At 57.6% G+C, this 115,343-nt stretch carries 106 protein-coding genes, 1 tRNA gene and 1 pseudogene (2 of these 108 running past the window's edge); 49 read left to right on the forward strand and 59 right to left on the reverse strand.

Features of this window, described 5'->3' with window-relative positions; all coding sequences use genetic code 11:
* The 4 genes from phaeop14_RS17395 to phaeop14_RS17410 form a co-directional block, all read right to left on the reverse strand.
* On the reverse strand, positions 1-206 hold the 5' portion of the coding sequence (locus tag phaeop14_RS17395) for a type II toxin-antitoxin system ParD family antitoxin (RefSeq protein WP_040169778.1). Its footprint begins 70 nt before the window's first position; 206 of the gene's 276 nt are visible here — the first part of the coding sequence; it begins with the start codon at positions 204-206; the stop codon falls past the left edge of the window.
* A gap of 41 nt (positions 207-247) precedes the next feature.
* Positions 248-970: a tryptophan-rich sensory protein gene (locus tag phaeop14_RS17400; RefSeq protein WP_040182405.1), complete on the reverse strand. Its 723-nt coding sequence runs from the start codon at positions 968-970 to the stop codon at positions 248-250.
* A 78-nt stretch (positions 971-1,048) separates the two neighbouring features.
* Positions 1,049-2,605 (reverse strand): cisplatin damage response ATP-dependent DNA ligase, encoded by a 1,557-nt coding sequence (locus tag phaeop14_RS17405; protein ID WP_096790389.1) that lies wholly within the window; start codon positions 2,603-2,605, stop codon positions 1,049-1,051.
* Positions 2,605-3,618 (reverse strand): ligase-associated DNA damage response exonuclease, encoded by a 1,014-nt coding sequence (locus tag phaeop14_RS17410; protein WP_096790390.1) that lies wholly within the window; start codon positions 3,616-3,618, stop codon positions 2,605-2,607. The genes phaeop14_RS17405 and phaeop14_RS17410 overlap by 1 nt, the downstream gene beginning before the upstream one ends.
* A gap of 193 nt (positions 3,619-3,811) precedes the next feature.
* Between phaeop14_RS17410 and phaeop14_RS17415 the strand changes: the two genes are divergently transcribed.
* A complete protein-coding gene (locus tag phaeop14_RS17415; protein WP_040182412.1) occupies positions 3,812-5,146 on the forward strand; it encodes an MATE family efflux transporter in 1,335 nt (444 codons plus the stop codon).
* A gap of 9 nt (positions 5,147-5,155) precedes the next feature.
* On the opposite strand, the gene phaeop14_RS17420 is transcribed toward phaeop14_RS17415, so the two are convergent.
* Both phaeop14_RS17420 and phaeop14_RS17425 read right to left on the reverse strand, forming a co-directional pair.
* Complete coding sequence (locus phaeop14_RS17420; RefSeq protein WP_096790391.1) at positions 5,156-6,133, reverse strand: DNA topoisomerase IB; 978 nt, start codon at positions 6,131-6,133, stop codon at positions 5,156-5,158.
* Positions 6,134-6,207: 74 nt separating this feature from the next.
* Positions 6,208-7,587 (reverse strand): NAD-dependent succinate-semialdehyde dehydrogenase, encoded by a 1,380-nt coding sequence (locus phaeop14_RS17425; RefSeq protein WP_096790392.1) that lies wholly within the window; start codon positions 7,585-7,587, stop codon positions 6,208-6,210.
* 189 nt (positions 7,588-7,776) lie between these two features.
* Here phaeop14_RS17425 and phaeop14_RS17430 point away from each other — a divergent pair, with 189 nt between their 5' ends.
* Positions 7,777-9,012, forward strand: coding sequence for a putative DNA modification/repair radical SAM protein (locus phaeop14_RS17430; RefSeq protein WP_040182417.1), 1,236 nt, complete (start codon positions 7,777-7,779; stop codon positions 9,010-9,012).
* A complete protein-coding gene (locus tag phaeop14_RS17435; RefSeq protein ID WP_096790393.1) occupies positions 9,012-10,457 on the forward strand; it encodes a UdgX family uracil-DNA binding protein in 1,446 nt (481 codons plus the stop codon). The genes phaeop14_RS17430 and phaeop14_RS17435 overlap by 1 nt, the downstream gene beginning before the upstream one ends.
* Before the next feature lie 26 nt (positions 10,458-10,483).
* Here the strand turns inward: phaeop14_RS17435 and phaeop14_RS17440 are convergent, their stop codons facing one another.
* Genes phaeop14_RS17440 through phaeop14_RS17455 form a run of 4 tightly spaced genes read right to left on the reverse strand, consistent with a single transcriptional unit; the run spans position 10,484 to position 14,983 of the window.
* Positions 10,484-10,741: a hypothetical protein gene (locus tag phaeop14_RS17440; protein ID WP_096790482.1), complete on the reverse strand. Its 258-nt coding sequence runs from the start codon at positions 10,739-10,741 to the stop codon at positions 10,484-10,486.
* A gap of 26 nt (positions 10,742-10,767) precedes the next feature.
* Positions 10,768-12,141 (reverse strand): polysaccharide biosynthesis/export family protein, encoded by a 1,374-nt coding sequence (locus phaeop14_RS17445; RefSeq protein WP_193438281.1) that lies wholly within the window; start codon positions 12,139-12,141, stop codon positions 10,768-10,770.
* Between the two features lie 56 nt (positions 12,142-12,197).
* Complete coding sequence (locus phaeop14_RS17450) at positions 12,198-12,857, reverse strand: YjbF family lipoprotein (RefSeq protein ID WP_096790394.1); 660 nt, start codon at positions 12,855-12,857, stop codon at positions 12,198-12,200.
* The gene (locus tag phaeop14_RS17455) at positions 12,854-14,983 is read right to left on the reverse strand and encodes a YjbH domain-containing protein (RefSeq protein ID WP_096790395.1); all 2,130 of its coding nucleotides are present in this window, start codon (positions 14,981-14,983) and stop codon (positions 12,854-12,856) included. The genes phaeop14_RS17450 and phaeop14_RS17455 overlap by 4 nt, the downstream gene beginning before the upstream one ends.
* Before the next feature lie 127 nt (positions 14,984-15,110).
* Between phaeop14_RS17455 and phaeop14_RS17460 the strand changes: the two genes are divergently transcribed.
* Both phaeop14_RS17460 and phaeop14_RS17465 read left to right on the forward strand, forming a co-directional pair.
* Complete coding sequence (locus tag phaeop14_RS17460; RefSeq protein ID WP_096790396.1) at positions 15,111-15,839, forward strand: metallophosphoesterase; 729 nt, start codon at positions 15,111-15,113, stop codon at positions 15,837-15,839.
* 140 nt (positions 15,840-15,979) lie between these two features.
* A complete protein-coding gene (locus tag phaeop14_RS17465; protein ID WP_096790397.1) occupies positions 15,980-16,633 on the forward strand; it encodes a Rho termination factor N-terminal domain-containing protein in 654 nt (217 codons plus the stop codon).
* Positions 16,634-16,749: 116 nt separating this feature from the next.
* Here phaeop14_RS17465 and phaeop14_RS17470 read toward each other — a convergent pair whose 3' ends face one another.
* From phaeop14_RS17470 to phaeop14_RS17490, 5 genes are all read right to left on the reverse strand, one after another.
* Positions 16,750-17,799, reverse strand: a complete 1,050-nt coding sequence (locus tag phaeop14_RS17470) for a DUF418 domain-containing protein (RefSeq protein ID WP_096790483.1) — start codon at positions 17,797-17,799, stop codon at positions 16,750-16,752.
* 138 nt (positions 17,800-17,937) lie between these two features.
* Positions 17,938-19,086 carry a lytic murein transglycosylase gene (locus phaeop14_RS17475; protein ID WP_096790484.1) on the reverse strand — a complete coding sequence of 383 codons (1,149 nt, stop codon included), beginning with the start codon at positions 19,084-19,086 and terminating at the stop codon, positions 17,938-17,940.
* Positions 19,087-19,197: 111 nt separating this feature from the next.
* Complete coding sequence (locus phaeop14_RS19910) at positions 19,198-19,731, reverse strand: COG3904 family protein (RefSeq protein WP_244905851.1); 534 nt, start codon at positions 19,729-19,731, stop codon at positions 19,198-19,200.
* A 277-nt stretch (positions 19,732-20,008) separates the two neighbouring features.
* Positions 20,009-21,361: a hypothetical protein gene (locus phaeop14_RS17485; RefSeq protein WP_096790399.1), complete on the reverse strand. Its 1,353-nt coding sequence runs from the start codon at positions 21,359-21,361 to the stop codon at positions 20,009-20,011.
* A gap of 104 nt (positions 21,362-21,465) precedes the next feature.
* Positions 21,466-21,939, reverse strand: coding sequence for an MgtC/SapB family protein (locus phaeop14_RS17490; protein ID WP_241770517.1), 474 nt, complete (start codon positions 21,937-21,939; stop codon positions 21,466-21,468).
* Between the two features lie 242 nt (positions 21,940-22,181).
* Here phaeop14_RS17490 and phaeop14_RS17495 point away from each other — a divergent pair, with 242 nt between their 5' ends.
* The 5 genes from phaeop14_RS17495 to phaeop14_RS17515 are packed head-to-tail and all read left to right on the forward strand — an operon-like array spanning position 22,182 to position 25,994.
* Positions 22,182-23,057 (forward strand): STAS domain-containing protein, encoded by an 876-nt coding sequence (locus phaeop14_RS17495; RefSeq protein ID WP_040182425.1) that lies wholly within the window; start codon positions 22,182-22,184, stop codon positions 23,055-23,057.
* Between the two features lies 1 nt (position 23,058).
* Entirely contained in the window at positions 23,059-23,421 is a 363-nt protein-coding gene (locus phaeop14_RS17500) for an STAS domain-containing protein (RefSeq protein ID WP_040169797.1), read from the forward strand.
* On the forward strand, positions 23,418-23,825 hold the full coding sequence (locus tag phaeop14_RS17505; protein ID WP_040169799.1) for an ATP-binding protein: 408 nt from the start codon (positions 23,418-23,420) through the stop codon (positions 23,823-23,825). Before phaeop14_RS17500 ends, phaeop14_RS17505 begins: the two co-directional genes overlap by 4 nt.
* Complete coding sequence (locus tag phaeop14_RS17510) at positions 23,822-24,835, forward strand: ATP-binding protein (RefSeq protein ID WP_096790400.1); 1,014 nt, start codon at positions 23,822-23,824, stop codon at positions 24,833-24,835. The genes phaeop14_RS17505 and phaeop14_RS17510 overlap by 4 nt, the downstream gene beginning before the upstream one ends.
* Before the next feature lie 4 nt (positions 24,836-24,839).
* Positions 24,840-25,994 (forward strand): sensor histidine kinase, encoded by a 1,155-nt coding sequence (locus phaeop14_RS17515; RefSeq protein WP_244905852.1) that lies wholly within the window; start codon positions 24,840-24,842, stop codon positions 25,992-25,994.
* Here phaeop14_RS17515 and phaeop14_RS17520 read toward each other — a convergent pair.
* Both phaeop14_RS17520 and phaeop14_RS17525 read right to left on the reverse strand, forming a co-directional pair.
* Positions 25,986-27,113: an amidohydrolase gene (locus tag phaeop14_RS17520; protein WP_096790402.1), complete on the reverse strand. Its 1,128-nt coding sequence runs from the start codon at positions 27,111-27,113 to the stop codon at positions 25,986-25,988. The genes phaeop14_RS17515 and phaeop14_RS17520 overlap by 9 nt on opposite strands.
* Positions 27,106-28,131 carry a pyridoxal-phosphate dependent enzyme gene (locus phaeop14_RS17525; protein WP_096790403.1) on the reverse strand — a complete coding sequence of 342 codons (1,026 nt, stop codon included), beginning with the start codon at positions 28,129-28,131 and terminating at the stop codon, positions 27,106-27,108. Before phaeop14_RS17525 ends, phaeop14_RS17520 begins: the two co-directional genes overlap by 8 nt.
* An 84-nt stretch (positions 28,132-28,215) precedes the next feature.
* Here phaeop14_RS17525 and phaeop14_RS17530 point away from each other — a divergent pair, with 84 nt between their 5' ends.
* Positions 28,216-28,689, forward strand: a complete 474-nt coding sequence (locus phaeop14_RS17530) for an Lrp/AsnC family transcriptional regulator (protein WP_096790404.1) — start codon at positions 28,216-28,218, stop codon at positions 28,687-28,689.
* 87 nt (positions 28,690-28,776) lie between these two features.
* The gene (locus tag phaeop14_RS17535) at positions 28,777-30,021 is read left to right on the forward strand and encodes a lytic murein transglycosylase (protein ID WP_096790405.1); all 1,245 of its coding nucleotides are present in this window, start codon (positions 28,777-28,779) and stop codon (positions 30,019-30,021) included.
* A 5-nt stretch (positions 30,022-30,026) separates the two neighbouring features.
* Here phaeop14_RS17535 and phaeop14_RS17540 read toward each other — a convergent pair whose 3' ends face one another.
* The gene (locus tag phaeop14_RS17540; protein WP_096790406.1) at positions 30,027-31,136 is read right to left on the reverse strand and encodes an NAD-dependent epimerase/dehydratase family protein; all 1,110 of its coding nucleotides are present in this window, start codon (positions 31,134-31,136) and stop codon (positions 30,027-30,029) included.
* Between the two features lie 333 nt (positions 31,137-31,469).
* Between phaeop14_RS17540 and paaZ the strand changes: the two genes are divergently transcribed.
* Positions 31,470-33,602, forward strand: coding sequence for a phenylacetic acid degradation bifunctional protein PaaZ (gene paaZ / locus phaeop14_RS17545; protein WP_096790485.1), 2,133 nt, complete (start codon positions 31,470-31,472; stop codon positions 33,600-33,602).
* A 34-nt stretch (positions 33,603-33,636) separates the two neighbouring features.
* Entirely contained in the window at positions 33,637-34,218 is a 582-nt protein-coding gene (locus tag phaeop14_RS17550) for a flavoprotein (RefSeq protein ID WP_096790407.1), read from the forward strand.
* Between the two features lie 63 nt (positions 34,219-34,281).
* On the opposite strand, the gene phaeop14_RS17555 is transcribed toward phaeop14_RS17550, so the two are convergent.
* The 4 genes from phaeop14_RS17555 to phaeop14_RS17570 all read right to left on the reverse strand — a co-directional run bounded on the left by phaeop14_RS17555 (position 34,282) and on the right by phaeop14_RS17570 (position 38,792).
* Positions 34,282-34,722, reverse strand: coding sequence for a hypothetical protein (locus phaeop14_RS17555; RefSeq protein ID WP_096790408.1), 441 nt, complete (start codon positions 34,720-34,722; stop codon positions 34,282-34,284).
* A 4-nt stretch (positions 34,723-34,726) separates the two neighbouring features.
* Complete coding sequence (locus phaeop14_RS17560) at positions 34,727-35,788, reverse strand: hypothetical protein (protein WP_096790409.1); 1,062 nt, start codon at positions 35,786-35,788, stop codon at positions 34,727-34,729.
* A gap of 90 nt (positions 35,789-35,878) precedes the next feature.
* The gene (locus tag phaeop14_RS17565) at positions 35,879-37,204 is read right to left on the reverse strand and encodes a vanadium-dependent haloperoxidase (protein ID WP_096790410.1); all 1,326 of its coding nucleotides are present in this window, start codon (positions 37,202-37,204) and stop codon (positions 35,879-35,881) included.
* A 130-nt stretch (positions 37,205-37,334) separates the two neighbouring features.
* Positions 37,335-38,792, reverse strand: a complete 1,458-nt coding sequence (locus tag phaeop14_RS17570; RefSeq protein ID WP_096790411.1) for an SLC13 family permease — start codon at positions 38,790-38,792, stop codon at positions 37,335-37,337.
* A gap of 297 nt (positions 38,793-39,089) precedes the next feature.
* Between phaeop14_RS17570 and tsaA the strand changes: the two genes are divergently transcribed.
* The 5 genes from tsaA to phaeop14_RS17595 are packed head-to-tail and all read left to right on the forward strand — an operon-like array spanning position 39,090 to position 44,543.
* Positions 39,090-39,548, forward strand: coding sequence for a tRNA (N6-threonylcarbamoyladenosine(37)-N6)-methyltransferase TrmO (gene tsaA, locus phaeop14_RS17575; protein WP_096790412.1), 459 nt, complete (start codon positions 39,090-39,092; stop codon positions 39,546-39,548).
* Positions 39,549-39,590: 42 nt separating this feature from the next.
* Positions 39,591-41,192 carry an ABC transporter substrate-binding protein gene (locus phaeop14_RS17580; protein WP_096790413.1) on the forward strand — a complete coding sequence of 534 codons (1,602 nt, stop codon included), beginning with the start codon at positions 39,591-39,593 and terminating at the stop codon, positions 41,190-41,192.
* 4 nt (positions 41,193-41,196) lie between these two features.
* On the forward strand, positions 41,197-42,240 hold the full coding sequence (locus phaeop14_RS17585; RefSeq protein WP_193438279.1) for an ABC transporter permease: 1,044 nt from the start codon (positions 41,197-41,199) through the stop codon (positions 42,238-42,240).
* Positions 42,241-43,050, forward strand: a complete 810-nt coding sequence (locus phaeop14_RS17590; RefSeq protein ID WP_096790414.1) for an ABC transporter permease — start codon at positions 42,241-42,243, stop codon at positions 43,048-43,050.
* Positions 43,047-44,543, forward strand: a complete 1,497-nt coding sequence (locus phaeop14_RS17595; protein ID WP_096790415.1) for an ABC transporter ATP-binding protein — start codon at positions 43,047-43,049, stop codon at positions 44,541-44,543. The genes phaeop14_RS17590 and phaeop14_RS17595 overlap by 4 nt, the downstream gene beginning before the upstream one ends.
* Here the strand turns inward: phaeop14_RS17595 and phaeop14_RS17600 are convergent.
* The 14 genes from phaeop14_RS17600 to phaeop14_RS17665 all read right to left on the reverse strand — a co-directional run bounded on the left by phaeop14_RS17600 (position 44,540) and on the right by phaeop14_RS17665 (position 57,979).
* Positions 44,540-45,097 (reverse strand): gamma-glutamylcyclotransferase, encoded by a 558-nt coding sequence (locus phaeop14_RS17600; RefSeq protein WP_096790416.1) that lies wholly within the window; start codon positions 45,095-45,097, stop codon positions 44,540-44,542. The genes phaeop14_RS17595 and phaeop14_RS17600 overlap by 4 nt on opposite strands.
* 85 nt (positions 45,098-45,182) lie before the next feature.
* Positions 45,183-45,869, reverse strand: coding sequence for a M23 family metallopeptidase (locus phaeop14_RS17605; RefSeq protein ID WP_193438280.1), 687 nt, complete (start codon positions 45,867-45,869; stop codon positions 45,183-45,185).
* Positions 45,866-46,441 (reverse strand): hypothetical protein, encoded by a 576-nt coding sequence (locus phaeop14_RS17610; RefSeq protein ID WP_096790417.1) that lies wholly within the window; start codon positions 46,439-46,441, stop codon positions 45,866-45,868. Before phaeop14_RS17610 ends, phaeop14_RS17605 begins: the two co-directional genes overlap by 4 nt.
* A gap of 39 nt (positions 46,442-46,480) precedes the next feature.
* Positions 46,481-47,674 (reverse strand): acyl-CoA dehydrogenase family protein, encoded by a 1,194-nt coding sequence (locus phaeop14_RS17615; protein WP_040182453.1) that lies wholly within the window; start codon positions 47,672-47,674, stop codon positions 46,481-46,483.
* A gap of 23 nt (positions 47,675-47,697) precedes the next feature.
* Positions 47,698-48,114, reverse strand: coding sequence for an acyl-CoA thioesterase (locus tag phaeop14_RS17620; RefSeq protein ID WP_096790418.1), 417 nt, complete (start codon positions 48,112-48,114; stop codon positions 47,698-47,700).
* A 37-nt stretch (positions 48,115-48,151) separates the two neighbouring features.
* The gene (locus phaeop14_RS17625) at positions 48,152-48,754 is read right to left on the reverse strand and encodes a type 2 periplasmic-binding domain-containing protein (protein ID WP_052463826.1); all 603 of its coding nucleotides are present in this window, start codon (positions 48,752-48,754) and stop codon (positions 48,152-48,154) included.
* 520 nt (positions 48,755-49,274) lie between these two features.
* Positions 49,275-49,967: a glutathione S-transferase family protein gene (locus tag phaeop14_RS17630; protein ID WP_096790419.1), complete on the reverse strand. Its 693-nt coding sequence runs from the start codon at positions 49,965-49,967 to the stop codon at positions 49,275-49,277.
* A gap of 215 nt (positions 49,968-50,182) precedes the next feature.
* Complete coding sequence (locus phaeop14_RS17635; RefSeq protein ID WP_096790420.1) at positions 50,183-51,073, reverse strand: LysR family transcriptional regulator; 891 nt, start codon at positions 51,071-51,073, stop codon at positions 50,183-50,185.
* 270 nt (positions 51,074-51,343) lie between these two features.
* Positions 51,344-52,267 carry a LysR family transcriptional regulator gene (locus phaeop14_RS17640; RefSeq protein WP_040169834.1) on the reverse strand — a complete coding sequence of 308 codons (924 nt, stop codon included), beginning with the start codon at positions 52,265-52,267 and terminating at the stop codon, positions 51,344-51,346.
* A gap of 50 nt (positions 52,268-52,317) precedes the next feature.
* Positions 52,318-53,352 carry an ABC transporter ATP-binding protein gene (locus phaeop14_RS17645; RefSeq protein ID WP_096790421.1) on the reverse strand — a complete coding sequence of 345 codons (1,035 nt, stop codon included), beginning with the start codon at positions 53,350-53,352 and terminating at the stop codon, positions 52,318-52,320.
* Positions 53,349-54,341 (reverse strand): ABC transporter ATP-binding protein, encoded by a 993-nt coding sequence (locus tag phaeop14_RS17650; protein WP_040169839.1) that lies wholly within the window; start codon positions 54,339-54,341, stop codon positions 53,349-53,351. The genes phaeop14_RS17645 and phaeop14_RS17650 overlap by 4 nt, the downstream gene beginning before the upstream one ends.
* A 5-nt stretch (positions 54,342-54,346) precedes the next feature.
* Positions 54,347-55,294: an ABC transporter permease gene (locus phaeop14_RS17655; RefSeq protein ID WP_040169841.1), complete on the reverse strand. Its 948-nt coding sequence runs from the start codon at positions 55,292-55,294 to the stop codon at positions 54,347-54,349.
* Entirely contained in the window at positions 55,291-56,271 is a 981-nt protein-coding gene (locus tag phaeop14_RS17660; RefSeq protein ID WP_014881734.1) for an ABC transporter permease, read from the reverse strand. Before phaeop14_RS17660 ends, phaeop14_RS17655 begins: the two co-directional genes overlap by 4 nt.
* A 151-nt stretch (positions 56,272-56,422) precedes the next feature.
* Entirely contained in the window at positions 56,423-57,979 is a 1,557-nt protein-coding gene (locus tag phaeop14_RS17665) for an ABC transporter substrate-binding protein (protein WP_096790422.1), read from the reverse strand.
* A gap of 528 nt (positions 57,980-58,507) precedes the next feature.
* On the opposite strand from phaeop14_RS17665, the gene phaeop14_RS17670 reads away from it, so the two are divergent.
* The 3 genes from phaeop14_RS17670 (at position 58,508) to phaeop14_RS17680 (ending at position 60,220) form a co-directional block, all read left to right on the forward strand.
* Complete coding sequence (locus phaeop14_RS17670; protein WP_040169845.1) at positions 58,508-59,431, forward strand: calcium-binding protein; 924 nt, start codon at positions 58,508-58,510, stop codon at positions 59,429-59,431.
* A 122-nt stretch (positions 59,432-59,553) separates the two neighbouring features.
* Positions 59,554-60,039 (forward strand): DUF995 domain-containing protein, encoded by a 486-nt coding sequence (locus phaeop14_RS17675; protein ID WP_338090142.1) that lies wholly within the window; start codon positions 59,554-59,556, stop codon positions 60,037-60,039.
* Between the two features lie 104 nt (positions 60,040-60,143).
* Positions 60,144-60,220 (forward strand) — tRNA-Arg (locus tag phaeop14_RS17680).
* Positions 60,221-60,804: 584 nt separating this feature from the next.
* Here phaeop14_RS17680 and phaeop14_RS17685 read toward each other — a convergent pair.
* From phaeop14_RS17685 to phaeop14_RS17695, 3 genes are all read right to left on the reverse strand, one after another.
* Entirely contained in the window at positions 60,805-61,449 is a 645-nt protein-coding gene (locus tag phaeop14_RS17685; protein ID WP_096790423.1) for a hypothetical protein, read from the reverse strand.
* Between the two features lie 21 nt (positions 61,450-61,470).
* Positions 61,471-62,868, reverse strand: a complete 1,398-nt coding sequence (locus phaeop14_RS17690; protein WP_040169852.1) for a selenium-binding protein SBP56-related protein — start codon at positions 62,866-62,868, stop codon at positions 61,471-61,473.
* 795 nt (positions 62,869-63,663) lie between these two features.
* Positions 63,664-64,656 carry a nuclear transport factor 2 family protein gene (locus tag phaeop14_RS17695; RefSeq protein ID WP_096790424.1) on the reverse strand — a complete coding sequence of 331 codons (993 nt, stop codon included), beginning with the start codon at positions 64,654-64,656 and terminating at the stop codon, positions 63,664-63,666.
* 1,028 nt (positions 64,657-65,684) lie between these two features.
* Here phaeop14_RS17695 and phaeop14_RS17705 point away from each other — a divergent pair.
* From phaeop14_RS17705 to phaeop14_RS17730, 6 genes are all read left to right on the forward strand, one after another.
* Positions 65,685-66,770: a nuclear transport factor 2 family protein gene (locus phaeop14_RS17705; protein ID WP_096790426.1), complete on the forward strand. Its 1,086-nt coding sequence runs from the start codon at positions 65,685-65,687 to the stop codon at positions 66,768-66,770.
* A gap of 28 nt (positions 66,771-66,798) precedes the next feature.
* Positions 66,799-68,028 carry an extracellular solute-binding protein gene (locus tag phaeop14_RS17710; protein WP_096790427.1) on the forward strand — a complete coding sequence of 410 codons (1,230 nt, stop codon included), beginning with the start codon at positions 66,799-66,801 and terminating at the stop codon, positions 68,026-68,028.
* Positions 68,029-68,097: 69 nt separating this feature from the next.
* The gene (locus phaeop14_RS17715) at positions 68,098-69,144 is read left to right on the forward strand and encodes a carbohydrate ABC transporter permease (protein ID WP_145957412.1); all 1,047 of its coding nucleotides are present in this window, start codon (positions 68,098-68,100) and stop codon (positions 69,142-69,144) included.
* Entirely contained in the window at positions 69,141-69,980 is an 840-nt protein-coding gene (locus phaeop14_RS17720) for a carbohydrate ABC transporter permease (RefSeq protein WP_096790429.1), read from the forward strand. Before phaeop14_RS17715 ends, phaeop14_RS17720 begins: the two co-directional genes overlap by 4 nt.
* 3 nt (positions 69,981-69,983) lie before the next feature.
* On the forward strand, positions 69,984-70,421 hold the full coding sequence (locus tag phaeop14_RS17725; protein WP_082035029.1) for an ester cyclase: 438 nt from the start codon (positions 69,984-69,986) through the stop codon (positions 70,419-70,421).
* Positions 70,422-70,447: 26 nt separating this feature from the next.
* Entirely contained in the window at positions 70,448-71,473 is a 1,026-nt protein-coding gene (locus tag phaeop14_RS17730) for a LacI family DNA-binding transcriptional regulator (protein WP_040169865.1), read from the forward strand.
* A 214-nt stretch (positions 71,474-71,687) separates the two neighbouring features.
* Here phaeop14_RS17730 and phaeop14_RS20105 read toward each other — a convergent pair whose 3' ends face one another.
* From phaeop14_RS20105 to phaeop14_RS17745, 3 genes are all read right to left on the reverse strand, one after another.
* Positions 71,688-71,951 carry an integrase core domain-containing protein gene (locus phaeop14_RS20105; RefSeq protein ID WP_096790430.1) on the reverse strand — a complete coding sequence of 88 codons (264 nt, stop codon included), beginning with the start codon at positions 71,949-71,951 and terminating at the stop codon, positions 71,688-71,690.
* 283 nt (positions 71,952-72,234) lie between these two features.
* Positions 72,235-73,689, reverse strand: coding sequence for an alanine/glycine:cation symporter family protein (locus phaeop14_RS17740; protein ID WP_040169869.1), 1,455 nt, complete (start codon positions 73,687-73,689; stop codon positions 72,235-72,237).
* A gap of 288 nt (positions 73,690-73,977) precedes the next feature.
* Positions 73,978-74,619 carry an acetolactate synthase large subunit family protein gene (locus phaeop14_RS17745; protein WP_158524518.1) on the reverse strand — a complete coding sequence of 214 codons (642 nt, stop codon included), beginning with the start codon at positions 74,617-74,619 and terminating at the stop codon, positions 73,978-73,980.
* A gap of 77 nt (positions 74,620-74,696) precedes the next feature.
* Between phaeop14_RS17745 and phaeop14_RS17750 the strand changes: the two are divergent.
* The 4 genes and pseudogenes from phaeop14_RS17750 to phaeop14_RS17760 form a co-directional block, all read left to right on the forward strand.
* A pseudogene (locus phaeop14_RS17750) lies at positions 74,697-74,893 on the forward strand (recombinase family protein); the annotation flags it as partial.
* Positions 74,894-74,918: 25 nt separating this feature from the next.
* Positions 74,919-75,554, forward strand: coding sequence for an ATP-binding cassette domain-containing protein (locus phaeop14_RS17755; protein ID WP_416011601.1), 636 nt, complete (start codon positions 74,919-74,921; stop codon positions 75,552-75,554).
* Positions 75,508-75,732 carry an oligopeptide/dipeptide ABC transporter ATP-binding protein gene (locus tag phaeop14_RS20110; protein WP_416011602.1) on the forward strand — a complete coding sequence of 75 codons (225 nt, stop codon included), beginning with the start codon at positions 75,508-75,510 and terminating at the stop codon, positions 75,730-75,732. The genes phaeop14_RS17755 and phaeop14_RS20110 overlap by 47 nt, the downstream gene beginning before the upstream one ends.
* 21 nt (positions 75,733-75,753) lie before the next feature.
* Entirely contained in the window at positions 75,754-76,230 is a 477-nt protein-coding gene (locus tag phaeop14_RS17760; protein WP_096790432.1) for a VOC family protein, read from the forward strand.
* Between the two features lie 402 nt (positions 76,231-76,632).
* On the opposite strand, the gene phaeop14_RS17765 is transcribed toward phaeop14_RS17760, so the two are convergent.
* From phaeop14_RS17765 to phaeop14_RS17795, 7 genes are all read right to left on the reverse strand, one after another.
* The gene (locus tag phaeop14_RS17765; protein WP_040179781.1) at positions 76,633-77,133 is read right to left on the reverse strand and encodes a DUF3299 domain-containing protein; all 501 of its coding nucleotides are present in this window, start codon (positions 77,131-77,133) and stop codon (positions 76,633-76,635) included.
* A gap of 23 nt (positions 77,134-77,156) precedes the next feature.
* A complete protein-coding gene (locus tag phaeop14_RS17770; protein WP_096790433.1) occupies positions 77,157-78,407 on the reverse strand; it encodes an ABC transporter permease in 1,251 nt (416 codons plus the stop codon).
* Positions 78,404-79,099 (reverse strand): ABC transporter ATP-binding protein, encoded by a 696-nt coding sequence (locus tag phaeop14_RS17775; protein ID WP_096790434.1) that lies wholly within the window; start codon positions 79,097-79,099, stop codon positions 78,404-78,406. The genes phaeop14_RS17770 and phaeop14_RS17775 overlap by 4 nt, the downstream gene beginning before the upstream one ends.
* Before the next feature lie 6 nt (positions 79,100-79,105).
* The gene (locus tag phaeop14_RS17780; protein WP_096790435.1) at positions 79,106-79,702 is read right to left on the reverse strand and encodes a DUF2796 domain-containing protein; all 597 of its coding nucleotides are present in this window, start codon (positions 79,700-79,702) and stop codon (positions 79,106-79,108) included.
* A gap of 27 nt (positions 79,703-79,729) precedes the next feature.
* Complete coding sequence (locus phaeop14_RS17785) at positions 79,730-80,116, reverse strand: Fur family transcriptional regulator (protein WP_082035102.1); 387 nt, start codon at positions 80,114-80,116, stop codon at positions 79,730-79,732.
* A 160-nt stretch (positions 80,117-80,276) separates the two neighbouring features.
* Positions 80,277-82,619 (reverse strand): glycosyltransferase family 2 protein, encoded by a 2,343-nt coding sequence (locus phaeop14_RS17790; RefSeq protein ID WP_244905843.1) that lies wholly within the window; start codon positions 82,617-82,619, stop codon positions 80,277-80,279.
* Between the two features lie 70 nt (positions 82,620-82,689).
* Positions 82,690-83,715, reverse strand: a complete 1,026-nt coding sequence (locus tag phaeop14_RS17795; protein ID WP_096790489.1) for a helix-turn-helix transcriptional regulator — start codon at positions 83,713-83,715, stop codon at positions 82,690-82,692.
* A gap of 121 nt (positions 83,716-83,836) precedes the next feature.
* Between phaeop14_RS17795 and phaeop14_RS17800 the strand changes: the two genes are divergently transcribed.
* The 7 genes from phaeop14_RS17800 to phaeop14_RS17830 all read left to right on the forward strand — a co-directional run bounded on the left by phaeop14_RS17800 (position 83,837) and on the right by phaeop14_RS17830 (position 93,627).
* Complete coding sequence (locus phaeop14_RS17800) at positions 83,837-85,609, forward strand: acyl-CoA dehydrogenase (RefSeq protein ID WP_096790436.1); 1,773 nt, start codon at positions 83,837-83,839, stop codon at positions 85,607-85,609.
* 55 nt (positions 85,610-85,664) lie between these two features.
* Positions 85,665-86,471 (forward strand): methylthioacryloyl-CoA hydratase, encoded by an 807-nt coding sequence (dmdD, locus tag phaeop14_RS17805; RefSeq protein ID WP_040179788.1) that lies wholly within the window; start codon positions 85,665-85,667, stop codon positions 86,469-86,471.
* Between the two features lie 116 nt (positions 86,472-86,587).
* Positions 86,588-88,057 carry a MocR-like pyridoxine biosynthesis transcription factor PdxR gene (gene pdxR, locus phaeop14_RS17810; RefSeq protein WP_096790490.1) on the forward strand — a complete coding sequence of 490 codons (1,470 nt, stop codon included), beginning with the start codon at positions 86,588-86,590 and terminating at the stop codon, positions 88,055-88,057.
* 479 nt (positions 88,058-88,536) lie between these two features.
* Positions 88,537-89,787 (forward strand): sarcosine oxidase subunit beta family protein, encoded by a 1,251-nt coding sequence (locus tag phaeop14_RS17815; RefSeq protein WP_040179790.1) that lies wholly within the window; start codon positions 88,537-88,539, stop codon positions 89,785-89,787.
* Between the two features lie 12 nt (positions 89,788-89,799).
* On the forward strand, positions 89,800-90,108 hold the full coding sequence (locus tag phaeop14_RS17820) for a sarcosine oxidase subunit delta (RefSeq protein ID WP_024099176.1): 309 nt from the start codon (positions 89,800-89,802) through the stop codon (positions 90,106-90,108).
* Positions 90,105-93,071, forward strand: a complete 2,967-nt coding sequence (locus tag phaeop14_RS17825; RefSeq protein ID WP_096790437.1) for a sarcosine oxidase subunit alpha family protein — start codon at positions 90,105-90,107, stop codon at positions 93,069-93,071. The genes phaeop14_RS17820 and phaeop14_RS17825 overlap by 4 nt, the downstream gene beginning before the upstream one ends.
* Positions 93,064-93,627, forward strand: a complete 564-nt coding sequence (locus phaeop14_RS17830; RefSeq protein ID WP_096790438.1) for a sarcosine oxidase subunit gamma — start codon at positions 93,064-93,066, stop codon at positions 93,625-93,627. Before phaeop14_RS17825 ends, phaeop14_RS17830 begins: the two co-directional genes overlap by 8 nt.
* 33 nt (positions 93,628-93,660) lie before the next feature.
* Here phaeop14_RS17830 and phaeop14_RS17835 read toward each other — a convergent pair whose 3' ends face one another.
* Positions 93,661-94,668, reverse strand: coding sequence for a GlxA family transcriptional regulator (locus tag phaeop14_RS17835; RefSeq protein ID WP_096790439.1), 1,008 nt, complete (start codon positions 94,666-94,668; stop codon positions 93,661-93,663).
* On the reverse strand, positions 94,665-95,561 hold the full coding sequence (locus tag phaeop14_RS17840) for a LysR family transcriptional regulator (RefSeq protein WP_096790440.1): 897 nt from the start codon (positions 95,559-95,561) through the stop codon (positions 94,665-94,667). Before phaeop14_RS17840 ends, phaeop14_RS17835 begins: the two co-directional genes overlap by 4 nt.
* Positions 95,562-95,671: 110 nt before the next feature.
* Between phaeop14_RS17840 and phaeop14_RS17845 the strand changes: the two genes are divergently transcribed.
* The 6 genes from phaeop14_RS17845 to phaeop14_RS17870 all read left to right on the forward strand — a co-directional run bounded on the left by phaeop14_RS17845 (position 95,672) and on the right by phaeop14_RS17870 (position 103,235).
* Complete coding sequence (locus phaeop14_RS17845; protein ID WP_096790441.1) at positions 95,672-97,120, forward strand: aldehyde dehydrogenase family protein; 1,449 nt, start codon at positions 95,672-95,674, stop codon at positions 97,118-97,120.
* Complete coding sequence (locus tag phaeop14_RS17850) at positions 97,120-98,112, forward strand: membrane dipeptidase (RefSeq protein ID WP_096790442.1); 993 nt, start codon at positions 97,120-97,122, stop codon at positions 98,110-98,112. Before phaeop14_RS17845 ends, phaeop14_RS17850 begins: the two co-directional genes overlap by 1 nt.
* A gap of 66 nt (positions 98,113-98,178) precedes the next feature.
* Positions 98,179-99,723: a BCCT family transporter gene (locus phaeop14_RS17855; RefSeq protein WP_096790443.1), complete on the forward strand. Its 1,545-nt coding sequence runs from the start codon at positions 98,179-98,181 to the stop codon at positions 99,721-99,723.
* A gap of 103 nt (positions 99,724-99,826) precedes the next feature.
* Entirely contained in the window at positions 99,827-101,518 is a 1,692-nt protein-coding gene (locus phaeop14_RS17860) for a hypothetical protein (protein ID WP_040179797.1), read from the forward strand.
* Positions 101,515-102,165 (forward strand): DUF3726 domain-containing protein, encoded by a 651-nt coding sequence (locus phaeop14_RS17865; RefSeq protein WP_040179798.1) that lies wholly within the window; start codon positions 101,515-101,517, stop codon positions 102,163-102,165. Before phaeop14_RS17860 ends, phaeop14_RS17865 begins: the two co-directional genes overlap by 4 nt.
* Before the next feature lie 62 nt (positions 102,166-102,227).
* The gene (locus tag phaeop14_RS17870; RefSeq protein ID WP_096790491.1) at positions 102,228-103,235 is read left to right on the forward strand and encodes an Ldh family oxidoreductase; all 1,008 of its coding nucleotides are present in this window, start codon (positions 102,228-102,230) and stop codon (positions 103,233-103,235) included.
* A gap of 81 nt (positions 103,236-103,316) precedes the next feature.
* On the opposite strand, the gene phaeop14_RS17875 is transcribed toward phaeop14_RS17870, so the two are convergent.
* From phaeop14_RS17875 to phaeop14_RS17895, 5 genes are all read right to left on the reverse strand, one after another.
* Positions 103,317-105,737, reverse strand: coding sequence for a GcvT family protein (locus phaeop14_RS17875; RefSeq protein WP_096790444.1), 2,421 nt, complete (start codon positions 105,735-105,737; stop codon positions 103,317-103,319).
* 144 nt (positions 105,738-105,881) lie between these two features.
* Positions 105,882-106,121: a hypothetical protein gene (locus phaeop14_RS17880; protein WP_096790445.1), complete on the reverse strand. Its 240-nt coding sequence runs from the start codon at positions 106,119-106,121 to the stop codon at positions 105,882-105,884.
* 3 nt (positions 106,122-106,124) lie between these two features.
* Positions 106,125-107,576, reverse strand: a complete 1,452-nt coding sequence (locus tag phaeop14_RS17885) for an aldehyde dehydrogenase family protein (protein ID WP_096790446.1) — start codon at positions 107,574-107,576, stop codon at positions 106,125-106,127.
* Complete coding sequence (locus phaeop14_RS17890; RefSeq protein ID WP_040179802.1) at positions 107,573-108,727, reverse strand: aromatic ring-hydroxylating oxygenase subunit alpha; 1,155 nt, start codon at positions 108,725-108,727, stop codon at positions 107,573-107,575. The genes phaeop14_RS17885 and phaeop14_RS17890 overlap by 4 nt, the downstream gene beginning before the upstream one ends.
* A 90-nt stretch (positions 108,728-108,817) precedes the next feature.
* Positions 108,818-109,723, reverse strand: coding sequence for a LysR substrate-binding domain-containing protein (locus phaeop14_RS17895; protein ID WP_096790447.1), 906 nt, complete (start codon positions 109,721-109,723; stop codon positions 108,818-108,820).
* 132 nt (positions 109,724-109,855) lie between these two features.
* Between phaeop14_RS17895 and phaeop14_RS17900 the strand changes: the two genes are divergently transcribed.
* Positions 109,856-110,812 carry a PDR/VanB family oxidoreductase gene (locus phaeop14_RS17900; RefSeq protein WP_096790448.1) on the forward strand — a complete coding sequence of 319 codons (957 nt, stop codon included), beginning with the start codon at positions 109,856-109,858 and terminating at the stop codon, positions 110,810-110,812.
* A gap of 80 nt (positions 110,813-110,892) precedes the next feature.
* Here phaeop14_RS17900 and phaeop14_RS17905 read toward each other — a convergent pair whose 3' ends face one another.
* Positions 110,893-111,642 (reverse strand): hypothetical protein, encoded by a 750-nt coding sequence (locus phaeop14_RS17905; protein ID WP_096790449.1) that lies wholly within the window; start codon positions 111,640-111,642, stop codon positions 110,893-110,895.
* 81 nt (positions 111,643-111,723) lie between these two features.
* On the opposite strand from phaeop14_RS17905, the gene phaeop14_RS17910 reads away from it, so the two are divergent.
* Positions 111,724-112,281, forward strand: a complete 558-nt coding sequence (locus tag phaeop14_RS17910; protein ID WP_040179806.1) for a MarR family transcriptional regulator — start codon at positions 111,724-111,726, stop codon at positions 112,279-112,281.
* Positions 112,268-112,969 (forward strand): MOSC domain-containing protein, encoded by a 702-nt coding sequence (locus tag phaeop14_RS17915; RefSeq protein WP_096790450.1) that lies wholly within the window; start codon positions 112,268-112,270, stop codon positions 112,967-112,969. Before phaeop14_RS17910 ends, phaeop14_RS17915 begins: the two co-directional genes overlap by 14 nt.
* Positions 112,970-113,016: 47 nt before the next feature.
* Here phaeop14_RS17915 and phaeop14_RS17920 read toward each other — a convergent pair whose 3' ends face one another.
* Entirely contained in the window at positions 113,017-114,504 is a 1,488-nt protein-coding gene (locus tag phaeop14_RS17920; protein WP_096790451.1) for a flavin-containing monooxygenase, read from the reverse strand.
* A gap of 126 nt (positions 114,505-114,630) precedes the next feature.
* On the reverse strand, positions 114,631-115,071 hold the full coding sequence (locus tag phaeop14_RS17925) for a cupin domain-containing protein (protein ID WP_096790452.1): 441 nt from the start codon (positions 115,069-115,071) through the stop codon (positions 114,631-114,633).
* A 156-nt stretch (positions 115,072-115,227) separates the two neighbouring features.
* On the opposite strand from phaeop14_RS17925, the gene phaeop14_RS17930 reads away from it, so the two are divergent.
* Positions 115,228-115,343 carry the 5' end (the start) of an AraC family transcriptional regulator gene (locus phaeop14_RS17930; RefSeq protein ID WP_096790453.1) on the forward strand. 892 nt of this gene lie beyond the right edge of the window, so 116 of the gene's 1,008 nt are visible here — the first part of the coding sequence; it begins with the start codon at positions 115,228-115,230; the stop codon falls past the right edge of the window.

A 115,343-nucleotide genomic window follows, 5' to 3' on the forward strand; every position in this document is an offset into this window, starting at 1 on the left:
GCACTGACAAAGGCACCATCGCGCCGCTCTGCAATCAGGGCGCGCAGGGCTGCGGTATCTGCACGGCGTGCCTCTGTTTCTTCGCGCAGAAGTTCAAGACCCTGTTGCAACACCGCGCTAAGGCTCGAATACCGGCCTTCCGCGACCAAGGTGCGGGCAAAGTCATCCTGCGCTTCGGTCAAGGAGATGGAGGCTTTGACACTCATATCGTACCTGATGTTGCGGGCTGACTAGTACCATGCCTACACTACTCAGTAGCATATTTCAATCCGGCGCTGAATAGGCCGCGCAACGCAACGATGATCCAGCCCAGACCGGCCAAGGCAACAACGAGCAAGTTGTCGCTGCCCCACTGATTGATGACGATGCCACCGACAGCCCAGCAGATGGCAACAGTGTAGGTCCAAGCTGAGGGGCTGCCTGTCTGTACCAGAAGCGCTACGACCAAGGCGATGATGAGGCATAGTATTCCGGACAGCTGCGGGTCCATCAGGCCATATCCCGGAAGGACAATGCTAATAGATACAGCAGAAGCGACAGTTAACCACCCGGCGTAGAGCCCCACGGGCCCTCGCTTCCAGATCCTGTCATTCCGACCAGCGCAGCGCATTGCGAGAGTCGCGGTGGCAGCCATCGCCACTATCATGAACGTGGCAAGAATCGGCGAAATGTTTGCAACCCACAGCCAGCAGGTACCGATAACCAGGCTGACCGCCAAGTATCTTCGCATTTCATGCCAAGACGGATCCTCGGCCGCACGAAGTGCGCCGTAGCCCGCCCCTACAATGAGCCAGAGATAGATCACGGGCCAGATCGAAAAAGTCGGGCCTATCGGCTGTATAATCGGTTGGGGTTGCGGGTAGGGCAACTGGTCGGCGGTGTAGCCGGTGAACGGGTTCGTCACCAACGGTGCTGCCGCAAATGCTACGGCGAGCAGAAAAGTGAGGTAGGCCAATGTCTGCTTGCTCATGGGATTTGGTACTCGCTTTTGTTCACGCGGATGGTCTGGGTAGGAATTATCTGAGTATTCCTATTTACTTACACAACCTTAAAGGAACCCTCTCAATTCCTCGATCGAGCCTGCTTCTAACGGTGGTTTATCGGTTCGGATGCGATTGATCCGGGGAAACCTCATGGCGAGCCCGCTTTTGTGACGGCTCGATTCATTCAAACCCTCAAAGGCAATTTCCAGCACCAGTTCAGGCTTTACCGCCCGGACAGGGCCAAAGCGATCAATTGTATTATTGCGGACAAATCGGTCCAGTTCCTTCAATTCGGCGTCGGTGAATCCGAAATATGCCTTGCCTACTGGTACCAGTTGGTCGCCATCCCATACGCCAAAGGTGAAATCGGAATAGTAGCCTGAACGCTTGCCATGCCCGCGCTGTGCATAGAGCATGACCGCATCCACAAGCATTGGATCACGTTTCCATTTGAACCAGTTGCCGCGCTTGCGCCCCGCTATATAGGCGCTGTCGCGGCGCTTGATCATAACGCCTTCTATCACGCTGTTTGGTGGATCCGCGCGCAGTTTCGCCAGATCTTCCCAAGTCTCAAAGTCAAGCGGCAGAGAACGATCAATACGCGGATCATTCAGATCTGTGACGCAGGCTTGCAAATGGGTCTGGCGATCAACCAATGTGCGGGACCTCAGATCCTCGCCATTCCAGAACAGTACATCGTAGACCCGTAGCGCAGCGGGATGGCTTGCCAACATGGCTTTTCCAACCTTCTTGCGACCCAGCCGCTTCTGTAGATCGCCAAAGGGGGCAACGATGTCCTCACGCTTTACCAGCAGCTCACCATCCAGCACCCCGTCAAAATTCAACGCTTCGATCACATCGGGAAAGGATCCGGAGATATCTTCACCGGTGCGCGAATACAGTCGTCTTGTCCCGTCGTCGTTCACGGCTTGAACACGGATGCCGTCCCATTTCCATTCCGCGACGAAGTCTGCCGGTGAGAGGCTGGCGAGGTCTTCCAGATCGGTGCCGGTGGACAGCATGACCGGGCGGAAGGGGGCCGCGGCAAGGTTCACGGGTTTTTCGCCACCCTCTAGCCAAGCAAACAGAGGCAGATATGGCGGGGTCAGCCCGTGCCAGAGCTCTTCTATCTCGGTGACATCAACATTGCCAAACTGGGCCAGCGCGCTGCGCGCCAACCGGGCAGAGACACCAACGCGCAGACCACCTGTCGCCAACTTCAGATAAGCATAGCGCTGCGTCGGGGTCATCTGTGACAACCGCCGAGCGATGAGTGCGGGGAGTTGTGCTTTGGCGGTGCTGGTCAGTTCATGCACCGCATCGGCCAGCGACAGGTCAATCACCGTGTCGGAGTGCGGCCAGATCAGGGCCACGGTTTCCGCCAGATCACCGACAAAATCGTAGGACAGGCGGAACAGCTCTGCGTCTGTCTCCTCTGCCACCAGACCGCGCAGCAGGGAGGGTGTTACGTTGCGCAGGGCAAGGTCACCGGTGATGGCCGCAAGCGCATAGCCCCGGTCCGGGTCCGGGATGGCGTCAAACGCGGTCTTTAAATGTGCAATCTTGCCATTCCGCGATGGCGTGAAGGCGAGTTGCTCCAAAAGCTCGGCGAAGGCCTGCATCACTCTGCCTCCTCCTCATAGCCGACGAGCCTCAGGGGGCGGGCGGTGATCTGGTTCAACTCGCACCAGCGGACCAGCGCGTCCTCACGGCCGTGAGTTACCCAGACTTGTTTCGGGTTGAGATCCTTGATGGTGCGGGTCAGATCCGGCCAATCCACATGGTCGCTGAGGATCAGGGGCAGTTCGACGCCCCGCTGCCGGGCGCGGGCACGCACCTGCATCCAGCCGCTGGCAAAACAGATGACCGGATCGGGAAAGCGCTGCGCCCAGGTCGCGGCAAAGGCGGAAGGCGGGCCAAGAATAATCTGGCCTTTAAATGCCGCTTTGCCTTCTTTGGTGGTGGCCGGACGCAGTTCTCCCAAATCGATCCCCTGCGCGATGTGGTAGTCACATAAGCGCTGCAAGGCACCGTGGATATAAATCGGCTGATCCCAACCCGCCTGCCGCAACAGCGCGATGACGCGTTGCGCCTTGCCCAATGCGTAGGCCCCGACAAGGTGGCAGCGCTCAGGTTGGGACGCAACAGAGCGCAGCAGTTTTTCGATTTCGGACTGCGGACTGGGGTGGTTGAACACCGGCAGACCGAAGGTGGCCTCGGTCACGAAAACGTCGCAAGGGGCCAGTTGAAAAGATGCGCAGGCGGGGTTGTCCACGCGGGCATAGTCACCTGAAACGGTGATGGCGGTATTGCCGTCGTCGACAGTAATCTGACAAGAGCCCAACACATGGCCGGCGGGCGTAAACCGCGCGTCAATGCCGTCCACTTCCGTCCTTTCTTCAACGGCAATACGGGTGGCGCAGAAGTCCTCACCATAGCGTATTGCCATGATATCCAGCGTCTGGGGGCTGGCCCAGACCGTGCCGTGACCGGCGCGGGCATGATCGGCATGCCCATGGGTGATCATCGCGCGGGGCACCGGGCGTATTGGATCGATGTAGAAATCCCCCGCCGGGCAATAGAGGCCATCCGGCTGGGGGTGCAGTAACTCCTCCGGCAGGCGTTTTGCGCTCACGGGATTGGCTCCTTCGTGTCAAACCAACGGGTATCGGGAAGAAGCTAACCCAATCAGGTGTTTGGACAAGGGCTGTGGTGCTATCGACTGACAAATTCAGTGTTAAATGGATGGGGCTGGAACTATCTGCGGAGTCACGCGTTTTGCCCTTTGTGACGCAGCCATCCCAAAATATCAGCTGAGGAGACGACCCGTGGCGCAGAAGAATTTGACGCAAGGGGGGGTCTGGTGTGCGCTTGCAGCAGTGTCTGCACCAATGTCGCTGGGCATTCTGGGCGTGTTGAGCGTTGGTCTGGCTGATGCCTATTTCCTAGGTCAATTGGGAGAGGCACCGCTTGCGGCTGTAGGGTTCATCTATCCCGTGACAACAGCGGTGACATCGCTGTCGATCGGCCTGTCCGCTGGTGCAAATGCGGCAATTTCTCAAAGTCTGGGACGCGGCGATAGCGAGGCTGAAACCAACAGGCTGTCGATCCACGCCATCGTCTTGGGCACCGTGGTTGCGACATTGGTGGCGCTGGCGTTTTACCTGGGCGCGGGCGCTCTGTTCTCGGTGATGGGCGCGAAGGATGATGTGCTGGCAGAGGCGCGGTCTTATGCGCCATTCTGGGCGCTGTCGTTCCCGTTTTTAGTCGGCATGGCGCTATTGAATGCGGTGTTCCGGGCGCATGGGGATGGCGCAACCTCGGCGATGATCATGTTGGTGGCAGCCGTTCTTAATATCGCGCTGGACCCGGTCCTGATCTACGGGCTCGGCCCGGTGCCGGAGATGTCGACTGCCGGGGCTGCACTTGCCACTGCTATAGCGCGGGTTCTGACGCTGATTGGGGCTTTTAGCTACGCGCTTCGGATCGGGGTCATTCGCCCGCCAGAGGTGTTCACCGATGGCATCGGCGGTTCTGTGCGCGAGGTTATCCGTGTTGGCCTCCCGGCCGCATTTTCAAATGCGATCAACCCGGCCGGAATGGCGATGGTCACAGCCGCGGCGGCGACGCTGGGTGATACTGTCGTTGCCGGGCTCGGGGCTGCACAGAGGGTGCAATCGGTGGCTCTTGTTCCATTGCTGGCGCTGTCGGCGGGTATCGGGCCTGTTGTCGGGCAGAACTGGGGCGCGGATCAGCAGGCGCGTGCGCGTCTGGCAGTGTGGCGATCGTGGCAATTCTGCGTCGGATACGGGCTGGCCGTGGCTTTGGCGCTGACGCTGTTTGCATCTAACATTGCGGGGCTCCTTTCGTCAGATCAGGGGGCGGCTGCAACGACCGCGCAATACCTGCGCATCGTCAGCTGGAGCTTTCTCGGGTATGGCGTTTTGGTGACCGCCAACGCCGCGATGAATGCGCGTTCCAAAGCTGTTTGGTCGATGGGTTTGAGCCTGATGCGGATCTTTGCGGTCTATGTGCCGCTGGCGTGGCTGGGTGTCTGGATGTTTGGTTATGCAGGCATTCTTGGCGCTGCGGTAATCGCCAATCTGGCGGCTGTTCCGGGCGCTTATTTCACCGGTCGCAGGACGGGATTGGTGGCGCGCTGAAAGCGCCGTTCAACCGGCATTGAGGAAATCAATTAGTCTATCCTCCCCCAAGCGTAGCCCGCTGATTTGGCGCTGTGGCAAAGCGCTCAGCCGTGCTGCACGTTGAGGGTCTGGTAGCTCGGCCAATGCGATGATCTGCGGATGGATATAGCTGTTGCGGGCGATGGTTGGGGTGTTGTGTAGCCGCTCTGCAGCGGCTTCGGCCATCGCGGTGATGGTCAGGGTTGGGGCATCGAGAGCGACGGTAAATGCGGCGTGGCTGCCGTTCCAGGTGCGCAGGGTCTTGGCGGAGACCCCATCGCCGCAGAGCTCAGCCAAAACTTCCTGCACCTGCTCTGACCGCACGGCGCGGGCATTGCCGTCGGCGTCGACCCAAGAGATCAGTTCGGGACCGGCCAGATCCTGTGAGCGTTCAAGAATGCGTTGCAACGCAGGGCCACGTAGGGATTTCTCCACGGTCTGGCCACCCTTCGCCGTATATCTCAGCTGTATCACCTGCCCCGAAAAGGCGACGTGACGCGGGCGCAATGTGGTGGCGCCGTAGCTGCCGTTCTCCTCGGTGTAGCTGGGATTTCCAATTCTGAGCGAGCCGCGATCCAACAGGGCGAGTACGGCGGCGATCGCGGTTTCTTCGTCTCCAACAGGGCCGGTCAACCTGTCGCTGATCCAGCGGCGCAACACGGGTAGGCGCTCCCCAAAGATGCCGAGCTGGGCAAATTTCTGTTCGGCGCGGTGCGCCTGCCACTCAGGGTGATAGCGATATTGCTTCCGATCGCGGGCGTCGCGCCCGGTGGCTTGAAGATGGCCATTGGATAGTGGGCACAACCAGACATCTGTGTAGGCAGGCGGGACGCCCAAACCATTCAGTCGCGCCCGTTCCGCCGCATCGCCGATATGACTGCCATCGGGCATGTAGTAGGAAAACCCGCGGCCTCGACGGCGGCGGGTAACACCGGGCTGATCATCCGTGTAGTAGACCAGTTTCATTGCATTGATCCCTGTCTCAACAACGATGGACCATGAGGTTGGGGGCCGCCCGAGGTCAGGCGGCCCTCACGATATCAGCTCATAACCATGACTGATTTGACGTTCACAAATTCTTTCATGCCAAAGCCGCCGTGTTCCCGACCATAACCGGAATCCTTGACACCACCGAAAGGCATGTTGGGGATCGCAAGGCCGAACCCGTTGATGAACACCATCCCCGTGTCGAAGTGATCACGGGCGAGGGCAAGAGCCTTCTCGGTGTCCTTGGTCATGATGCCGCCACCAAGGCCAAAGCGGCTGTCGTTGGCGATGCGCATGGCGTCATCCTCGTCCTGCGCGCGGATCAATGCGGCGACCGGGCCGAAGAGTTCATCATCATAGGCGGGTTGGCCGGGGGTCACATTCTCAAGAACGGTGGCCGGGTAGAAGAAACCATCGCCATCTGGCATCTCACCACCGCAAAGCAGTTTGGCACCACCTTCGAGACTGTCTTTCACCTGTTGATGAAGATCGTCGCGCAGGTCCTTTCGCGCCATCGGCCCGATGTCGGCATCTTCCCCCATCGGGTCACCAGGGGTGACCCGCTTCATCGCCTCGACATAGGCGTCGCGGAACTGATCATAGATGGCGTCCACCACGATGAAACGCTTGGCGGCAATGCAGGTTTCGCCATTGTTGTAGGTCCGGCCATTGACGCAGGTCTGGACGGCAGCCTCGATATCGGCGTCCTCTAGCACGATGTAGGCATCGTTCGACCCCAGCTCCAATACGGTTTTCTTCACTGCCTCAGCGGCCTTGGCACCGACCTTGCGGCCCGCGCCATCGCTGCCGGTCAGGGTGACACCGCGCACCAGATCGTGGCTGATCAAACTATCCGATTGATCATGGGAAATCACCAGCGCCTGAAACAAACCCTTCGGCAGGCCCGCGGCCTCGTAGATTTCCTGCAGCATCTGACCCGAGCCGGTCACGTTGGAGGCATGTTTCAGCAGCACGCCGTTGCCAGCAATCAAGCTGGCAATCGAATAGCGGACAACTTGATAAGCGGGAAAATTCCATGGCTGTATGCCATATACGACACCGATGGGTGAGTAGAAAATGTGCCCTTTCTCGCCACCCTCGATATCGCGTTCTTCCGGGGCGAACGCAGCCGGGGCTTCGGTCGCGCTGTAGTCACAGATCGCGGCGCATAGATCGATCTCCTGATGGCTTTGCTTGAGCAGTTTGCCCATCTCCTTTGTCATCAGTTCTGCAAGCTCATCCTTGCGGTCGCGCAGGGCCGCGCCAATAGATTTGATGACTTTTGCGCGATCTTCCACCGGGGTCAGCCGCCATTCCAGGAACGCTTTGTGACTGCTTTGCACAGCGTCCTCCAGCGCCGCATTGCTGAGCACATCATAGGTGTCGAGCGTCTCGCCAGTGGTGGGGTTCACGGTTGTGATTGTATCGGACATGGTCTGCCTTTCGTTCTATCGGCAAGAGAGGGATGCCTCTGCCTGTCTCTTGCAGGCACAACGTAGCGTCGGCGATTGGGTTCCCGGTAATCGCGGGAACGTGAGGTCGCATCCGAAGTTGTGGGATGGGTCGGCCTGTTCATCGCAACTTGGATTGCCTTCCCCTTAATGAGAACATATATAGAACATATGACTCGACAGACACTGGATCAAAAACTCGCCATCCTAAGTGATGCTGCCAAATATGATGCCTCTTGCGCGTCTTCTGGCTCAACCAAACGCGACTCACGCGATGGGAAGGGGCTGGGCTCAAACGAGGGGACGGGGATCTGCCACGCCTACGCGCCAGATGGGCGCTGCATCAGCCTGTTGAAGATCCTGATGACCAACTTTTGCATCTATGACTGCACATATTGCGTGAATCGGGTGTCCTCGAATGTACCGCGCGCACGGTTTTCGGTGGATGAAGTGGTGAAGCTGACCATCGAATTCTACCGACGCAATTATATCGAAGGTCTGTTCCTGTCCTCTGGGATCATCCGGTCGCCGGACGCGACGATGTCGGATATGGTACAGATTGCGCGTAAACTACGGCAGGAAGAGAATTTTCGCGGTTACATCCACCTCAAAACCATTCCAGATGCAGCACCGGAGCTGATCGCTGAGGCTGGTCTGTTGGCGGATCGCCTGTCGATCAACGTCGAGATGCCGAATGATGCAGCAGTGCGCGAACATGCGCCGGAGAAAGATCCCAGCCAAATCCGCAAGGCGATGGGCGATGTGCGCCTGCGCAAGGAGGCTGCCAAGGATCGCAGCCACACAGGCCGTCGCCCGCCACGGTTCGCCCCGGCAGGGCAGTCCACACAGATGATTATCGGGGCGGATGGGTCAAACGACGCGATGGTGCTGGGCCAGTCGACCCGGCTTTACTCCAGCTACAAGCTGAAGCGGGTTTATTATTCTGCATTCTCTCCCATCCCCGACAGCTCGGCCAAGTTGCCGCTGATATCCCCGCCATTGCAGCGCGAGCATCGCTTGTATCAGGCAGATTGGTTGCTGCGGTTTTATGATTTTCAGCTTGATGAGATCACCTCGGTGACGCCGGATGGCAATCTGGATCTGCATATAGACCCCAAATTGGCCTGGGCGCTGGCCCATCGTGAAATGTTCCCGTTGGATGTGAACCGTGCCAGCCGTGAGATGCTGTTGCGGGTGCCGGGGTTTGGCGTGAAGACGGTGAACCGCATCCTGAGTACCCGGCGGCACCGGTCGCTGCGATATGAGGATCTTCTGCGCATCGGGGCCTCAATGAAGAAGGCCCGGGCCTTTGTCGTGGCGGGTGGTTGGACACCGGGTCGGCTGACGGACAGTGTCGATTTGCGGGCGCGGTTTGCACCGCCACCAGAACAGCTGGCCCTGTTCTGATGTACCATGCTGAAATGCCTGTAATCGGGACCGGGGAGGCCTGGCGCCGCGCTGCGCGGGGGTTTCTGGCACAGGGTGTTCCACCTGAGGCAATTCTCTGGAACAACGACAGCACGGCGCCGGATCTGTTCGCATCGCAGACCCGCCCGCCGCCCAATGGAGATATCCATGTGCCGCGCGGCTTTGTCACCTTGGCGGATAAGGTGGTCTGGCACATCGATCCGAGCCGGTTTTCCCGGCTCTATGGGTTTCTCTGGCGCCTGCGGGGGGCGCCTGGTCTGATGAGTGATCGGGGTGATGTGGATTTGGCCCGGCTGCGGCAGATGGAAAAAGCTGTGTCGCGCTGCCAACACAAGATGAAAGCCTTCGTCCGGTTTCGTGAACTGGGTGACGTGGATGCGCCGCGCCGGTCCTTCGCGGCGTGGTTCGAGCCAACACATCACACGGTGGAACCAACGGCAACGTTCTTTGCCCGGCGCTTTGCCGATATGGACTGGCGCATACTGACGCCGGATGTTGTAGCGATATTTGAGGGGGGCGAGTTGCGGTTTGAGCCCGGCCTTCCCCGGCCCGAACTGCCGCAGGATGCCAGCGAACAGCTCTGGATCACCTATTTCCGCAATATCTTCAATCCGGCGCGGCTGAAGGTTCAGGCCATGCAGTCAGAGATGCCAAAGAAATACTGGAAGAATATGCCGGAGGCCGCCGCCATTCCGGAGTTGATCGCCACAGCCCCGGCGCGGGCGCGCGCCATGGCGGAAGCCGCACCAACCTTGCCACCGGTGCGCGCCGCGCGGGTGCAGGCCCGCTTGCCAGAGGCAAACCCCTATTGGCAGGGACCGGCAGATGAATTGCCCGCGGCGATCAACAGCTGCACTCGTTGTCCGTTGTATAGCCCAGCCACTCAGGCCGTGCCCGGTGAAGGTCCAACAGATGCGGATCTGATGATTGTCGGCGAACAACCCGGTGATCAGGAGGATCTGGTGGGGCGGCCATTTGTGGGGCCCGCCGGGCAGCTGTTTGATCAATTGGCGGCTGAGACGGGGCTGCCGCGGGCGGCGGCCTATGTCACCAATGCGGTGAAACATTTCAAATTCATGCCCCGAGGTCGCAAGAGACTGCATCAACGGCCCAACGGATCGGAGATCCGCCATTGTCAGGTTTGGCTCCGGGCTGAACTGGATCTGGTTCAACCAAAGCTGATCCTTGCGCTAGGCGCGACAGCGGTGGAGGCATTGCTTGGGTCGGGCAATGATATCCTGCAACGGCGTGGCACGATTGAGCATCGCACCGACGGGACCCCTGTCCTGATCACCTTGCATCCGTCTTATCTGCTTCGGGTGCCTGACCCCCATCTGCGCGCGCAGGCAACCGAGGATTTACGGGCAGACCTGCGGGTCGCAGCTGATTGGTTGGTTCAGTGCGAGACGTCGGGCAGGCCTTAATGCGAGCCGCCACTAAGGCCCTGCTCCTAGTCCGTGCTTGTGGTGCTGGTCGACCCTGAGGAGCCAAGGCCCGCGACCAACGCCAGACCCAGAAGACCAATTGCAGGTGCAATCATCGGTGCGAATTGACCTGCAACCGGTTCAATGAACAAAAGACACGCGTCCTCTTCCGCGTTGCGGTCATCCTCGCAGTCCAGTTGGTCATCTGTGGTCTTTGCCGTCTGCGCCAGACCGGAACCTGCCATCAGCAGAAGGGCAAGGGCGCAGCTTACGATTGGGCGCATGATATAGCCTATCGCCGTTTGTCCCATCAGTTCACCGCCGCCGCGACGGGTGTTGTGATCAGGGAAGGGGTGATTTGGCGTAGGGTACGGCCCCATTTGGTGACCGGGTTCTCGGCGACGAAGATCACATCATCCGGCCGTAGCTGGAATTTGGTTGCAAGTGTCAGGTTGGCCGCACTGCTGGCATTCAGATGCCAGGCGGTCACCGCGCCGAATTCACGCGGGTCGCTGGAGGCGCGCAGCACATAGACTTGCGAAACATCACCGGTTTCGCGCGCGATCCCACCACCTGCATCGTAGAGCGCATCCGCTAACGAGGCTTGGCGTTCATAGGGCAGGGGATAGCGGGTCTGTTTATCAACCTCGCCGGTCAGATAGACATAGTCACGGTCATTCGCGCCAAGATCTTCGCGCGCCTCAAAGGTGCTGCGCTGTTCTGCATAGTCACTGCGGCGCAGGGAGATCGCAGTGTTCAGCTCGCTCAGTTCCTGTGCGCGGGCAGCGAGCGTTGTCTGCTTCAGGCGTATCTGTTGTTCAAAGAAGCGCTCCGCGCGGTTGAGATTGAAATCCGTATCGACAAACACGGCATCGCCGGAGATGAGGCGTGTGTTTTGCAGATCGGGGCTGGCGTAGAAATCTGTAAGCGGGATCTGATAGAGTTCACCGTCGCGATAGATCCTGACAGAGCTGACGTCGATATCCGCTACGGACACGCTTCCCGCAGCGGCCAGCGCCTCGCTGAGGTAGAGCGGTGTCAGGGTGATCGGCAGAACACCGGGCTTTCCAACGGCTCCGCCAACGGAGACGCGGCGCGAGTTGAACTCGGCGATTTCGAGGCTGAAAGTCGGGTCGAACTGAGCTTCGACCAGTTTCTGGAACAGCAATTCCTCCGCATCCTCAATCGTCAGGCCCGCAATGCGCACGCGCCCGACATCGGGAATATTGACCGATCCGTCATCCTGTACGGTATAGCCATTGCGGCTGTTCTGCGCTGCCAGCAATCCGGTCAGCTCTTCCAGCGTGTTGCGTGTCGTGGGGGTTGCCAGCATGACAACATCACCAACCCCGATCTGATAGGACATTTCTGGAACCGCCGGAGGACGCTTCAGGGCAAGGCGCTGATTGCGCAGGCCCTCCTGAGTGGATGGCGCCTCTGGCAGTCGCCCCGCGCCGCGAACAGAAACACCCGCGCCGGTACCGGCGGTGCGCGCGTAGGCCTCCGGAAGGGATTGCGGGGCGTAGGCGGCCCGGTTGGCTTGCGTTACGGTTTCGCCAGTCAGCGGCACCACACGCACCTGTGTGCCATCCCCTGCACCGGGAATGACATCAGAGCTGCGATAGACGGTTGAACATCCTGCCAGCGCAAGGGCGGCGCAGCAGATCATGGAAATCAGGCGCAAGGTCTTTCCTCCGGTCGGGGTGGGATGGCGCTGGCAAGGCGCGTTGAGGGCGCGGATCATGGTGTCACCTGCAGCCGTGTTGTTACTGTACCAAGATAAGGTCCGGTCCACTGGCGGCTCTGGATGAGCCTGTTGTCGGTTGCTCGCAGCCAATAGAGGTTCAGGAAACTCTGGTCCGGGTTGACACAGCTCTCGGCGATCAGGAGGGTGGCGATTTCCTGGCCTGCAACGGTCAGCGTGCGGTTGCCGCGATCCCTGATGTCGCAGTGGTAAGTCCGGGTCTCAGTCTCATCATTGCCGGTCAGATAGCTGTGAAATCGCTCTGCCGGACCTTCTGCATGTGCAAAAACACGACGACGAGACTGCTCCAGGTCCACAGCCATCAGGCCCGCGCCGAAGCCACGGGTTGCGCGCAGCAGTCCCTTGTCGGTCTGCAGGCTCGCCCCGTCGGAGGACAGCCATGTGACCAGCCCGGCGCGGCGGGTTTCCTGCAGCATTACACCGCTTCTTCCGGTCTTGAGAAAGCGGACCTGCATCTGCTCGGCACCGGCGTTGGCCAGCATGGCGGCGCGTGCAGTGGTCTGGTCCGAAAGACCTCGTGTCAGCTGCTCTGTCGTCAGGATCTCGCGTTCATCATTCGTGCAGGCCGCAGTGCTCAGGCAGGCGAGGGCTGCGATGGCACTGGTGAACCGGTGGAGGCGTCGCGCGGTCATCATCTGCTGTAACGCCCCCATTGTGCCGCAAGCGCCCGCCCACGGCTGTCTCTGACCTTGTCATAAAGGCGTGTCTGTACGTTCAGGCGGGCACCGCCGTCCCGCAGGACCGGGCGGATGACCTGTGTGATGCTGCGACGGGAGGGTTTTCCGGTGAGCCAGGCAACCGGCACCTCAACACGAATGCCCTTGTCAAAGGAGCCCTCGCCAAATTCTTCGTAGGAGGCGTCTGTCAGCGTTGCAAATGCGCCGACTTTGAAGCCGTTGTTGAACTCCCGATCAACGGTAACCGTGGTGCCCCAGTCGCCGGCAAGATACCGGCCCATATCGACCTGAACATGATAGTCGCCGCGAGTTTTGTAGTAGACGGAGGCATGGCCGGTCATGACGTCATAGTCCTGGAACCCGAACTGGACATCAAAATCGCGCTGTCTGGCATAGTTCAGCTCCGCTCCAAGTGCGAGGCTGCTGCCAACTGGAAACCAGAGCAGCTCTGCTGAGATGCCGCCGAACATCTGCTCAAGGTAGCCTGCGGTGACGCGGGCAAACAGATCCTGACCGGGCCGCCAGCTATAGTCAGCGGTCAGATGGCTGAGGCGCAGGTCGGATTCTGATGCATAGCGCGCCCAGTCCGAACGAACCCGGGGCAAAACTGAGTTCGACGGGCGGGCCGAGGCATCAAGGTTGCCAACCACTGGCTGACGCAGCTGACCGGTAAAGGTCCAGCCGGGCGCAGGCTGGTAGCTGGCTTTCAGCTCCGCGCCGATCTCATAGCGCAGCGGCTCATCCGGATCAAAGAAGGAAAGTTGCGTATAGGGCCCAAAGCGATAGGTGAAGCGGGGAAAGGCAGCAACATCCTCATCCACAGCGATGCGGTCCGGGGCATCTTCGATCTCAGCGCGGGCGAGGCTGCGCCACGCTTCATCCAGATCCCCCTCCAGCTCGTAGAGGTCGCTGCGCTGGCTTTTGATGCGGGTTGTGGGCAGTCCGTTCTCAGCTAGCGTCACCTCAAAATGCTGCAAATGGGGCGGCAGAGTATTGGCCATGACGCGGGTTGTGCGCCCAACCGCTTGCGCCGCCGCGCCGTAGCGCAAATTCTCCACGGTGATGCGCGCGCTGGACCCTTCGCGTTCAAAACTGATCAAGCGAAGGCCCTCTGCCTCCAGCTGGGATTTCAGCACATCGTTCAGGCGGGGAGGTTGTGGTTCATCAGGCCCGCCCTGGGCGAGGTTCCAACTCGCCACTGCCACCTGTTCGGCTGGTTTCAGCGCGGGCGCTGCCGCCCCCTGACCACCGGGTGTTGCGGCGCGGCGCGGGTCAAACGCATAGCTCAGCTGCACGGCAAGCGCAGAACCATTCAGATATGACCCGCCCAGGGTCACGCCATTGTCGAACTGATAGGATGCCCCGATATTGAAGGGGGAGCGAACATCGCTCAGCCCGCGCTGAGCCTCTGCAGCATAGGTGTCGGAGGAATATTCCGCCATCACAGACCATTGCGGAGTCACATCCCAGCGCAGCCCACCGAAGAGGGCAGCGTCGCCCCGGAACCAATTGCCGAAATCCAGCTGGCCTGTGGTCGATATGCCACCGGCATTTGAATCTTCACGGGTATCAAACCGCCCATTCAGCGCGGTCAGCGGATTGCGCTGCCCGCCGCGTCCCGCCAGCCGCCCCCATCCGATCCCGCCGGTAACGATAACATCGGGCGTCACGTGTTTTGTTGCGACAAGATATTCACTGGCATAGACACCGGTGCCTCCGAAATCGCGCAGGCCAAGGGCAATGGCAGGCCCGGCAGCGGTTTCTCGGCGCAGCTGAAAGTGAACATCAAAGCTGCGGTCATAGCGGCTGAGACCCACCCCGGAATCGAAGTCCCGCAGAAAACTGTAGCGGAAGCTGCCGTAGACATTCGGCAACATTTGAAACGTCAGGGTATTGCGGCTGGTGTTCTCAAAGTTCGAGGTGGTCAGCGCCAGTGTTCCATCCGGCAGAACCTCAGCAGTTGGCATATCAACCAACCCCGGGGTCCCATAGGTCGACAGAGTTTGGGCTGGGGCGCGGATTGCACCCAGCGGGCCGCTGAGCGTGCTCAGACAGCCAATCAGAAGAATTGCGTGTACCCGCATTCCCACCCAGCCTCGTCGTGCCCACCTTTTTTGGTGGTGCTTCTTCACACTGCGCCCAACCCCGCCTAACACTAAACCCGCAGATTTGCCGGTTGAAACAGCGTCAGGCCCCCAGGGAGCAGCGATTATGTTCAAAAAGTTAATTACCGGAGTTCAGGGAAAATCGCAAGATTTCGTAGCTCTCAACCCAGAGCTGCGCTTTTACGTGATCGGAGATATCCATGGCTGTGATGACCTGCTGGCCAAACTTCTGGGGCAACTTGATCCTGATCTGCCGGTGGTTTGTCTTGGCGACTATATCGACAGGGGAGAGCAGAGCGCGAAGGTTTTGCGGCGGCTGATGGCACGGCCTGATATTGTTGCCCTGACCGGCAATCATGAGGCGATGCTGCTTGATTTTCTGGCGGACCCAATCCCGAACGCGGAGATCTGGCTGCGCAATGGCGGATTGCAGACGCTGGCGAGCTTCGGCGTGGGTGGGGTTTCGGAACAATCCTCTGCAGCTGACCTTGAGAGTGCGGCGCAGACGCTGCGCGCGGTGATGGGTGCCGAGATGATTGCGTGGCTGGAGACCCTGCCGGCCTGCTGCCAATCTGGCAATGTCTTCATGGCCCATGCCGGTGCCGATCCCGAGGCGCCATTGACGGCTCAGTTTCGGCAGGCGCTGGTGTGGGGCCGCCCTGATACGCGCCGCCTACGTCGTGAGGATGGTATCTGGGTCGTGCACGGCCACTGGATCGTGAACGAGCCGACCGTCGCCGAGGGGCGGATCGCATTGGATACTGGCGCATTCGCCACCGGCCGTCTGACAGCGGCAGAGATTGATCGCGGCGAGGTTACGTTTATCTCGACGTGAAATGGATCTTCTCATGTCGGGGAACGGAAAGCCGCTTGGCGCGTTTCTCATCAAACCTACATGCTGACGGGGCGAGGGTGGCGGACGCTTTTCCTGGTCGGGCGGGTTGCTGATTGCGATAGCATCAGGAGGAGCGATTGATGACAACAGCCAAGAAGAATGACCCTGAGCTTTGGCAGGAGGTCAAGGAAGAGATCACGCAAAGCGATAAGGGCGGTGAGCCGGGCGAATGGTCCGCCCGAAAGGCCCAGCTGGCTGTGCAGATGTACAAGCGACGCGGCGGGACCTATGCAGATGACGGTCCCGATCAGGACGAGACTGACCTCAACCAATGGAGTGAAGAGGATTGGGGCACAAAATCCGGCGCCAAAAGCAGCGACACCGGCGAGCGCTACCTGCCCAAGGACGTCCGGATGGTTCTGACCGAAGATGAATACCAACGCTCAACCGCGAAAAAACAGAGCGATACGCAGGATGGCAGTGAGCAGTTTTCCGATCAGCCTGATGACGTCCAAGACAAAGTTGCGCAGATGAAGGAGAGCGGCCCGACCTATGATATGCTGTACGAGCGGGCGCAGGATTTGGAGATCGACGGGCGATCTGAGATGTCCAAGGAAGATCTGCTGAAGGCGATCCGTCAATCAACCGATGACAACGGTCGTGCCAAGGGCAGCGAGGCCGCTCTGAATGCGAAAACCAAATCCGAATTGTACCAACACGCACAGGATCGCGATATTCCCGGCCGCTCTGACATGACCAAATCTGAACTGGTTGATGCCTTGGCCAAGACCTGACTGGGTCTAATCAAAGTCGTTTCTAGTGATGAGGATTGTACTAAGGTCCTCATCCTTCTTGCAGCCACAGGTGCGCGGGGTGTGTGCCTATCTGGTACCGCGCAGAATACGAACCGTTACCCCGCCAGCTTGCGCATGGCCATTTCGATCGGGCCGGTTTTGGCAAATCGTGACCAGAGCCACGCATACCCGGTCGCACAGATGCAGAACAGAAGGGCTGCCGCGACGGCGGTCTCAGGCGTCTGGCCTTCCAACATGTTCATTTCTTCAAGAATACCCATGCCGATGAGAATATGCGCAATATAAAGCGTCAGGGTCTGGCGGCCCGCGGGGGCCAATGCCTGCACGATGCCGAGCTGTTGCAGCGTCGGCGTCACCAACAGGCATCCACCGATCACGATGCCGGCGGAGGAGAGCCCGGCGATCATGTAGAACGGCATTGGCGGGATTGGCAGTGTTGTCGCCAAGTCTGCCAGTTCAGGATCAATCTGCTGAAGACTTTGAACCGCGATTGCGCTGGTTGCTTCGGTCACCGTGTAAATCACCGCGCCGACGAGGATAAGGCCGATCTGAAATCTTCGGCTCTGCAATGGCATTCGAGACAAGACGATACCGGCAAGCAGAAATGCAAGCCAGGGTACAACAGGGTGCCAGCCATTGAACAGAAGATGGCGCAAAAACCCCGTTATCGTCCAGAGGTCTGCATAGGTATAAAGCTCCCAATCCCAGCCGCTGTCGTAGTTGAAGATCAATAGCATCACTGGAAACATCAGGATCAGTATGGCAGTGAGGGATGCAAGCACCCGTGTCGACGCTCTCAGCAGGACAGCCGCGCACATGAAATAGACGGCATAGTAATGCAGGATATCAGCGTCAAATATCAGCATGTTGATCATCCCGAGGCCCATCAGGAATGCAGCGCGCCGTACCGTCGTTGCAGCGATGCTTCCAGTTGACCGGTCTGACGCAAGGCCCAGCCCAATCCCGGCCAGAACGACAAAACATGCGGCCGCGCGCCCTTCAAGAGCGGTGCTGAGAAACGCCACAACACCCGTGCCGCCCTCGGCCCCCATGGCGATCTTGAAGTTGACAATGACCATTCCGACAAATGCGAAATAGCGTGCAAGGTCCAGGCCTTGCAGACGGGTTGCGAGTGTGGAGCTCATAATGATTCCAAAATGAATGAACGTACGTTCATTATATGAGGTGCGCATATCCCAGTTCAAGGCGCCAAAGGCGCCGCGCATGTGTTTATATGTCGACGTTGGTCACGTAGACCGGGCGAGCTTAATTTCGGTGCTTGCTTAGCCCAATGCGCCGAGCAGGGCTTGCGATGGGGTCCCGGTGACAGGCAGGCCACGGCTTTGCTGATAGGCGCGGATGGCGTTTTCGCTGTTTGGTCCGATAACGCCATCAGCACCGCCAGTGTCAAAGCCCTTCGCGGTCAGGCGTTTCTGCAGCAGGATACGATCATCCTTGGTCAGCCCATTTGCGTCTGGTGGAAAGCTGCTGCGCAGGGGGCCGGCCCCACCGATACGATCCGCGAGATGACCAACCCCGATCGCGTAGGCGTCAGAGTTGTTATAGCGCTTGATGGCGCGGAAATTGCTCGTGACGGCAAACTTCGGACCGCCTGCCTGGGGTTGGATGAGTGTTCCGCTGGCGGCGGCTGTTCCGCTCACCTCTTGACCCCAGCGCAGCCCGCGGGTCCAGCCGTTGCGGGCTAAATAGGCGGCGGTTGAGGCGAGCGCGTCGCTGGGATCTTCGGACCAGATATCGCGACGACCATCGCCGGTAAAATCAACGGCAAAGGCCTGATAGGACGTAGGGATGAACTGGGTATGCCCCATCGCACCGGCCCAGCTGCCTGTCATGCGTGCGGCGGAGATATCGCCATTCTGCAGGATTCTAAGGGCAGCCATCAGCTGTTTCTCGAAAAAGGCGCCCCGCCGGCCGTCAAAAGCGAGGGTTGATGTGGCGGAGATGACCGGCACGTCGCCCCGACGCTCTCCGAAAAAGCTCTCAAGACCCCAGATCGCAGTGATGATTTCGGCATCAACACCATAGGTCTGCTCAAGCGCGTTGAGAGTGCCGCGATGGCGGGCATAGGCCGCGCGCCCTTTGCTGACGCGTTCGTCGGAAGCGGCAATAGAGAGGTAATCCTCAAGGCTGCGTTTGAACTCTGTCTGGTTGCGGTCGCGTTTGATCACACCCGGCAGGTAGCCTGCGCCACGAAACGCTGCATTGAGAGTGCTGTTGCTGATCCCGGCGGCGCTTGCACGTTGGCGAAACCCGGCAACCCAAGCATCATAGGCCGCGTTGGGCACCGGGCGCAGATCGGCCGGTAACCCGCCGACAGTGCGCGGTGTCGATGTGTTGGTTGCCCCTTCGCTGCAGGCCCCGAGGCCAAGCGCCATCAGTCCGAATCCGAAGCTGCGTCGTGAAATGCTCATCTGCCTGCCTGCCATTTGTTTTTGTCACTACAATCCTATCGGATCACTGCGGTGCTGCAAGGCTTTGGCTGGCGATTATTCGCCTGTCATGACGGAGGGGCGTCAGCGCGCCTACTCTGGATCACCATCTGTGGTGGTGAGGCGATAGGTGCTCCGCTCGGCGGGCGTCAGGAGGTAGATTTCATCGGATGGCGTCATCAGCGCAGGTTGCATCATCAGCGGATCAACGCCCATTTCCTGAAGATAGCTCATGACCTCACCCTGACCGCGCTGGATCTGCTCTACGGCGACAAAGGCGGGCAGCACCGTATTTTGGCCGAAATAATGCTGATGTACGCCGATCATGGCGTCTGCATCTGCAATTCTGCTGACCCCGGCGGCCAAAATATAGGGGCACGCGGACAGGCAGATGTCACTGGCACTCATCACAGTGTTCATATCTCGTGCGCGCAGGGCGCGACCAATGGTCAAAGCGTCAGAGACGGAGCCGCCCGGGCTGTTGAGGTAGGCTCGTGACGGCAGGGTTTCCAGCGTCTCCAGATAGTCGCTAAAGCGCGTCGCGTCGCCCTCGGCGATCCGGCCAGTCAGGGTCAACACGGTTTCGCCCTGCCACTGAGGTGTGGCGAAGGTCAGCCTGTCGGGCATATTCTCAGTGCTGGGCAATGGTCGGCTGCCAGGGGAAGGCGGGCGATCTGGCAGCTGTGTGGGAGTGTATCGCCTGGTCTGATCGCCAGGACCAATTGGTGCTGTCAGCTCCGGTGCGGTAGAGGGCCAAGCCAGTTGCGGGATAAGCTTTGCAAGATCCGTTCCGAGCAGGACAGCCGCAAACCCGAGTTGCGCCGCAAATACCCATCGCAATACGCGCCAGGTATCTGGCCTTTTTCGACGGCGCGCGACAGCTATCGGCTGGGGGTCGTCGCGATCAATCGGCACGGCGTTTATTGTCCAGACTGGCGATATCCGGCGGCTGACTGCCGGGTGCGGGCGGGGTTGCGGCGAAGGGGCCCGCGCGTTCCAGAGACGTGTCAATATCCCGGATGGCTGCCACGGCGGCGCGCAGCTCTGCTAGCGTCATTGTGTCCTCGGTGGCGGCCCCTTCACGGCCGGCACGGATTGCCGCTTGTGTAATGGCGACAATCAACACCAGCACCGCCGGCAGGAGGTCAATCGCAATCGCGCCTGCCCAAGAGGGTACGAAATTACCCGCGTAGAGAATAACAGCATCCGCAGCAGAAACAGGAGTGTAGGTGGTATCACGTGGCGGGGTCATGCTCAGAACCGCGCTGGCCGCAGTGCCAAGCCCATCTGCGCGTTGCGCCAGAACACGGCGAACGCTGTCGATTGTGGCCTGCTGCCCCTGTCGGGTGGCCGCATCAGAACCGTCCAGTTCTGGTGTAACGACACTGTCGGAAAGGTCGCGCGCGGCCCTTTGGACCAGTGGGGCGACCGACAGTTGGCGCAGCTGGGTGATGACATTGGCAAGGCGCACAGCCTCTTCTGAAAAGAGGACTGACCGCTGGGCGACCGGACCTTGTTCGACTGTGAGCGCCCGCATGCGTGACAGGATGGCGTTGCCCTCATCAAAGGCTGCCTCTACCAAGGGTTGCTGGCTGGTGATCTGCGTTTCCAGCGCCGCCAACTCATCCGATTTCTGGCGTAGCAATCGGAATACTGCGCCCTGACCGGCGAAACCGGATAATTGACCGGTCGCCTCCTGTTCGGAGAGATCAACAAAGGTTTGGCGCACCCGCGCCACATCCCGCGCCAGGCTCTGGCCGCTCTGGGTGATTTCATCTGCCCGTTCCAATGCGGTCTGATAATCCTGTACAGTCACGGCCAGATGTTGCTCAACAGCTGCGGCTCCTGCCAAGGCTGCGGCATTTAGCCAGGATGACATTGCGATAATCGCAACCGAGCCTAGCGCCATCGACAGCACAAGACCGATACGCGCAGCGGCTGTCCGTACGGTTGGCACAAGGCGCATCATATAAGACCAGAATACAAAAATTCCGACGGATACGGCCACCGAATAGGCCAAGGCTGCAATCACCGAGAATGCGCCGGTGTCATCCAAAAGAGATGAGACGCCGAGATAGGTGTAGATCCCCGAAGCGACGGCCAGGACGCCAAGCGCAGTGCCTGTGATGCTATCAAGCCAGCTGAGGTGGTCCTCCAGATCGCGGGCGTTCTGCGCGGCGCGAGCTTCGCTCCGACTCAACCCGGTGGCGGATCCGGTTGCACGATCTGAGTGCTGGCCGCTGGGTTCCGTGGTCATGTGCGATGCTCCTTGTTGCTGGGTCCAAGATATGACGCAGAGGGGCAGATGCAATCGCTGCTGTCGCAGCGCTGGTGAATTGCCGCTCGAGTTACGTAGGTGAGTCAATCGCCGCCATCAGACGCGTCCCGGCCCTTGTCGAGATCTGGCTTGTGTTGTTGTGCCCAATCAACGATGGCGAGGATCAAAAATGCCAGCACCGACACCGTGGTCGCTTCAGCTAGGAAGCCAAATCCCACAGCAATGCCAACCACGCCGACGACCCAAATGGCCGCACCGCTGCCAACCCCCCGCAGCCTGCCGGTTTCGGTTGTAGACATGATCGCCCCGGCACCTAAGAACCCGATTCCACCCACAATACCCTGTATTGTCCGGGATGGATCGACGGCGGCAGTCCCGTTCTGCGTCGCAGCGGCAATATTGAGGGTTAGCATTGTCAGAGCAGCGCACCCAAGGCAAATCAACATGTAGGCGCGTGCGCCCAGTGGCTTCTTTTTGATTTCGCGGTCGAGACCGATCAGCAGGCCCAGTGCGACGGCGAGGCAGCACCGAAGTAGAAAACTGTCGTAGGCGACCATGGTAGCAGTCTGTGATGCGGACATCGTTGACCTTTCCAAGTGAGCAACCGAAATGCGCGGATACTGTCGCGATACGGCCATTGCACCCTATCCTTGCAAGAACGAAGGAAAATTTCCACCTCTCTATCCATGTATTAAAACTCTCTGTTTACACTCGGGGCTGCAGAGCGCTATCAAAACACTCACTCCACAGAGCACTCCGGCGCACCCTACGTCGGATCTCCAGCCGAAATGAGGTAGAGATGTCCGAAACCGCCACTGAAACTGTGCTCACGATTTTGCAGAATGATTTCGAGGAGATCATCGACGCCTGGATTTCTACCCAGAGCGACGAAGGCGTGCAGCGGACGGATCTTTTCAGCCACAAAGAAGGCCGCGAGCAAACAAGCGTGCTGGTGCGCGCATTGATCGTCGGCATCGAGAAAGGTGCTACCGGCGACCGGTTCGATCTGTCGAGCGACGCCTGGGCGGAGTTGCGCAGCGTGTTGGTCGATGTCACTAAGGAGCGCAGTTCGCGTGGTGTAAGCCCCAGCGATATGGCGTCCTTTGTGTTGGCGCTGAAGGCGCCGGTGTTCTATCGTCTCAAAGACAAACTGGCAAAATACCCGACCAACCTGGTTGAGGAGATCTGGTTCTTCAGTCGGGTGATCGATGCCTTTGCGGTTTACTGTACGGAGGTCTTTATCGCCGAACGGGACCGCATTATCGAACAGCAGCGTGACCAGATGCAGGAGCTGTCCACACCGGTGGTTGAACTGTGGGACAAGGTACTGACCCTGCCCCTCATCGGCACGATGGACTCAGCACGCGCGCAAGAGGTGATGGAAAACCTGTTGGAAACCATTCTGCGCCGTCAGGCAGAGGTGGTTATCGTCGACTTGACCGGCGTGCAGACCGTGGACACCCAGGTGGCCCAGCATATGCTGCGGATGGCTGCAGCTGTGCGCTTGATGGGCGCGCAATGTATTATCAGTGGTATCAGCCCGACCATTGCGCAGACTATGGTGCAATTGGGCGTGGATGTTGGGGAAGTAACGACCCGGTCTACCATCCGCAGTGGGCTGGCGGATGCGCTGAACCGTGTAGGGTATGAGATTACCAGAAAGAAGGATCGCTGACATGTCCAGCGCGTCGGCCATCTACTTTGTCGAAGGCGTTCTGTTGGTTGCAATTCAAGAAGACATTTCCGACACTGATATCTTGGATTTGCAGGAGGCTCTCTCCGAGCGTGTGATGGACGAAGCTGCGCGCGCGGTGGTCATGGACATCAGTGCGTTGGAAATTGTCGACACTTTTGTGGGCCGTATCTTGGCGCAGCTGGCCAGTATGTCCAAGCTATTGGATGCCCAGACATACGTGGTTGGCATGCGTCCGGCGGTGGCAATGACTCTGGTGGAATTGGGCATGGATTTGCCTGAGAGCAAAACGGCGCTCAGCCTGACACACGCGTTGCGCGATCTGCGCGGCGAGAGCCGGGGATGATACCCACGGATGGCGTTCTGATCGGTATTTACGCGCTGATTGGGGATCGCGACGTCATTCAGGTGCGCCGAGTTGCCGGTCGCGAAATGGATCACCGCGGAGCGCGTACTGTTCAAAAAACCCGGTTTGTCACTGCAGTCAGTGAAATCGCCAGAAATGTGGTGATGCATGGTGGCGGAGGCGAAGCGCGTATCTATATGCACAGTGAACCGTCCGCGATCAGTGTGGTCTGTGTCGACAATGGGCCCGGGATTGCGGATCTGGACGCAGCGTTCAGCGATGGATTCAGCACTGCGGGCAGCATGGGGCGTGGCCTTGGTGGTGCGAGACGGCTGAGCGATGCATTGGACGTTGAGACCGAAGAAGGCAAAGGAACACGCGTAACAATGATGGCCCGGATATGACCCATTGGTTGCCCCTTTCAGATCCCAGCGACATCTCCGTCTGTCGCCGAAACGCGCGCCAGCTTGCGCAGGCCGCGGGGTTTTCGCGTCCCCGGACCGAAGAGATCGCCATCGTTGTCAGCGAGGCGGCGACCAATGTTCTGCGATATGCCAAACGGGGCCGTTGCCTGTTGCAACAAATGCCCGGCATCGGTGGTCCGCGTTTGGCGATGGTCGTCGTCGATCAGGGTCCGGGGATTGATACACTCGACAAAATGATGCGGGACGGGAGCAGCAGCGAAGGTTCGGCGGGGCTGGGTCTGGGTGCGATGCAACGGTTGTCGGACCAGTTCGACATCTATTCAAACCGTGATGAAGGCACAGTCGTTGCCTGTGAATTCCAGCTACGCCCATACCGGCCAGCCGCAGTGGACGTCGCGGGTCTTTTAGTGACGCACCCTGGGGAAACCCGCTGTGGTGATGCTTGGGATATGACCTGTGTGGCATCCAACACCGCCTCGGGTGGCAGACTGGATCTGATCCTCTGCGACGGGCTTGGCCATGGTCATCGGGCGGCCGATGCTGCTGAACGGGTACTTAAGGCCTTTGGGCAAAAGCCGGGGCGCACCCCTGCCGCGGCCTTGGCAGATATTTCGGATGATATCGCTGATACTCGCGGAGCTGTTGCGGCCTGTGTCGCGGTGGCTTCGGATGGGCGGCGCTTATCTTATGCCTCGGTTGGCAATATCGCTACGATCCGCGCACGGCTCGGCGAGACAAAGCGATTTGCGACGCGAGATGGCCATCTCGGAGGAGGAGTGCGTTCTCCATTTTCAGATGAGATCAGTCTCCAGCCTGGCGATACGGTGATTTTGCACAGTGATGGGCTTCTCACGTTGCGTGACCTTCATGAGAAGCCCGCTCTGCTGATGCGTTCGGCACTGTTAATTGCAGGAAAACTTATGGCCGAGAATTTCAGGGGACGCGATGACGCCAGTCTTGCCGTCATAAAAATTGCGAAAGAGATATAATTCCGTGTCCACCGCCTTGATTACATTGAAGATTGATACAGAACAGGATGTTCTGAGGCTACGATTCATCGCGATGGCGATCACCAAATCATTGCAATTCGGGACATTTTCGCAGACGCGGGCGGTAACGGCGCTACTTGAAGCGGCTCGAAATGCCCAACAGCATGCTGCAGTGGGGCGGGCTCGGTTGAGCTTGCAGGAGCATGGGAAGAAGGTGGCTCTGCGTGCCATTATCACGGATCAGGGGCCGGGTGTTGAGGGGCTCGAGGACATACTGCGGGGACGCAGAGGTGGGACGGGTCCGGGGTTGGGGCTAGGGTTACGTGGGCTGTCACGCCTTTCGGATCATCACGCGATACGCAGCGGGCCAGAGGGCACGGAAATCGAACTTCTGTTCCTGAGCCCGGTAAAAAGCGATGAGATGATCGCCTCTGTTCAGGCCGCGACTGATGCTATCAGCAAGATCCGCGATGCTGATCCTGTTGCTGAACTTGCAGAACAGAACCGGGTGCTGCTTGAGGCGTTGACGGAACGGGATCTCCTGATGAAAGAGGTTCATCATCGGACGGGCAATAACCTGGCGCTGATCGGCGCGCTGATCCGGATGAGCCGGAGAGGGGCCGAGGCACCGGAAACCGTCTCGGTGTTGTCGGACCTGGAGGCGCGGGTCCAATCGGTGATCCGCGTGCACGAACAATTGCAGCGTTCTGCGCGGGTCGATCATCTGCAGGCAGTGCCTTTCCTGCAGGAGGTCGCGACCAATGCCGAGGGGGCGTTCAACTCCGACAGTCTCAACGTGACGGTGTCGGTACGTGGTGACGACATTGAAATTCCCAGCTCTATGGCGATTGATCTGGGCCTTATTACGGGTGAGCTGCTGACAAACGCCTACAAGCACGCCTTTGTCGGGCGTGAGCAGGGAAATATTCTGGTTGAGCTGACCGAACAGGATGATGCATTGCGACTGGTGATCGCGGATGACGGGCGCGGCCTGGCCGAGGGTGATGCCCGGCCTGAGCGGTCAGGTTCTCTCGGCTGGCGTATGATCCGCAGCATGGTCGGAAAATATGCAGGCACCACTGAGGTGGATGGCTCCAATGGTATGCGGGTGCAGTTCACTCTGCCATTCGCCCGCGAACAGGCCGACAGATCAGCCTGATCTGGCCAAGGCGCACCAGTACGCAATGCCATGTTCGATGGCGCTGTCGTTGAAATCATACCCTGGATTGTGCAGCGGCATAGCATGGGCGCCGTCAGTGCCATTGCCCATCAAGACAAATGCGCCCGGCCGGTGCTGCAGGAAGGCCGCAAAATCCTCTGAAAACCCCACACGCCCATACTGCGCGTCGATGCTGCCAGCGGATCCTGCTGCAGCAACGGCCAATGTGGTTGCACCCGCGTCATTTACCAATGGCTGGAATGATGTTGAATAGGACACCTCGCAGCGGGCGCCTTGTGCGGCACAGATGCCACTGGCGATGTCGCGCATACGTTGTTCGATCGTGTGGGAGACATGGGCCTCAAATCCCCGACAGTCTCCGGAAATCAATACGTTGCTAGCCAGAATATTGCGCGCACCATCGGTTTCGAAATCCGTTATTGAAACGACGCAATGATCCCGTGCTGACACCGAGCGCGATGTGATTGTCTGTAGTTGGGTGACGATCGCAGCGCCTGTCACGATTGGGTCAATGGCTTTCTCCGGCATGGAGGCATGGCCGCCCCGCCCTGTGATGCGGATCTCGAAATTATCCTCAAAGGCACAGAAAGCGCCGGTCTCAGTCGCGAAGTGACCAAGCGGCATCCCCGGCATATTGTGAAGGCCATAAATCCGGGTGATATCAAAGCGATCAAACAGTCCATCGGCAATCATCGCCGCAGCGCCCGTGCCGTTTTCTTCATCCGGTTGAAAGAGAAAATGAACGGTTTGATTGAAATCTGGATCCTGCGCCAGACGCAGGGCAGCCCCCAGAAGCATGGTGCTGTGCCCATCGTGACCGCAGCCATGGAACCGGCCGGGATGGCGGGAGCGATAGGGGAGGTTGGTGGCTTCCTCAATCGGCAGCGCGTCCATATCGGCGCGCAGCGCGACCCCGGCGGTAGACTGACCCCGGGTCAGGGTGGCCAAGAGCCCCGTACCACCAATTCCGCGGGTCACCGTCAGCCCGGCCTGTTCCAGCTCTTTAGCAATGGCATCTGCGGTACGCGCGAGGTCAAAACCTGTTTCCGGATGCGCGTGTAAATCACGCCGAAAGGCGACGAGATCCAGCTCAGGCATCGTCAACGCCCCCCTCTGAGAGGATCACCAGTGGCCGCATGTCAGGAGATGTGCCCGCCTCCAGATCCTGAACCAGAGCCGCCAACCCGGCAGCGCCGGATGGGGTGCTGGCAATCCCGAGCGTGGCTGAGACCTCGACCCCTCTGAGCGCCTCTGTATCAGAGATGGTCACGTATCGGTTGGCTGCCTTGGACAGTATTTCGTAGGCGAGCAGTGAGGGTGTCTTGCAATCCAGACGCCCCATATTGGAGACCGGGCCGTCTACTGTCACCATTTCGCCCGCGCGTGCACTATGCTGAAGGCAAGGCGCGGCGTCGGGTTCAACCACGATGATTTCGGGCTGAACCGCCCAATTGGTGCGGATCATATAGGCCATCGCACCAGCCAGCCCACCGACACCAGCCTGCAGATAGACATGGGTCGGCCATTGGCCCGAGCTTGCGAAACTGTCACGCATTTCCTGCGCGATCACCGTGTAGCCTTCCATCACCAGACGAGGGGGCTCCGTGTAGCCGGGCCAGGACCCATCGGCTAGGTGAACAGCGCCGCTTTCCTCAGCGTCCTTGATGGCGGCGGCGATGCTCTCCTCATAGGTGGCACCGGAGCGGACGACCTCTGAGCCCTTGGCGCGCAGCCGCTGGACAAAATCCTTAGGGACGGTATCGGCGAGATGGATCCTGCAAGCCGCCCCAAAAAGCCGCGCTCCGGCGGCAACGGCCATGCCATGGTTCCCAGCACTCGCACAGACGAAGGTCACATGTGATGCCGCCGCCCGCCCGGCGTCACTGGTGAGATCATTTTCCGTCAGCCCGGTTTCGCGCATCAGCAACTCGGCGACGGCGTAGACACCCCCCATCGCCTTGAAGGCGCCAAGGCCCATCCGATCGGTTTCATCCTTGATCCAGACCTGCTTTCCGGCCACCTCATGCACGGCCAGTGGTGAGGGGCGATACGCGGGGCAGGCCTGCAGCATCTGCTGTGGTTTCGCGGGGTCGAGCGTGACATTGATCTTGTTCATACCGGCAGTCTAGGCAAGAGTGTTGCTGTGTTCTGGTCAATATTGGGCCACATGCGAAAAAATATTGCATACTGGTGAGGTTCTGTGGGCGAAAGACTCGATAAGGCGGATGTGACGCTGCTGACCCTCCTGCAGCGCAACACGCGGCTCGGGCTTGAGGCGATGGCAGCTCAGGCAGGGCTGTCTGCGGCCTCCGTCCAGCGGCGCCTGAAATCGCTACGCCAGCGCAAGGTGATCACGGATGAAATCGCATTGGTCGATCCGGCTAAGGTCGGTATGCCAATGACATTCGTGGTGATGGTGGAGCTGGAGCGGGAGCGGTTGGACCAGATTGACGCCTTCACTCGCCGGGCTGGTTCCGAACCGATGGTCCAGCAGTGTTACTATCTGACGGGCGAGGCGGATTTCTGTTTGATCTGCACCGCGTCGGATATGGAGGCCTTTGAAGAGTTGACCAAACGGCTGTTTTTCGAGGACTCAAATGTGCGCCGTTTCCGAACTTCCGTGGTGATGGGGCGCAAGAAAGTCAGCCTTGAAATTCCGGTCTCTGCCGGATGAAATCAGGTGGGCAGGGCGGTGTCTTGTTGCGGGGCCGCAAACGTGGTGCGTGCCGATTCCTAGTTATCACCGAACGGAGTGTCTGAGATGCTGTTTCGTTTACTATCTCTGTTGTTGATCCTCTTGGCGCTGCCATATGAGCCTGCGTTGGCCGTGGATCGCGCACAGGTTGAAAAGCAGTTTCAGCAGTGGTTGGTGAAGGAGATTTGGCCCGAGGCGCAGGCGACCGGGGTGCGGCGCCCGACATTTGACGCGGCCTTCTCCAGAGTGAGCTTGAACTGGGACCTGCCGGATCTGGTGCCGCCCGGCAGCAAAGCGGCCTCACCCCGCCGTCAGCGTCAGGCGGAATTTGGCGCGCCCGGACGATATTTCAACCGCGGTTCTGTTGACGGGGCAACCTCCATGGGGAGGCGGATGGCGAAGCGGCACGCGACCGCCCTGCGGCAAACCGAACGTCGCACAGGCGTGCCGGGTCGGATTATTCTGGCGATCTGGGGCCGCGAAAGCGGCTATGGTCAGGTAAAGATCCCTCACAATGTCTTTGAAGTTCTGGGCACCAAGGGCTTTATGAGCCGCCGCGCTGACTATTTTCGCCAGGAATTGATTGCCGCGTTGCAAATCGCTGAGGCCGGACATGCGCCTGAACAAGCGATGAGAAGCAGTTGGGCGGGCGCGCTGGGGCAGCCACAGTTCATGCCGTCCAGTTTTCTCAAGTTTGCCGAAGACGGCGATGGGGACGGACGCGCTGATATCTGGCGATCAGAAGCGGATACGATCGCCTCAATCGGGGGGTATCTGGCGCAACACGGCTGGGACAAGACCCGCGACTGGGGGTTTGAGGTTTCTGTGCCCGCGTCGGTATCCTGTTCTTTGGAAGGACCAGACCAAGGGCTGAGCATTCGCGAGTGGGAAGCCCGCGGCATCCGCCGCAGTTCGGGCCGAGCCTTTCCGGCGCATGAACGTGATGGCGTAGCCTATCTGATGATGCCGGCAGGGCGCAACGGGCCGGCATTCCTCGTGACACCGAATTTCTATGTGCTGAAGGACTACAACAAGAGCGATCTTTATGCGTTGTTTGTCGGGCATGTCGGGGATCGCATCCAGTTTGGCGTGCAGGACTTCCGGGGCGCTTGGGGCCGGGTGGACAGCATGCTGCGGTCTGATGTGGCCACCATGCAGCGCGGTCTGGAACGGCGCGGCCATGATGTTGGCGGCGCAGATGGGCTTGCGGGGTTCAAAACGCGGCGTTCGATCGGACGCTGGCAGGAGGCAACCGGACGGCGGGCGACCTGCTTCCCAAGTGCTGCACTGCTGGCTGACCTGTCCAGATAAGCCTATTACCTGACCACTGCGCCGACCGGTTCAGCGTTGATTTGCAGACCGTTCAGCTTTGGTTCGGCGCGATCATCCAGCCAGTGATAAAAGTCGGCAACCATCTCCGGCAACCCGTTGCGGGGCGGTGCAAGGCTGTCTCGCCTGGTAAAATCAAACGCCGTGTTTGCTGCGGGGACTGTCCCCTCGGGGACAGCGATGGGCAAGGCCTCTTTGGGTGCGAAATTAGATATTTCATTATATATATCAGACCACTGCCAGCTTTTCGCAACGGCAAAATAGCGGCCTTCCGTTTCAGGTTTTTGCAGAGCCGCCAGACATAGACCTGCAAGATCTACTGGATGGATCAGCGACATTGACCCATTGGGCATATTGCGATGCCAGGGGCGCCCCTTGACGGCCATGTCATGAAGCCGGCCCAGCACATGACCCTGATCATGGCAGGGCAGTAGCCCGGGGCCCAGGATCATACCCGAGAGCAAAATAACCAGACGCAAGTCACGGTCCTGTGCCAAACGTGTCGCGGCAATCTCCATCGCAGTTTTCTGGGCCGCGATGAATTTCCCGTGTTCAATCTGGTGCTCAAGGTCAGAATGGTGCTGCAGTTCATTCTTGATCGCGGGGGGCGGGTTTGGGTCTGCTGAGGCGGTGCTCGACAGGAGCACGATATCACTAATCCCGTTGCGATCCGCCGCTGTGATCAGGTTTCGGCAGGCTGTTTTTGCGGGGGTTACGCAATGCGCCATCCCTGCGCGCGGATCCAGATCGTTTGCAGGGGTCCCGTCCGGGGCGGTCCGAATGGATGGCAAGCAGGCAATGACCAAAGCATCGCGACCCTTCAGTGCGTTGGTAAAACTTTCAGGATGGGCGGTGTCTGCGGACACCAGGCGGAGCCTGTCGCGGGCGCCGGGTAAAGCCATGAGCGGAACAGTTTTTGAGGTATCTGTCGCGTCCCGCAATGTGCCGGTAACAGACCACCCCGACGCGAGGGCGGCGCGGGTGATATGTGCGCCTGCCAGTCCGGAAACACCCGCCACACAGATATGTCGAGCCTTGCGTTGAGTACTGCCAAAGGAAGCTTGTCTCAGATTTTGCGGCAAGGTGGCACGGGTCATGGCATTGTCCCCTTATTCAGAGCGATACGTTCAAACTGGGTGAGCCGACACGCGGCGCGCCCTCCATCCGCAGGCAAGCTCGCAGCGGCACGTCAAAATTGCACATCGAAAATCTTGAGGTCGGGCATCAGCGATGTCTGATGGTCTATGCGCCCGGCAGCCTCAGAAATCCTGAGGCGCAGATTTCAAAGTTTCGATTGGATGTAACGTGCGCTTTGCATGAACCCTAGCAGCGAAATGACTGGAACCTTCTGGCGCGTTAGGTCGCCGTACAAGGCCCCGGTTATCAGGACACCGCATCATCCGGCGATTGATCAACAAGAGGGCTTTGAAGTGACCGATCATGTAAAACGACCCCGTTTTCTTCAAAGTCTGATTGCAGGGCGATGGGATCACTGCGGCGCGCAGACGCAGATGTTTGCTGATGCGGCAACCGATCAACCGAATGCTGTGCTTGCCTACGGTCGCGATGACGGGACCCAGGCTGTTGATTTCGCTCGAGCGGTTGGCGGGCCTGCACTGCGGGCATTGGGGTTTCAGGATCGTGCACAGCAGCTGCGGGATGTTGCACGCGTTCTGAAGGACAATCGCGCTGCACTTTATCGTGAAAGCCTGACCATTGGTGCGACACGGCATGACTGCGCACTGGACGTGGACGGCGGTATTGCGCGTCTGTCGGCGCTGGCGGGGCAGGCGTTGAAATCACTGCCCAATGCGCCAGCCCTGCACGTTGAGGTTGGTATCGGGCCGGGCAGCACCACCGGCCGCCAGCAGATCCTCGCCCCGCTGTCCGGTGTTGCGGTGCATATGACTGGGCTGGATAATCCGGTTTTGGGGATTCTGGAGCAAATTGCGCCCGCACTCATCGCTGGCGTGCCATGTATTGTGTGTCCCGACCCGGTCACTGCCTGTGTGAGCGAGCGCTTGGTGAAGCTGATCCACGACAGCCAGATCCTGCCCACCGGGGCCTTGCAATTGGTATACAGCCCGCCGCTGGAGATTCTGGACAGCCTGTCCGCCGGAGATGCAATCAGCTTTGCCGGGTCCCGCAGCGCGGCCCAGAAATTACGGCAGCACCCGGTGGTGGCTGCTGGTCTGGTGCGGTTGCAATCCTGCGAAACGGGTCTGTCTGCAGCCATCCTCGGCAGCGATGTGGTGCCCGGCAGCCAAGAGTATCAGTTTTTCTTGCGGGAGATCCGCAGTGAATTGATCCTGAGGGCCGGCCAGCGGCGTCATGCAGTGCGCCGTATTCTTCTGCCCCGCCACCGCGAGGCCGAAGTCCTCGCTGATCTGGTCACGACATTGGGGGAGACCATCGTTGGAATGCCGGATGATGTGGCCACCCAAATGGGGGCATTGGTCTCACGCGGGCATCTTGAGACGGTGCAGAACGCATTGGGTGGATTGCGTCATGGGGCAGAACTCCTATCCGAACCGATTTCTACCCCTGTTGAGACGGGCGGGGCTTTTCTGTCGCCGATGCTGTTGCATTGCTCCCAGCCTGCCAACACGCCTGATGTTCACCATACCTTTGTTCAGGGACCCGTCGCGACGGTAATGGCCTACGACAGCCTATGTGACGCCATCGCGCTTGCCAATTTGGCGCCCTGCTCGCGCTACTCAAACGTCTTCACCAACGATAGTCCGCTGGCACAGGAGGCAGCGGCCTGCCTGACATCGGCGGAAGGTCAGATCCGTATTTGCGGAAGTGATATGGCGCGTCAGGCCTTGGAGTTGTCGCCGGATCCATCAGTGCCGCGGCTGTTCGCAGCGACGCATCACGCACAGGTCTGCGGTGCAGAGGACATTCGCCATGCTGTCGCCGCCTATATGATGCGCACGGAGATACACGCACCGCCGCAGCTGCTGACCGCGCTCACAGGGCGATGGGTCGAGGGAGCGGAGACCAGGCACAACGGGCACCCGTTCCGTAAATCTCTGGAAACATTGCGTATTGGGGATCAACTCATCACTGAAACGCGACAGATTACCGAACAGGATGTGGAGCAGTTCGCCCATTTTACGGGGGATGTTTTCTACGCCCATATGGACCGGGAAGCCGCGCGCACGCACCCGTTTTTTGACGACCGTGTCGCGCATGGGCAATTGGTTGTTTCCTTTGCGAACGGGCTGTTGGTTGACCCCGCGCCGGGTCCGGTTCTGGCCAATATAGGCTCCGATAATCTGCGCTTTCACGCGCCGGTGTATTTCGGCGATTGCCTGCATGTGCGTGTGACCTGCAAGGAAATCACACCGCGCGCCTCTGCCCCCTTTGGGGATGTGCGCTGGGACTGCTGCGTTCTGAATGCCTGCGGTGCGGTGGTTGCGCGGTTCGATCTGCTGACCCTGGTGATGAAAAGTTGGCCGCCGGTTCCTCAGGACAACGTGAGTGAACATAAAGCTGCGCCGCCTACGGAATCCGCACCTCACAGGGCACAGGATCCGGTTCAGCAACCGGCTGAATAGACTATATTAACCAACTGATAACAGGACATTTTCAATGACTGAAACTGCGATTGGCTCTGCTGCGCGGCCCCGTATTCTGATTGGGGTTACGGGGTCCCTGGATGCCACCATGCTGCCGCTATACCTGCGGGCGATCAAGAACGAGATCGACTGTGAACTCACCGCCTTGTTTACACCGACTGCAACGAAATTCGTGAATATGGACGCGGTTGCGTTGTTTCTGGATCGGGTGATCAGCGGTGATAACCCCAAGGATTGGCCCACCGATAAACCGGGCCGCATTGTTGCGGATCACGATATTCTGGCCATTCTGCCCACGACGGCGAACACGCTGTCTGCGATAGCGCATGGATCCTCGCAAAACCGCCTGACCACAGTAATTCTGGCGGCGACCTTTCCAGTGTTGCTGTTCCCTGTCATGGGCGGTCCGATGTGGGAGAAGCCGGCGGTGCGTCGCAACGTTTCCCAGCTGCGCGAAGACGGCTATGAGGTGTTTGAACCGGTTTGGCGTGAGAACTATGACCCGCTGCTGAAGATTCAGCACGGACATCACTCGCTGCCCGATCCGGAGCAGGTTGTGCAGATCCTGCAAAACCGGTTGCCCACAGCCCGCTGATACCGGCCAATAGGGATCTGATACAATCCGGCGCAGCTGCATCTGCGCCGGTTTTGCTGCGCGTCAGAGGGCGTCAATCGTGACCGTAGCGGCAAATATCCCGCCCCCATGCCGCCCGAGAACCCGATGATCCTGTGCGCGAAGGGACACCGTAACCTGATGCCGCCCGGTTGGTAGATGTCCGAGCACGACATCTGGCTGATAAGCAGTAGCGAGTTTTATGTCACCAAGATGAACATGGGCATGCCCCCGCGCAAGATCTTTGGCATCGCTGACGCAAAGGTCTGTGAACACGAAATTCTCGACCTCGATCCGCAGGCGCCAACCGTCTGCAGCGTTGTAGATGCTGCTGACCCGAAGGTCCGGCTGCGGATGGTGAGAGGGGATAGTGACAAACAGTTGAGCGGGCAGGGCCTCCACCTGTTTGATCTGCGGCAGGCAGGCACAGATGACGATGAGCGGGGCCGCGGCAAGCATGCTGATACAGAACACTCTTCGCAGCATTCAGCTAGATCCCTTGGGCCTCGACCAGGGTTGCTTGCGGCCGCTGGAACAGGTCAACCGGGGCGCCGCCGTGCAGCAGGAAGAATAGAAAAACCCCGTATAGATTGCCGTGCAACAAAGGCGTTTCCTGCAGGCTGATTGCGAAGAAGCTGAACGCGCAGAGCAGGAGCAGCGAGATCGGCCGGATCAATTGTCCAAGAGCCAGAAGAACCCCGGCCATCAGTTCAATCGCCATCATGATCAGTGCAACAACCGGCAGCGGCAGGCCGAAGAACCACATATCGCCATGCTCCAGAATTGCGATCAGCAGGGTGGGCTGCAGGAATTTTACCAATACGGCAATGGCCGCAAAGGTCGCGCCCATAGCCACTTGAACAAGACTCCAGACCAAAACGGGCGCATTGGGAAAAAGCGGTGGGAGGCTTGGCGGCAACAGGCGATCAAGGCTGAGCGCGCCACTGCCAACATGCAACAGCAGAAACGCCGGCGCGGCAAAATGGAAGCCGTAGTAGGCGATGAAATCGATGGAGAAGAGGCAACTGCCCAACCCAACAAGGCCGAGAATGCCAAGCGCGGCCAGCCGTGTGCCAAGGCCCAATACCAGCAACACAGATGTGATCAGCGCCGGCAACGCCAGCCAGTCCCAGCCTGGGATAAGTGTCAGCTGCATATCGGGGACAAATAGCGTTGGCGCGCTCCATGTTTCAGTGCCATGCCGGGGCAGACCGCCCAGAGCATTCATGCCCACGGTCGTCCCCAGACCAAGACGCAGGCACAACGGGCCCCAATCGCGACTGCGATCACTCAAACGCCTGAAAATACGGTCCTCCGTTGGGCGCAAGAGTTGCCCCGCAAGCACAGCAGCGAAAACGGTGAGCGTTGCGAAGAGGGCGAAGACAAGCAATAGGCCCGGGCTGCGAAACAACTCGGGCACGCTTTGCAGTGACAGGGTTTGAACCTCTTGGGGCGTTAGCAGCCATGGTTCGTGTGCTGCCACAGATCCGCTGGTCAGGATCAGGCCGATGCTCAGACCGAGAACAATGCGGGCAGAGACAGGCTGCGCCATGGTCTGGCTCCTTGGCTGGTGGTGGGCATATTCGCAGCACGCCCCGCAACAAGTGAACCTGCTGCGGGGGACCACTTTGTACAGGCAGTGTTATTGCGACAGTTTGGTAGTTAGAACGCCTGCACACTCCGTCGCTGCCGCGCTGCCTTTGCCCGAACCGGCGTTTGTCGGGGTCAGAAATTCAGCGCTGATGTGGCTGCCGATCTGATAGCCAAGCATGTCGCCGACCGTGTTTGACCGGCGGTAGTGTACGCCGCCGATGACGCGCGATTCTGCCTCCTCTTCAGCGAATTGCGCGAAGGTCTGATAGCTGCGGCTATAGCCGTCTTTCCCCTCAAAGCTAAAGGAAAACTCATCCGTACCAAAGACAGTTTCCATGACCTGCTGAGCGGCGCTGCCGCTGGTGCAGTGCTGGCAGGGATATTCCGGATGCATGGGGGCAGCCACCAAGGGGGTCCAGCCGTCCATCGCGTCCAGTGTCGGGTGGTCGTACCCGTCGCCGAGGGCGGCGATCGCAGTTTCTGGCCGCCAGAACTGATAGGTGTATTTGGCGTTGAACCCGGCAACCAATGCGTCGGTCAGAGCGATATTCAACAGTGCCAGTGTCCGGGCTTCCTCAACCAGTGGGAGCGCGCAGGCACGGCTGCTGTCGCGTGCGATCTGGTTCCAGGCTCCGGAGCCTGACCCGGCATGAAGTTTTGCGATGGCCACCAGTTCAGGATTGCTCTGCGATGCTGCGCCGCCGAGATTAGCGACCTCCGCAAGATCACGCTGAAACTGAAAACTATTGAGCTCGGGTGGTGGCGGGACGTCAAACTGCTTGGCAGAGGTCAGAGCGAAGGGCTGCATGTTGCGGATTTTAGGGGCAACCATCGGCCGCTCAGAGGTGGGCTGGTAGACGCCGTTATCCGCCTGACCAGGGGTGAAATCGCTTGCAAAATCAGCGCCATCCGCCGCCCGTTTTTCGAGCACTGCCTCTGCGGCAAGGGCGCCAAGCTGGACACCTGCCTCCCGGGCCTCATCATCTGTGATTTCGCTCAGGATTGTCTCGGCAGCGGCAGCTAGGTCTGCCTCGCGCTCTGGCATAAGGGTCTGCATGACAACCAATGCCGCCTGCGTTACCGCAGCGCGCCGATCGGCATCCGGTTGCTGAGGGCCATCATATGCATAGGCACTATAGCTTCCCTCAATCGCATTTGCAGCGTCAAACATCGCGGCATGCAGCAATGCCAGCGTACGCTGACGTTGTGCGCCGGGCCATTTTTCCTCAACAACAAATCGCATTGCGGTTTCCTGCCAATCAGCAGCCAGTTCGGCCTGAGCTGATCCGCTGGCGGTGAAAAAGAGCGCGGTGGCCAGACCGGTGAGACAGGTGTGCGAGAGCAGCTGGCGGCGCCATGGGGTCAGGGTGAACATCGGAGTACCTCGTCCGTGAAAAGTGCAGCTACAGGTAGAAACGCTTTGGCAGTTCGCACAAATCGAAAGTCCCGAAGACGCCCCTCAGTATTTCTTCTGGGGCGCCTTCACCGTGGCAGGATCAGCCCGATCAGAACATTCCAAGGAGATGCCACCACAGCAGATCCAGCGGCGCCAACAGCAGAAGGCTTATCAGGAAGAGGCTGAGACATAGCCGGATTACCGCCCCCGCCGGCAGGTTTCCGGCCTGAATGGCTGCGATCAGTGGAGGCGCCTGGAACGGGAGGAAGACATTGGAAAAGGCCACGACCTGCGTCATCAGGACTGTTTCGAGCGGCAGACCAGTTGCGTCGGATAACTCGCCCGCGAGCGGGGTCATCACAGCTGGCACACCAGGCAGATTTGTGATCATCGCCACCAGCGTTGACAGGCCAATCAGGATTGATGTGTTCCACACCGGCCAATCCCCAGCGAAGGCGACGGTCCCGGTGATGGCCCCGACTACAGCTTCGCCAAGTCCGGCGGAGGATATGACGGCGCCGAGCCCCATGATGCCAGCGACAAACAACAAAGCTCCGTAGCTGAGATCAGTGTTGATGCAGCCTTTGCGCGTGAGATCTGCTCCCGGCAGCAGGCAAATCAGTGCGGCCGCCATGCCCACCCACGCGGGGGACACCATATGGATCTGGTCGGTTAGCCACAGCAACAGGCACAACGCCAACACGAGGCTTAGAGCTCGTTCCTGACGGCTGAATGGCGCGGCAGCGGGCGCGACCTTGACACTATGCGGTGGGATGCGGTCTGGAAACATCACCATCGCCAACCCGACTAGGACTGCGGATTTCACAACGCCAAGCACTGGAAAATGCAGAAGAAGATAGTCAAAATAGGAGATATTGATCCCGTAGATGGTTTCCGACATCCCAACGAGGATCATATTCGGGGCATTCGCGGGCAAAATAGTGAAAGCCGGGGCAAAGGTGCCAAAGGTAGCAACTGCCAGCATCCCTGTCCGACCGTTTGAGGCAGCGCCGAAACCGACACGCTCCGCCAGTGCAGAGATCACCGGAAGCAGGATCATGATCCGCCCGATGGACGATGGCATCACAAAGGCCAAAGCCACCGAAAAGACGACGATGCCGGTCAGCAGGCCACCGTAGCTGCGTAGCGGCAGCAACGCGAGAACACCGGCGGCCCGTTTGTCGAGGGTGGTGTGCTTGATCGCAGCGCCGAGGACCAAGCCACTGAACAAAAGCCAAAACGTCGATGAGTGGAAGCCAGAGAAGATGGTTTCAGGCGCTGCGACGCCGAATATCACCGCGACCAGAAAAAAGGCCAAGGCAGTCCAATATTCGGGCACAAGACCGGTGGCCCAAAGACCAATTGCCCCAATCGAAAGCGCGGCAACAATCACAAGATCGGGGGACAGGTACATTGAGGTCGCAAGAGCCGCCAACCCGGCGCAGGTCAGGATCAGAACCAATGTCCAGAGGGCGCGCCCGTTTCGCAGCATTTGTGACAGGGACCGGCCTGCGCCGGTCATTTTCTGTGCGGATGTTGGCGGGGCTGAATTACTTTGATCGGTCATGCGCCTGAAGGTCCTCTGATCTTGGGTCAGGTCCCGATATGCCGCCCGTTAGGGGTTTGATGCCAATCGATTTATCAGAGATGGGGCCTCATAATATCCAAACCCTCGGCTGTCCTCAGGGTTTCAACGTCACGGCCCCCAGACCACAGAAATACTGAGGTGTACGCTCCAGATTTCCGATTTTACGATGGCTGGCCTGCGCAATATCAGGGGGCAACCGTTCGACGGTGGCCCGCCCGCACCTGTTTTGACAGGTGAGCCAGCCTATTCCTTCCCACATACCGTTTGCGAGACACCATGACCGATGCGACGCACCTTCTGACAGTGCCCTCCGAAGTATTTGAAATCACGCCAATCGGTGTAATCCGCACCGGGTTTGAGGAGGTCAGAGACTGCCCGATGTCCGGACGCCGCAATCCAGCCACCAGCCGGATTGAATTGGCCCCTGAATATCACAGTGCGCTACAGAATATCGAATTGGCCTCGCATCTATGGGTCCTTTACTGGCTGCATAAATCCGACCGCAGCGCACGGATACGGCAGGCACGGGGGAGCCAGGTTGCACGCGGGGTTTTCGCCAGCCGGGCGCCAAACCGTCCCAACCCCATTGGTCTGAGTGCGGTTCAGTTGCTGGACCACTCCGATGGGGTTCTGACGATCAGCGGGCTGGATTGCATTGACGGCACCCCGGTTGTGGACCTGAAACCCGTCGTCCCACAGGAAGATGCCCGCCCGGATGCCACCATCGGTTGGTAGCCCGGCCAATCACAGTGCTCCAGTCACGAAGAAAGTAGGCTCATGTCACTCGTTCACCGGTTTGTTCACCCTCGTTTCCTTGCCCATGCTGCGGCTGTCGGACTGGCGCTTGGCGCTGCGCAGTATTCGGGTTTGGGTGCTGATACGCTTATGGCGGCAGAACCGGATCGTCAGAGGCAGTTGGTGATCACTGACAGCAAGGGCGACCGTGGCATGCTCGCACCTTATGTCCATCGCAAAAACGGGATCGCCTATCTTTATACCAGTTACATCTTTGATACGCTTGTCAGCCAGGACGCCGATGGCAATCCGGCGCCGGGACTGGCCCGGACTTGGACGCGATCTGAGGATGGCTTGAGTTACGATTTGGAACTACAACCAGATGCGAAATGGCATGACGGAACCCCGGTCACCGCAGACGATGTCGCCTTTACTCTGCGCTATATGGCTGAGCATCCTTATGTTTTCGGATCGGTCAAATCGCTTGCCGGGGTTGAGGTCGCGGGCGCCCATGATCTGCGCATCCATATCAAACGCGCGCAATACGGCCTGGTCGAGGGTCTGTTTTCCGCAATTCCTATCCTTCCCCGGCATATTTATGAGGGTGTGGAAGATCCTTTTCGATTTGCCACATCTGACGCCGCAATTGGCAGCGGCCCCTATCGATTGGCCGCCTACGACAAGGCTCAGGGGCGGTATCGGTTGGAGGCAACAGAAAACCATCCACTCGGGCGGCCGCGGTTCGCGCAGATCTGGATTGTTAAGATGGGGCCCGATGCCGCCCTTCAGGCGATGAGCACCGGTGAGGTGGATGTGATTTCATACCTGCCACCAGATCGCCTTCCTGAGGCGTTGGGCGCTGGTTTCGCTGTCGAAACCTCACCAAGCGATCATGTATTGCGGCTGGGGTTCAATCATCGTGGACAGTTTCAGACGAAGGAAGTGCGCCAAGCCATTGCCTACGCTGTTGACCGTTCTGCGCTGCTGGAGACTGCGTTTCCCGGGGTCGCTGAGCTTGCTGAGACAGGCTATTTTCAGCCCGGCTCCAAATGGAAAAGTGAGGATGCAACAGAGAGTTACACCTATGATCCTGCTCGGGCGCGCGACCTGCTGTTGGCTACAGGGTGGACCCAGGACAGCGCCGGCCGCTGGCAAGCGCAGGGAGGGGAGATCCGCCTACGGCTCCTCACGGATGGGCGTGAGGTAAAGCCCGCAAAAGTGATCGCAGAACAGTTGGAAGCGTTTGGATTTGCTGTGGATCTGCGGGTTATGGAGATGGCCTCCCTGCGCAGTTTGGTGGCTGATGGCGATTATGATCTGACGTTGTTCTCCTCCAGCACGCTGGGCGATCCGGGCAATATCAGTCGCCGGGTCTTCGGGCGTGGCTGGAACAGCGACCGTTTCCCTGCGGACCCCAAAATGACAGGCCTGATCAAAGCGCAGGCCGTTGCTCAAAACCAGGCTGAACGCCAAGAGATACTGGCCCAATTCCAGCAACTCTATGCAGAAAACCTTCCGTCCTACATGCTGGTCAATCCGCTGATGGCAACCGTCTTCAATGACAAATTGTCAGCCCCATTCATGTCGGGCGGCGTGGCCATCGGGATCCCGTCAGCACTTCACAAATCCATATTCCTGGAGTGATCCAGTGGACAACGCCTCCCCCTCGCTGCTGGACCACTCGGTGCCGACGGAGATCACAGGAGCAGGATCGCGAGCCGTTGAAAGGTTTGCGCGCTTCCTCAGCGGGTTTGTTCTGCGGCTATTGATCTTCTGCTTTGTCATTGTGCTCTGCGCGGTGCTATCGCGGATGATGCCGGGCGACACGCTGGAGGTCATGCTGTCAACAGATTTCGCGCGGGGTCTTGGTGCCGGCGAGGTGCTGCAATTGCAGGAGGCGATGGGGCTGGGCGGAGGGATTGCCTCTCAGGTCTGGGACTACTGGGGCAAGCTGCTCTCTGGTGATCTGGGCTATTCAATCCCCCACGCGGCCCCAGTTCTGCAGCTGTTACTGACTGCGTTGCCTTGGACCGGACTGTTGATCCTGGGTGCGATGCCGGTCTTCCTCATTGGTGGCGCTCTGGCGGGGATCGAGGCCGGACAGCTGCCGGGCGGAACGGTGGATCGTTGGGTCACCCCTGTTGTGACAATCCTGGCAAGCCTGCCGCCCTTTACCGGGGCGGTACTGCTGCTCCTTCTGTTTGGCATTCTATGGCCCGTACTGCCGACTGGTGGGGCAGAGCCACTTTTCCCCTCGACGGAGCACCTGGGGCGGGCAATGGGCGTTCTGCGTCACGCGATCCTTCCGATGCTGGCGTTGGCGCTGCATGAGTTGGCGCGGTTCTACTTCCTAGCGCGGGCTGAAACGCTCAATTTAGCCCAACGTGATTTCATCGTGAATGCGCGGGCGCGCGGGATCTCTCCCTGGCGCCTTCGATGGGCCTATATCGGACGCAGCCTGGTACCCGCGTGCCTGTCACGGTTAAGCGATACCTTGACCGGGTTGGTCAGCGCCGTGTTCTTTGTGGAAATCGTTTTTTCCTATCCGGGCACTGGGTATCTGATCTACAGCGCCATCCTGGATCGGGACTATGACCTGTTGCAGGGGGCAGTCGTATTTATGGCGGGGGTTGTCCTGCTCATGAACTGGCTGATCGATGGCCTGTCGGCGCATCTTGCGAGGCGTGGTTAGATGCAGGTGACATCGCGACGGAGGCTGCTTCTCGCGGCAGTCATCCTGCTGTGCCTTGGCATCTGGCTTGCAGGGGCGGGTGGGCTGCTCGAATATCATAGCAGTAAAGAGGTGCTGGCACCGCCGGGACAGGGGCATTGGCTGGGCACAAATGAGATCGGGCAGGACGTGCTGACGGGTCTGATCCTTGCCACGCCGACCACGCTGGCGCTGGCCATAGCAACTGCACTGGTAACGGTGAGCCTTGCCGTGGGCGCTGCAAGCCTTGTGGTGTTTGGCGGCCCGTTTTTGTCCGCGCTTGTGTTGCGGTGCGTGGATATATTGCAGGTGGTGCCGACCATGCTGCTTCTCCTGCTTATTGCAGCCTTGGTAAGCCCCGGCTTCATGGCCTTGTTTTTTCTTTTGGTCCTAACAGGTTGGAGCGACGACGTGCGGGTGGCCGCGGCGGTGTTGCGGCGAGAGGCTCTGCGCGAAAACGTTCAATATCCCCGCGTGATGGGGGCAGGGTGGGTCTATTGCTGGCGCTGGCATCTTTTTGCCGCGCTGCGCCCACTTCTGGGTGCCCTAATGGTTCAAAACATCAGACAGGCCGCGCTGAAGTCCGCGGGTCTGGCGTTTCTGGGCCTGACTGACCCTCGGTTATTAACCTGGGGGAGCATGATGCAATCGGCGATGGACCAGCTTTATACCGATGCGTGGATCTGGCTTTTGCTGCCGCCGGCGGCGCTTTTGTCGCTGTTGTTACATACGACACTGACATTGGGTGACCGGCGCTTGCGCTCTGGCGCGGTTTTAGGACCTGCAGTTTGATCCGGGTCGATGATCTCTGTCTCTGGCATGGCCCCCGCGCGATCTTCCGGGATGTCTCGTTTGAGGTGCCCAAAGGGCAGACATTGGCACTGCTCGGGGCGTCCGGCAGCGGTAAAACCTCGCTGGCGCGGCTGCTACTCGGTGTGCTGCCAGGCCGTTACGTGGATATGGCTGATCAAAACGGGGATGGATTCAGCTGGTCGGGGCGGGCTGAGGTTCTGGGGGTTGATATGCTGCGCGCGCCGCGTGCAGATCAGCGCAAACTGCGGCTAACGGATTTAAGTCTGATCGTGCAGGCCCTGTCGGACGCGTTAAACCCGCATCAGACCGTTCTTCAGCATGTGGTGGAGCTGCTGCCGCAGAGCCGCCGACGGACTTCCCTGGCTTTGTCAATCTGCAAGCGGTTCAACATTCCAGAGCGTATCCTGCACAGATATCCTGCCACCCTCAGCGGTGGCGAAATCCAGCGGGTTCTGACCGCGTTGGCTTTGGCACGTGATCCGCAGGTCCTGATCCTTGACGAACCGACCGCTGCACTGGATCATGGCAATTGCACACTGGCAGTTGCAGCACTTGGCGAGGGGCGGGCGCAGCGCAGCCAATTGCTGATTACCCATGATCTTGATCTGGCAGGCAAGATGGCAGATGGCATGGTGATCCTGCATGATAAAAAGCTGGTGGAGCGCGGCCCTGCAGTCGAGATGTTGATGCGACCAAGCGGCCATGCTGGGATCCGCCGTCCGTGCACGAGGGTGCAACGGGGCATCGCCCCGTTGGTTCCGAGGCCCGAACCGCTGCCGACGAGCCCGCCGGGGCTGGTGATCCAGAACCTATCTCATCAACAGGCCGGAACGCAGGTGTTGCGTGACATCTCAGCCGTAGCCCGGCCGGGCCGGTGTCTGGCAGTCTTTGGCCCGAGCGGTGGCGGCAAGTCTACGCTGGCCCGCTTGCTCTGCGGATACGAGCGGTTGCAGACGGGCCGTGTATTGTGGCGGCCCCGAGATGAGGCCCATCCTCGGATATGCCACCCACATGAGCTGGCGTTGGTCGCGCAGCATCCGCATCGGGCAATGGCGCGACATATGAGTGTGGGCGAGGTTTTGCACGATGCCCAGCGACTGTTTCGTCGCTTAGGTCGCGCGGGTCGCGATATCGACATTGCGGGGCTGATGGAGAGAGTTGGTCTGCCGCATTCCGGCGCCTTTTTATCACAACGCGCAGCGGACCTGTCTGGGGGCGAGGCGCAGCGCCTGATCATTGCACGCGCGTTGCTATCGCGACCGCTCTGCATGATTGCGGATGAACCGACGGCATCCCTAGACAGCGATACCCGTGATACCATTCTCAACCTCTTCAGGCGTCTTATGGTAGAGGAGCAGTTGGCCCTGATCGTGTTTACGCATGACCCGAAGGTAGCAGCGGCCCTGGGTCATGAAATCCGCTTTCTATCGGAGGGGCAGCTGCGTCTTAGTCCTTCGGGCGTTGCAGCTTAGCGCTGACTGGCGTCAACCTGTGCCGCCTGCAGCGCGCGCACTTCTGCTGAAAGCCAATCAAGGTTGTCATCCGCAATCCCGAGACTGCGCAGATGATCGGCGGTATTCCACAGATAGTCACAGTTAGGGCCGCGTTCACCGGCTGCATGGGCGATGATCTCCGCCTGTCGTGGCAGGCTGTGGTTGTCATATTGTTCATGATCCCGGTTGACGACATAGGTCAGTGCCTCAACCATGCGGCCATCCGCGAGGGCAAGCGGCGTCGTGATTTCACGGTACGCGGGATTGAACAGCTCGCGCGCGCGCAGGTCTTTCAGGACCTCTGGTTCCTGACCGGATGTCACCGCCAGTGCAACGCCGTTACAGACCGCGTCTTCTGCGGCGTCCAATGCAAGCACCAGACCAGGTTGCGCAATGGTGCCACGATAGCGCAGAGAGTTCAGACAGAACCGGCGCTGATAGCCGCTGAGTTGGGCGGGCAGCTGCTCCGCTGGTTCAAATCCGGGATCCCAGATCAATGATCCATAAGCAAAAACCCAAAGTGTGTCGGACATTATGCAGTTCCTTGATGCGGTCAGGATGCGCCCCCGTCGGAAAAAAGGCGGAAGAGGTCAGGGGTCCCCTCTCCCGCCAGGCAGATCAGTCTGTCAGCTGGCGATAGGAGGTCACCAGACTGCTGTAAGGGGGCACAAAGACTGAACGCGTTTCGTCGCCGATCTGAACCGTTTCCTTGACGTCGAAATGCAGATGGATCGGCAGTTCCGAGATCCAGGAATTTGACACTTTGCCAAGGCGATCCCCTTTGGACACCTTGTCCAGCGGGGCAACGGCGAGATCGTCCATATTCATATGAACATAGCGGTAGAGCGTGCCGGAGGGCGTCTGCAAGGTCAGGGCGAAGCGGCCTACATGCGCAATCACACCGTCCTCAACCGCAACCGCCCAATGCGTATCAGTCTGGCAGGTAGCGGGGCGAATATCCTGTCCCTGATGGCCGCCCGATGCACAGACCGGCAGATCTGAACGGCGCAGCTCGCAGAAATTGTCGCGCCACGGATAGCTGTAGTTGACGCTGTCACATTGGCTTCCGCCATTTCCCTTGAACCCGCCGGGCCCATAAACGTGAGAGTTCGCATAGGCTGGCCCACTTTCCAGCGGGAAGCGCATATCGGGATAGAGAACCGCCCCGATTGAGAGGCCAATACCGGTGTCTTTGATCAGGTCCCCGGGCGCCTTGAATCGATCATCTGCAATTACGGGCGTGGCGGAGATCAGTGCCGAGAGAGCGAGAGCACCGCAATAGAGGCTTGTTGCGCGCGGTGTCATTGATCCGCTCCCTTCACCACGGTGAGGGATCCGGCCAGTTCCGCAAGATAGTCTGGTTTGATACAGCGCGCATCCTCAGTCGGCGCATCACAGGTGATCCGCAGGGTGTATGTCCCACCAAAGCGACTGAGCATGTGATCAGCCCCGTCGCCCGTGGACTCGTAGGACCGCGCTTCGTGTTTGAAGGACAGGCCGGGCACGTCCACAAGGTGGGTTCGGCTCCCCATGACACTGACCTGCGCTCCCTCCAGCTGGTAGTAGGCAGCGTAAGCATTACCCTGCCCACGAAACGCTGGAAGACCGGCAGCAGTATTGGCCCCGAGGATCATGACAGCCATTGCCATATCATCAAATCCGTCAGGCTCGGTCGCAAGAAACGCAGCCGTGAGGGTCCGGTCGTCTGCACTTGCCGCGTCAATTGCAGATGTGGCGGCGGCCCAGTCAATGCTGCTCACAGCACGTGTCGCGTCGGAGGGTTTATCTACCGCAAGGGCAGGGAGTGCCATCAGCGTGAGCGCCGCAGCTGTGGCAGCAACCGCTCCGGCGGCTTTGGCACAGGGGGATGAGGTCATCGTCTCTCTCCAGTCAATATTTATTCAGGTTGGCTCGCTCTAGGCGGGTTCCAGCGTTTTTGGCGTCGCGGGATTGGCGGCTTTCTTGGACTTGGCGTGCAACCTGGTCATCTGGCCGAAAATGTTGCGACGGTGCATTTCCTCAGTGCCGCCCACGCTACAGAACGCCAGCGCATCCCGCAGAAAGGTGGTAATCTGCCCCTCGTGGTAGCCTTTGCTGCCGTAGAGCTTCATCAGCTCCATCGCGCCTTCAACGATGGTTTCCGCACCGACAAGTTTGGAAATCGAGCAGGTCATTGCGGCTTCCGGCGCACCACTGAGCAGTTGATGCAGTGCGCCGTAGGATACCCACTTCGCGCTTTCGGTGCCGATGCGAATATCGGTCAGCTTTTTCTGAATATACTGATGCTCGATGATCGGGACATCAAACGTTGTCCGTTTCTTTGAAAAATCAAACGCTTCAGACAGCATAGGTTCAATCAGCCAAGCTGCCGCCAGACCATAGTACAAACGCCCCATGGAGACGATGTTCACCAGGTTACGAAGGCCGGCTCCGGGTTCGCCCAGAAGGTGACCGTAGTGGAGCGGCACATCATCAAATCGCATTTGACCGGTCGGCAGGTCCAGATTGCCCAGTTTGCGATCTTGCGCGCCGATCGTCAGTCCGGGGCTATCGGCATCCAGCAACACCAGCGAAATGCCTTCGCGGCCGTGGTCACTCAGCTTACAGACAACAAGAATGAAGCTGGCGACTGGGGCATGAGCAATGTTGTATTTTGCGCCGTTCAGACGAAAGGTCTCATTGGGGCCGGGGGTTAACAGTGACGACGTTGCCCGCACATCCGTGCCAGTGTCAGGATCCGCGATTGCAGTGGCGCTCAGCTCTCCATTGAGGATCCGGCCCAGATATTCGCGCTTCTGACTGTCGCTGCCATAGAGATCCAATGCGCGCACCATGCCAGCCTGCGCGATCACCGACAGCAGCATTCCGGGGGTGCGCAAAGTGGCCGCAAGGCCTTCCAACGCGGCAGTAAACCCCCACCAGTCCCGGCCATCGCCGCCAAAATCGCGCGGCACGATCATCCGCCACAAACCAGCTGCGGTCAGGCGATCCCAAGTGCGCTGATCAAAGGCACGACGCCCCAGGTGCAGCTCATCCGGGTCGGCCATTTTCCCGATCGCTGCAAAGGCGGTACGGGTCTGCTGCTGCTCGGCTGTCCAGTTCAATTGCATGTCTTCGTCCTCGCAAACAGGGATCAGGCGGTTTCCTGAAAAGTCGCAACGCTTTCCTTGAAGGCATCCGGCACCGGGTAGGTGGCCTGTTTGTCGTAGTCGAACATCACATGGACAGATTTGGCATTGGCCACGACGCGCCGATCCGCGTCGTCGATATGCATAACATGCTCCATCTCGAAGCTCTTGCCGCCAAAGCTAATCACCCGGCTGCAAACGACGAGGTTGTCGCCATAGAGCGCCTGAGAGATGTAATCGCAGGAGGTTTTGACCATGATATGCGGCAGCTTCTCGGACTTTGGCAGCTCCAGAAGGTCATGCATGTATTCCAGGTAGGCCGATTGCATGTAGTCGTAGTAAACCGGGCTGCTGACATGCCCCATGGAATCCGTATCGCGGTAACGGATTTCGACGGGGGTTTCGAAGGCTTTGTTGGACATGATGTCCCTCCTGTTGGTGTAGATTGTCGGGGCAGGATCAGGCGTGCTGGGTGCAGTCCTGGCAGGCGCGTTTTTCCAGCGGACCATGTATGGTAAATCCCATAGGAACGGGACCGAATTTGCGCAGGATCGGCAGCCCGAATTTCTCGGCCGCGCAGAGCGTGGTGATACAGCCGTCAGCGTGGCCCTCCGCGCAGTCCCGCGCGGCGATGACATTGCTGGAGACAAAGCGTCGCTCAACCGTGATCGGAAGCAACTTTTCAGGTGCAGGATGGGTGGCGCAGATCTTGGGCTCCGCCCCGGTGCGGGAGGCGAGGACCATATTGTCGGTGTTCATGATGAACACATCCAGCAGCTTCATCTTCTGGATATGTTCGTAGATGATTGAGTGCAGGTGCGGGTAAGCCACCACGCCAACCAAAACTGCCCCATCCTGGCAGGCGACACTGTCTGCGGCCTGTTCCATCGTCCGATGCAGCTTTACCGAAGCGCCCTGACACCGGCGCAATGCCCAGGATAGGGCTGCACGCTCGCAATTGGTACCAGCCGGACCTAGCGTATGAACCTGTTTTACCCAGCCGAATGTTTCGGGGTGCGGAATATACTCGGCGTCGGCGTTATTTTCGATTTGAAGATCCATCACTCGTCTCTTCCGCTAATTGAATTCATATAGGGCCATTATAAATTCCTCATCTGTTTATCCAAATTTGATTTGGATATTGAGGCAAGGGCAAATTTTTATGATTATTGCGGTGGGTTCTTGTCTAGGTTTGCACCAGCCCTACATCATAGTTTCAAACGAATCTAATTTCTTGATCCCATCGAAACGGTAAAGGCTTCTCGGAACAATTCGAAAAACCTGATGCTGTTCCTCAGGTATAATGAGGAGTGGGTTATGAACTCACAAATGCCATGGAAGAGCGGAAATTGTCGGTACAGCGGATCACGTTATCCGGCGTGTCGCCCGATAAGCAGGCGAAATGCCGCTCACGCAATGAGGTCGCCAGTTTGCACAAAAAAGATGGCCTGTTTCACCCCCCTTGGAAGGGCGAAACAGGCGCTGGACTGCTGCGTGTGTCATGCGGGTGGCGTCACATATTTTTGAGGCCTGCGGCCATGACACGCAAGATAGTCAGAGGGCGTGAACACGAAGGCCAGTGTCAGCCTGACTGGGCCGGATTCCGACCAACGCCATCATAAAGGTCAAGACAGCGCTCAAACCAGTTTGAAACGATATCATCGTTTTCAAACAGAGTGTTGGGTGTGCATACATTACACCATTGAAGGGTCCCGAAAAGGGTAAAATCGGCATAGGCAGGCATCGCCCCTGACAGCCAGTCCTGGGTCGCCAGAAGATCGCGTACCGGCGCGAGTTTTTCCGGTAGCCGCGCGCGTTCGTCCTCGCCACCTTCTGCCAAAGTCTCAAGTGGCATGCCAAACCGACGTTCACGGGCGGATCGGAAATAGACCTGGTCATCCGGGGACATCAGATTGTGCATATCCATGACAGCAATGGTTGCGAGACTGGGGTGGAGGACGGTTTTACAGTAGCTTTCTACGAAACGGGTCAAAGCTACCGCCCCCTTGCCATCAAACAGGGCCGGGGCATCGGCATAGGTTTCGTCAAGATATCGGGCAATATCGAAACTCTCCCCCAATACCGTATTGCCATCACGCAGCACTGGAACGCTGCTAAAGCTTCCGTCTTCAACATTTGGGATATCTGCGAAAGAGACCGGGATAAGGTCGTAATCTAGCTCTTTATGGTTCAGGGCCATAATGATTTTCCATACATGTGGTGAGTAGTGACGTATTCCGTCCTCGCCACATAGGCTGTACAGCTTGCGGTTCATCTGTGCGCTCCATATTGAGATTATAGGGATAACTTTGGCTGGAAAACCAGGAATCAATTCCTCAATAGTTATCGGAGCTTTATCCACACAAGTGAAATCAGCAATATGTTTATTGTAAAAATAAAAAATCGGCAAACAAAAGCTGTTTTGAGGCGCTGGCAGGGGTGGATAGCACCGCTGGGCTGGCAGTCTCTGGGTGTGATTGCGGCGTGATATTAAGCAGGAATCGCCATCTGTTCGGTATTCAGCAGATCGCGCACGGCGCTGATGATTGGGTCCTTTGCACGCGATACGAGATGCGCGAACAGGACACGTGTGGATTTGCGCACCTCAAGAAGCAGTGCGATGTCGCCGCTCACCGGTTCGGTCCCCGCAGAACTGACATGAACCAGCCCTATGCCTGCACCGCTTGCGATCAGGGTCCGAGTGATCGTTTCGTCGTCAACATTGATGATGCGGGCGGGCTGGATGCCGTTTTCCTTAAATAGGCGCTCCGCGATGCGACCGCAGCATGAACTATACGTCGGATAGATCCAAGGCAGAGCTTCGAGACGAGCCCAGTCAAGTTCTGTGCGTTCCGGGACCAGATCCGGGGCCGCGGCAAGATAGACGCTAAAATGCGAAATTTCGAGCGTTTCCAGATCGGTATGCGCCTCGTCCGGGTCAATGAAAAAGCCGGCATCCAGCCGTCCGTTGCGAATATCATCGAGCACGCTGGAGGAGGTACCATGTTGCAAAGCGACTTCCAGATCCGGGAAGTTCTTCGACAGATCTGCCAGGAGGCGGCTTACCTCAGTTGATCCCAGGTTGCGCCCGGCACCGACCCGTAGCTGACCGGCCAAACGACCACGTAGGCGAGAGGCTTCCTCCAAAAATTTCTGGTGATTGTCCAGCAGTTGCCGCGCTTCCACCAAGAGCCGCTGGCCATCCGTGGTGACACTCATTCCACGTGGTGTACGCTGGAACAATGTCAGGCCAAGCGTGTCTTCCATCGTTTTGATATGGGCGCTCACGGCAGGCTGGCTGCGAAACAGCAGTTCTGATGCGCGTGTGATACTTCCCTCCCTCGCCACAGTGACAAAGGTTTTGAGTTGACTGATATCCATGCTTTCCCCTTCAGATGCTGCAGGGCGCTAAGGATGGTAGCGCCTCAATACAGTGGCGCGCCGCTACTTCTGGTCAGCGCGCACAGATCATCCTTTATGCTCGTTTTGCGGGAATTAAAATCACTATCTACTCGTTAAGCGGTAGTTCGGCTGCATTCCGCCTGTGCTCCCTATCAGCCGGATTGAGCTTGCTCATGCTCGTCAACGGGTTGATGAGACCTAGGCTGCATCATAGCGAACAGAGATAAAGGCTGTGTAACGGGACGGACGTCAGCTGATCGACGTCGCGCTATCTCCCATCCGCCGCCAAAGGCTGTTCAGAGTGGGTTTGCTGTTCTCAGTCTCACGATAAAGTCGGACCGATATGGGGGTCACAAACGCCTCCCCACCGGCAAGCGCAAGACGGCCTTCGGTAAGTTCGGTTTGGCAGAGTTTGCGAGGTAGCCACCCGAGCCCGAAACCTTCAAGGATCATTGCCTTAACTGAGTTCGCCAGAGAATTCTGGTTCACCACCAGCAGGTTTGGTGGCGATATCTGCTGCCGCAGAGTGTGGTCCAGAACCGATCTCAGCGCCGATGCGCTCCCATACGACAGAAGAGGTATTTGCCGTTTGGGATCCCGGCGCAGATCAAACAGCGGGTTGCCGTCAGCATCGGTTTTTGAAACCGGGATGAATTCGTCCTCTGACAGCGTCAGGTAGTCGCATTTGCTGACCTCCAGCGGGGACAGAAAATCCATCGCCGGGTGCCAATAGGTCAGGATAACGTCGCAATACCTCTGCTGCAGCGCGGTCACAAATTGATCGGCCGCCCAGCTGGTTGAGTTGAGATCAACGTCCAGCCCGCCAGCCTCCATCAGAGGTTCGATGTGGTCTCGGAAATGCGTCATGTAAAGCGACTGTGACGACGCAAAACGAATGACGTTTTCACCAGCAGCATCAATGGTCTGGCAGCGTTCGAGTGTCTCAGAGTATGTGCGCAGGATTATTTTTGCCTGCGACAGGAACACATCCCCAGCAGGCGTCAGAGACAGCGGGAAAGTTTGCCTGTTGATCAGCTTTACGCCAACCTCATCCTCCAGCGCACGAATGCGCCTGGAGAATGCAGGTTGGCTGACGTTGCGGTCTTCCGCTGCGCGCGAAAAATTCTTATGCGTTGTCAGCGCTTCAAAATCTCTGAGCCAGATAATATCCAACTTGCCTAGGTCCGTTCTGGGGTCATCCAGTGGGCCGGGGGTTCCGGTGTTTAGCTGTCTAGCCTATTTTCTTCGACTGCGTGGCAGGCGACGGTGCTGCCGTCTGCCTGGCGCAGAGGCCGTGGCCGCGACTCGCGACATCTAGCATTCGCAAATGCACAGCGCGTTTGGAAGGGGCAACCTTGAGGCAAGTTGATCGGCGTCGGGATCTCTCCTTGCAGCCGGATGTGGCTTTGTCCTTGGTCTTTCAACTGTGGGACTGCCGACAACAGAGCTTTGGTGTATGGGTGTTTCGGGTTTTCAAACAAGGTTCGCGTATCGGCCAGTTCACACAATGTGCCGAGATACAGCACCGCAACGCGGGTGCCGAAATGCTCCACAACACTCAGATCATGGGTGATGAAGAAGTAGGTCAGACCGCGCTGGTCTTTCGCCTCCAGCATCAGGTTCAGAACCTGCGCCTGAATCGAGACGTCCAACGCCGAGATAGGTTCATCTGCGATGATGAACTCAGGATCCACCGTCAGCGCACGCGCAATGGCGATCCGCTGGCGTTGGCCGCCGGAGAACTCATGCGGATAGCGGCTGGACCAGCTGGGATCCACACCAACCGACCGCATCACTTCTGAGACCTTGTCGCGAACTTCGCTGCCCGACAGAGAGGGATTGTGGTGGCGAACCGGCTCTTCCAGCGCTTGCTGAATAGTCATGCGCGGATTGAGGGAGGCATAAGGGTTCTGAAAGATCATCTGCATCTTCTTGCGCAGAGGCATCATCTCCCCGCGCGAGCGATCGTCAATCCGTTCACCATCATAGTGGATCTCGCCGCCGCTCGGCGTCAGCAGCCCGGCTACCAGACGAGCGACTGTGGATTTGCCGCAGCCCGATTCACCGACGATACACAGCGCCTCACCCCGATCAACACTAAGCGAGACATTGTTTACCGCATGAACAGCGCGTTTTTCCCGGGTGATGCGGCCGCCGCGCAGCTTGATTGTTTCCAGAAACCCTTTGTCCAGCTCAAAGCGTTTTTCAAGGTTCTTCAGTTCAAGCAGTGGTTTGCTGTCTTGTGTCTGGATAGTCATACGCTTGCCTCCTCAAGGCTGGCATTTTGCAGGCGGGAGACTTCGTGACAGGCGACCTCGACCTGACGGTAGCTGACTGTTTCCGGCAAAACCTTGCGGCAATGGTCGACCGCATATTCGCAACGCGGACTGAACGGGCAGCCCGGCGGAATAGATGTCAGACCAGGCATATTTCCTGGGATCTGCTTCAGCCGTTGACCCGGCAGAGTCTGTTGCGGCAGCGCATTGATCAGCCCCTGCGTATAGGGATGCTGGGGGTCGTTGATGATCTCACGGGTCGGACCGGCCTCAATCAGCCGGCCGGCATACATCACCAAGGTGCGCTCCGTCATCTGGCTAACGACGCCAAGGTCATGGGTGATCAGGATCAGACCGACCTTGTTGGACTGGCACAGTTCCAGCAGCAATTCCATAATATCCGCCTGAATGGTCACATCCAGCGCGGTAGTCGGCTCATCCGCGATGATCAGCTCGGGATCAAGCAGCAGCGCCATCGCAATGATAATCCGCTGGCGCATGCCACCGGACAGTTCATGCGGGTATTGGTTCAGTCGTTCCTCGGGCGAGGGGATATAAACCTCTCGCAGCTTCAGTACCGCGATCTGTTCCGCTTCGGCTTTACTCAGCGAGCGGTGGGCCTTCAGCGTCTCAACCATCTGCTGGCCGATGGTCAGCACCGGATTGAGGGTCACCATCGGATCCTGGAAAATCATCGCCATGCGATTGCCGCGGATCTTGCGCATTTCGGCGTCGGACAGTTTGACGATATCCTTGTCGCCAAACAGGATCTGGCCGCTGTCGATGAAGCCCGGTCGGCTGAGCAAGTTCATCAGCGAAAACCCGGTGATGGATTTGCCAGCGCCGGATTCCCCGACGATGCCCAGGCGCTCGCCTTTGCCAAGATCGAAGGAAATCTGGTTCAATGCGGTGACGGTGTGATCACGCATCGCAAATTTGACCGTCAGGTCGCGAACGGAAAGCAACGACATCGCTCTTATCCTTTGTAAAGTTTCGGGTTCAGCACATCGCGCATCCAGTCACCCAAGAGATTGATGACTAGAACGAGGACCACCAGAACCACGCCGGGGATGGCGGTGATCCACCAGCTGCCCGAGAAAATGTAGTCGAAGCCCGAGGAGATCAGTGAGCCGAGTGACGGCTGGCTCGGCGGCATGCCCAGACCAAGAAAGCTCAGCGAAGCCTCGGAGATGATGGCGTTGGCGACCTGCACCGTGGAGATCACAAAGATCGGTGACAGTGAGTTGGGCAGGATATGGCGGACCATGATCCGCAGGGGGCCAAAGCCCAGCACACGCGCGCTGTCGATGTATTCTTTCTTCTTCTCGGCCAGAACAGTGGCGCGCACAGTGCGGGCGTATTGCGGCCATTCGGCGACGCCAATCACCGCGATGAGGAAATAGATTGCATATTGATTGAAGGTCTCGCTGCCGAACATCGCCTGCGTCACCGCAAGAAAGATGATGGCCACCATCAATGTTGAGAACGACAGCTGAATATCGGCAAAGCGCATCAGCAGGCTATCGATCCGCCCACCGACATAGCCGGCCACCAAGCCGATGGAGATCCCGAGGAAAGCCTGCAATGCCACAGCGCAGAGACCAATCAATAGCGACAACCGCGTCCCATAGAGGATGGTGGACCACAGATCGCGTCCCTGATCATCGGTGCCGAACACAAACTGGGAATCCGACCCATCAATCCAAACCGGTGGATATTCGCTGTTCATGATATCGATCTGCGCCGGATCATAGGGGTCAAACGGAGCCAATACCGGTGCCAGAACCGAGGCAATGGTAATGACCAAGAAGACCGCGAAGGAGACCATCGCCACCGGGTTGCGCCGAAAGCTGTAGCCCATGTTGGAGTTCCAAAGCCGACTGAACCGCGATGGTGTGCTTTGGTTTGTGCTAAGGCTGCTCATGCGCCCATCCTCGCGATATTAACAGTTGGATTGACGAGCCCGTAGATCAGGTCGACGATGGTGTTGGTGACCACAAATATGAACCCCACAATGATGAGATATGCCACGATCAGCGGGGTATCGACGCGGTTCACCGCCTCTAGGAACATGAACCCCATGCCGGGCCACTGGAAAACGGTCTCCGTCAGGATGGTATAGGCCACCATCGTTCCGATCTGAACGCCGCCAACGGTGATCACCGGCAGCAACGTGTTCTTGAGCGCGTGGATGAAGTAAATGCGATAGGGGCGAATGCCTTTGGCGCGGGCGTATTTCACATATTCGCTTTGCAGTACTTCCATCATCTCAGCCCGGATCAGGCGCACGAACAGCGGCAGCATGATCGAGGCCAGCGCAACGGAGGGCAGCAGGATATGCACCCAGCCATCAGCGGTGGCAAAATTTGTGTCCCAGTAACCAAATACATGCACAACGTCGCCGCGCCCATAAGAAGGGAACCAGCCAAGTTCGACGGAAAACACAAAAATCATCAGGATCGCAGTCAGGAACACCGGAACGGAAATCCCGACAATCGAGATGCCCATAATCAGGCGGCTGAGGATCGTATTGGGTTTGATCGCAGTGTAGACGCCGAGAGGCACGGACAGGCCAACAATGATCAGGGTTGCGCCCATAACCAGCTCAAGCGTTGCCGGAAGTTTTTTCAGGATCACATCCAGCGCCGGTTCCTTAAAGAAGTAGCTGGTGCCGAGATCGCCCTGAAGGGCGTTGCCGAGAAAGCGGACATATTGGGTTACGAAACTGTCGTTCAGGCCCAGTTCGTCGCGCAGCTGCTGACGGACCTCTTCGGAGACGGACTGACCGACCAGTTCCCGCAGGGGATCACCGAGGTTGTCCTGAATGGCAAAGCCGATCAGCGAGATGGCAAACATCACCGCGATGGCCTGGAACACGCGTTTCACGAGGTAGGCGAGCATGTTTGAGTTACCTTGTATCAGTCACTTGTTGATGGGCACAACGCCATTGACGCCCGGCGGGCGGCAGGGACATGCCCATAAAGAAGTGGTGAAAATCTGGGAAATATTTCGAAAAAGCCGGGGCAGCTCTGCCGCCCCGGCCAGAAACCTATCAGTCGACTTTCAGATCGCCGAAGTAGGGGAAGTTGAGAGCGTTCACGATTTTTTCAGCGTGGACACCGTCGCGCGCACCCCAGGCCAGATTCTGCCAGTGCAGCGGAATGAAGGCGGCTTCTTCATAAAGGATGCCTTCCAGCTTGCGCAGCAACTCACCGCGTTTGGTCTGGTCGGTCGTTGCATTGGCTTCCGCCATCAGCGCATCCGCTTCCGGGTTACAGTAGTTGCCGGAGTTGTACTGGCCGTTGCCGGTGGCTTCATCCGGGCAATGGGTCAGGAACTGGTGGAAGTTCGCTGAGTCTTCGGTATCCGCGTGCCAGCCGATCATCATCATATCTGCCGCACGCTCGTCGAATGTCGGCCAATATTGCGCCTTGGGCATGGTCTGAAGATCAACCTTAATGTTGATTTTAGCCAGCATCGAAGCCACAGCCTGCGCGATTTTGTCATCGTTCACATAGCGGTTGTTCGGCGCCATCATGGTGACCGAGAAGCCATCCGCATAGCCAGCTTCTGCCATCAGAGCTTTGGCCTTCTCCACGTCAAAGCGCGGCGTCAGGCTCTCATCATAACCAAGGTAGCCGGCCGGGCTGGCCTGTGCACCAACGGTACCGAAACCACGCATGATGCGGTCCACGATGCCTGCGTTGTTCACGGCATAGTCGATCGCCTTGCGAACGCGTGCATCTTTGAACGCTTCAACGCGGTTCTGGTTCAGTTGGAACGTGATGATACGTGTGCCAGGCTCGGTGATCAGCGTGGTACCGTCATGCTCCTCAACCCGCTTCAGGTCTGTCGGCGGAACGGGGGCGATAAAATCAACATCGCCTGCCAGCAACGCGGCCACGCGTGTCGGATCTTCCTTGATCGGCGTGAGGATGATCTTGTCGACATTGCCCTCAGAAGCCGTGTCCCAATAACCATCAAAGCGGTCAAAGATAACCTTCACGCCCTGTTCACGCTCGGTGACTGTGAAGGGGCCAGTGCCGGAAAGATTGCGCGAGGCGAAGCTGTCGCCGTGCTTAACCAGTTCAGCCTTGTCTTTGCCGTCCTCGGTGGTGCCGGAGTAAAACTGGCTGTCCATCGGGAAAATATACGTCGCAGTATGCAGGACCAGCGGATAGGGCTCGGATGTTTTCAGATCGAACGTCAGCTCATCCACCACTTCGACGTCGGTGAAAGGTGCAAAGATACCTTTGAAATCAGGGCTGGCCTTCAGACGGTCAAAAGTCCAGTCGACATCAGCCGACGTCAGCGCGTTGCCGCTATGGAAGGTTACACCATCGCGCAGTTTGAAGCGCATTGTGGTGTCGTCAATCTGCTCCCAGCTTTCGGCCAGCCGCGGTGCGAACTGCAGGTCTTTGGTCCAGCGCACCAGCGGGTCAAAAACCATATGCGAAAGCTGCAGCGTGCCACCCGACAACTGCTCATGCGGATCCAGCGAAACCGGATCGGCATCATAGGCGACCTTGATGGTCACTTCCGCCATTGCTGCCGTGCTCAGAGTTGCCGTCAGTGTGGCAACCGCGAGCGTGCTCGCAAAATGTTTCATTATTCGTCCTCCCGTTACGATATTGTTATTTCATCGGTATCGCAGGGCTGGCGAACAATCCAATGCCGATTGCAATGCGGCTATGCAAAATACGTATAGCGAAATATTCTATTACTAATCAATTTCTTACCATCATTATCTCGTTGCCCGCAGCCATCTCGCTATTCCTTTGCCAGATAGGGCAGTCTCTATCCGGGATGGCAGAATCAGCTCCGACAGCGATGCCGAACGTGGCGGCTTGCGCTGAAACTTGCGCACAAGGATCAAGCATCTGCGCCACTTTCTGCCTAGAGCCGCGCGATCCCCGAATAGTCGCACGCCCGAGAATCAGAGCGCATCAAAGGCAAACAGCGCCGAGCGCTCGTCGCCATCTAAGAAACAGTCAATAGCATTGCGGGGTTTTGTACGCGATGGGTGCCTATTAATGTCTCGTTAACCAATATTGTCGGCCAAAAGTTTGCGCGCTGTTCGGAAAAACCCTATCGCTTTTAATCAAATCGTTCCATCCAATGCGAAAGAGAGCCCTCAATGGCAAATGTATTCGTTGCGTCGTTTCCAGGCGTGTCCTCGCTGAGCAACTACTTGGCCTTTGACGGGTTTGAGACCTCTCGTACGTCGTTCGGAACCATCGTCTCGCCTACTGAGCTTGAGCAGACCGGCGAAGATGGTTCAATTCTGCGTCTCGGCGGCGATTTCTCCAGCGACGATCAGGCCGACTGGCAGATATTCTCTATGGATCATTCGCTTGATGGCGCTCCGATCGTTTCGATTTCTGATATCTCGGTAAGCTTCGACCAATTCGTCTCGTTGCGCGCCGAGGACGTCGCAAGGGAGCTTCTGTCCGGCGCAGATCAGATTACCGCGCTATTGAATGATAGTGTTACGGCAATCCGTACTTATGCTGGCGCAGATCAAATTTCGCTTGGCGCCGGCGACGATACGGTCGCGGCCGGTGCTGGTAATGATTTCCTGACCGGAGGGTTGGGAGCTGATGTTCTGCGGGGCGGTTCAGGAGCCGATTCACTGCATGGCAACGGCGGCGACGATGTGCTGCGCGGTGGAGTGGGCCGCGATGTCATCTTTGGTGGCGTTGGAGCTGACCTTCTTGGAGGGGGGCGAGGCAATGATCGCCTGATTGGAGGATCCGGCAGCGACACAATGCGCGGCGGGGCTGGCGTAGATCGCCTGTACGGCGGAACCGGGGATGACGTGCTGACCGGAGGTGACGGGGCTGACATCTTTGTGTTCAACGAGGGCGATCACACAGACCGCATAACTGATTTTGAGCTCGGTGTTGATCGTATCAAACTGGGTCGTGGTGCGGAGAGTATGGACGATGTCGATTTTGGCCAAGTTGGCGATGATGCCGCGATCTATTTTGCCAATGTGACCGTTCTGGTCGAGAATACGGCGTTTTCCGAACTACAACACGCAGACTACTTTTTGTTCTAAAATAGTGGCTGTAGAACCAGATGCCTTAGTCAATCCGGCATTGGTCCAAGGATCTACCGCTCTCTGAGCCGCTTAGACGGCAACAAACGAGCTGAACTTAGGCTCACCGAAGGAGGTAAATGATGACTCTTGTTAAGTGTAAACTTGTTGCCGCAGCCCTTTCCTGCATCCTGCCAATGACGGCAGCTGCCGATCCAATGCCTCGCAGTGCGAAAATCGCAAGTCCACAAAAGATCGCCAAGATCTACTCTGGCAAGACTGAGCTTTGGACCAACAACTGTGGTGGTGGGATCTATTTCGGGCCAGGTGGTCAGGCACGGGCCTGGTGTGCTGATCAAGGTGACAACCTGGGAGCCGGTACGTGGTCCACCGATGCCAACGGTCAGATGTGTCAGGATCTTGTCTGGTATTATCCAAGCGGGCGCCGTGCGGGTGCCAGCTCAAGTGATAGATCCTGCATCAGCCATGTCGTTGATGCGTGGGGCGTCATGTGGCGCAGCTGGCCAAATGACCCAGAATGGTGGCCGATGGGAAAAGACACAGGCCTGGTGCGCGGCTATAAATTCCAGACTCAGGTTCGGCAGACCCGTTCGAAATTGGGCTTCTGATAACTCCGCTGGATTTGGTCTCTTGAAGGGTCGGTGAAAAATCTCTCCGACCCTTCGCTTTTGGCTTGCGCCGCCGCATAACTGCGAATAAACCCCGCAACAGTGGACCGATAGCTCAGCTGGATAGAGTACTTGACTACGAATCAAGGGGTCGGGGGTTCGAATCCTCCTCGGTCCGCCACTTTCTTCCTGTGTAAGGCGACACATGGTTCTGCCACCAGCGACAGAACCTTGCCATTTTCGCCTCACCTTATTCATCCAACGCATAGACCAAACTCATTGATCCTGACTTCTTCTTAGGAACGTTAGGGCTGGTTTGCAGACCAGACGCCGCAGGCGCCTGTTCCTGCTGATCTGCCACTTGGCGAACGCGGGTGAGGGCGAGATAATGCTATTCTGCAATAGTGGTGCTGCCCGCAGGCGCAGCTGAGGGCACGGTGTTGTCTAATAGGCTTGCCCGAGGGGGAAAGCAGAGTCGTACCTCTGATGGCCAGGGGTGAATGGCTCGTCCTAGTTGCGCTGGTCACAAAGCAAGTGTGGCGGTGCGGGCTACGCCGTTACTTTGCGCAAAAACACGCTGTAATCTGAAGGATGATCAGAAAGAAATTCGCCATCGGAGACAAAGCTCTGCGACGGCTGTCTTGCTGGATAAACCTGCCACAAGATTACCCTTTAACAAGGTGTGTTTTGGGCCGCGACATTGTCGAAGGCGATGAATTCCGTTTGGACATGGTTGCAAAAGTGTTCTGCTGATAGCACTGCTGCCTATGCAACTGTGTGCCAGATCGCAATAATCCCAACGACAATCAAGCTAAGCGCCCAGACCACGTCTAGGTTGAACCAAGTCTTTGACAAGAATTTCAAACCAAGCCAGAAATACATCCCAGCGGCAAGCGCCCCACCTGCCAGTATCATCGCAGCTGTGTGAGCAGCGGCGACGGTGAAGGCAAGCCCCACATTGGAGTTCATCAGCGCATAAGCAGCTGTGTGGCCGGCATCGAATTCCGAGACGGCACAGATACCCAAATAGATTGGAACCAGCATCAGCCCTGCGCCATGCGCGAGGGCGGCGAGAAAGGACCACAGCCCCAGGTTGGCCGGGCTAACTCTCGCCAGAAATCGTGGATGGCGGCGGTTGATCAATAAGTAGATGCCAAGGGAGGCAACTAAGAAGCCCGCGCCGACACGGATGTGAGCCTCATATTCGACCAGCGTCAGCATCATTGAAAATGGAAGCAGGACCGCAGTCATTGCAATAAAGTGACCCATGGCGAGGGCCGCGAGTGCGTGCAGGAGAGCAGATGATTTCTGCTCAAATAGCGCGGCTGAGACAGCGAGGGGCCAGCCCATGCCTGGGTTCATGCCATGATAGAAGCCGGAGGCGATGATGGCCCACCACAGGGCCGTCATCGATGCTGCGCTTTCCAAGTCTTAAACGTTTGGGTAGCAAAAGCTGTCGGTTGAACAGTCGCCGCCCTCCAGCCGAATTTGGTGAGACCTGAGGCCTTTAGGAAACTCGACATAGAAGTTCTTGTCGAGGTAAAAGCCGTTCTCGTCATTGTGGGCCATGATCATCTGACCGCCTTCATCGTTTGGATAGAACTGATCATCCCAGGTGGAATACAGCGAATTGGTCCAAAAGACCCTTTTGCCATCGCGGCTGATTTCTACCATTTGCGGGCCGTAAACGAAGGGCTTGCCGTTGGGGTGATCTGTGCCCTTGGCAATGCCGCCAACTTCGACTTTCCCGGCCAGAACCGGGTTTAGCGGGTCGGACACATCATACTGGTGCATTTCGCCTAAGCCCCAGCACGCGACGTAAAGGTATTTGTCATCGAGGCTAAGATCGATATCTGTGACCAGCGGTGGCACCGCACCAAAACCTTGCAAAAGCGGTGGAAGATTTTCCGGATCTTCGGGGCGTGGGTCGATAGTGATAACTTTCTTGGCCTGCCAGGTGCCGTCATCATCACGCCACCATGTAAAGATCGCACCTTGAAGGTTGGTCGTATCCACCACCACGCCGCAGAAGCCATAGGACTTAGCGGGGTCGTGGGCTGGTCTGATTTCAAGCGCCATCTGGTAGTTTTCGCCAAAGTCGATGGTCTGGATGTTTTTGCGCTTCCGCAGGTCCCAGAAATGGATGGAATGGCCGTATTTGTTAGAAAGCAAATCCTCGGGAACGACACCGTTCTCAAACTGTGGTGGAAGGCCCCATTCGGACGAGACCATGTAGTCTTGCGGCAGATTCCACCAGAAATCGTAGTGCTTGTCCTGCTTGCCGCGGTCCATTTCATAGCGGCCGATAATCTCGAACGTCTCGCAATCCATGATGAAGATGCCAGGAGGGCCATCGGTCCCATCTTCGCCGCCGCCGCCTAGAGTCGAGACATATATACCCTCAGGGCCACAATGGATGGTGTGCGGGCGGGAGTAGCCTGTCTTGGCAAAAACCTCTTCGGGCTCGATCGTCTTGTGGATCTTGGCTTTTAGCGGGTCTTTAACGTCAATGATGTAGATGCGCGAGGAGCGGATGCCCGGCACGATCAGATAACGGCGCTCAAGGAAAGCGTGACCTGTCAAAGGGGATAGGGCCGAGGAACATGCATTCCAGCCAAAGTGGTGAAATTCGTCGCCTTTGTGGGGGACTATGACCTGATGAACAATCTCGCCATAGAACTTAGACTTGGGGTTCACGTCAACAACCGCAATGCCGTCGGATTGTGACCCGTCTGGGCTCAGCATTATGGTAAAGGCGTAGTTCTCGGTGGGTGCGGCCATTGCTAGCTGCGGCGTGGCGTGGAACGTGGGGTCAGGTCTTAAGTTCATGGTCTTTCCTCCCGAAAAGTCAGTGATATTTGTATAACTAGATGCGGACCTCTTCGTAATCGGCGTCGATAGTCGGGGTCGCCAGTCAGGCGGCCCACACTCGAAATTCAATTGTCTGACATTCGAATTCGAATTGCCTATGCTTTGCAAGATTTTTCTTGACGCTGGCTATATTGCGGAAAAGATCAGACATTGGTGCATGTCGCTGTATCGGTTATTTTGTGCTCATCACTGAACATATGGCCTAAACCACGCCGGCCGTGGTTTGTAGTATTACACTAAACACCAACTGGTTGCTGAGACAGTCATCCGAGATACAGGTGGCCGAAAATCGGCATGTGCGACAAACCCGGCTTTGCTGCTTGCTATTTTAAAGTCGAATTCGCCAGTTTCGCGAGAGGCGCAGGGCGGCCTTTGCCGGGTGGAGCGCCCATCCCGCGCAGGAAGGCATGTCGACAGACGTTATCGCCATGCTTATGAGCAATGTCAGAATCGGCTAGGGGGGCTCTGCTCTGGTAAAATCATGTCATACGTGCCTTTAAGCGCTTTGATTGACTTCGATTAGGGGGCGAGAACTCTGGTAGATGCAGTTGTGAGCACGATAGGCGTGCGGATACGTTCGGGATCGGAACCCGCCGACGCAAGCAAGTTGCAAAGCTAGCTTGCTGAACTCAACGAGCTCCACCCTTCTAAACAAGACAAAATAGCTGTCTACAAATCCCGCTCGATTGCTTCATATGGGGCGGGTGCTTTGCTCTGTGGGCGCCAGCACTAAAAGGGATGCCAACAAGGTGACTAACCGCGCATATGGGGGATGCGCCCAAGTATGTCAGCACCCTGCTGATTCCAAAAGTGCAGCAGGTCAATAAAAATCCAGTTTTCTGTCAGTTTGTCACCGGATCGTCGGTACATGTCTATCACGCGCATATCACTTGCCTTATCCGATGCAGGCATCCCCATGAATCCGCCCGATGGTTTGAGCGTCAGATTTGGCCACCCAAAGAAGCCTCCAAACTCACCTTCTGCAATGCGGGCAATGTGGCCGTTGAACGTGCGATCAGCCAACCCGTCTCGGAAGGGACCGGCGTGCTGTTTGATGTAACGCTCGATTGTATAAGTGGCACCGATGCCAGTCGGCCCCCACCAGATCATGTCGTCATTCCAGCTGCGTGGTAACTCTACTTCAAGGCCCAGTTCTTCGCGCCCTGTCCAGTCGCGAATGTCGTTGATCATGAAGTCGATTGCGGCCTTTGTTTTATGACCTTCTTCGGGGTTCTGGGCATCGAACATGACGCCGGTATGCGTCATTGGAGCGGGGTGTACCAAGTGCGCTCCGGTTTGTGACGCGAACAAACGCAAACCAGCCTGCGCTGCAAGGTGGGGGATATCAAAAAACATTGCCGTCTCGATTATCTCGCCCCCTTCGACACGGTGGAACTCTGCATAACGCAGCATTGCAATCTTGTTGGTGGGCGGAATGTTCAACCATGGTTCATCGAACAGCCCCATCAGATGTCCCATCGACGCAACCCAGACACCTCCGGCATCGAGTTGGTTTTCACCAGCCATGAAGATATCCAACCGGCGCTGCATTCGGCGCAGAGAGTTTTGAAGGGGTTCCCAGAACCGTTTGGCAACTTCGACCGGATCATGAATTTCATGGAACGGATGATAACCACGCCAGATGGCGTCAGGTGAAAAGTAGGTTTTGGCGGCAGCCACGGCACCTTCGTCCAGCGCAGCAAAATAGCGACGAACAAGATCTTTAGCAGATTGTAAATCAGACATATTCACCTCTCAGTTCTTAAGGGTGTCTGGCGGGCAATCCGTCAGACTGCGCCGCGGGTTAGGCCGCGTATTGTTTCGCTTAAGTGACTTTAAACTCAGGTCGAAATCGTCAAAAAACTGCACCTCCTGCTCGATGGCATGTTGTACAAAAGTCGTCCGGTTGCCTGTTGTATGTATGGAGCTCAGGGATTTGGCCGTCTTAGTTGTTCCATCCGGGCTAGGGCGTCGACTCCGAGTTTTTTTGGTAAATGTACAGCAAGTCTACCAATGCCCAGTTTTTTGCGAATGAAATCGCCCTCCCTGCGTCAAAAATCCAATCCGCGAATATCCAGGGTTTATCGCGTTGGTAGAGGACCCAAGAGCCCGTCGCCGACCAGAGTTTGCTGCATGGCAGGCCAACCCACTTCTCCAATGTAGGAACCATCACCAATGAAGTGGCAAAGATCATGGTATTTCTGATCACTCCAGCTTGGTATTTCAGCGGCCCATTGCTTCATGGGCCACTGTCAAGTCAACCCCCAACTGTCTCCATAGCCAATACTGATCAATGAAGATCCAGTACTCGGCCGACTTGTCACTGTCCTTTCTCGTTGGATCGGCAATACGCCTGTCCGCAGATCTATTGCCGCTGACTTTGAGCCTCACGCATCCGCCTTTTGGCTGGATCGTCAGGCAAGGACAGGCGGGAATATCATCACAGGCGCACGGACAAAGGCAACGCTGACCGCTCTTAAAGTGAGCAAATGAACTTGCATCATGAAGCTGATACAAGTCGAAATCCCTGTATTTAGATGCATACGTATGCGCATCATCTGTAAGTTCGCTCAATAAATCAATAGCTAAAAATATTATATGACTTAGCTTTGCCCGCTATCTCGATACTAGCTCTTGACGGAACCAGATATTTTTTGAATTTTAAAGCATACGTATGCGGTTTAGAATCGATGAGGGCGCCGTGACACAAAAACCTAAACTTCCTGAAGATACTTCAGCCGCATATTCGATTCAGTCCCTTGAAAGACGAACATATGCCGGCGGATTACTCGATCTCTCTGGAAGAGTATCGACGCGGCGGAACGAAGGAATTCCTGGGGAAAGAACCCGAACACCTGGCCACGCAGGCGATGAGAGGGTTTGACGACAAATATAAGAATATTGTCGACTACATTGTCCGAATAACGCATCAGATCTGGGAAGAAAAAGACATCGGCTGTATCTATGATACCTACAGCCATGACTGCCGCGTTTGGGACGATGTCGGGCTGCAATACGGGCGCGACAAGATCGTCGAAGATACCGTTCATACTAACAATGCGATCCCTGACATACGGCTTATCGCGGACGAGGTGATTTGGGCCGGTAATGACGACGTGAGTTTTCATACCTCACATCGCACGATGATCATGGGAACCAACACAGGTTACTCGCGCTTCGGGCCCCCTACCAATCGGCCCCTTCGGCTGTTCTGCATCGCCAATTGTGTCGTACGAGACAACGAAATTTATGACGAACACGTTGCCTATGACACTGCTGCACTGATCCAGCAAATGGGCTTTGACGTAGGCGAAGTAGCCAGACAAATTGCCTCGCAACGGCCGCAAGGGCCGTTTGCTCCGAACTTTGCTGCCAGCGAGCCGAAGCGATTGGCCGGTCAGGCGTTTCCTGAACGTTACCCCATCCCGGATGTAGTTGATGGAAACATACGAGACTTCGTTAATGCGGCATTTGAGAGCATTTGGAATCACAGGAACTTTGCTGCGATGGATCAGGTTTATGAACCGGACGTCGTTTTCGAAGGCTCTACAAGTAGGGTCTACCGTGGGGTAGGCCAAATGCGCTCACATGTACTGTCGATGATCGCTATGTTCCCAAACATACGTATTGCCGTCGATGACATTTATTGGATGGGCAATGCCAAAGACGGGTATCTCGTATCAATTCGTTGGGGTGGTGTCGGCGCGCACCGCGGAAACGGCCCATACGGTGAACCCACCGGAAAAGAAGCTCATGTCTGGGGCATCACTCAGTGGCATATTCATAACAATAAGGTCCAGAAAGAATGGACTGTTTTCAATGAGTTCGGGGTTCTGATGCAGATACTGGGAGACACCTAACGGCGACTGCGGCAACAAGGAGGTTGATATGAAACTGAAACACATACTACCAGCATTGGCCATCGGACTGAGCCCGATGGCGGCTTCGGCCGAATGTACGATCGAAGGTACGGGTGAAGTGAATGTCTTGTCCAACTTCTTCGAAGCGCTAGAAGTTTTGGCTGCAGAAATGGAAACCTGCGAGCGGGCCGGCCTTGTCGTCGAAACCAAACTGACCACGGATCACAAGGAAGAAACGAATAAAGCGTTTGAATCGTCGACGTCCCCTTGGGACGCAGCTGCCGTCGCAAATAGTTCAATAACTCTGCTCCAGGCTAAGGGACAACTTCGCCCATTGAATGATCTGGTCGAGAAGTACCGGGAAAAATACGACATTGAGGAGGGGATGCTGATCCGTTTTGGCGACGACATCATGGCGATTGCCTTCATGGTCAACGCTCAACACCTGTTCTACCGCAAAGACATCTTTGAAGAGAACAACATCGCTGTGCCGACCACTTGGGATGAGGTTCTGGAGGCATCCGAAAAACTCAAGCAAGCTGGGATCGAACACCCCTATGGCGCAGCCTTTGGCAACAGCTGGGAATTGGCGAATGAGTACGTCAACATGCTCCTGGCAAATGGTGGCACATTCTTCGACCCAGAGACATCCGACTCTACTTTCGAAACGCCAGAAGCAGTCGCGGCGTTGGAGAAAATGGGCGCACTCTATAGGTACATGTCTCCAAATTCGATGTCGATGGACTTCGGTGACGTGAAGCGTCAATTGCAACAAGGTGATGTGGCGATGGCCGTTATGTGGGGCAATGAAGCCTCGGGAATGGACAATCCAGACGAAAGCACCGTGGTTGGCCAGATTGGATTTGCCCAGTCCCCTATCATGGTCGAAGGCGGAGCTCCTTCATCGACATTCTGGTGGGATGGCTACGTAATGCCAATGAACCTCGATGGTGATCCAGATCTGACGTTCCAAGTGCTGATGCACGCAATGCGAGCGGAAACGGTCGAAGAGAACAACGATGTAACTCTCTGGATTCGTTCGGCGTATGAGCCAGGCCAATACACTGCGGCTATCACTGACACGGTTGTTGCAGGCGCGCCTCCTTATCCGATGAACCCGCAAGCTGCGCTGGCGCATTCGGCCCTGGGTGAAAACATCGCGGACTTTATTGTTGGCAAAGAAAGCGCCCAAGACTCTCTGGCCGATGCAACAAAGGCGTACCGCACTGCGGCGCGTGACCAGGGCCTGTTGAAGTAGGTCCTACTCCCTGGTGCCAGCTACGTCGACACGATTTGGCTGGCATCAAACTTTTGACGGGATAGTTCAGTGAAGCGCTCTACTTTCTTTTCATTCGTTGCACCGTCTTTGGTGTCCATGCTGCTGCTTATCGCGCTCCCCCTTGTCGCGATTGTCTATCTCGCATTGTATCAATCCTTTACTCAAACTGAACTGAAAGAGGTTAAGACTGAGGTACCTCTGTTTGGGGGGTTAACACGGGAAGTTACCCGAATGGTTCCACAATCGGTACTGGATGCAGATGGCAATCCGGTAAAGGTCTGGCAATATGTCGGTGGACAAAACTTGGAAAACGCTATCGATGTGGAGGGCCTAAAGGCCTCCGTTGATGGGGCCAAAATTGAAACCCCCAGAGAGTTTGTCAAAGCGCTTTATCGAGAAATCAGTGACGTAGATTTCTGGTCCGCGCTTGAATTCACATTGCTTTATACGTTTGTCACGACACCGATCATACTGATCCTAGGGTTCGGTCTCGCCCTAGCAACCAATCGAGTAACGCTGCAACTGCGTGGGTCGGTTGTGTTTGTGACGCTTCTGCCGATGATCGTAACCCCGGTTGTCTCGTCCCTCGCGGTTTATTGGTTGTTCATTGATGGCGGTGTTGTCGTAGCGACATTAGAGGCCATGGGCTTCGGCAAGTTCTACTTTCTTGCAGATCAGGTCACGATACGACTTGTAATCATCGCCTACGGAGTTTGGTTTGCTGCACCCTTCGCGTTCATCATACTATATGCGGGGTTGCAAACGGTACCGGAAGAGCCGCTAGAGGCGGCGATCATAGACGGCGCAACGCCATGGCAACGTGTTCGATACATCGTAATCCCCTACCTGTCTCCATTGTTCGCCGTAATCACACTGATCCATGTGATGGACAGTTACCGGGTGTTCGAGCCCGTTCTGGTATTCGGGTCGCGTGTCTTCGCGAATTCGGTACAGTATCTAACCTACTACACACTTGTTTTTGAGGGAAATATCCACAAATCGGCGGCTTATGCCGTGCTTACGGTGGCTGGGGTCGTTGTGTTGTTGATACCGATCATGATCCGGACTTACAAAGACCAGAAAGCCAAAAAATGAGACCAGCGAAACTCAACCTTGCGTCTCGAGTATCGATCAACCTTGGCCTTTGGTTCTGGTTTTTTGCCGCGCTGCTCCCGTTTTTTTGGATGTTCCTCATCTCTCTGCGCAAACCTGTAGACGCGTTTTCGACCCCGCCAAAACTACTGGCGCCAATGACTTTGGAGAATTTCAGACATATCTGGGTTGAAGACGGTTTCTGGCAGTATGCAATAAACACGACCATCGTAACCACTTCGACCGTAGTCGTTTCACTCACAATTGCCTGTTTGGCGGCATATGCTTTGTCGCGTTACCGCGGGTCACTTGGGTTTTGGCTGTTGATGGCCGCGATGGTGTTTCGCGCAATGCCGCACATTGTGTTGCTGACAGCCTATCGCCCGGCCTTTTTTGAGCTGGGAATCTGGAGCCGATACGAGACACTCATCATTGTCCTTGTTGCTATTAACCAACCGTTCACAATCTGGATGTTGCGTGCCTTTTTCATGAATATACCACAGGAACTGGACGAAGCTGCGCTGGTTGATGGTTGCAATCGGTGGCAGGCTTTCTTTCGTGTGATTGTGCCTGTCATGTGGCCGGGTATCGTGACTGCCGGCTTGTTCTCATTCCTTCTGGCCTACAACGACTTTATTATCTCCAGTCAACTCATGAACGGTGATATGGCCACTATGACCGCGTCTCTTGGCAGTTACATGGGCCAGAACCAAAGCCTCGCGCGGCTGATGCACGGGATCGCCGGGGCCGTCTCAATCACCATATCCATCATTGTTTTGGTTTTTGTTTTCCAGAAACAAATCGTGTCTGGGATGACCGCAGGTGCAGTGAAAGGATGAGACATGACTGCTGAATCTAACCTCAAACTTATACAAGATATGTATGTAGCGTTGAACGCTCAGGATCTTGATGCGCATGACCAGTATTGGCATGAGGATATGATCTGGCACGGACCGCCGGGTTTCGGCGACATCCATGGCCGCGAACGCTTCAAATATGACGTTCTTGCCGAATTCTACAAAGCATTTCCCGACTACCATGTCAGTCACGAGATTGAGTTCGCCAACGAAACATGGATTGCTGGGACCGGATATCTGACCGGCCACCAACATGGTGAATATCTGGGTCTGCCACCCACCGGTCTACCGGTAAAGATGCGCTTTTCGGATTTCTGGCTGGTGGTCGATGGTAAACTGAAAGAAAACTGGGTAATGGTTGACCACGTCGATACGTTCAAGCAATTGGGTGTCGATCTGATGGCAGTTGTCAAGAAAAGCTAATGCAAAACGGGTTGGCGTGAGTTCCTTTGAAAAAGTCCAAGGTTACCTCAATTGATGTTGCGCGCCATGCTGGCGTCTCTCAATCTGCGGTGAGCCGTGCATTTTCCCGCACGCCGACCCAATCGGGTGTTTCCCCTGAAACAAAGAAGCGCATTCTCAAGTCCGCGGACGAGCTGGGGTACCGGCCTAATGCCATTGCGCGTTCGCTTATCACGCAAAGATCAAACATAGTCGCGCTTCTATTCAGTTATCTGGACAACCAGTTCTACGCGCTCGCGCTTGAGAAACTCTGCATAGAGCTACAAAAAATCGGGTTCCACGCACTGGTTTTCATGATGCCCAGTACAGATGAAGGCGTTGAGGACACTGTATCTCAATTGCTGGAATACCAGGTCGACGGAATCATCACGGCATCTGTCGAGCTTTCATCAACTCTCGTCAAATTCTGTTCTCAGCGCGATATCCCAGTAGTAATGTTCAACCGTTTTCAGGAACATGATGGCATTGCCAGCGTTACAACAGACAATGTCGCAGGCGGACGTATGGCTGCGCGGCATCTGCTGAAAACGGGGCATCAACACATTGCACTTCTGTCCGGGTGGGAGCGGTCATCTACAAGCCGTGATCGAAAATTTGGCTTTGAGGCTGAGCTTCGGGAAAGTGACCGCAATCTTTTTGCACATGAAGTCGGTCACTTTGATCTCGATAGAACTGGAGCAGCGATTCGAAAGATGTTTGGCGGCTCGAAGGAAACGCATCCGGATGCCCTTTTTGTGGCAAACGACTATATGGCGATCGAAGCGATCAGCATTTTGCGTAGCGAGCTAAATATCAGCATTCCAAACGATCTTTCAGTTATCGGGTTCGATGACATCCCTATGGCTTCTATGCCTGAGTTTTCTCTTACTACGCTAAGACAGCCCGTTAACAATATGGTTGCCAACGCGGTTCGCCAGATTAACGAGCTGGTGAGAGGCAAAACCATCGAAGTTGAGAACATAGCGTTGGCACCAAAGCTCATTGAACGAAATACCGTTCAGTCGCGTAATTGAACCGAGTCGTAGAACCTGAATGATTGCCGGGTCAAACACTTGCAGTTCAGACAGAGCAGAGATCGTGCGGGCTTTGTGTTGTCTCTGCCCATAAGATCTCTTTCCCAATCGAAGTGATTTTTTACACTCGAAGTCGCGGGATCCGTTGGCCTGAGCCCCACGGTCCCTCCAACTTTGCGCGGAGCCTTGGGGTTAGATCTCTGGCGTTAGGCCGCTATCTTGTCCCTTGTCTTTCTCTGCAGAAGTTCCATCGATGTCCTGTTGCCCATGCTGAAGGGGGTCCGCGCCAGTTGAAATCCTCTTGCCATTCTTCAACTGTGTTGCAGGCATGGCGAAATGTTGCGAGCAGCGTTTTTCTGAGGCCCTCGTCTCGCAGTTTTCCGTTGAAGCTGTTGATGAAGCCATTCTGCCGGGGCTTTACTGGCGCGATGAAATGCCGATCGATGCCCGTTTTCTTCACCCAGTTGAGGATCGCCATGCGGGTGAACTAAGTGCCGTTGCCCGACATGGCTGTCTTCGCCATGCCGGTTCAGCGATGATCTGACTCAGTTCACATGCAACGCGGTGGCCAGACAACGACGTATCAGTCACCAGAACCAAGTTTTCACGACTGAAGTAATCACCGGATGAGCCTGTCTCTATACTTCGTTTCATCTGACCTAATGAAGTCAGGTGCCATCTCCGTGAACGCCGCGAGCATTATAGTACAGGCATGCGACCAAGGCAGGAGGCAAGGGGTGCCTCCCCTTGCCTCGCCGGGTTCACTCGGGATCTGCGGCCCTCGTCTCACGCTCGACGTCGCTGTTCCAAATCGACTGATCCACGCCGTCGCCGAGCTCGGAATATTCAGCGATCTCGAAGACGGGCTCATTTCCCGCTCGACGTTGCGAGAAATAGTCCCGCGTGAGTTTTGCTACAGTCTTGGACAGGATCAGGATTGCGATCAGGTTTACCGTCGCCATGAGCGCCATCGACGCATCGGCAAAATTGAAGACGGTCGTGACCGCCTGTAAAGACCCCCAAATCACCATCGCAACCACGAGCACCTTCAGCACGAGAAGCGGGATGCGCCTGCCCATGCCGAGGAATTCCATTGCGTTCTCCGCGTAGGAATAATTGCCAATGATCGAGGTGAAGGCAAAGAACGGAATAGCGATCCCAATGAAGATCGGACCCAACGCCCCGATGTGCTGCTCCAGCGCAATCTGTGTCAGCGCCATGCCGGTGGGTGCGCCTTCAGAATAGTCAACCACGCCGGACAGCAGGATCATGAGCGCCGTGGCTGTACAGATGACCAGGGTATCAATAAAAACGCCCAGACCCTGCACTAGCCCCTGACTGGATGGGTGGTGCGGGTCAGGGACCGCGACAGCTGCGATGTTGGGGGCCGAACCCATGCCCGCCTCGTTGGAGAACAGGCCGCGCTTCACGCCGTTGAGCAGGGCCGCCATGAACCCACCCGTGAAGCCACCCGCCGCCGCTTCGAATCCGAAGGCCGACTTGACGATCAGCGCCAGCATGGCGGGAACATCGGCGATGTTTATGACCACGATGGCGAGTGCCACGAGGATATAAAGCCCGGCCATGCCTGGAACGACTTTTTCAGCGACCCGCGCGATGGACTTGATGCCGCCGAAAATCACAATGCCGGCCAGGCCGCCGACAGCAAGGCCGGTGGCCAGTTTGGGGATAGAGAATGCCTCTTCCATGGCGACGGAGATGGAGTTGGCCTGAACCGCCGAGAAAATCAGTCCGAAGCTGATGATGAGACATACCGAAAAGACATAGCCCATGGCGCTCGATCCGATGCCCCGTGCCATGTAGAAGGCAGGACCGCCACGGTATTGTCCATCCTCGTTTCGTACCTTGTAGAGCTGTGCCAGCGTGGATTCGGCGTAAGCCGTCGCCATCCCCACGAGGGCGACAATCCACATCCAGAAAACAGCACCCGGGCCGCCGAGATAGATCGCCACAGCAACGCCGGCAAGGTTACCCGTGCCTACCCTGCTTGCCAGGGAAATTGTCAGAGCTTGGAATGGAGAAATGCCGGCAGCAGAGGTGTCGCGTGATGACTTGATGACGCGAAAGAACTCGGCGAAATGCCGGAATTGCAGGAAGCCTGTTCGCCAGGTGAAATAGACCCCGACGGCCAGCAGACCATATACGAGGACGTATCCCCATAAGACAGTGTTTAAGAAATCGACGATTGCTGTCATACTCTTGCCCCTCTTGGTTGCATGCCCAACCATTAACCATTCGGTAGGCAAGGGAAAGCCTTGGATTGAAATCACAATGTCCGCAGGGCGACCTGCGTGCTGGTCTTTAATGAGTTCGCATCAGCCCGATGAATACCTGCAAAAGCTCAGGAGCCGATGGACCCAAACCGTGTAATTACCTGCACCGTTGGTCACCATGGCATCATCCGGCGACGTGTTTTTCAGCGGCTGCATAATCTCGGCCATCGCCAATTCGCCGCGCCCCTCTGGCAGGGTCGACCACGCGCGCTAATCCACGTTGCATTCTTCAGCATACGCCTGCCGATTTGCGGCGGAATGCTTGGGCGCAGAATGCTTCAGCAGGTTAGAGATCGTTTCCAATGCCGGTGCGGCGATACCCAAATCGGGCACATAAACCCGACCAATCTCATCCGGGTCGGGATAGATGTGAATGAGGTGTTGGGCGGGCTTTGGAATGTTGATCAAGCTGTAACCACTCGATTTCATCTCGCTGAACCGGGTGCCCAGCAGGATCACCACATCGGCAGATGTAATCCGCGCGGCCAGCTTGGGGTTGATCCCGATACCGGCATCTCCAGCATAGAGCGGGTGGGCATTGTCAAAGAAATCCTGGCACCTGAAAGACACCGCAACGGGCACCGACCATTTGGTGGCGAAATCCTGAAGGTCTAGCCGCGCCTGACTTGACCAAGCCCCACCACCGACCACGATCATGGGGTTGGTGGACGTTTCCAATGCGCCGAGCAGTGTGGTGGCATCACCCGCAGTAACAGTCGCACGCGCTGGGTGCGCTACTGGTAGCTGCGGCGGATTATTCACTGTCTGCTCCACCAGCATATCTTCGGGCAGGGCCAGAACCACCGGGCCGGGACGTCCGGACATAGCAACGTGAAATGCGCGCGAGACCATCTCGGCCATCCGATCAGGCGTAGGCACGCCAGTTGCGCGAGTTGGCCGGATTTGCGGAGCGTGGCGGTTATGCAGTGATGGGCGTTATAAGGAAACCGCGTCTGGCACCAAGTCGGACCGCGTGGAGCGACCAAAAGTCATGGAGCTGGCCCATGCCCGGAAAGTCGACGCTGTGCTGGTCACCGAACTATCCCGCTGGGGGCGCTCTACTCAAGACTTGCTCGATTCCCTCAATAAGCTCTCGGGTTGGAAAGTCTCGGTCGTCGCAATATCTAGCAACCAGTCAAACCGTTACTTTGGTGACGATTGCTGCACTGCGAAATTCGCCCCGCTCTGATCGCAATCAGATGCTGCGTCAACTAAAGCTTCAGCTGTACAAGCACGGTTTGCTCGGCAGAAAGAAGTTTCAGATTATTTTCCAGGATCCATATTCCTCCCTAAACCCGCGCCAGCGAGTAGGATCTCTGATCAGAACGCCGCTGGACCTTCTTGATGTCGGCACCCCGGAAGAGCGGGACAGGAAGGTTGACGAACTTCTCGAACTTGTCGGGCTGCGTCCGGAGGCACGAAATTTGTTCCCGCACCAGTTTTCCGGCGGGCAGCGCCAGCGCATAGGCATCGCCCGCGCTTTGGCGACTTCGCCGGATCTAATTGTTTGCGACGAGCCTGTTTCCGCACTGGATGTAGCCATTCAAGCCCAAATTCTGAACCTGATGAAAGATCTGCAGGACGAGCTGCAGCTGACCTACCTGTTCATCTCACATGACATGGGGGTGGTCAGTTACCTTTGCCACGAGGTTGCAGTTATGTATCTGGGTGTATTCGTGGAACACGGGGAACTCGAAAGAAATCCTAAAATAGCCTCTGCATCCCTATACCCGCATTCTTTTGTCGGCGATCCCGAAAATCGATCCGGCCAATCGCAGCTTGTTTGACGCGCAAAAGCTTGCCGGGGATCCGCCGAGCCCGATCAATCCGGCGCCAGGATGTCGTTTTGCCAGTCGCTGTCCGCACGCAAAAGAAATCTGCAAAAGCGAAATGCCTGCACTTCAATCTGTGTCGAAGAACGGCATGTACAGGCGCGTCGCATGTCATTTCGCCGGTGAAATCTAAACTTCCAATAAGGGGCCAACAATGAAAAACCTTCGAAATCTGTGTTTGGGGATAGCTATGGTCACAACTTCTGCTGCCGACCTCCAGGCCGAAACCAAATTGCCGAACATGGCGGTTGAGTTGGTCACGCTACATACGGATAACTATTCGGAAATGCTCGTCTTTTATAGGGATGTGCTGAAGCTCGAGGTCGCCTTTGAACAAGGTGAGTTCGCCAATTTCGTCTCAACCCCAACAAATCTTGGTTTGGTCAGCCGATCCGGTATGTTGGAAACTCTTGGCGACAGCGGTTTCGACGGAACTCGAACAGGTTCCGGTGTCGGGTTGGGATTCTACTTTGATACCGACGCACAAGTGGACGAAGCGTATGCAGAGATCGTGGACAGGGGCGCTCGCGTGGTTTCAGAGCCAACCAAGATGCCCTGGGGTGAATACATCGGGTTCTTTTCGGACCCGGATGGCAATGTCCATGAGTTTGTCTCTAGGGAGAAACACTAACCTCCCTACGTAAAATACAAGGCAGAGCACGCAGCCGATGTCGGCTCCATGCTCCGGGAACGGGGATAAGCGAAGTACAGCGTCGCCGAGGTCGCGGAGTCTCTCAGCATCGAGGATGCTAGACCAACTTGATCCCTCACACGGATCATCGTTCGACCGAATTGCCGCGAAGTAACTGAGCGACAGCAAATAGGAACCACTGCGCCGCAATAGAAGGGCTGGTCATCAGCGGCTCTCTTCGCAAAGCGAGAAGTCTGGCACCCGCAGATATTGCATTTGCAGCTAACGCTCGAAGCACTTGCCGTTGACCCGCGGCGTGGCAGGCGTCTACCCACTGTTGGGGCACGCAGCTCAACGCTCTCTGACCTGCGCGTCTATGGATTGAACAGGGTTTGTTGCAGTTTACCAGACATAAACTTCCATCTCGTCGGCGGAGATGGAATAGCCGGTTTGACCAAGTTTAGTGGACTGCAATTGCGTTCGCATGGTCCCTGTTACCCAAACAGGATCCCAGAGCAAATCGCCCGGCCAAGGCGTTTTGGTGCTCACCATGACCAGCTGGTTTGCAGGCGGTGGCGGGGTGTGGATGCAGGCGCCGACGTAAGGAACCAGCATGAAGTCGGTCACGCCGTCGGAGCTGATTTCAAAGGGAATAATGAAGCCAGGCATTTTGATGAAAGCACCGTTCAGCGTTTCATTCAGTATTGTGGCATTGGTGTCGTAGATCGGCGACCATGTATCATTCTCCATGTCCAAATCGCCTTCACCAATAATTTCCGAATAGGGAACACCGGGTGGGATCAAATCCTCCCACATGATTTCGCGGGGGGTCGCTCCAAATGCCATATGCGGCGCGGTGACTGATCCCGCCAAACCCATCATAACCGTTCTGCGATTCACCATGTGCCTTCACCTCACCCAGAGCATCACGTTTTCACGACCATACCATCAGCCACAGACATTCTGTAGGCTCGCATCGCGGGTATGAGGCTCACAATCACGCCAGCGCAGATTACACCCAGTATGAGCCAGACCTCGCGCAGCGTCGGAGCATCAATCGGTATCCAGAGGCCGAAAATGCTGTCCAAGAAAGGTTGGGCTACCAGCAATCCGACATATTGCAACACCAGCCCAAGAACTGCGCCAACGGTGGCCATCACCATTGCTTCCAGCACCAGTAAGCTGAGAATAGTCAGGGGTCGGGCGCCCATGGCGCGGAAAATCGCCATTTCGCGGCGCCGTTCGTTGAGGCTGGAAAAAATTGTCGCCATCATTCCGATTAAAGCGGTGACCACCACCATCGCAGACACCGCAAGCAAAGCGGTTTCTGCGATGCCGACGATGCTCCACAGCTCCTGCAGCGCAACGCCTGGCAAAATCGCCAGCAGGGGCTCCTCGCGATAGTCATTGATGGCGCGTTGCAACGTGAAGGTCTGGAGTGGGCTTTCAACGCCGATGAGGGCTGCGGTTATCGCCTTGGGCGTCAGCTCCATCTCACGAATGACGTCGACAGGCGTTGATTGGCCGGGGATTTGGGCGCCGCTTTTCCAATCAACATGTATTGCTTCGATTGCTTCCATACTCACGATGACTGTGCGATCGACGGGTGTGCCCGTTTTCTCCAGTATGCCGGACACGCGGAAAGGTTGGTCTTTATGCTGGGCAAAAGAGGCAAGCCCGTGCGCCACGACAATGGGATCCCCAACATGATAGCCAAACGTGGCAGCAACATCGGCACCAATCACGGTATCAAAGAGATCATCCATCCGAGTACCATCCGCCATCTCTAGGGACCGGCCTTGGCGGTATTTATAGTGATCGAAGAATGCTTTGGTTGTGCCCATGACGCGAAACTGACGATGGCTGTCGCCCAGTGAAATCGGAACGATCCAGTCAACATCGGGTCGCCTTGCAATGTCTTGATAGCTCTCCCAGGTCACATTGTTGGTGGCATTGCCAATGCGGAAAACAGAGTAGAGCAGCAGCTGCACAGATCCAGACCGGGCGCCGACGATTAGATCTGTGCCGGAAATCGTATCGGCAAAGCTTGCCTTGGCGCCGGTCCGTATTTTCTCGACACCAAGAAACAGGGCGACAGATAACGCGATGGCAAGGATTGTCATGCCGACGGTCAACGCCCGTGCGAAGAGCGAAGCAACTGCAAGGCGCAATATCATGTCATCGCCCTTTTAACTTGAGCGATATCTTCCATATGGACCACACGGTCAAAACATGCGCTGAGCCGTGCGTCATGGCTGACCATCAGCAGCGAGGAGCCATGCGAGGCTGTCTGAGTAAAAAGTAAGTCTAAAAAGGCGCTCTGCACACCGCTATCAAGTGCGGAGGTGGGCTCGTCAGCGATGATCAACGGAGGGGTGCCGATCAATGCTCGGGCCACTGCGACGCGTTGCTGTTGGCCCACGCTCAGGGTCCGGGCCTTGGCGCTGATAATATCCTCTGGCAAATTGAGCGCAGAACACAATCGCGATGCCTCCGCGTTTGCATCACTTACACGCTGTCGCCGTGACGGCGCAAAGCGGAGCGGGAGCAGAATATTGTCTATCACCGTTCCAAATGGCAACAGGTTAAACTGTTGAAAGATAACTCCAATATGATCTGCTCTGAACGTGTCACGCGCGCCACCATTTAACGCAGAGATAGTCCTGCCCGCGATCGAGATCTTTCCACGATCCGGCAGGACTGTGCCGCAGATTAACGACAAAAGCGTGGATTTTCCGGAACCGCTTTCGCCGAGCAACAGCACGGTTTCACCTGCTGCTACCGAAAGGTGCGGGACCGTCAGCGAGAACCCATCACGACCCGGCCAGCGATAGGCCAGATCGTTGATATTCAGCGTTGCATCAACCACTTGAGGTCAAGGCTCCAGGTTTAGGACTGGGGCGTTACGGTCAACCTGATAGGCGCGTGCACCAGTTGATTTGATCACTTGCACATCTACGCTCTGCGCATGCGGAAAGGCAGTGAAATAGGCAAATGTCATGTTACTCAACGCCTCAGGTTTCGCACAATCTAGTGTGTAGTTTGCATGAAACTCGGAGTGGGCAGCATGCTCTGCGTGACTGTCATTATGGTCACTATCATGCTCTTCGTGTTCATGCTCCTCATGCGCGTGTTCGTCAGCATGATCCTCATGTTCTTCCCCGCCTGCGAGCGCTGCATGCGCATCCACCATGCTGCAGAGCGCTGAATCCGGGACAGCGAACAACTGCAAAGGTGAGCTGAGTGAGGCAAGTGCTGCGTTAACTGCGGAGATATCAGCCTCGCTTTTGGCGGTGTATTCAAACCCGACAATGTCTGCCCCTGGAGCTTCGAATTCCATTGAGACCGTTGTGTCTTCGATCGCAATGTTGAGCGTCCCAACGCCATGTTCATGGGCATCAAGTTCGCGCGTGCCTTCTGCCAATGCAGGCAGAGCGGCGACGACAGCAAGCAATGAGAGGGTTCGTTTCATGATTATGATCCAATATGTAAACGTCGTTCAAGCAGCACATGCGCCGCACAATCCGTGGATTTCGACGATATGACGCACGGCATGAAAGGCATTTTGGCCGGTCAGGGCCGTGAGTTTCGGTAGCAGCTCGCTACCGTCATGTTCGTCAACGGTGCCGCAATCATCACATATCGCCAAGACAGGCACGCTCTCGGCGTGGCTGCAACGGCAGGGCACAAAGGCATTGATCGATTCAAGACGATGGGCGCGCCCCTGGTCGGTCAACGCCGAAAGTGTACGATACACGGTCGGCGGCGCGATATTAGGTTCAGCTATCTGAAGTTGCTCAAGAATTTGATACGCGGTCATCGGCTTGTCGCATGCTTTCAGCACGCTCAGTACATCCAGTTGCCGAGCAGCAGCACGCTTTCTCATATCAAGGCTCCTTCTCTCTGTAGTTTGTTATATTATAATGTAACAAAATTCAAGATGTGAATCTTCTTACCACCTCCTAGATCACCTGCTGAGAGCCGTTGTCGCGATATAGCGCATCCTTGCCGCTCAGCAGGATCTGTCACCTGTCGCGGGTGCTCTCTCAGTCTTTGGTTTCGGTGCGCGGAACCGTAAATAAAAAGTCGTCTGGGAGAGCCTGTTCGGTGAGCTCATTCGGAATTACATCCGGGCCACTTAGAAATACATTGGTGCAAAAATGCGCATGCATTCGGGACAGCTTGCGCAGCCTGTCGCCTGTGATTTTCTGGTACAACACTCGCATGTCGTCGCGGTTTTTTAACTCATCAATCTGCTCCCGATGCCGCCGACAGACATAGTCGTGCGCGGCGGCTATATCCGGGTCACGCAGCAGCCTTGCCATTTCTGCCTCCAGTTCGGGGATCAGGCATTGAATGGATCGCTCTTCCTCGGAATTATTATTCATTCGAAACCAGTAGGGTAGGCCTTGATCTCGTTCTGTGTGGTTCACACGGCCACGATCCCGTTTGACCAAAAAACTCTCAGCACTGCGCACCGCATAGTGATTGAGCTGCACCAGATCATATCCGTAGGTTTCAATGGTCGAGCGCCAGCCGCTACGGAACATCTGTTGTGGCATAGCCTGCCCGGATCCGTTCACCCAATGGATATCCTTCCAGTGGTGCGGTCGCAGCCCCTTGGGCCGGTGTACGCCGAGCTTTCTGAAGATGCCCTCATTTCGGAACAGCGTTTTGAAGCCCCATGCCTGGTGAGGTCGGCGCGTGATTTCGCGGGCGCATCGTGTGAACTCTCGTGTGACCAGCTCACCTGAGAATTTCGACACATTATTGTTGCCGAACAGGCGCCACGTCATGGAAATCATATTGGCGCCTTGCATCGCTGCATAAAGATCGCTGAGATGTCCGTTACCGCATTTGATGTTGATGAATTCATCAACATCCATACAGACGATCCAATCAGCGTCGCGGATAAGGGGTTCCTGTTGAGCCGCCTGAAAGGCCGCGTGCTGTGGGGTTGTGTCGGTGTCGCGGCAGGGGTTGTCACGATGCTGGACAATTCCCTTGTCCTGCAGAACCCTCAGGAGAGCAGCGGTGCCGTCCGTGCAATCGTTTGTGTAGATGAGAAAATCATCAACCCCGATCACCCGGTGGTAGGCCAGCCATTCCAGAATGAACGGCCCCTCGTTTTTCATGGTCGTGACCACCGATGTCCGGGTTCCCGCGCTTGGGTGGAGCAGGGGCTTCTTTTCGGGCATACGCACCGGATTGCCGCCAAGATGCTCCCGCGACAGTGTCAGCAGTTCTGGCGATTCCAGCAAGCTTCCTTTTGCCACGAGATGCGAGATGTTCCGTGTTGGATGGCGCAGGACCATGTTTCGAAAGAAATTTGACGGCTGGGTCGGTTCGGCTGTGGCTCCGATAATCTGGCTTTGGTGCCAGATATGGCCGTCCTTGTTGCCGCGAGGCGCGACGCACCAACGTGGATGGCCGATATTGTTGTCAAACGCGGTGCAGATGTGATCAGCGAACGCGGCATCTAGGTTCCGGCGAACGCGCCACGGATAGGTTTGTGTTCCAAGTATGCGGATGTATTTGTCGCCAGCCTGCACCGCGCAATCAAAGATATTCGCCTCGGGTGGCCGGGCCAATAGGTCACATAGATCTATGTTTGCAACGGCGCGCGCGTCGCTTAGGAACCGTCTCCGGATAATTTCATAGATCAGAAATTCGCCCAGAGGTGCTCTCCATGGATCTATGGGCGGCGGCTCTGGCCAATGTCTTTTAGGGGCGTTCTGAGCGTTCGAAGGGTGCGCTTCTGCAGGCAGTCCTTTCTGACCCAGTGGGATTTCCGAGTGTATCACGACTACTTGGCTTAGCCCTTTGATCGTGTGCGCCAAGTTGCGCAATTCTTTGATGAAAAGGCGACTTTCGTTGGGTGGTGATTGGTCGAGAATGACAGCTGCCTGCATTCCGTGCTGCCTTGCATGATATTGCATCCACGTCGCGGCTGTTTCCGGGCTTTCACCATTGCGGATCGCAAGCAGCACATTGAGGCCGGCAAACAAACTGGTTTCCGGGGGTTCCGCAGTGAGACTGAATGATTGACCCAGTATATTGAGCTTTACCGGCTCAGCAGGGCTCGTCGTTGGAATATCCAGGATCACAGCCCCGTTTCCGCTCCGACTTGGCGAAACAGTCGCATCCGGTGTTGAGATATCTTCGACTAGAGTGTCAGATTTGAAGAACAGACTGGCCAGATAGCCGGTGCTTTGGGGTAGAAGAACGCAGTCCAGTAGAGTGGTTTCTGCGAGACATTGCGCGCCCAACTGACGTTCCAGAACCTTATCCGATGTCATCGCGAAACCTGCATGCGTCATTGAATATCCGTAGCGATTTCTTTTAAGTACCATGGCTTTGTAAATCTGACCTGTCAAAAGGGCGATCAATGCTCGGGTGCAAAGCAAGGCGTCCTCTCTCCGAATGCAAACGGATATTCCATATCATTTTGCCAAGAAGCTACCGATACGAACTGGTTGTTCCGCCGGTCCAGCGACGGAAGGCGCGGTGAAAGTTGGCGGCAGACGAAAAGCCAAGGTCATCGGAGATGTCCTCGATAGATTTGTGACCCGCCCGAAGATCACGAATGGCGATATCGCGGCGCAAAGCGTCCTTGATGGACTGAAAGGACGTCGCCTCATCCTCCAGTCGTCGCATCAGCGTGCGGGGTGTCACATTCAGCATCGCGGCCGCGTCACCCAGACGGCAGTCTTCCCAGTTTGACCGATAAAGAAAATCCCGAATTTGAAGGGACAGCCGATGCTCACGAAAGCCAGTGAAGATCCAGTCCCGCGGCGCCCGATCCAGGAATGCCGCAAGCTCCGCCGGGCTACGAGGCTGCGGGGGCCCCAGCTGTTGCGGATCAAATGAAATCGCAGAACACCATTGAGAGAAGCGCACGGGGGCCGGAAAAATAACCCCGTAGTCCTGCGCAAAATCTGGCTGGTCAAATGCAAACTGCACAGCTTGTACTGGCACCTCGTAGCCTGCGAGCCAAGACAGCAACCCATGCGCCAATTTCAGCAGGAGCATATGCCCGAAACGGTGTACCTCGGGCGAACCACGTGGCACGAGGCTGAGCGTGATTTTTAATTTTTCTGATTTTAGGTCAATGTGATAGTCGTCCAGTATCAGGTTCCAAAACGTCGAGAACCGATAGAGTGCTGCCGGTAGAGTTCCGGCTTCGCGCACAGTTGTGAGCAGGTGCTGAAGCGCCCGTGGGCGAACCGGGCGGCTCCACAGGCCAGGCATCTCATCGCCGGTTTCTGCGGCAGCAATTTGATAGAGCTTAACGATCTGATCCAGTGTAACGCGCTGAGTGGCCCTGTTTGCCTCGGGCTTCGAGTTGGTAAGCTGGCGAAGCCCGCAGTGGGACAGGATCCTGTGTATCTGATCTACATCACAACAAGACTGAAGAGCTGACAGCCAGTCTTCAATGAAAGGCAATGAAACGGTTGCCAGCGTGTCTGGATTAGGGCGTATCATAGAGGCGATAGAATACGTCGATTTGTCACTTTCGGAAAGTTGTTTGTCAAATTCTGGGATGGGCAGGCTATTGGCCATAGCTTAGACAGTCGGCAACAGCTAGCACAGCAACGAGGCGCCAATGACCTATGAAGCTCCGATCCGTGACATGATGTTCAATCTGGACCATCTCTCGCAATGGCCGCAGGTCAGCGCGCTTGAGAAATACGGTGAGATTGATCGCACTGATGCCCGGGCCGCGCTGGAGGAATTGGGTCGGTTTTGCACTGATCTGATCGCGCCGCTATCGGCTGTCGGCGACACCACGGGGGCACAGCTGGATGGAGATAAGGTCGTTCTGCCAGAGGCCTTTGCGGCTGCCTATGCACAGTTCGTCGACATGGGATGGCAGAGCCTGGCCCACCCGGTCGATCACGGTGGAATGGGGCTGCCCCGCGTGGTTGGCGCGGCAGCCACCGAAATTCTAAACGCGGCAGACATGAGCTTTGGCCTCTGCCCGCTGCTGACAGATGGGGCCATCGACGCGCTGCAATTGTCGGGAACCGAGGCGCAGAAAGAGCTCTATCTTCGTCCGCTGGTCTCCGGCCGATGGACCGGAACTATGAACCTGACGGAGCCACAAGCCGGCAGCGATCTTGGGCGGGTGCGTTGCAAGGCCGAGCCGCGCGCGGATGGCAGCTACGGGGTCAGCGGGACCAAGATTTTCATCACCTATGGCGCGCATGAGCTGTCGGAGAATATTATTCATCTGGTTCTGGCCCGGACGCCGGGCGCGCCGGAGGGCCACCGGGGGCTAAGCCTGTTTCTGGTGCCCAAGTTCCTTGTTGATCAGGACGGCACACCCGGCGACCGCAACAGCGTCAATTGCGTCAGTATTGAACACAAGCTGGGGGTACGGGCGAGTCCCACTGCGGTCTTGGAGTATGCCGATGCCACCGGCTATCTGATCGGGGAGGAAAACCGCGGTCTTGAATACATGTTCACGATGATGAACGCCGCGCGGTTTGCGGTTGGGGTGCAGGGCGTCGCTGTTTCCGAACGCGCCTATCAACACGCGCTGTCCTACGCCAAGGAACGGGTGCAGGGCCAGGCGATCGGGCTGGACCCCGACCAGACAACGGCGATCATTGGTCATCCCGATGTGCGCCGGATGGTTCTGCGTATGCGAGCATTGGTCGAAGGGGGACGCTCTCTGAGTATGGCTGCGGCCGGTTGGCTGGATTTGTCCCAAAACGGCGACGATGACATCCGCGCCGAGACCGCGCCGGTGGCTGAATTTCTGGTTCCCTTGGTCAAGGCGTTCTGTTCGGAGCGGGCGGTTGAGGTGGCATCTCTGGGGGTGCAGATCCACGGCGGCATGGGGTTCATCGAAGAAACCGGTGTGGCGCAGTTTTACCGGGATGCGCGCATTCTGCCGATCTACGAGGGCACCACCGCCATTCAGGCCAACGACCTGCTTGGGCGCAAGGTATTGCGAGACGCAGGTCAGACGGCGCGCCGGTTCTCCGCGATGATTGCAGACACCGAGGCTGCGTTACAGACAGGAAGCGCCAAACTGCAGGATATCGCGGCATGCCTGGGTGAGGCGAGGGCGGCGTTTGATACCAGCCTGTCCTGGTTGCTGGAAACCGCCCCCAATGATCCCAGAGCCGCATTTGGTGGCAGCGTGCCCTTCCTCAACCTCACCGGGACGCTTGCTGCCGGCTGGCAGTTGGCGCGCGCCGCGCGCGCTGCTGAGGCAGAACAGCACAGGGGGAATGAGACCGAATTCATGGCGCAAAAAATAACCACCGCGCAGATATTTGCGCATCATATTCTGGTCGAATGCGAAAGCGATCGTGCGCGCATCATGACGGGCGCAACCAGCCTTCTTGATGAAGCCAGCCAGCTCTGACCTCTGATAAAATATATGCCTCCGGGCAAACCTCCTAGTCCGAAAGGATCCAGCCATGTTGGCAAAAGACAGTTTCAGCTCATATCAAAACCTCGCAATCGACGTGCGCGACAACGGTGTCTGCGTCGTGAGCCTTGATCGCCCCAGCAAGCGCAACGCGCTCGATACCGCCACGATCGAGGAACTGGTCCAGTTCTTCAGCAGCGCACATCGCAAGGGGGTAAAGGCGGTGGTCCTGGCCGGGAAGGGCGACCATTTCTGCGCCGGTCTGGATCTGGTGGAGCACTGGAAAGAAGACCGAAGCCCCGATGAATTCATGCATGTCTGCCTGCGCTGGCATGAGGCGTTCAACAAGATGGAATATGGCGGTGTACCGGTGATCGCAGCACTGCAGGGCGCGGTGGTTGGAGGCGGTCTGGAGCTTGCCAGCGCCGCCCATATTCGCGTGATGGATCAAACCACATATTTTGCCCTGCCAGAGGGTCAGCGCGGGATCTTCACCGGAGGTGGTGCCACCATTCGCGTGTCCGATCTGATCGGCAAATCCCGCATGATCGACATGATCCTGATGGGGCGTGTCTATCAGGGGCAGGAGGCTGTTGATCTGGGGCTGGCGCAATACATCACTGATGGTTCCAGCTTTGATAAGGCGCTTGAGCTTGCTGATCGGGCAGCCGAAAACTTGCCGCTCACCAATTATGCCATCTGCTCTGCGATCAGCCACCTCAACAATATGTCCGGTATGGACGCAGCTTATGCCGAAGCCGTTGTCGCGGGCGTGGTGAACACGCAACCGGCCGCCCGCGCACGGCTTGAGGCTTTCGCCAATAAAACCGCGGCTCGGGTGCGCCCGAACGACTAGCGCGATATTGGTCCCGTCAAGCCGACGAGGGGAGGGCGGGTCCGCGTCGCAGGGGAGCATTGCGGGTGGGTGATGCCGCCTTGACTGGCCTGACCGAATACAGCAAAGCTTGGGGTATGACTAAGGCCAGAACAGGGGCAGCACTGCTGTCCCTCTCCCTTGATCGCGACAGTACAGACACGCTTCAGGCGCAGCTCCTTGTGCAGCTCAGGCGTTTGATTCTGGACAGAATGATCGCTCCGGGATCAAAACTCCCCTCCAGTCGAGCGCTGGCCGAAGAGTTGTCGGTCTCTCGGGTGACGGTCTCTGCGGTCATCGATCAATTGATCAGCGAAGGCTATTTAGAGGGGCGCGCCCGGTCCGGCGTCTATGTCGAAGCAGAATTGCCGGATCAGCTGCCAGAGGCGCAGTCCAGCACTGCGGCCTCTGTGGATCAGGGCGGGGCCGACATCCTTCCGGAAAAGGCACCCCCTGTCGCGCCCGCGCCCTTGCAGCCATTTGATACCTCCGCACCCGAACTGATGCTGTTTCCTTACCGGCAATGGGCGCGTCATCATGATCAGACCTGGCGCAGGCCGGATGCGGCGCTGCTGTCGCGTGTTGATCCATTTGGCTGGCCGCCTCTGCGGGAGGCTATCGCGGATCATCTGCGTGAATGGCGTGGATTGCCCTGCACGGCAGACCAGATTTTCATCACATCAGGTGTTGTCGAAGCCATCGGCCTGATCGCTGCTACAACGCTAAACGAAGGAGACGATGTGCTGACCGAGGAGCCGGGATACGCCGTCCTGAACCGGGCTGTGCACCACAACCGGCTTGTCTCTGTTCCGTCGCCGGTTGACCAACAGGGGTTCGATATCAAGACGGCGCTTCAAACGACCCCTCGGGCGAAGGCGGCGATCGTGACCCCATCGCGCCATTATCCGCTGGGCGTCACGATGCCACTGTCCCGCCGGCTTGAGCTGATTGAATGGGCCGTCGCCCGCAACGCCTATGTGATCGAAGACGACTTTGACAGTGAATATCGGTTCCAAGGTCAACCGCTTCCCGCCATGATGAGCCTCAGCAATCAGGATCGGGTGATTTACGTCGGAAGCTTCTCTAAAGTGATTTTTTCCGCATTGAGGCTTGGGTTTGTGGTTTTCCCGAAGTCAATGTTGCCCAAGGTGAGGTCATCATCACCCCAAATAGATCAGCAGGCATCGCTGATGCTGCAGCCGGTCCTGGCACGGTTCATGCACAGCGGTGATTTCGCCATACATATCCGGCGTATGCGGCGCTTATATGCCAAACGGCAGGTGGCAGCCTTGCAGGCAATCAAGCTACACGCCGCCGATCTTCTGATTGTCGATCCCGTGCCTGCCGGCATGCATCTGGTCGCCAATTTGACGCCAGACCTACAGAGCCGCATGAGCGATACTGAAGCTGCAAAACGAGCCAAATCCGCCGGAGTGACTGTTCAGCCTTTGTCGTCATTTTTTGCCGGACCACCTATGCGCCAAGGGCTCGTCATGGGGTTCGCGGGATTTTCGGAGGAGCAATTGGAGAACGGCGTTCGAGTATTAGCGGCGGCCTTGAGAGCCTGACGCCCGATGCAGTTGATTGCATTAGTATTAACATAATCCGCATTACCGTATGATAGTGCGAGCCTGGGATCGCACTACATTTCAGTGTGACTGCTACAGGTTGAGGTGCTTTGCGGCCAAGGAATGCCGCGCATTGATGCGATCAGGCAGGTGCAGATAGGGGCTGCGGCTCATGTATCGATCAACCCTATCAACGATTCCAAACATGTCTCTTGAAGAGCCTAGCTTGCGGCAAGAATACTCAGAAAACCAACGGAATATGTTAGCTAAACCCACACGAAATGTCATGGACGGCGAACACCTGAGCGTTGAACATAAGGGGCTCGGCAGAGCAAGGATGCAAAAACCAGGCATAGGCTCTCCCGTCAGAGCAACCTGAAAGTCTGAATTGTCGATTCTGACATGAATCTTGTCCGAAAGCGCATCGGCAGCCTCAGCTCATTTCACGGCAACTGTTCTCGCAAGGAACAGGAGCCGCTATGCGATATTCTGCGTTTGGACTGATCAAGGAAGCCCTCAGCGGGCACAAGGGCTGGCGCCCGCAATGGCGTGATGCTGCGCCGCAGGCGGCCTATGATTATGTGATCATTGGCGGTGGCGGACATGGTCTGGCGACGGCCTATTATCTGGCCAAGGAGTTCGGCGGCGCGCGGATCGCGGTGCTGGAGAAAGGCTGGATCGGTGGCGGCAATGTCGGGCGGAATACCACGATCATCCGCTCCAACTATCTACTGGATGGGAATGAGCCGTTTTATGAGTTTTCGCTGAAGCTCTGGGAAAATCTGGAACAGGATCTCAACTACAACGCCATGGTCAGCCAGCGTGGTATTCTGAACCTGATCCATAGCGACGCGCAGCGCGACGCGGCTCGGCGCCGCGGGAATGCCATGATACTCAACGGGTCCGACGCCGAGCTTTTGGATGCGGATGGCGTGCGCGCAATGTATCCGTTCCTAAACTTCGACGATGCGCGCTTTCCTATTAAAGGCGGCCTTTTGCATCGGCGCGGCGGCACGGTACGCCATGACGCGGTGGCCTGGGGTTATGCCCGTGGTGCCGATCTGCGTGGTGTGGATATCATCCAGAACTGCGAAGTCACCGGCCTGCGTATCGAAAGCGGCAAGGTGCTGGGCGTTGAAACCTCCCGAGGGTATATCGGGGCAGGCAAGGTCGGCGTCTCGGTTGCCGGCAATTCAAGCCGCCTGATGGCCTTGGCTGACATGCGCCTGCCGATCGAGAGCCACGTCTTGCAAGCCTTTGTTTCAGAGGGGCTAAAACCCTTTATTCCCGGTGTGATCACCTACGGCGCAGGGCATTTTTATTGCAGCCAGTCAGACAAGGGTGGGCTGGTCTTCGGTGGTGATATCGACATGTACAATTCCTACGCACAGCGTGGAAATCTACCTGTCGTCGAAGATGTCGTGGAAAGTGGCATCTCACTGATCCCGGCTCTTGGGCGGGCGCGCCTGCTGCGCAGCTGGGGTGGTATCATGGATATGTCTATGGATGGCTCCCCCTTCATCGACAAGACCCATATCGAGGGCCTCTATTTCAATGGCGGATGGTGCTACGGCGGGTTCAAGGCCACGCCGGCAGCCGGCTACTGTTTTGCGCATCTTCTGAAAACCGATCGTCCGCATGAGACCGCGACCGCCTACCGGCTGGATCGTTTCATGTCCGGTCACATGATCGACGAAAAGGGCCAGGGCGCCCAACCGAACCTGCACTGAGGAATTGTCCAGATGATTATCAACCATCCGCTGCTTGGGCCCCGCGACGCGCAGGAGTTCACCTATTTGGGCGACGCAGGCCTGATGAACCGCCCCTACTGGCTGTCAGAAACGGCTCTGCAGCAGTTCCACGACTATTTGTATCTGCGCAAGAACCCGGCGGGCGAACATCGCGAACTGTGGTTCCACGAACAGGGCGACCGGTCCTGGCTGGTGGTCACCCGTAATACCACGACCCATGAGATCCTGAGGGTGGAACTTGCCCGGGATGTGGCGCTTGCCAACAAGGCGGCGAATACCTCGCAGGAGCCGCAGCAATGAGCCAGAGATCCGTATTGAAAAATCGACTCGCGGGCGGCCTTATTGACCACGGTGCACCGCTGTCGTTCCAGTTCGACGGCAAGACTTACGGGGGTCATCAGGGGGATACGCTGGCATCTGCGCTGCTGGCCAATGGTGTTCGGCTGATGGGGCGGTCCTTCAAATATCATCGCCCACGTGGTGTGCTGACTGCCGGCAGCGAGGAACCGAACGCGCTGGTCGAGCTGCGCTCTGGCGGGCGTCAGGAACCCAATACCCGCGCCACCGTTGTGGAGCTATATGCAGGGCTGGAGGCCCAATCGCAGAACCGCTGGCCGTCGCTTGAACATGACATGATGGCGATCAATGACCGGTTTTCGAATTTCCTGACCGCAGGATTCTATTACAAAACCTTCATGTGGCCGAAGGCGTTCTGGGAAAAGCTCTATGAACCGATCATCCGCAAGGCGGCCGGGCTTGGCAGTCTGACCGGGGAGGCAGACCCTGATGCCTATGACAAGGGATACCTGCATTGTGATCTGCTGGTCATAGGCGCGGGACCGACAGGGCTGGCGGCGGCGCTGACCGCTGGCCGCGCTGGCGCGCAGGTCATCTTGGCGGATGAGGACTATCGCCTCGGCGGGCGCCTGCTAAGCGAAACCGAAGCGCTGTCGCAAGTGTCTGGCACCGATTGGGTGGCGCAGACACAGGCGGAGCTGGCTACGATGCCAAACGTCCGCGTCATGCCACGGACAACCGTGTTTGGCGCCTATGACCACGGCATCTACGGCGCGGTTGAACGCAACGCAGATCATCTGCCAACGCCAGCAGCAGGGAAACCGCGCCAGACGCTCTGGCGGATCTACTCCAAACGGGCGCTGATTGCGACCGGAGCGATTGAACGTCCGATCGCCTTTGAGAACAATGATCGTCCGGGCGTGATGCTGGCGGGGGCTGCACGGGCCTATGCCAACCGCTGGGCGGCGACACCGGGCCAGTCTGTGGTGGTCTTTGCCAATAATGACGATGCCTATCACACCGCTCGCGATCTGATGGCGAAGGGGGTGGAGGTGCCCGCAATCGTCGATGTGCGCAATGACGCGCCGACCCTGTCGGGCACCGAGGTTCTCGCCGGGGCCGAAATCATCGACACCAAGGGGCGTCTCGGCCTGTCCTCGGTCACTGTGCGTCTGGCAAATGGCCAAACCCGCACCATCACTTGCGACGCGCTTGCTATGTCGGGTGGCTGGAACCCCAATCTGGGCCTGACGTGTCATCAACGGGGCCGCCCGGTATGGAATGACGCGATCCAGTCCTTTGTACCGGGGCATGGGCTGCCGACTGGTCAACTGGTCGCCGGGGCAGCTGCGGGGGAGATGACCTCCGCACAGGCTTTGAAGGGCGGTGCAGAGCGCGCCGCTGAGGCGCTTGGTGATCTTGGCATCTCAGCCCGGCCTGCGGACTTGCCGCAAGCTGAAGACGCGCCTGTATCGCTGACGCCATTCTGGCATGTCAAAGGCGCCAAACGCGCCTGGCTTGATTTCCAGAACGATGTGACCGTGAAGGATGTCAAACTCGCCCATCAGGAAAACTTCACCTCGGTGGAGCATCTGAAGCGCTACACGACCCTTGGTATGGCGACAGATCAGGGAAAAACCTCGAACCTCGGCGCCTTGGCGGTGATGGCGGAGCTGACCGGAAAATCCATCCCGGACACCGGCACCACCATCTTTCGCCCCCCCTACACGCCAGTTGCTATGGGCGCGCTGGCGGGCCGTGCTGTTGGCAAGGATTTTCATCCGACCCGCCTCACCCCCAGCCACAAATGGGCCGAGGAACAAGGCGCTGTTTTTGTCGAGGTTGGCAATTGGCTGCGGGCGCAGTGGTTCCCCCGTGACGGTGAGACCCACTGGCGCCAGTCTGTGGACCGCGAAGTGCTGCAGACCCGTAGTTCTGTCGGCATCTGTGATGTAACCACATTGGGAAAGATTGATGTGCAGGGCGCGGATGCGGCGACCTTCCTCAACATGATCTATGCCAACGGATTTGCCAAACTGCCTGTAGGCAAGGTCCGGTACGGGTTGATGTTGCGGGAGGATGGCGTTGCTTATGATGATGGCACCGCCGCGCGACTTGCCGAGGATCATTTTGTCGTCACAACCACCACGGCCAATGCCGTTCTGGTCTATCGCAATATGGAATTTGTGCGTCAGTGTCTCTGCCCTGATCTGGACGTGCAGCTGATTTCGACAACCGAGGCCTGGGCGCAATACGCCGTCGCCGGTCCCAATGCGCGTAAGCTGCTGCAAAAGGTCGTCGACCCTCAGTTCGACATCTCCAACGAAGCGTTTCCCTTCATGGGATGCGGTGAGATCACGGTCTGCGGTGGGTGCCGGGCGCGGCTGTTCCGCATCTCTTTCTCGGGTGAGCTGGCCTATGAGATCGCGGTCCCAACCCGATATGGCGATGCGCTGATGCGCGAGATGATGGCCGCAGGGGAGGAATTCGATGTGACACCCTATGGCACCGAAGCGCTCGGCGTGATGCGGATCGAAAAGGGGCATGCCGCCGGCAATGAACTAAACGGAACCACATCTGCACTAAACCTGGGTTTGGGCCGCATGGTCTCAACCAAGAAGGACAGCATCGGCAATGTGCTAAGCCGCCGCGACGGTATGAACACAGAGGATGCGTTGAACCTCGTCGGGGTGCGCCCCGTGAATTCCAGCGATGGTGTCCCTGCCGGGGGACATTTGATGGCAAGCGATGGGCCGGTCGATGCGGCGCATGATCAGGGATATGTGACTTCTGCCGCCTATTCACCCATTTTGCAAAGCGCGATTGGGCTGGCCTTTGTCAAAGGCGGGTCAAACCGGATGGGCGAGCAGCTGCGTCTGGTCAACCCACTGGAAAACCAAACCGTTCTGGTTGAGATTGTCAGCCCTCATTTTGTAGATCCCGAAGGGGAGAAACTCCGTGCATAAATTGGCCCCCCTCTCCCCACTTGGCAGTGACACCCCCCGGGTGGACACGATTGGCAACCTGACCGTATCCGAAGTGACAGACCGGGCGCTTGCCTCAGTGGCGGCTCGCAAAGATCAAGAACCGGCGCTGCGGGCAGCTCTTGCAGAGGCCTATGAGATGGAGCTGCCAGAAGTTGGCGGTTCGTCACAGGCTGGTACACTCTCGGTCTTTTGGACTGGACCGGATCAATGGATGGTTTCAGGGCCATATGCTCAACACGAGCTGCTGGCCCGCGATTTGAAACAGGTGGCTGGCGCCACAGCATCGGTGGTGGAACAGACGGATGGCTGGTGTCGGTTCGATGTTGTGGGCGCTGCCCTGAGTGATCTGTTTGAACGGCTCAGCAACGCGCCGGTCCGCGACATGAAACCCGGATGCGTCATTCGCGGCACTTTGGAGCACCTCGGCGTGTTCCTGTGGCGCCTTGACGAGGATCGCATGGCTGTTCTGGGGCCGCGCTCCTCTGCTGCATCTCTGCATCACGCGCTGATCACTGCCGCCCGCTCCATCGCTTAAGATTGGGATCTGGATGTGCATGCCGCGCCGGGCTTATCCCGCCGGCAGGGCATCCCCGCTTTTGACGCGCAAGGAGTTCTTGGCGCGCCGGTCATTGATCGGCGTGACGCCAAAACTCTCGCGGTAGATCCGCAGGAATGCGCCGGGGGTGCTGTAGCCCACCATATAGGCGATTTCGGTCACCGACGTACTGGAATACAGCACCAGCTGCCGCGCCTGGTTCATGCGCATCATCCGATAGTATTTCAACGGGCTCTGGCCTGTGGCCTCCTTGAAGCTGCGTTCCAGCGACCGGGCGGATACCCCAATGGCATCCGCAACGTCACTGATCTGGATCGGATCTTCGATGTGCTCAGCGAAATGCTCGATCGCCTGCGTCACCTTCTTTGGCAGCAAATCCTTGCTTTTGGCCGTTGAAAACGCGGGCGTTTTCTGAGAGGTCGCTGCGCTGCGCACATAGGGGTGCTGAAACCAGCAGGCGACCTCGGCCATGATATCCCCGCCAAGATGCTCCTCGATCAGGGTGAGCATGTAGTCAAACACCGCTGTCGCTCCGGAGATTGTCACAAAGGAACCTTGATCGCAGATCACCGTGCTTTGCCGTTCGATGTCCGGGAACTCCGCCTCAAACGCGGCCTCGTAACACCAGTGAACCGAGAGCGGCTGACCGGCCACCAGACCGGTCCGTGCCAGCGGGAACACCCCACCGCTGAAGGCGCCGAGCCGGGTCTTGCTCCGGGTGATCCGCTGCAAGGCTGCATTGGCCCGTGCGGGTTGGTCAAACCGCGCATTTGGTCCCGCCGTGAAAAACAGAAAATCATGCTCGGCCAGATCCGCCAGCACGATATCCGGACCAAAACTGACCCCAGCTGAGGAGGCAACCGGATCTGCCGTTTCAGCAACCACAGTCCAACGAAATGCCTCCTTCCCCGCGATTTCATTGGCGGCGCGCAATGGTTCGATGCATGAAGTCAGGCACGCCATGGGAAAGCCGGGGAAAATCAGAATACCCAGTGTAAGCGGCGTGTCGGTTTGGGTCATGACAGGCCTCCTTCGGTGAGTTCGGCAGCACAGGTGAGGATGTGTTTTTCCAGCAATCGCGCGGCTGGCGCCAGGGCGGTATCGGTTTTGCGCAGCAGATGGATCTGTCGTGTGGCCCGCGAATCGGCCAGCTGACAGAACACCAGCTCCGGCGCATTTGCAGCCCGTGCGGCCATTTCCGGCAAAATAGTGACGCCAATTTCTGCCCGCACCATCGCCATGATGGAGGTCAGGTTCTGCGCCTTCAGCAGCGCCTTATCATGCAGGATCCGGGACGGCTCGGCATTGATCCCGGCTGACAGGCTGTTGGCGATCAGACGCTCATCGCGCAGCATGTCCCAGTCGATTTTTCCCCGTTCCTGGGCCAATGGGTGATTCCGGCTGCAGATCACCCCAAAGGCGTCAGACAGCAGGGGCTGGCTGTTAAGCCCGGAGCTGTTTTGGCCCAGTGTTGCAATCCCGATGTCAATGCGATCTCGGGACAATTCATGCAGCACGGATATGGAGTCCATATCGCGAAGTTCGATATCAACATGCTCGAAATCGCTGATATGCCTTGAAAAAACCAAAGGCATCACGGTGCCTGCGACCGATGGGACAGTGGCAATCCGCACATGCCCATGTGTCGCCTTGGCATAGCCCTCAATCGCTTTGACCATTGTGTCGTATTGCTGCAACTCGCGCTCGGCCTGCTCCAGCACAAAGGCCCCCAGCGCCGTCAGGCGGTTCTTTCGGTCGGTCTCAAACAGTGGTTCGCCCAGATGCGTCTCCAACTGTTTCAGCATCATCGACACCGCCGATGGCGTGCGCCCCAGAATACCTGCCGCGTCACTTAGGTTTCCGCTTCGGGCAACTGCGGCAAATCCGCGAAGCAACTCGATTTTAAGCGTCATGGGTCAAAACTTCAAAGTTTCTGAAATGATGTTCAGTTATTTGAGTTTGATTGAAGTGGTCTCTCATGTCCATACCCATGGAAACTGAATTCTGTGTGAGGCCTCTGACCATGACTGATATCCAAAAGAACCTGATCGCCGGTGAATGGCTTGCTGGTGAGAGCGAAGTTGAGAACCGCAACCCGTCTGATTTGAGTGATCTGGTCGGTGTCTTTGCCCAGGCCAGCGCCGATCAGCTGGAGGCGACGCTGGATCAGGCGCAGGTGGCGCAGCGCGAATGGGCCGCCTACGGTCTGGAGCGCAAACAAGCGGTGCTGAATGCCATCGGAAATGAAATGATGGCCCGCGCCGAGGAACTGGGTACCCTTCTCAGCCGGGAAGAGGGCAAGCCGTTGGCCGAGGGCAAGGGCGAAGTCTACCGCGCCGGTCAGTTTTTCACTTATTATGCTGCCGAGTGTCTGCGCCAGATCGGTGAGAACGCGGATTCTGTTCGCCCTGATATTGAGGTTGACGTCCGCCGCGAAGCGGTGGGTACCGTCGCGATTATCAGCCCTTGGAACTTCCCCACTGCGACTGCGTCTTGGAAAATTGCCCCCGCGCTGTGCTACGGCAACGCGGTGGTCTGGAAACCCGCAAACATCACCCCAGCATCGGCTGTTGCGCTGGCGGAGATCATTGAGCGGCAGGACATCCCCAAAGGTCTGTTCTCCCTCGTGATGGGGTCTGGCCGGTCCATCGGTCAGCGTCTGGTCGAAAGCCCAAAGGTGAACGCGATTTCCTTCACCGGTTCGGTGCCGGTGGGCAAGGGGATCGCGGCTGCCGCCATCCAGAACCTGACCAAGGTACAGATGGAAATGGGCTCCAAGAACGCGCTGGCAGTCATGGACGATGCCGATCTGGATCTCGCCGTGACGCTGGCACTTGGTGGTGCCTTTGGCGGCACCGGCCAGAAATGCACAGCCTCCTCGCGACTGGTGGTCCATGCCGGTGTTCATGACGCCTTCGTGGAGAAACTGGTGGCAGGGGCACAGGCGATGAAAGTGGGCCACGCGCTGGAAGCAGGCGTGCAGATGGGTCCGGTTGTCAGCGAACAGCAGCTGAACGAAAACCTCGCCTATGTTGACCTTGGCAAGACGGAAGGCGCTGAACTGGCCTGCGGTGGTCAACGCCTGGAGATGCCGCATCAGGGTTTCTACATGTCGCCGGGCGTGTTCCTGAACACCACCAACGACATGCGTATCAACCGTGAGGAAATGTTCGCGCCGCTGACCTCCGTGATCAAGGTTGGCAGCTATGATGAAGCGCTTTCGGTGGTCAATGACACCAACTTTGGTCTGACCTCGGGGATCGTCACCAAATCACTGGCCCGCGCTACCCATTTCCGCCGCAATGCGCGCACCGGTGTTGTGACCGTCAATCTGCCGACCGCTGGAACTGATTATCACGTGCCCTTCGGTGGTCGCGGTGACAGCTCCTATGGTCCGCGCGAACAGGGTAAGGCGGCAGCGGAGTTCTATACCACCGTCAAAACCGCCTATATCAGCGCAGGCCCGGTTTGATGCGGTCCGGGTTCCGGATTGACGGGCTGCAATACGCCAACTGGTCGGAGAAGATCTTTCGCCAGCTGCGCGACGGGGGCGTGGATGCAATCCACGTCACCATCGCGTATCACGAGAATTTTCGCGAAACGGTTCTGAACTTTGAGAAGTGGAACCGTTGGTTTGAGCAGTATCCTGATCTGATCATGAAGGGACTTTGGGCCTCCGACATCGATAAGGCGCGGGAGACCGGGCGCACGGCGGTGTTCTTTGGGTTCCAGAACCCCTCACCGATCGAAGATGATATCGGCCTGGTCGAAATCGTGCATACTCTGGGCGCGCGGTTCATGCAGCTGACCTATAACAACCAGTCGCTGCTGGCGACCGGCTGTTATGAGGCGGAGGACACCGGCATCACCCGCATGGGCAAGCAGGTCATTAAAGAGATGAACCGCGTCGGCCTCGTGGTGGATATGAGCCATTCTGCGGATCGTTCAACGATTGAGGCAGCGGATCTGTCAGAACGCCCGATTGCCATCACCCATGCCAATCCGCATGACTGGTCCCCTGCCCTGCGAAACAAGAAAGACGACGTGATCCGCGCGGTCACGTCCAATGGTGGAATGTTCGGCTTCTCCGTCTATCCGCATCACCTGAAAGACAAATCCGCCTGCACGCTGCAGAGCTTCTGCGAGATGATCGCGCGGACCGCGGATCGATACGGGGTGCAACATCTCGGCATTGGCACAGACCTTTGCCAGGATCAGCCCGACAGCATCGTCGAGTGGATGCGTGTTGGGCGCTGGACCAAGGAAATCGACTACGGCGAGGGCTCAAAATCCGCGCCCGGTTTCCCACCTATGCCCAACTGGTTTGAGGACAACCGTGACTTTGGAAACATCGAAGACGGGCTGCGCAATGTGGGAATGAACGAACAAGAGGTCGCCGGTGTCATGGGGGACAACTGGCACCGGTTCTTCAATGAAAATTTTGGACCAAAATCAATAGATTGAAGATCGAAAGACTGACAGAAAATACGGCCCGGCACATCCTGGCGGACCGATCAAAGGGAGGGAAAGATGTCCGAGACATCTATGGAGACAACACCGCAGGAAAGCCGGATCAACAAACCGCTCTTCCTGCTTTCAGGGGGGTTTATTGCCCTGTTCTGTGCGGCAGCGCTGATCAATCTGGACGGCCTGTCGGCGCTGGTCGATTGGGGGTTCAATATCGCTGCGACCTATTTTGGCCTGTACTGGCAGATCCTGCTTCTGGCGACGTTTTTGATCGGTCTGCTGCTCTGTGTACTGCCTGGAGGGCGTGCCATTCTCGGCGGGCTGGCCACACCTGAGTTCACCACTTTCCAGTGGGGTTCCATGATCATGTGTACGCTTCTGGCCGGCGGCGGTGTGTTCTGGGCTGCGGGTGAGCCGATTGCGCATTTCCTGTATTCGCCGCCACTCTATGGCGCGGAAGGCGGCAGCGAAGCCGCTGTGACACCGGCCATCGCGCAAAGCTTTATGCACTGGGGATTCCTGGCCTGGGCGATCCTTGGCTCGCTTTCGACCGTGATGCTGATGCATTACCACTATGAAAAAGGGCTGCCGCTGGCACCGCGGACGCTGCTGTATCCTGTGTTCGGCGACAAGGCCATCAACGGTCCGATTGGTGTCATTGCCGATGCGTCTTCGATCATTGCTGTTGTGGCGGGCACCGTGGGTCCGATCGGGTTTCTCGGGCTTCAGGTCAGCTATGGTCTGTCTGACCTCTTTGGCATCCCGGATGTTTTTGCCACGCAGTTCGTGGTGATCGGTGCACTGGTCGGGCTATACACAATTTCCGCAATGACCGGGCTGTCCCGTGGCATTCAGCTGTTGTCAAAAATCAACGTGATCCTTGCAGCGGTCCTGTTGATTTATGTCCTTCTGGCAGGACCTACCGGGTTCATCTTCGGTTCGTTCTTTTCCGGGTTTGCGACCTATCTGGGTAATTTCTTCCAGATGGCTCTGTATCGTGGTGATGCGGCCGTGTTCGGCGACCCCGGCTGGTTGGGGTGGTGGACCGTGTTCTTCTGGGGCTGGTTCATGGGGTACGGCCCGCTGATGGCGATGTTTATCGCGCGGGTATCCCGCGGCCGATCCATCCGCTCGATCATCATCATGCTGTCGATCATCGCCCCCATCGTGACCAACTTCTGGTTCACCATCATCGGCGGCACCGGCATCGCGATGGAACTGGCCGAGCCGGGCACCATCTCGGCGGCGTTTGAAGGTTTCAACCTGCCTGCCGCGCTGTTGGCGATCACCAACAACCTGCCCATGGGGTTCCTGGTCTCCATCCTGTTCCTGATCCTGACCACAATCTTTGTGGCCACAACCGGGGATTCGATGAGCTACGTGATTTCCGCTACAATGACCAAAGGCGACACACCCAGCACAGCTGTACGTGTTTTCTGGGGCATTGCGATGGGTGTGATGGCCGTGATTTTGATCTCTGTCGGCTCCGGCGGCGTATCAAAACTGCAAAGCTTCATCGTGGTCACGGCTGTGCCGGTGTCCTTGATCCTGCTGCCTTCGCTCTGGGATGCACTACGCATCACCCTGGCGAAGGGCAAAGAGAGCTAAACATCTGCCGGGCGTCGCTGGCGCCCGGCATCCATTCCAACCGCCCGACCTGTTCAGATCATACGGGATATGACTAACGACCTGATTGCAAAGGCCAATCCGAATGACCGACATTCTCTGCCGTGAACCGAACACTGTCATGCGTCTGGCGCGCCTCGGCTCGATGCACCAATCACGCCTCTCCTTCATGCGGGTGCTGACGCGACGTCTGGCGCGCGAGGGCTGGCGTTTTGAACAAACTGCCTTTGACATTGATGAGACAGGCCAGGGCCATGCGATCTATACCGCGCATGGGCCAGATCGATCCTATTCGCTGGTGGCCTTTGCGCATGACCTGCCGCCCGAAAAACGCTCTGACCGCGTCATTGCGGAGGCGTGGGACGCCACATTCACCTTGTACGACGGGGTGCCCACCGACGCGGATATCACACGGCTGTCGCAGAATATTCCTGTTCAGGAAGCCGGGCGTGTATCCGGTTCGGAACTGTCTGTCTCCCGTGCGAACCGCTCTGTGCGGTTGTGGGAACATGTGGTCAGCTCCTTGGCGTCAGGCCAGCAGCCTTCTGCCGAACAGATCGACGCGGTGGGTTACCTGATGCGGACCACCGCCGTTTATGGGTCGGGAAAACTGGGGGCGGCAGATCGCGAAATGATTGCGGAGCGCCCCGAATTCCGAGCGCCTTTTCAGGTCGAGATGCTGTCGGTCTATCTGACCCGTTGGTTTGTGACCGATTTGGTCCAGCACATGGCGGATTGCCGCGCGAGAGCCAATGGGACCACTGCCGCCAGGTTGGCACCGGAGTTGGCGCGATCGATGGGAATTGGTAATTCTACCGGCCTTGGAATGGCGCCGTTTCTGCTGAACCATCCTGTGTTGTTCAACAATTGGGTGGCCGCGCGGGAAAAGGCCATTCAGGCCGTGCGCAACATTGAAGAAGCCCATCCAGATGACATCGCGCTGTTCCGTTCATTGGTTGAACGCAGCAAAATGACAATTGCAGACTGGCAATCGGAACACCCGATCCAGATCCAGAAACTGAGCGCGCTGCGGTCGGATGCCGATCAGGTGACGAGCTATCTTGAAATCCAGACGTTGGCTGGGCCAAAGCCTTGGGACGTTCTCTATCGCTGGGCTGAGGAGACGCTTTCGCTGGAAGGGCAGGAGTGGATCGCGTCGCTGATGCTGGAGCCTTACGGCGGATTGGTCGATGGCTTTGCCGAAGACATGTCGGCGGACAACACTGCCACCTTCCGCATTGCCGGCGCGATGACGATTGGGGATTTGCGCAAGATCCTGTGCGATGTCTACGCCTGGGCCATCGATACCAACTGGCAGACGCCGGCGAACAAGGCCCGCGCCTGGTATGTTTCAGAAGAAAAGCTTGAACCGCGGTTAGGGGAGCGTTTCGAGGAACCGATTGAGGAATATGAGCAGCCGCTGGCACCGGGTCGTGATGCTGCCATGTTGTATCAGGCCCTCGCCCACTGGCCGGACGAGGCTCAGGTCGCCGATTTCCTGCTGCGCCATTCGGAGCATCGCCACGTCCTGCGACGTGCCCAGATCGTGGGGCGCGCGCCCTACGCGGAAATTCGTGACAACACGATTTCCGATCAGGTGCTCCCCATTGATATGCTGCGCTGCAAGCTGGCCTTTTTCGGGGCAACCAAATTCGACCCCCGGTCGGACCGCTGGGTGCGAATTTGTATGTATGGCAACGCCCCGCTTCCCACTGAGTTAACAGCTGAGAACGCAGAATTCTGGGTGTTCCCCGAACTGGAAGAGGGTGCGGCATGAGCCATTCGCTGAATGAAATCGAGGCCATGAGCAAGCGCGCCGCTCGCGGGGCTGGGCTTTCATGGGGGCTGGCGGAGGAGGCTGCCAAGGGCACCCGCTGGCTGTCGTCTTTTGGCTTTCCCGGCACTGAAATGCTGGCGGGTCTTTTGACCATGAATGACCGCATCCCGCCGATTGACGTTTCGCCCGTTTCGTTGCGGGCAGAGATCTGGCACGCGCCTGCCCGCCGGATGAGCCCGCTGATCGCCGGCGCGGCTCTGAGCGATTGCGCTGTGCGCCTGCTGGAGCGCGGTCGGATCACGATGGAAAATGTGAATTTTCCCTTGCTGGCTGTCCCCTTCATGGGCGGGGCCGCTTTGCGACTCGGGCGCCCGGTCGCTGCTGAATGGCAGGGCGCGCGGCTTGCCACCGATGGCAAGCGGCTTTGCGTGCAGGGAGAGAGCGACGCCTTTCTTACCCAACTGGCTGATCAGATGGTGTTTTCCGCACCCGCCGATATGACGGGCCAGAAGGAGCCCGTCATGCGCGCCAATGTTTCGGACGAAAGCTGGGAACAGCTGAGCCAATTTGCCCATCGCACCTTTGCGCCTGCCACCGAAGAAAGCCGCCTGCGCGGCGCCGGCGCAGGTCTCAGCGACAACGATTGATCACCCTTTTGGTGTCAGCCTGTCTGGCACCCTATCCCTATATTCAGACGAGAAAGATCGACATGACTGCGACAGAAACCCTGACCCTTGCCGAAATCGAAGATCTGGCCTTCAGCGCCTTGGTTAAGGCGGGCACCTCTGAGGCCAATGCCCGCCCACTGGCTGTCGCCACAGCCATGACCGAAGCCGATGGCGTTGCCTCGCACGGGCTGGCCTATATTCCGATCTACGCCCAGCATGTGGAATGCGGCAAGGTTGATGGACAGGCCACCCCCGTTGTCGAGCAGCCCCGCCCCGCTGTGGTGACTGTGGATGCGGCCACCGGCTTTGCCCATAGCGCCATTGATCAGGGTTTCGAAAAACTGATCCCACTGGCCCGCGAGATGGGGGTTGCGGTTCTGGCGGTGAACAATTCCTACAACTGCGGTGTTCTGGGGGTTCACACCCAACGCCTGGCGCAGGTGGGCCTGCTGGGTATCGGTTTTACCAATGCGCCAGCCTCAATCGCGCCTTCGGGGGGGGCCAAACCGGTCGTCGGCACCAACCCGTTCTCCATCGCCGCCCCCGATGCAGACGGCAATGCAGCGCTGCTGATCGACCAATCTGCCAGCACCATCGCCAAGAGCGAAGTGATGAAACACGCCCGCGAAGGCAAGCCCGTGCCGGAGGGTTGGGTACTGGACGCGGACGGCCAGCCGACTACTGATCCCGACGCAGGCCTCAAAGGCTCCATGGTGCCCTCCGGTGGCTACAAAGGGGTCGGCATTGCGCTGACCGTTGAACTGATGGCCGCCGCCATGACCGGTGCGACACTCGGCTCAGTCGCCAGCCCCTTCTCCGGCACTGCGGGCGGCCCTCCGAAGACCGGCCAGTTCTTCATTGCAGTTGATCCGAAGGCAACGGCGGGCGGTGCGTTTCAGGAGCGTTTGGCCGACCTCATCGCCTCCATCCATGATCAGGATGGTGCCCGCCTCCCCGGTGATGGTCGTCGCGCCTGCCGGACCCGTGCCGCATCTGAAGGCGTCGCCGTCAATGCCGCGCTGCTGGAGAAGGTTCGCGCGCTCCTCTGACCTATTGTGGACGAAGTCCATTTTCAAACAGCAGCAGAAGAAGGAGGCCACCACGGCCTCCTTCCTTCATTTTGTGGCCTGCTATCCCCGCAGGATTGTCCCAGCCGGGTCAAACGGTGGCTGTTCCAGAATGACGGCACGGTGCGGACGACCCAGTACCATGACCTGAACCTCGTCACCCGGGCCTGCATCCCGCACAAATCCCAGTGCAAGCGACATCCCCACGCTGTAGCCGTAGGCACCGGAAGTGACCCGGCCAATACCCTTGCCCTCCTTAAAAATCGGCTCCCCACCGGTTGCATCAGAATTTGACGCCTCCGTCTCCATCTCATCCAGATGCAACAGCACCAGCTGTTCACGCGCCGGATTTTCCAGAACGCCTTGCACGCTACCTTTGTTCAGGAAGTCCTTTTGCAGTTTGCAAAGCCGATCCAATCCGACCTCATGTGGCCAGTATTCCGGGCTGTATTCCCGGCTCCAGGAGCCATATCCCTTTTCAACGCGCAGAGACATCAGGGCCCGGCTGCCAACGGGACCTGCGCCGTATTCCTCACCCGCCGCCAATAGTATCGCGTAAAGCCTCTGCTGATCTTCACTTTTGCAATGCAGTTCCCAGCCCAGATCGCCGGTAAAGGACACCCGCAGGGCCAATACCTCTATACCTGCAAGGTCGATCGTCGCGGACCGCATGAAAGGAAAATCCTCCGTCGCAAGCGATGTGTTGGTCAGCCGTTGCAACATCTCTCGCGACTTCGGGCCAGCCACGTTAAACCCACAGGTATCATCCGTTTTTGACTCAAAGACCGTGCCCGCTGGCAGCGGCACCTCCTTGAAAAACCGTTTGTGATAGCGCTCGGCCATGCCGGAGCCGATAATCCAGAATTCGTCTTCCGCAACGCGCGTCACGGTGAAATCTCCGGCAATGCCACCGCGTTTGGAGATCAGCGGTGTCAGGCAAGAACGACCCACGGCCTTAGGCATTGTGTTGGCAAAGACCGCGTTCAGCCAGGCCTCCGCATCTGGCCCGGCACAGCGGTATTTGGCGAAGTTGGAAATATCAATAATGCCTGCGCTGCTGCGCAACATGCGGCATTCCTCGCCCACCGGTCCCCACCAGTTTTGGCGCGTGAACCCATTGGTGTCCTCGGCTCCGGGAGCCGTGGCAAACCACAACGGGTGCTCCCAACCGGCATTGAGACCAAAAACCGCGCCCATTTCTGCCTGAAGTGCATAGATCGGACGGGTTCGCGCCGGGCGGCCTGCGCTGCGCTCCTCATTGGGGAAGTGGATGGCAAACCGATGCGCATATTGATCCTGCACCCGCGCCTTGGTGAACTCTTTGGTGGCCCAGCCGTCAAACCGCGCCATGTCCCAGGCAAACATGTCATATTGAGTCTCGCCCTCGATGATCCATTGTGCTGCCATCAACCCCATACCGCCGGACTGAGAGAAACCCGGAATGATCCCGTTGCAGCAGAAGTACCCATCCAGTTCCGGGACCGGCCCCATTAGGACATTGGCATCCGGCGACCAGATCATCGGCCCGTTAATGACACGTTTGATCCCCGCCTCTCCGACCGCTGGCAGCCGCTCAATGGCATTCATCATGTTGTCCTCAATCCGCTCCAGATCATCCGGGAACAGATCATGGGCGAAATCTAGCGGCGTGCCGTCTTCGGCCCAGAACTTCATGTCCTTCTCATAAGCGCCGACCAGCAGGCCCTGACCTTCCTGGCGCAGATAATATTCGCCATCCCGGTCGCTGACAGACGGCAGCCGGGTGCCGTGGCCTGCGACATCGGCCATGGTTTCGGTCACGAAATACTGGTGCTCCGTTGGCTGCAACGGCAGCTCAACCCCCGCGAGCGCTGCAACCTCGCGCCCCCAAAGACCTGCAGCATTCACCACCCATGGCGTGCGGATATCCCCTTTCGGGGTTTTGACAAGCCAACTCCCGTCCGCCTGCTGCTCAGTGGCTGTCACGGGGGTAAAGCGATGGATCTCCGCGCCCCGCTGACGTGCGCCAACTGCATAGGCATTGGTCACGCCGGACGGATCCACATTCCCACCATCGGGTTCGTACATCACACAACGGATGCCGTCATAATTGACCAGCGGGTTCAGGCGCTTGGCTTCCTCAAGGCTGATTTCGTAGAAATTCATCCCGTAGAGCTTGGCCTTGGCAGCCTGAAGCTTCAGCTGATGTTCACGCTCTTCGGTCTGCGCCAGATAGAGCGATCCCGGCTGAAACACCCCACAACTTTGCCCGGTTTCCGCTTCCAGCTCTTTGTAGAGCGTCATGGTATAGTGCTGGATGCGGCTGATATTCGTACTGTCGTGCAACCCATGAATATTGGCCGCTGCATGCCAGGTTGAGCCGGAGGTCAACTCATCCCGCTCCAGCAGGACCACATCGGACCATCCCAGTTTTGTCAGGTGATAGAGGATCGAACAGCCGATGACACCTCCGCCGATGACAACTGCCTGTGCTTCACTGCGCATTTCTGCCCCCTTCAAGAGCCTTATGTCGCGGGAATAGTGACCTGCACCGTCACCGCGACGGGTTGGACCGTTGGGTCCGGTTGAATGGCCTCACACCTTAGGGTGCCAGCCGGGATTGTATGAAAAATGCCCGTTTGCGACATCTCAGAAGACAAGCCGATGCGCCCGCCCCTGTGCCACCAGCCGGGCGTTCAGCGGGTCGGCCTCAGGCGCGCCGCTTTCCAGCGCAAAAACAAAGGCATGAGTGAGATAGAAGCAGGCCCGATCCATCTCGTCTGCGCCCTCCGCCGCGTCCGCTGCCAAAGAGTAGAGCCGTATCAGAGCGGCGCTGTCACCCTCCGCGTGGGCCTGTAGCAGGGCCTGGTCAAGATCATCTCGCTCCATGCCTCAGCCCTTCAGCGAAATTGCGATATTCTTGGTCCGCACATAGTTATACAGCGCTTCCAAGCCTTTCTCGCGGCCAAAACCGGATTTGCCGATACCGCCAAACGGGGTGGAAATTCCACCAGCGAACCATTCATTGACAAACACCTGACCGGCGCGAAGTTTGCGCGCAACGCGGTGCGACCGCGCCAGATCACGGGTAAATACCCCGGCGACGAGACCGAACTCCGTGCCATTGGCTATGGCGATTGCCTCGGCCTCAGTCTCGAATGGGGTGATGCAGGTCACCGGTCCAAAGATCTCTTCCTGGGCAACGCGGGCGTTTGGGTTGACGTTAGACAAGACCGTCGGCGCCATGAAATGGCCCTCACGCTCCAGCCGTGCTCCACCCGCGGCTATACGGGCGCCGTCCTGCCCTGCGGTGGCGATCAGCGCTTCGATCCGCGATAGCTGCGTTGCGGAAATCACTGGCGTGTGCTCTGGATTGTCCAAGCCGTGCCCGACCGTCAGCCCATCAGCCAATGACACCGCACGGGCCACGACCTCGTCATAGATCGAACGATGCACCAGAACCCGTGCCATGGCCGAACAGACCTGACCGGCATTGAAGAAAATCCCCGATTGCAGGCTCTCCATCAGCCCATCCAGATTCGCATCTGCAAACACCACCGCCGCAGATTTGCCGCCCAGCTCCATCAGGGACGGGGTCACCGTGTCAGCGGCAGCCCGCAGGATCGCCTGCCCGGTAGGCACCGATCCGGTAAAGACGATCTGATCAACCTCACTGCTGGCGACCAAACGCGCGCCAAGATCGCCGCCGATGCCATTCAGGATTGAAACTGCGCCCGCAGGCACCTCGGCGCGTTCCAGTGCCGTGCCCAACAACGCGAGCGCGATTGGATCCAGCTCAGGCGACTTGATAATTGTGGCGTTCCCTGCCGCCATTGACGGCGCCAACGACCGGGCGGCGATAGACACCGGGAAATTCCAGGGCACCACCTGCGCGGACACGCCATGTGGCTCATATATCGTATAGTCGACGTAGTCCGGCCCCAGGGGGATCGACTTCCCTTCAATCTTGTCGGCAACGCCACCATAGTATTCAAAATATAAGGCGGCTTCTTCGAATTCATCCCTTGCCGCATCCAATGTCTTGCCACTTTCACGGCAGAGGATCTCTGCGCCTTCCGCTTTGATGGCGCGAATTTCACGCGCCACGCGCAACAGCAACCGCCCTCGGGCCGAGGGCTGCAAATCCGCCAGATCCCCTCGTTCAAAAGAGGCCCGCGCGGCCTCCAGCGCACGGGCCAATGTGGCCTCCCCGGCCATCGCCGCATCGGCAAAATCCTGTGCTGTGCCGGGATCCTCAACCGCCAAACGCGCGCCGCCGTCCCCTTCGACCCAGGACCCGGCGAGGTAGTTCCGCGCCAGACCATCGCGCAGGAAATCGCTCATGCCGCGCGCCCTTTTTGAACCTGCGTTGCGACCCAGTGGTGAAAGTTATGCGTCGGCCCATCCATCGCCGGAGAGAAACGCCCACCATCGAACAATATCCCGTGGCGGCCTTTCTGCATGCCTTCGACAACAAAGACATCTTCCTCAAAGACAGTCTTCCACAGTTGCGCATTGGAGGCGCGCAACCCGTCAAGCTCCGGCGTGTCCCGCTCGCTTTGGGCATAGTAAAGCTCAATATGTTCAACCGTATGGCCGCAATCCTTTGGCTCCAAAACGATCGCAAAACTATGATCACGCTGCACACCCAGCAGGACATTGGGATAAACTGCGATATATTCAGCACCTTCATCCCATTGGTCACTCAATCCCGCAAAATCGGGAAGTTTGGCCCCCCCCTCATCGGTCAGCTGGCGATAAACCAAGGTGCCCTGACCCGAATATTGCCCGCGCTCCTCAATATTGTAGTGATCTTCCAGTCGGGAGTAGCTGTTGAGACCCGGATGCACCCAAGGCAGGTGATAACTCTCACAGTAGTTTTCGACCGCCAGTTTCCAGTTGGTTGCGACCTCCAGTTTCAGCGAGGATCCTTCGCCGCCATGATGGATCGGCGTCTCAAATTCCTGCCAGCGCTTCAGCAATCCGGCATGAACCTCAGTGAAGTCAGGCGCCTGCCCATCGACATTTACAAAAATCACATCCCGCCAGATATGTGAGCGGATACGGATCAGACCCAGCTTATCCATATCGACATCTTCATGGGTGTTTTGCCCCGGTCCGCCCACATGCGGTGTTGTCCGCAAGGCACCGTTCAGCCCGTAGCACCAGCTGTGATAGGGGCAACGGATGGCACCACGGATCTTCTGCGGTTTGTCGACAAGGATCATGCCCCGGTGACGGCAGGTGTTCTGAAACACGCCGATCTCGCCCGTACGATCCCGCACCAGCAACAGCGGCATGCCGAGGAAATCAACCGGCTTGGCGTCCCCTGCCTCCGGTATGTCCTTGCCAAAGCCGATGCCCGACCAATTCGCGAACAGTACGGATTTCTTTTCTTCGTCAAAAACGCGTGGATCGACGTAATGTTCATTTGGCAGGCCATTGGCAGTGTTAACCGGGGCCAGCACGGACGACAGCGGGCTATGTGTGTTCATCGAACTCTCCATGGCGAAGGTGGCTGCCCTATTGGAGGCGCAGGCCGACTGCGCTCAATAGGAGAAAACTTCATTCATGGATGAGCAAAACTAAACTGATGTATCGCGCGCTTGCGACAGGATCCATTGTTTCAGCTTGAGCGCATTGGGAGAGAGTTCATCCTCCGGCAATCCGACCAGATAGAATTCCCGTGGTGCCGGAACACTATGGTTGCCAACAATCGCAAGCTTGCCGCTGTCCAGCATCGGCTGGATCAGTCGCCGCCACCCAAGTGCAACGCCTGCACCTTTTCGTGCGATTTGCAGCGCAACCGAATAGCTGGTCACCCGGGTGCCAGCGGCGATATCGCCCTTGTGGCCCAATTCGTGGAACCAGTCGGCCCAGGTTGTCCAACTCTGGCTGGCGCTTTGCAGATGGATCAGCCGTTGCTGTGATAGCTCCTGCAGGGCAGCCCCGCTAAGCCCCGCCGCAAGATCAGGCCGCGCCACGGGCACCAGTTGATCACGGTAGATTGCGGTATGCGCCAGTGTGGCATCACTGTCCCGTCCATAGCGGATAAAAAAATCAAACTCCCGCGTGTCATGAAATGGGCGGTCCTGCGTGATCTGATGAATGTTCAGATCCGGGTATTCCCGCCAGAACTGGATAATCACCGGAGACAGCCAAAGCGCTGCCACTGCTGTGGTCGATCCGACTGTTACCGCGTCTTCCTCACCCATTTGTCGGGTTTTTGACAGCTGGCGCGAGATTTGCCGGAACGATGTGGCCAAACTCTCATACAGCCCCTGCCCCTCACGGGTGAGTTCGACACCACGGTGTTTCCGCTGAAACAGGGCAACACCAAGCTCTCCTTCCAGCGCCTTGATCTGATGGCTGACCGCGCCTGGTGTGACAGATAGCTCCTGCGCGGCATTCTTGAAACTGAGATGGCGCGCGGCGGTTTCGAAGGCCGCCAATGTCGTAAGGGGCGGCAGGTCATAGTGGCGTCTGGACATGGTGGCTCTGCTGTTGGGCGTGGATAGGCATTATATCAATTCACCTGAGTATGAGTATTTTTCGAATTGAATGGCAAACTCAAATGCGGTTCTGAGAGACAGCAATTCACCCCCTTGGAGGACGGACAGCAGATGGACACCCGGATCGCTCGTCTTGTTGGCAAAACTGCACTAAGCCCGGATACCGCCGATTTTTCCTTTGAACTACTTGAGGGGCGGTTTTCCGGTCTGGAACCCGGTGCGCATGTTGATGTGCATCTGGGTCAGGACCTTGTGCGGCAGTATTCGATCTGGAATTGGAGCCAGGATGGCCGTCAGCTGAATATTGCCGTCAAACAGGAAGCCAACGGCCGTGGCGGATCGCGTGCCATGCACGCGCTGCAATGTGGGGATGAAATCGCGCTCGGCACCCCTCGTAACAATTTCAGATTGCAGCCCAATACGCACGCCGATGCGCAGTATGTCACTCTGATTGCGGGTGGAATTGGTGCAACACCTCTGGTGGCCATGGCGCGTGAGTTGGCGAATGCGCGACGGGATTTTCAGGTCTATTATCTGGTCCGCTCACAGGATCTGGCCGCGATGGATCAGCAGTTTCGCGCGCTGGATCTGGGGGATTGTTATCATCTGCATTGTGACGATACCAACGGCCAGCTAGATCTGGCCGAGGTTCTGCGGTCAATGCCGATGGGCAGTGATGTCTACACCTGTGGGCCGGAGCCGATGCTGAACGCGGTGCTGGAGGCAAGCAACGTCATGCGCGGTGGCACCATCCATTTCGAACGTTTTGCGGCCCTCGCCGATACGGACACCGGTCACAATGACAGCTTTGACATCGAAATCCAGTCAACCGGCGCAATGCTACGGGTGTCTGCTGACGAAAGCATTCTGGATGTCCTAAAGGCCAACGGTATCGCGGTGGATTTCGGCTGTTCCGAGGGTCTGTGCGGTGCCTGTCTCGTTGATGTGCTCGACGGGGACGTGGATCATCGCGATGGCATCCTCACACCTGAGGAACAGGCGACAAACAGCTATCTCTGCACCTGCGTTTCCCGCGCCAAAGGAGATAAACTGGTGCTAAATCTCTGACAGCTATTGCGGTCACCGCTGAGGATGCAGCGTGAGCCTGCTGCGGGGCAGCGCGGCACCCCTGCCGCGCCACCGATCCGCTAGTCGAGCTTTGCCGGCAGGCTCAGGTCGCCCGATGCAACGTCAAAGACATCCACCACGCAGAGCAACGGAGCATGCACGTTGGCATTGACCCGCAGGGCTGATGTCACGCCATCATAAGCCACGCCGACAAGGTCTACATCGCTGCGAAAGCCAACCGTTACGGCAATTTCCGGCCCGTCGAACAATGGCGTGAAGCCTGGGCTGTCCAGATAGATAGGCAGGCCCGGCCAAGTTGCTGGCAGCTGCGGCGTGGCACCTGCGGGAATGTCACGCACCGCCAATGCGCCGGGGCCGCAGGCCTCGGTCGGGGTCAGGACCACCCAGTGGCTGTGCCACAGCAGGCCATCATTGCCCGTATCCCCATCATTGTTCTCATCCACCAGGGGCGTGTCATCAAAATCGGGATGGCTGGTGGCTGCCAGTGCAAGGATTCCGGTGCCCGCTTCAAACCCGACCGCCTCGGGGTCCAGCGAAGTCGGCCAGACGTATGAGAACACCCCCGCTCCGCCGACCGTACCGACGGGCTCCGGCGTGTCCGCCCCGGCGTTGCCATTTGTCGTCATGTGAAAGGCGACGGTGTTACCAGCCCGGTGCGCATGCGCCGCCAGAATGTCAAAGGAGGCCACTTTCTGGGTGTCTGTTTCAGACAGTATAGCCCCCTTTTGGTGCACGGCATGATTGCCATCGGCAACAGCGCTGCCCGCACCAAGTACGAGGATGGCCGCCGGTATTACGAATCGTGTCATAGTCGTCTCCAGTTTAATGGTAGCGAGTCGCTACAAATAAACCGTATTGCACTATTGATTTCGAGTCGATACCAATAATTCATGACATCACAATCCCGCATTCGTTCACTGATCAATCGTCTGGCCCGCATCGACGCCGCTGGCGGATGGTCGGGCAGCCTCAACCCCGCTCAATACGCTGCATTAGATTACCTCGGGCGGGCCAACCGATACTCAAGAGCGCCCTCTCACGTGGCTGAGTTTCTTGGGACAACACGCGGCACCATGTCCCAGACGTTAAAGGCCCTCGCGCGCAAAGGATTTGTTCAGGAGGAACCCAAAACCGGTGATCAGCGCTCTATTTCCTATGGATTGACCGCAGAAGGGGTGGCACTTGCAGAAGCGCCTTCTGTCATCGGCGCGGCCTTGTCAGAGCTGGAGGATCAGGTGGCAGAGGCATTGGAAAGCGCGTTGGCGGCAACCTTGCAGGCCGCATTGGACGCCCGTGGCGGGCGGGCTTTTGGCTTATGCAAAACCTGCCAGTTTCACGATACCGGCCCTGCCCATGGCTATTGTACCCTGTTGAATCTTCCACTTCAGCCCGGGGACAGAGATTTAATTTGTGTGGAACATAAGGCGCTTTCAGATGATGCAACCTGACCTTTCAACCCGGATAGCGGGGATTTTCCACGGACCCATTGCCAACCCTTGGGCTGACAAGGCTCCGACTGCCATCCACAAAACCCCCGTTCACGGGCCGCAGCAGATAGACTTCGACGGCTTCACCGGGGATGCCCAGGCAGATCTAACCGTTCATGGCGGCGCGGATAAGGCGATCCATCACTACGCAAGCGACCATTATCGCCTATGGCAGGACGAAGCAGAGATGCCGCTCACCTCGGTGCCTGCCGCTTTTGGTGAGAATATCGCAAGCTTAGGTCTGACCGAGGACACCCTCTGCATTGGTGATATCCTGCGATTGGGCACCGCCGTCGTTCAGATCAGCCAAGGGCGGCAACCCTGCTGGAAACTGGGACACTATACCGGCAACACAAGGATGCCCTACCTGTTTCAGAAAACAGGACGCACCGGATGGTACTACCGGGTGCTTGAACCCGGAACCGCGCAGACAGGGGATGAGATCACGCTGATGGAACGGCGACAGCCAGACTGGACTGTACAGCGTGTCACTCGCGCCCGGCTCACCCGTAAGGTTTCACCGGAAGAGGCCGCAGTGCTGGCACAAATGGAGGACCTCGCTGCAGGCTGGCGCGCCGCCTTCACCCGCATGGCAGAGGGAGACACCGGCGAAGATACCCGCGCGCGCTTGATCGGCGCGCGGGACTAGGGTTTGGGCTGCGACCCATTTCTGGGCCTGCTTGATGGCGCCGGTTGTCAGCTAACCTGGTATTGCGGGGTTGAGGCGAGAAACTGCCCGTAAGCTGTCGCATCCGGTGGCGAAAATTGCTCCACCAGCGGATTTTTGCGCTTGTGCACCCGCGCGCCCATATCCGACAGCAGTTCGTCGAAGTGTTTGAAATGAAATGGAGCTGAGCAGAGCCCGCCGTAGACCTGCGCCGCTGGCCGCTCGCGGCGGCGCCAGTTCAACATCATTTCAATACTGTCTTCCATCTCAGCGCGGCTCGGCTGATGGGCCAATTGCCCGTCGGCATAGCGCACCAACCAATTGGCGATCATCTCGGCCGACAGAACTGTGCAGAAACTGGAATTGAACCCCACAAACCCCATGTCTGGCAACTCCGGGTTCACCGACAGTCGGTAGACGCGATACTGCCCGTCGTCCTCTATCAGCTTGTCTCGGTACTCTTGTGCCAGATAGGGCACGCCAAGCTTCCAGCCAACCGCCAGAATGGCGATATCGCAGGGAACCACTTCGCCATTGCTCAGCCGCAGACCGTCTTCCTTATAGCTCTCAAAGGTGCCGATGACGGATCGGATACTGCCATCATTCAGCCCCTCAAAGAGACCCGGCGTCACAATCGGCACGGAGCAAGACACCTCCTTCTCAATTGGAGTGCTGGGCACCATATTATGCTTCTTAAGTCCCAGTTGCAGTTTCAGCAGGGTTTCCAACCCGCGAAAATTGGCCCAGACCAGAGGCTTCAGCGCAGCTGCGATTACGCGCTGTAGGGGGGTCTTGCCCCATTGATTGAACTGCTGTTCCTGCGCCCGCATATAAAGCAGCTTCTTGAAGTTGATGCCGCCGACGAAATAGGGCACGCGCCAGACGTTCTCCCGGTAGACCAGCCGAACAGATTTTGCGCCGTTCTTGGCTGCATTGACAGCAATATCGGTGGCAGACTTGGACCCGCCAAGGACCACAACGTCCTTCCCTGCCATCAGGCTGGGATCCGTGTAATCCGATGAGTGCATCACCTGCCCGCCCCGTGCGACAAACTCCTCCTGACCTGGATGGCGAATGATGTTCTTCTCTGAAAACTGACCGGTGCAGATTGCCACAAAATCGAAATCCTGCTGCCAGGTTCGCCCTGCGGCCTCAAGTGTGAGGGTCCATCCGGGCTGGTCGTCCTGCCGTCGATCCATCGCTGTGATCGAGGTGTTAAGCCGGAACAGCCGCGCCAGCCGGTGTTTCTCTGCATAGGAGTGCAGATAAGCATGGACCTGCGGTCCCTTGGGCCACTCCGGGTACTCCGCAGGCATTGGATGGTCGGTGTAGCAATAGAGATCTTTTGGCGATTGTGTCTGCACGTCCGGGTAAGAGCGCGACAATTCCCAGACACCCCCAAAATCATGGCTGCGTTCGAACCCGATCACCCGATGCCCGCGCTCGTCAAAGGCTTTGGCTGCGGCCAAACCGCTGACACCTCCTCCGATTACGGCAACTGTCTTTCGTCTTATCATATTGCGGTCTCCCCTCCCGACCCGCTCTCCCGGCAGGCGGTCCCTATTTGTCGGCCCGCCTCCCCCTGCGGACCGGTCGCTGGCATGTATTCCACGGGTCAGATGGCGATCCGGCCCGTTTCCACCTCAGGCATCATCAGGGGGTGGCAGGAAATCGACCTCATGCAGGGCAGACAGGCGCACCAGTTCCGCCGGATCAGTGACGCCGTCCAATTCAATGAACAGATCAAACAGCTTGCGCGCGGGCGCCACGCCGAAAATGCAATGTGCCTCTGCGCCGGACCGGTTGAAAATCGCGTGGGCTTCGCCCTTTGGCATACGCACCGTATCGCCGGGTCCGGCCTTGTGGACATCGCCTAGAAATTCCACCTCCAGCTCCCCCGCCAGAACGCTGATCCATTCATCCTGCGTGGGGTGGATATGCGGCGGCACAAAGGTATCGGCAGGCAAAACCGCATCCCAGATGAACGCATCATTGCTCAGTAATTTGGGAACATAGGTCTGTCCCACCACTGTCCAGGACATCCCCTGGATGCCCTCGCGCGCCTTGGTGATCCCTTTTTCCATCGCGGTTTCCTCCCTGAAACTGTGTTGCGATGACCAGCCTGCACCGGGAGCGGAAATTCGATTATCCAGAAAACGAACCCATCTGAACCCTAGATGGTTGAGGCTTGAAATATCGGTGCAGCGATCTAAGCTGGAGCCACCAGACGTGGAGGCGAGATGACCATCGCTGCCCAGACAGAGGCTGTTGAATATCTGAAAAATCACCCGTTGCTGCGCACCGGGGATCTGGATGAGGCACGCCATCGGGTCGGGCAGAAATTTTGCGATCACCG

The organism is Phaeobacter piscinae (assembly GCF_002407245.1).
Lineage (GTDB): Bacteria > Pseudomonadota > Alphaproteobacteria > Rhodobacterales > Rhodobacteraceae > Phaeobacter > Phaeobacter piscinae.

Coding starts and splice junctions, on each gene's coding strand:
- phaeop14_RS17565 (WP_096790410.1), bottom strand. CDS start 37,204: ATGTTCACCCTGACCCCATGGCGCCGCCAGCTGCTCTCGCACACCTGT.
- phaeop14_RS17610 (WP_096790417.1), bottom strand. CDS start 46,441: ATGACCTCATCCCCCTGTGCCAAAGCCGCCGGAGCGGTTGCTGCCACA.
- phaeop14_RS17440 (WP_096790482.1), bottom strand. CDS start 10,741: ATGCGCCCAATCGTAAGCTGCGCCCTTGCCCTTCTGCTGATGGCAGGT.
- phaeop14_RS17720 (WP_096790429.1), top strand. CDS start 69,141: ATGAGACCAGCGAAACTCAACCTTGCGTCTCGAGTATCGATCAACCTT.
- phaeop14_RS17500 (WP_040169797.1), top strand. CDS start 23,059: ATGTCCAGCGCGTCGGCCATCTACTTTGTCGAAGGCGTTCTGTTGGTT.
- phaeop14_RS17510 (WP_096790400.1), top strand. CDS start 23,822: ATGACCCATTGGTTGCCCCTTTCAGATCCCAGCGACATCTCCGTCTGT.
- dmdD (WP_040179788.1), top strand. CDS start 85,665: ATGTTGGCAAAAGACAGTTTCAGCTCATATCAAAACCTCGCAATCGAC.
- phaeop14_RS17655 (WP_040169841.1), bottom strand. CDS start 55,294: ATGAGCAGCCTTAGCACAAACCAAAGCACACCATCGCGGTTCAGTCGG.
- phaeop14_RS17435 (WP_096790393.1), top strand. CDS start 9,012: ATGTACCATGCTGAAATGCCTGTAATCGGGACCGGGGAGGCCTGGCGC.
- phaeop14_RS17555 (WP_096790408.1), bottom strand. CDS start 34,722: ATGCTGCGAAGAGTGTTCTGTATCAGCATGCTTGCCGCGGCCCCGCTC.
- phaeop14_RS17885 (WP_096790446.1), bottom strand. CDS start 107,576: ATGAGCGATTTCCTGCGCGATGGTCTGGCGCGGAACTACCTCGCCGGG.
- phaeop14_RS17405 (WP_096790389.1), bottom strand. CDS start 2,605: ATGCAGGCCTTCGCCGAGCTTTTGGAGCAACTCGCCTTCACGCCATCG.
- phaeop14_RS17795 (WP_096790489.1), bottom strand. CDS start 83,715: ATGATACGCCCTAATCCAGACACGCTGGCAACCGTTTCATTGCCTTTC.
- phaeop14_RS17825 (WP_096790437.1), top strand. CDS start 90,105: ATGAGCCAGAGATCCGTATTGAAAAATCGACTCGCGGGCGGCCTTATT.
- phaeop14_RS17425 (WP_096790392.1), bottom strand. CDS start 7,587: ATGTCCGATACAATCACAACCGTGAACCCCACCACTGGCGAGACGCTC.
- phaeop14_RS17635 (WP_096790420.1), bottom strand. CDS start 51,073: ATGGATATCAGTCAACTCAAAACCTTTGTCACTGTGGCGAGGGAGGGA.
- phaeop14_RS17850 (WP_096790442.1), top strand. CDS start 97,120: ATGCGGTCCGGGTTCCGGATTGACGGGCTGCAATACGCCAACTGGTCG.
- phaeop14_RS17520 (WP_096790402.1), bottom strand. CDS start 27,113: ATGCCTGAGCTGGATCTCGTCGCCTTTCGGCGTGATTTACACGCGCAT.
- phaeop14_RS17870 (WP_096790491.1), top strand. CDS start 102,228: ATGACTGCGACAGAAACCCTGACCCTTGCCGAAATCGAAGATCTGGCC.
- phaeop14_RS17685 (WP_096790423.1), bottom strand. CDS start 61,449: ATGACGGCCCTGTGGTGGGCCATCATCGCCTCCGGCTTCTATCATGGC.
- phaeop14_RS17690 (WP_040169852.1), bottom strand. CDS start 62,868: ATGAACTTAAGACCTGACCCCACGTTCCACGCCACGCCGCAGCTAGCA.
- phaeop14_RS17460 (WP_096790396.1), top strand. CDS start 15,111: ATGTTCAAAAAGTTAATTACCGGAGTTCAGGGAAAATCGCAAGATTTC.
- phaeop14_RS17865 (WP_040179798.1), top strand. CDS start 101,515: ATGAGCCATTCGCTGAATGAAATCGAGGCCATGAGCAAGCGCGCCGCT.
- phaeop14_RS17485 (WP_096790399.1), bottom strand. CDS start 21,361: ATGACCACGGAACCCAGCGGCCAGCACTCAGATCGTGCAACCGGATCC.
- phaeop14_RS17785 (WP_082035102.1), bottom strand. CDS start 80,116: ATGAGAAAGCGTGCTGCTGCTCGGCAACTGGATGTACTGAGCGTGCTG.
- phaeop14_RS17695 (WP_096790424.1), bottom strand. CDS start 64,656: ATGTCTGATTTACAATCTGCTAAAGATCTTGTTCGTCGCTATTTTGCT.
- phaeop14_RS17400 (WP_040182405.1), bottom strand. CDS start 970: ATGAGCAAGCAGACATTGGCCTACCTCACTTTTCTGCTCGCCGTAGCA.
- phaeop14_RS17820 (WP_024099176.1), top strand. CDS start 89,800: ATGATTATCAACCATCCGCTGCTTGGGCCCCGCGACGCGCAGGAGTTC.
- phaeop14_RS17625 (WP_052463826.1), bottom strand. CDS start 48,754: ATGGATCTTCAAATCGAAAATAACGCCGACGCCGAGTATATTCCGCAC.
- phaeop14_RS17905 (WP_096790449.1), bottom strand. CDS start 111,642: ATGACACGATTCGTAATACCGGCGGCCATCCTCGTACTTGGTGCGGGC.
- phaeop14_RS17660 (WP_014881734.1), bottom strand. CDS start 56,271: ATGCTCGCCTACCTCGTGAAACGCGTGTTCCAGGCCATCGCGGTGATG.
- phaeop14_RS17880 (WP_096790445.1), bottom strand. CDS start 106,121: ATGGAGCGAGATGATCTTGACCAGGCCCTGCTACAGGCCCACGCGGAG.
- phaeop14_RS17525 (WP_096790403.1), bottom strand. CDS start 28,131: ATGAACAAGATCAATGTCACGCTCGACCCCGCGAAACCACAGCAGATG.
- phaeop14_RS17665 (WP_096790422.1), bottom strand. CDS start 57,979: ATGAAACATTTTGCGAGCACGCTCGCGGTTGCCACACTGACGGCAACT.
- phaeop14_RS17495 (WP_040182425.1), top strand. CDS start 22,182: ATGTCCGAAACCGCCACTGAAACTGTGCTCACGATTTTGCAGAATGAT.
- phaeop14_RS17540 (WP_096790406.1), bottom strand. CDS start 31,136: ATGACCCGTGCCACCTTGCCGCAAAATCTGAGACAAGCTTCCTTTGGC.
- phaeop14_RS17770 (WP_096790433.1), bottom strand. CDS start 78,407: ATGATATTGCGCCTTGCAGTTGCTTCGCTCTTCGCACGGGCGTTGACC.
- phaeop14_RS17710 (WP_096790427.1), top strand. CDS start 66,799: ATGAAACTGAAACACATACTACCAGCATTGGCCATCGGACTGAGCCCG.
- phaeop14_RS17725 (WP_082035029.1), top strand. CDS start 69,984: ATGACTGCTGAATCTAACCTCAAACTTATACAAGATATGTATGTAGCG.
- phaeop14_RS17560 (WP_096790409.1), bottom strand. CDS start 35,788: ATGGCGCAGCCTGTCTCTGCCCGCATTGTTCTCGGTCTGAGCATCGGC.
- phaeop14_RS17845 (WP_096790441.1), top strand. CDS start 95,672: ATGACTGATATCCAAAAGAACCTGATCGCCGGTGAATGGCTTGCTGGT.
- phaeop14_RS17855 (WP_096790443.1), top strand. CDS start 98,179: ATGTCCGAGACATCTATGGAGACAACACCGCAGGAAAGCCGGATCAAC.
- phaeop14_RS17705 (WP_096790426.1), top strand. CDS start 65,685: ATGCCGGCGGATTACTCGATCTCTCTGGAAGAGTATCGACGCGGCGGA.
- phaeop14_RS17470 (WP_096790483.1), bottom strand. CDS start 17,799: ATGAGCTCCACACTCGCAACCCGTCTGCAAGGCCTGGACCTTGCACGC.
- phaeop14_RS17600 (WP_096790416.1), bottom strand. CDS start 45,097: ATGTCCGACACACTTTGGGTTTTTGCTTATGGATCATTGATCTGGGAT.
- phaeop14_RS17920 (WP_096790451.1), bottom strand. CDS start 114,504: ATGATAAGACGAAAGACAGTTGCCGTAATCGGAGGAGGTGTCAGCGGT.
- phaeop14_RS17875 (WP_096790444.1), bottom strand. CDS start 105,737: ATGCGCAGTGAAGCACAGGCAGTTGTCATCGGCGGAGGTGTCATCGGC.
- phaeop14_RS17450 (WP_096790394.1), bottom strand. CDS start 12,857: ATGATGACCGCGCGACGCCTCCACCGGTTCACCAGTGCCATCGCAGCC.
- phaeop14_RS17570 (WP_096790411.1), bottom strand. CDS start 38,792: ATGACCGATCAAAGTAATTCAGCCCCGCCAACATCCGCACAGAAAATG.
- phaeop14_RS17465 (WP_096790397.1), top strand. CDS start 15,980: ATGACAACAGCCAAGAAGAATGACCCTGAGCTTTGGCAGGAGGTCAAG.
- phaeop14_RS17455 (WP_096790395.1), bottom strand. CDS start 14,983: ATGCGGGTACACGCAATTCTTCTGATTGGCTGTCTGAGCACGCTCAGC.
- phaeop14_RS17620 (WP_096790418.1), bottom strand. CDS start 48,114: ATGTCCAACAAAGCCTTCGAAACCCCCGTCGAAATCCGTTACCGCGAT.
- phaeop14_RS17650 (WP_040169839.1), bottom strand. CDS start 54,341: ATGTCGTTGCTTTCCGTTCGCGACCTGACGGTCAAATTTGCGATGCGT.
- phaeop14_RS17815 (WP_040179790.1), top strand. CDS start 88,537: ATGCGATATTCTGCGTTTGGACTGATCAAGGAAGCCCTCAGCGGGCAC.
- phaeop14_RS20105 (WP_096790430.1), bottom strand. CDS start 71,951: ATGGCGATCCTCAACTGGGTGAAGAAAACGGGCATCGATCGGCATTTC.
- phaeop14_RS17890 (WP_040179802.1), bottom strand. CDS start 108,727: ATGAACACACATAGCCCGCTGTCGTCCGTGCTGGCCCCGGTTAACACT.
- phaeop14_RS17590 (WP_096790414.1), top strand. CDS start 42,241: ATGCAGGTGACATCGCGACGGAGGCTGCTTCTCGCGGCAGTCATCCTG.
- phaeop14_RS17780 (WP_096790435.1), bottom strand. CDS start 79,702: ATGAAACGAACCCTCTCATTGCTTGCTGTCGTCGCCGCTCTGCCTGCA.
- phaeop14_RS17910 (WP_040179806.1), top strand. CDS start 111,724: ATGACATCACAATCCCGCATTCGTTCACTGATCAATCGTCTGGCCCGC.
- phaeop14_RS17630 (WP_096790419.1), bottom strand. CDS start 49,967: ATGAACCGCAAGCTGTACAGCCTATGTGGCGAGGACGGAATACGTCAC.
- phaeop14_RS17490 (WP_241770517.1), bottom strand. CDS start 21,939: ATGGTCGCCTACGACAGTTTTCTACTTCGGTGCTGCCTCGCCGTCGCA.
- phaeop14_RS17670 (WP_040169845.1), top strand. CDS start 58,508: ATGGCAAATGTATTCGTTGCGTCGTTTCCAGGCGTGTCCTCGCTGAGC.
- phaeop14_RS17860 (WP_040179797.1), top strand. CDS start 99,827: ATGACCGACATTCTCTGCCGTGAACCGAACACTGTCATGCGTCTGGCG.
- phaeop14_RS19910 (WP_244905851.1), bottom strand. CDS start 19,731: ATGCCCGACAGGCTGACCTTCGCCACACCTCAGTGGCAGGGCGAAACC.
- phaeop14_RS17740 (WP_040169869.1), bottom strand. CDS start 73,689: ATGACAGCAATCGTCGATTTCTTAAACACTGTCTTATGGGGATACGTC.
- phaeop14_RS17900 (WP_096790448.1), top strand. CDS start 109,856: ATGGACACCCGGATCGCTCGTCTTGTTGGCAAAACTGCACTAAGCCCG.
- phaeop14_RS17535 (WP_096790405.1), top strand. CDS start 28,777: ATGCTGTTTCGTTTACTATCTCTGTTGTTGATCCTCTTGGCGCTGCCA.
- phaeop14_RS17925 (WP_096790452.1), bottom strand. CDS start 115,071: ATGGAAAAAGGGATCACCAAGGCGCGCGAGGGCATCCAGGGGATGTCC.
- pdxR (WP_096790490.1), top strand. CDS start 86,588: ATGACTAAGGCCAGAACAGGGGCAGCACTGCTGTCCCTCTCCCTTGAT.
- phaeop14_RS17605 (WP_193438280.1), bottom strand. CDS start 45,869: ATGACACCGCGCGCAACAAGCCTCTATTGCGGTGCTCTCGCTCTCTCG.
- phaeop14_RS17835 (WP_096790439.1), bottom strand. CDS start 94,668: ATGACCCAAACCGACACGCCGCTTACACTGGGTATTCTGATTTTCCCC.
- phaeop14_RS17430 (WP_040182417.1), top strand. CDS start 7,777: ATGACTCGACAGACACTGGATCAAAAACTCGCCATCCTAAGTGATGCT.
- phaeop14_RS17615 (WP_040182453.1), bottom strand. CDS start 47,674: ATGCAATTGAACTGGACAGCCGAGCAGCAGCAGACCCGTACCGCCTTT.
- phaeop14_RS17505 (WP_040169799.1), top strand. CDS start 23,418: ATGATACCCACGGATGGCGTTCTGATCGGTATTTACGCGCTGATTGGG.
- phaeop14_RS17420 (WP_096790391.1), bottom strand. CDS start 6,133: ATGAAACTGGTCTACTACACGGATGATCAGCCCGGTGTTACCCGCCGC.
- phaeop14_RS17475 (WP_096790484.1), bottom strand. CDS start 19,086: ATGAGCATTTCACGACGCAGCTTCGGATTCGGACTGATGGCGCTTGGC.
- phaeop14_RS17580 (WP_096790413.1), top strand. CDS start 39,591: ATGTCACTCGTTCACCGGTTTGTTCACCCTCGTTTCCTTGCCCATGCT.
- phaeop14_RS17800 (WP_096790436.1), top strand. CDS start 83,837: ATGACCTATGAAGCTCCGATCCGTGACATGATGTTCAATCTGGACCAT.
- phaeop14_RS17550 (WP_096790407.1), top strand. CDS start 33,637: ATGACTGAAACTGCGATTGGCTCTGCTGCGCGGCCCCGTATTCTGATT.
- phaeop14_RS17675 (WP_338090142.1), top strand. CDS start 59,554: ATGACTCTTGTTAAGTGTAAACTTGTTGCCGCAGCCCTTTCCTGCATC.
- phaeop14_RS17765 (WP_040179781.1), bottom strand. CDS start 77,133: ATGGTGAATCGCAGAACGGTTATGATGGGTTTGGCGGGATCAGTCACC.
- phaeop14_RS17915 (WP_096790450.1), top strand. CDS start 112,268: ATGATGCAACCTGACCTTTCAACCCGGATAGCGGGGATTTTCCACGGA.
- phaeop14_RS17840 (WP_096790440.1), bottom strand. CDS start 95,561: ATGACGCTTAAAATCGAGTTGCTTCGCGGATTTGCCGCAGTTGCCCGA.
- tsaA (WP_096790412.1), top strand. CDS start 39,090: ATGACCGATGCGACGCACCTTCTGACAGTGCCCTCCGAAGTATTTGAA.
- phaeop14_RS17895 (WP_096790447.1), bottom strand. CDS start 109,723: ATGTCCAGACGCCACTATGACCTGCCGCCCCTTACGACATTGGCGGCC.
- phaeop14_RS17745 (WP_158524518.1), bottom strand. CDS start 74,619: ATGGTCTCGCGCGCATTTCACGTTGCTATGTCCGGACGTCCCGGCCCG.
- phaeop14_RS17645 (WP_096790421.1), bottom strand. CDS start 53,352: ATGACTATCCAGACACAAGACAGCAAACCACTGCTTGAACTGAAGAAC.
- phaeop14_RS17760 (WP_096790432.1), top strand. CDS start 75,754: ATGAAAAACCTTCGAAATCTGTGTTTGGGGATAGCTATGGTCACAACT.